Origin of the sequence: Pseudomonas sp. (assembly GCF_030698175.1) — a bacterium.
GTDB lineage: Bacteria > Pseudomonadota > Gammaproteobacteria > Pseudomonadales > Pseudomonadaceae > Aquipseudomonas.
This window is the reverse complement of the sequence record NZ_JAUYNT010000015.1, coordinates 1-115,343: the sequence shown is the minus strand read 5'-3', so window position 1 is coordinate 115,343 and position 115,343 is coordinate 1. Positions and strand designations below refer to the sequence as shown.

At 57.9% G+C, this 115,343-nt stretch carries 107 protein-coding genes and 1 pseudogene (1 of these 108 running past the window's edge); 45 read left to right on the top strand and 63 right to left on the bottom strand.

The window, feature by feature from the left end; translation table 11 throughout:
* Positions 1-50, bottom strand: partial view of a molybdenum cofactor biosynthesis protein B gene (moaB, locus tag Q8R10_RS07145; protein ID WP_305652352.1) — the 5' portion only. 505 nt of this gene lie to the left of the window's left edge; the window shows 50 of its 555 coding nt (coding positions 1-50); its start codon is at positions 48-50; the stop codon falls past the left edge of the window.
* Between the two features lie 204 nt (positions 51-254).
* Complete coding sequence (locus tag Q8R10_RS07140) at positions 255-659, bottom strand: ribonucleotide reductase subunit alpha (RefSeq protein WP_305652350.1); 405 nt, start codon at positions 657-659, stop codon at positions 255-257.
* Positions 660-832: 173 nt separating this feature from the next.
* Between Q8R10_RS07140 and Q8R10_RS07135 the strand changes: the two genes are divergently transcribed.
* Entirely contained in the window at positions 833-1,747 is a 915-nt protein-coding gene (locus tag Q8R10_RS07135) for a cation diffusion facilitator family transporter (protein ID WP_305652348.1), read from the top strand.
* A gap of 59 nt (positions 1,748-1,806) precedes the next feature.
* On the opposite strand, the gene Q8R10_RS07130 is transcribed toward Q8R10_RS07135, so the two are convergent.
* The 26 genes from Q8R10_RS07130 to mtnA form a co-directional block, all read right to left on the bottom strand.
* On the bottom strand, positions 1,807-3,780 hold the full coding sequence (locus Q8R10_RS07130) for a polysaccharide biosynthesis protein (RefSeq protein ID WP_371133298.1): 1,974 nt from the start codon (positions 3,778-3,780) through the stop codon (positions 1,807-1,809).
* Positions 3,781-3,996: 216 nt separating this feature from the next.
* Complete coding sequence (locus Q8R10_RS07125; protein ID WP_305652446.1) at positions 3,997-5,019, bottom strand: glycosyltransferase family 4 protein; 1,023 nt, start codon at positions 5,017-5,019, stop codon at positions 3,997-3,999.
* Positions 5,020-5,244: 225 nt separating this feature from the next.
* Positions 5,245-5,499: a Txe/YoeB family addiction module toxin gene (locus tag Q8R10_RS07120; RefSeq protein WP_305652344.1), complete on the bottom strand. Its 255-nt coding sequence runs from the start codon at positions 5,497-5,499 to the stop codon at positions 5,245-5,247.
* Between the two features lie 5 nt (positions 5,500-5,504).
* Positions 5,505-5,762, bottom strand: coding sequence for a type II toxin-antitoxin system prevent-host-death family antitoxin (locus Q8R10_RS07115; RefSeq protein ID WP_305652342.1), 258 nt, complete (start codon positions 5,760-5,762; stop codon positions 5,505-5,507).
* Between the two features lie 124 nt (positions 5,763-5,886).
* Positions 5,887-6,846, bottom strand: a complete 960-nt coding sequence (locus tag Q8R10_RS07110) for an SDR family oxidoreductase (RefSeq protein ID WP_305652340.1) — start codon at positions 6,844-6,846, stop codon at positions 5,887-5,889.
* 106 nt (positions 6,847-6,952) lie between these two features.
* Positions 6,953-8,155, bottom strand: a complete 1,203-nt coding sequence (locus Q8R10_RS07105; protein WP_305652444.1) for a DegT/DnrJ/EryC1/StrS aminotransferase family protein — start codon at positions 8,153-8,155, stop codon at positions 6,953-6,955.
* An 80-nt stretch (positions 8,156-8,235) separates the two neighbouring features.
* Entirely contained in the window at positions 8,236-8,856 is a 621-nt protein-coding gene (locus tag Q8R10_RS07100; RefSeq protein ID WP_305652338.1) for an acetyltransferase, read from the bottom strand.
* The gene (locus Q8R10_RS07095; protein WP_305652337.1) at positions 8,853-9,449 is read right to left on the bottom strand and encodes a sugar transferase; all 597 of its coding nucleotides are present in this window, start codon (positions 9,447-9,449) and stop codon (positions 8,853-8,855) included. The genes Q8R10_RS07100 and Q8R10_RS07095 overlap by 4 nt, the downstream gene beginning before the upstream one ends.
* Positions 9,446-10,663: a glycosyltransferase family 4 protein gene (locus tag Q8R10_RS07090; RefSeq protein ID WP_305652335.1), complete on the bottom strand. Its 1,218-nt coding sequence runs from the start codon at positions 10,661-10,663 to the stop codon at positions 9,446-9,448. The genes Q8R10_RS07095 and Q8R10_RS07090 overlap by 4 nt, the downstream gene beginning before the upstream one ends.
* Positions 10,660-12,510, bottom strand: a complete 1,851-nt coding sequence (locus tag Q8R10_RS07085; RefSeq protein ID WP_305652333.1) for a heparinase II/III-family protein — start codon at positions 12,508-12,510, stop codon at positions 10,660-10,662. Before Q8R10_RS07085 ends, Q8R10_RS07090 begins: the two co-directional genes overlap by 4 nt.
* A complete protein-coding gene (locus tag Q8R10_RS07080; RefSeq protein WP_305652331.1) occupies positions 12,511-12,966 on the bottom strand; it encodes a serine O-acetyltransferase in 456 nt (151 codons plus the stop codon). It abuts the gene before it with no gap.
* A complete protein-coding gene (locus tag Q8R10_RS07075) occupies positions 12,963-14,087 on the bottom strand; it encodes a hypothetical protein (RefSeq protein ID WP_305652329.1) in 1,125 nt (374 codons plus the stop codon). The genes Q8R10_RS07080 and Q8R10_RS07075 overlap by 4 nt, the downstream gene beginning before the upstream one ends.
* Positions 14,077-15,303, bottom strand: a complete 1,227-nt coding sequence (locus tag Q8R10_RS07070) for an O-antigen ligase family protein (RefSeq protein WP_305652328.1) — start codon at positions 15,301-15,303, stop codon at positions 14,077-14,079. The genes Q8R10_RS07075 and Q8R10_RS07070 overlap by 11 nt, the downstream gene beginning before the upstream one ends.
* Positions 15,304-15,363: 60 nt before the next feature.
* The gene (gene wecC / locus Q8R10_RS07065; RefSeq protein ID WP_305652326.1) at positions 15,364-16,632 is read right to left on the bottom strand and encodes a UDP-N-acetyl-D-mannosamine dehydrogenase; all 1,269 of its coding nucleotides are present in this window, start codon (positions 16,630-16,632) and stop codon (positions 15,364-15,366) included.
* 86 nt (positions 16,633-16,718) lie between these two features.
* Positions 16,719-17,840, bottom strand: coding sequence for a non-hydrolyzing UDP-N-acetylglucosamine 2-epimerase (gene wecB, locus Q8R10_RS07060; protein WP_305652324.1), 1,122 nt, complete (start codon positions 17,838-17,840; stop codon positions 16,719-16,721).
* Positions 17,841-17,869: 29 nt separating this feature from the next.
* Entirely contained in the window at positions 17,870-18,319 is a 450-nt protein-coding gene (locus Q8R10_RS07055) for a hypothetical protein (protein WP_305652322.1), read from the bottom strand.
* A gap of 103 nt (positions 18,320-18,422) precedes the next feature.
* Complete coding sequence (locus Q8R10_RS07050; protein WP_305652320.1) at positions 18,423-19,718, bottom strand: Wzz/FepE/Etk N-terminal domain-containing protein; 1,296 nt, start codon at positions 19,716-19,718, stop codon at positions 18,423-18,425.
* A gap of 266 nt (positions 19,719-19,984) precedes the next feature.
* Complete coding sequence (gene ihfB, locus Q8R10_RS07045; protein WP_305652442.1) at positions 19,985-20,293, bottom strand: integration host factor subunit beta; 309 nt, start codon at positions 20,291-20,293, stop codon at positions 19,985-19,987.
* 120 nt (positions 20,294-20,413) lie between these two features.
* Positions 20,414-22,096 (bottom strand): 30S ribosomal protein S1, encoded by a 1,683-nt coding sequence (gene rpsA / locus Q8R10_RS07040; protein WP_305652318.1) that lies wholly within the window; start codon positions 22,094-22,096, stop codon positions 20,414-20,416.
* Between the two features lie 121 nt (positions 22,097-22,217).
* Positions 22,218-22,907, bottom strand: a complete 690-nt coding sequence (gene cmk, locus Q8R10_RS07035; RefSeq protein ID WP_305652317.1) for a (d)CMP kinase — start codon at positions 22,905-22,907, stop codon at positions 22,218-22,220.
* Entirely contained in the window at positions 22,904-25,123 is a 2,220-nt protein-coding gene (locus Q8R10_RS07030) for a bifunctional prephenate dehydrogenase/3-phosphoshikimate 1-carboxyvinyltransferase (protein ID WP_305652440.1), read from the bottom strand. Before Q8R10_RS07030 ends, cmk begins: the two co-directional genes overlap by 4 nt.
* A 28-nt stretch (positions 25,124-25,151) precedes the next feature.
* Positions 25,152-26,264, bottom strand: coding sequence for a histidinol-phosphate transaminase (hisC, locus tag Q8R10_RS07025; protein WP_305652315.1), 1,113 nt, complete (start codon positions 26,262-26,264; stop codon positions 25,152-25,154).
* Positions 26,265-26,448: 184 nt separating this feature from the next.
* Positions 26,449-27,546: a prephenate dehydratase gene (gene pheA / locus Q8R10_RS07020; protein ID WP_305652313.1), complete on the bottom strand. Its 1,098-nt coding sequence runs from the start codon at positions 27,544-27,546 to the stop codon at positions 26,449-26,451.
* The gene (gene serC / locus Q8R10_RS07015; RefSeq protein WP_305652311.1) at positions 27,546-28,631 is read right to left on the bottom strand and encodes a 3-phosphoserine/phosphohydroxythreonine transaminase; all 1,086 of its coding nucleotides are present in this window, start codon (positions 28,629-28,631) and stop codon (positions 27,546-27,548) included. The genes pheA and serC overlap by 1 nt, the downstream gene beginning before the upstream one ends.
* Positions 28,632-28,740: 109 nt before the next feature.
* Positions 28,741-31,545 (bottom strand): DNA gyrase subunit A, encoded by a 2,805-nt coding sequence (gene gyrA, locus Q8R10_RS07010; RefSeq protein ID WP_305652310.1) that lies wholly within the window; start codon positions 31,543-31,545, stop codon positions 28,741-28,743.
* Between the two features lie 223 nt (positions 31,546-31,768).
* Positions 31,769-32,845 carry an S-methyl-5-thioribose-1-phosphate isomerase gene (gene mtnA / locus Q8R10_RS07005; protein WP_305652309.1) on the bottom strand — a complete coding sequence of 359 codons (1,077 nt, stop codon included), beginning with the start codon at positions 32,843-32,845 and terminating at the stop codon, positions 31,769-31,771.
* Positions 32,846-32,951: 106 nt separating this feature from the next.
* Between mtnA and Q8R10_RS07000 the strand changes: the two genes are divergently transcribed.
* The 5 genes from Q8R10_RS07000 to Q8R10_RS06980 all read left to right on the top strand — a co-directional run bounded on the left by Q8R10_RS07000 (position 32,952) and on the right by Q8R10_RS06980 (position 37,679).
* Positions 32,952-34,277 carry a TRZ/ATZ family hydrolase gene (locus Q8R10_RS07000; RefSeq protein WP_305652307.1) on the top strand — a complete coding sequence of 442 codons (1,326 nt, stop codon included), beginning with the start codon at positions 32,952-32,954 and terminating at the stop codon, positions 34,275-34,277.
* 36 nt (positions 34,278-34,313) lie between these two features.
* Positions 34,314-35,012 (top strand): bifunctional 2-polyprenyl-6-hydroxyphenol methylase/3-demethylubiquinol 3-O-methyltransferase UbiG, encoded by a 699-nt coding sequence (gene ubiG, locus Q8R10_RS06995; RefSeq protein WP_305652305.1) that lies wholly within the window; start codon positions 34,314-34,316, stop codon positions 35,010-35,012.
* Positions 35,012-35,683, top strand: a complete 672-nt coding sequence (gene mupP / locus Q8R10_RS06990; RefSeq protein ID WP_305652303.1) for an N-acetylmuramic acid 6-phosphate phosphatase MupP — start codon at positions 35,012-35,014, stop codon at positions 35,681-35,683. Before ubiG ends, mupP begins: the two co-directional genes overlap by 1 nt.
* 116 nt (positions 35,684-35,799) lie before the next feature.
* Positions 35,800-36,540 (top strand): YciK family oxidoreductase, encoded by a 741-nt coding sequence (locus Q8R10_RS06985; RefSeq protein ID WP_305652301.1) that lies wholly within the window; start codon positions 35,800-35,802, stop codon positions 36,538-36,540.
* Between the two features lie 212 nt (positions 36,541-36,752).
* On the top strand, positions 36,753-37,679 hold the full coding sequence (locus Q8R10_RS06980; protein WP_305652300.1) for a GGDEF domain-containing protein: 927 nt from the start codon (positions 36,753-36,755) through the stop codon (positions 37,677-37,679).
* Between the two features lie 89 nt (positions 37,680-37,768).
* Here Q8R10_RS06980 and rluB read toward each other — a convergent pair whose 3' ends face one another.
* From rluB to Q8R10_RS06955, 5 genes are all read right to left on the bottom strand, one after another.
* Entirely contained in the window at positions 37,769-38,878 is a 1,110-nt protein-coding gene (gene rluB / locus Q8R10_RS06975; RefSeq protein WP_305652298.1) for a 23S rRNA pseudouridine(2605) synthase RluB, read from the bottom strand.
* A 182-nt stretch (positions 38,879-39,060) separates the two neighbouring features.
* A complete protein-coding gene (gene scpB, locus Q8R10_RS06970; RefSeq protein WP_305652297.1) occupies positions 39,061-39,864 on the bottom strand; it encodes an SMC-Scp complex subunit ScpB in 804 nt (267 codons plus the stop codon).
* Positions 39,865-39,925: 61 nt separating this feature from the next.
* A complete protein-coding gene (locus Q8R10_RS06965; RefSeq protein ID WP_305652438.1) occupies positions 39,926-40,624 on the bottom strand; it encodes a ScpA family protein in 699 nt (232 codons plus the stop codon).
* Between the two features lie 179 nt (positions 40,625-40,803).
* A complete protein-coding gene (locus Q8R10_RS06960; protein ID WP_305652295.1) occupies positions 40,804-41,430 on the bottom strand; it encodes an L-threonylcarbamoyladenylate synthase in 627 nt (208 codons plus the stop codon).
* Between the two features lie 13 nt (positions 41,431-41,443).
* Complete coding sequence (locus tag Q8R10_RS06955; RefSeq protein WP_305652294.1) at positions 41,444-42,307, bottom strand: PHP domain-containing protein; 864 nt, start codon at positions 42,305-42,307, stop codon at positions 41,444-41,446.
* Between the two features lie 71 nt (positions 42,308-42,378).
* Between Q8R10_RS06955 and Q8R10_RS06950 the strand changes: the two genes are divergently transcribed.
* From Q8R10_RS06950 to Q8R10_RS06920, 7 genes are all read left to right on the top strand, one after another.
* A complete protein-coding gene (locus Q8R10_RS06950) occupies positions 42,379-42,981 on the top strand; it encodes a septation protein A (protein WP_305652292.1) in 603 nt (200 codons plus the stop codon).
* 2 nt (positions 42,982-42,983) lie between these two features.
* Entirely contained in the window at positions 42,984-43,283 is a 300-nt protein-coding gene (locus Q8R10_RS06945) for a YciI family protein (RefSeq protein WP_305652290.1), read from the top strand.
* Positions 43,284-43,350: 67 nt separating this feature from the next.
* The gene (locus Q8R10_RS06940; protein ID WP_305652288.1) at positions 43,351-43,767 is read left to right on the top strand and encodes a hypothetical protein; all 417 of its coding nucleotides are present in this window, start codon (positions 43,351-43,353) and stop codon (positions 43,765-43,767) included.
* Positions 43,768-44,445 carry a response regulator transcription factor gene (locus Q8R10_RS06935; protein WP_305652286.1) on the top strand — a complete coding sequence of 226 codons (678 nt, stop codon included), beginning with the start codon at positions 43,768-43,770 and terminating at the stop codon, positions 44,443-44,445.
* Between the two features lie 155 nt (positions 44,446-44,600).
* On the top strand, positions 44,601-44,972 hold the full coding sequence (locus Q8R10_RS06930) for an LTXXQ domain protein (RefSeq protein WP_305652284.1): 372 nt from the start codon (positions 44,601-44,603) through the stop codon (positions 44,970-44,972).
* Between the two features lie 153 nt (positions 44,973-45,125).
* Complete coding sequence (locus Q8R10_RS06925) at positions 45,126-45,449, top strand: LTXXQ domain protein (RefSeq protein WP_305652282.1); 324 nt, start codon at positions 45,126-45,128, stop codon at positions 45,447-45,449.
* Positions 45,450-45,519: 70 nt separating this feature from the next.
* Positions 45,520-46,851, top strand: a complete 1,332-nt coding sequence (locus tag Q8R10_RS06920) for a HAMP domain-containing sensor histidine kinase (RefSeq protein ID WP_305652281.1) — start codon at positions 45,520-45,522, stop codon at positions 46,849-46,851.
* 9 nt (positions 46,852-46,860) lie between these two features.
* On the opposite strand, the gene Q8R10_RS06915 is transcribed toward Q8R10_RS06920, so the two are convergent.
* On the bottom strand, positions 46,861-47,421 hold the full coding sequence (locus Q8R10_RS06915) for a nitroreductase (protein WP_305652280.1): 561 nt from the start codon (positions 47,419-47,421) through the stop codon (positions 46,861-46,863).
* A 151-nt stretch (positions 47,422-47,572) separates the two neighbouring features.
* Between Q8R10_RS06915 and Q8R10_RS06910 the strand changes: the two genes are divergently transcribed.
* Positions 47,573-49,027 (top strand): TrkH family potassium uptake protein, encoded by a 1,455-nt coding sequence (locus Q8R10_RS06910; RefSeq protein ID WP_305652278.1) that lies wholly within the window; start codon positions 47,573-47,575, stop codon positions 49,025-49,027.
* A 45-nt stretch (positions 49,028-49,072) separates the two neighbouring features.
* On the opposite strand, the gene Q8R10_RS06905 is transcribed toward Q8R10_RS06910, so the two are convergent.
* Complete coding sequence (locus Q8R10_RS06905; protein ID WP_305652276.1) at positions 49,073-50,074, bottom strand: AraC family transcriptional regulator; 1,002 nt, start codon at positions 50,072-50,074, stop codon at positions 49,073-49,075.
* A 140-nt stretch (positions 50,075-50,214) separates the two neighbouring features.
* On the opposite strand from Q8R10_RS06905, the gene Q8R10_RS06900 reads away from it, so the two are divergent.
* Together Q8R10_RS06900 and Q8R10_RS06895 are read left to right on the top strand one after the other, a co-directional pair.
* Positions 50,215-50,532 (top strand): Mpo1-like protein, encoded by a 318-nt coding sequence (locus tag Q8R10_RS06900; protein WP_305652275.1) that lies wholly within the window; start codon positions 50,215-50,217, stop codon positions 50,530-50,532.
* 180 nt (positions 50,533-50,712) lie between these two features.
* Complete coding sequence (locus Q8R10_RS06895) at positions 50,713-52,101, top strand: adenylate/guanylate cyclase domain-containing protein (RefSeq protein WP_305652274.1); 1,389 nt, start codon at positions 50,713-50,715, stop codon at positions 52,099-52,101.
* A 27-nt stretch (positions 52,102-52,128) separates the two neighbouring features.
* Here Q8R10_RS06895 and Q8R10_RS06890 read toward each other — a convergent pair whose 3' ends face one another.
* Positions 52,129-53,175, bottom strand: a complete 1,047-nt coding sequence (locus Q8R10_RS06890; protein ID WP_305652273.1) for a glycosyltransferase family 1 protein — start codon at positions 53,173-53,175, stop codon at positions 52,129-52,131.
* Positions 53,172-54,017, bottom strand: a complete 846-nt coding sequence (locus tag Q8R10_RS06885; protein ID WP_305652272.1) for a UDP-2,3-diacylglucosamine diphosphatase — start codon at positions 54,015-54,017, stop codon at positions 53,172-53,174. Before Q8R10_RS06885 ends, Q8R10_RS06890 begins: the two co-directional genes overlap by 4 nt.
* A 135-nt stretch (positions 54,018-54,152) precedes the next feature.
* Here Q8R10_RS06885 and Q8R10_RS06880 point away from each other — a divergent pair, with 135 nt between their 5' ends.
* From Q8R10_RS06880 to Q8R10_RS06870, 3 genes are all read left to right on the top strand, one after another.
* Complete coding sequence (locus Q8R10_RS06880) at positions 54,153-54,917, top strand: AraC family transcriptional regulator (protein WP_305652271.1); 765 nt, start codon at positions 54,153-54,155, stop codon at positions 54,915-54,917.
* A 72-nt stretch (positions 54,918-54,989) separates the two neighbouring features.
* Positions 54,990-55,325, top strand: coding sequence for a tRNA-binding protein (locus tag Q8R10_RS06875; RefSeq protein ID WP_305652269.1), 336 nt, complete (start codon positions 54,990-54,992; stop codon positions 55,323-55,325).
* Positions 55,326-55,339: 14 nt separating this feature from the next.
* A complete protein-coding gene (locus tag Q8R10_RS06870; protein ID WP_305652267.1) occupies positions 55,340-56,224 on the top strand; it encodes a DMT family transporter in 885 nt (294 codons plus the stop codon).
* Positions 56,225-56,232: 8 nt separating this feature from the next.
* On the opposite strand, the gene Q8R10_RS06865 is transcribed toward Q8R10_RS06870, so the two are convergent.
* The 5 genes from Q8R10_RS06865 to recQ all read right to left on the bottom strand — a co-directional run bounded on the left by Q8R10_RS06865 (position 56,233) and on the right by recQ (position 63,975).
* Positions 56,233-56,532: a SelT/SelW/SelH family protein gene (locus tag Q8R10_RS06865; RefSeq protein ID WP_305652265.1), complete on the bottom strand. Its 300-nt coding sequence runs from the start codon at positions 56,530-56,532 to the stop codon at positions 56,233-56,235.
* 126 nt (positions 56,533-56,658) lie between these two features.
* A complete protein-coding gene (locus Q8R10_RS06860; protein ID WP_305652263.1) occupies positions 56,659-58,839 on the bottom strand; it encodes a FimV/HubP family polar landmark protein in 2,181 nt (726 codons plus the stop codon).
* Between the two features lie 282 nt (positions 58,840-59,121).
* The gene (locus Q8R10_RS06855) at positions 59,122-60,138 is read right to left on the bottom strand and encodes a DUF2804 domain-containing protein (protein ID WP_305652261.1); all 1,017 of its coding nucleotides are present in this window, start codon (positions 60,136-60,138) and stop codon (positions 59,122-59,124) included.
* A 428-nt stretch (positions 60,139-60,566) separates the two neighbouring features.
* On the bottom strand, positions 60,567-61,727 hold the full coding sequence (locus tag Q8R10_RS06850; RefSeq protein WP_305652259.1) for a diguanylate cyclase: 1,161 nt from the start codon (positions 61,725-61,727) through the stop codon (positions 60,567-60,569).
* Between the two features lie 118 nt (positions 61,728-61,845).
* Positions 61,846-63,975: a DNA helicase RecQ gene (gene recQ / locus Q8R10_RS06845; RefSeq protein ID WP_305652257.1), complete on the bottom strand. Its 2,130-nt coding sequence runs from the start codon at positions 63,973-63,975 to the stop codon at positions 61,846-61,848.
* A gap of 206 nt (positions 63,976-64,181) precedes the next feature.
* Between recQ and Q8R10_RS06840 the strand changes: the two genes are divergently transcribed.
* From Q8R10_RS06840 to lapD, 4 genes are read left to right on the top strand one after another with little or no spacing between them, the layout of a single operon-like run.
* The gene (locus tag Q8R10_RS06840) at positions 64,182-64,769 is read left to right on the top strand and encodes a YecA family protein (RefSeq protein WP_305652256.1); all 588 of its coding nucleotides are present in this window, start codon (positions 64,182-64,184) and stop codon (positions 64,767-64,769) included.
* A 13-nt stretch (positions 64,770-64,782) separates the two neighbouring features.
* Positions 64,783-65,190 (top strand): YbaN family protein, encoded by a 408-nt coding sequence (locus tag Q8R10_RS06835; protein ID WP_305652255.1) that lies wholly within the window; start codon positions 64,783-64,785, stop codon positions 65,188-65,190.
* Positions 65,191-65,220: 30 nt separating this feature from the next.
* A complete protein-coding gene (gene lapG / locus Q8R10_RS06830; protein WP_305652253.1) occupies positions 65,221-65,925 on the top strand; it encodes a cysteine protease LapG in 705 nt (234 codons plus the stop codon).
* A gap of 9 nt (positions 65,926-65,934) precedes the next feature.
* Positions 65,935-67,884, top strand: coding sequence for a cyclic di-GMP receptor LapD (gene lapD, locus Q8R10_RS06825; RefSeq protein WP_305652251.1), 1,950 nt, complete (start codon positions 65,935-65,937; stop codon positions 67,882-67,884).
* Between the two features lie 23 nt (positions 67,885-67,907).
* On the opposite strand, the gene Q8R10_RS06820 is transcribed toward lapD, so the two are convergent.
* From Q8R10_RS06820 to Q8R10_RS06790, 7 genes are all read right to left on the bottom strand, one after another.
* Positions 67,908-69,068 (bottom strand): MalM family protein, encoded by a 1,161-nt coding sequence (locus Q8R10_RS06820; RefSeq protein ID WP_305652249.1) that lies wholly within the window; start codon positions 69,066-69,068, stop codon positions 67,908-67,910.
* Positions 69,069-69,073: 5 nt separating this feature from the next.
* Positions 69,074-70,663, bottom strand: a complete 1,590-nt coding sequence (locus Q8R10_RS06815; RefSeq protein WP_305652248.1) for an outer membrane protein transport protein — start codon at positions 70,661-70,663, stop codon at positions 69,074-69,076.
* An 18-nt stretch (positions 70,664-70,681) separates the two neighbouring features.
* On the bottom strand, positions 70,682-71,686 hold the full coding sequence (locus Q8R10_RS06810) for a transporter (RefSeq protein ID WP_305652246.1): 1,005 nt from the start codon (positions 71,684-71,686) through the stop codon (positions 70,682-70,684).
* Between the two features lie 45 nt (positions 71,687-71,731).
* Complete coding sequence (locus Q8R10_RS06805; RefSeq protein WP_305652244.1) at positions 71,732-72,493, bottom strand: C39 family peptidase; 762 nt, start codon at positions 72,491-72,493, stop codon at positions 71,732-71,734.
* Positions 72,494-72,581: 88 nt separating this feature from the next.
* The gene (locus Q8R10_RS06800; protein ID WP_305652242.1) at positions 72,582-73,091 is read right to left on the bottom strand and encodes a DUF6160 family protein; all 510 of its coding nucleotides are present in this window, start codon (positions 73,089-73,091) and stop codon (positions 72,582-72,584) included.
* A 254-nt stretch (positions 73,092-73,345) separates the two neighbouring features.
* Positions 73,346-76,057 (bottom strand): LuxR C-terminal-related transcriptional regulator, encoded by a 2,712-nt coding sequence (locus Q8R10_RS06795; protein WP_305652240.1) that lies wholly within the window; start codon positions 76,055-76,057, stop codon positions 73,346-73,348.
* The gene (locus Q8R10_RS06790; protein WP_305652238.1) at positions 76,054-78,768 is read right to left on the bottom strand and encodes a LuxR C-terminal-related transcriptional regulator; all 2,715 of its coding nucleotides are present in this window, start codon (positions 78,766-78,768) and stop codon (positions 76,054-76,056) included. The genes Q8R10_RS06795 and Q8R10_RS06790 overlap by 4 nt, the downstream gene beginning before the upstream one ends.
* 161 nt (positions 78,769-78,929) lie before the next feature.
* On the opposite strand from Q8R10_RS06790, the gene pabB reads away from it, so the two are divergent.
* A complete protein-coding gene (gene pabB / locus Q8R10_RS06785) occupies positions 78,930-80,273 on the top strand; it encodes an aminodeoxychorismate synthase component I (RefSeq protein WP_305652236.1) in 1,344 nt (447 codons plus the stop codon).
* Positions 80,274-80,333: 60 nt separating this feature from the next.
* On the opposite strand, the gene thrH is transcribed toward pabB, so the two are convergent.
* Positions 80,334-80,951 carry a bifunctional phosphoserine phosphatase/homoserine phosphotransferase ThrH gene (thrH, locus tag Q8R10_RS06780; RefSeq protein ID WP_305652234.1) on the bottom strand — a complete coding sequence of 206 codons (618 nt, stop codon included), beginning with the start codon at positions 80,949-80,951 and terminating at the stop codon, positions 80,334-80,336.
* A gap of 185 nt (positions 80,952-81,136) precedes the next feature.
* Between thrH and Q8R10_RS06775 the strand changes: the two genes are divergently transcribed.
* Positions 81,137-81,871, top strand: a complete 735-nt coding sequence (locus Q8R10_RS06775; protein WP_305652232.1) for a phosphoadenylyl-sulfate reductase — start codon at positions 81,137-81,139, stop codon at positions 81,869-81,871.
* 71 nt (positions 81,872-81,942) lie between these two features.
* On the opposite strand, the gene cysB is transcribed toward Q8R10_RS06775, so the two are convergent.
* The 5 genes from cysB to Q8R10_RS06750 form a co-directional block, all read right to left on the bottom strand.
* A complete protein-coding gene (gene cysB, locus Q8R10_RS06770) occupies positions 81,943-82,917 on the bottom strand; it encodes an HTH-type transcriptional regulator CysB (protein ID WP_305652230.1) in 975 nt (324 codons plus the stop codon).
* 111 nt (positions 82,918-83,028) lie between these two features.
* A complete protein-coding gene (locus Q8R10_RS06765) occupies positions 83,029-83,529 on the bottom strand; it encodes a universal stress protein (protein ID WP_305652228.1) in 501 nt (166 codons plus the stop codon).
* Positions 83,530-83,599: 70 nt separating this feature from the next.
* Positions 83,600-84,508 carry a 5'-nucleotidase gene (locus tag Q8R10_RS06760; protein WP_305652226.1) on the bottom strand — a complete coding sequence of 303 codons (909 nt, stop codon included), beginning with the start codon at positions 84,506-84,508 and terminating at the stop codon, positions 83,600-83,602.
* Entirely contained in the window at positions 84,505-85,473 is a 969-nt protein-coding gene (locus Q8R10_RS06755; protein ID WP_305652224.1) for a putative 2-dehydropantoate 2-reductase, read from the bottom strand. Before Q8R10_RS06755 ends, Q8R10_RS06760 begins: the two co-directional genes overlap by 4 nt.
* A complete protein-coding gene (locus Q8R10_RS06750) occupies positions 85,474-85,860 on the bottom strand; it encodes a thioredoxin family protein (protein ID WP_305652222.1) in 387 nt (128 codons plus the stop codon).
* Between Q8R10_RS06750 and Q8R10_RS06745 the strand changes: the two genes are divergently transcribed.
* Together Q8R10_RS06745 and Q8R10_RS06740 are read left to right on the top strand one after the other, a co-directional pair.
* On the top strand, positions 85,859-86,278 hold the full coding sequence (locus Q8R10_RS06745; RefSeq protein WP_305652220.1) for a PilZ domain-containing protein: 420 nt from the start codon (positions 85,859-85,861) through the stop codon (positions 86,276-86,278). The two genes, Q8R10_RS06750 and Q8R10_RS06745, sit on opposite strands and share 2 nt — an antisense overlap.
* Positions 86,279-86,505: 227 nt before the next feature.
* Entirely contained in the window at positions 86,506-87,582 is a 1,077-nt protein-coding gene (locus Q8R10_RS06740; RefSeq protein ID WP_305652219.1) for a 3-deoxy-7-phosphoheptulonate synthase, read from the top strand.
* A gap of 57 nt (positions 87,583-87,639) precedes the next feature.
* Here the strand turns inward: Q8R10_RS06740 and Q8R10_RS06735 are convergent, their stop codons facing one another.
* Positions 87,640-87,921 (bottom strand): GNAT family N-acetyltransferase, encoded by a 282-nt coding sequence (locus tag Q8R10_RS06735; protein WP_305652217.1) that lies wholly within the window; start codon positions 87,919-87,921, stop codon positions 87,640-87,642.
* 37 nt (positions 87,922-87,958) lie between these two features.
* Positions 87,959-89,221, bottom strand: coding sequence for a hypothetical protein (locus tag Q8R10_RS06730; RefSeq protein WP_305652215.1), 1,263 nt, complete (start codon positions 89,219-89,221; stop codon positions 87,959-87,961).
* Positions 89,222-89,574: 353 nt separating this feature from the next.
* On the opposite strand from Q8R10_RS06730, the gene Q8R10_RS06725 reads away from it, so the two are divergent.
* Positions 89,575-89,823 carry an Lpp/OprI family alanine-zipper lipoprotein gene (locus Q8R10_RS06725; RefSeq protein ID WP_305652213.1) on the top strand — a complete coding sequence of 83 codons (249 nt, stop codon included), beginning with the start codon at positions 89,575-89,577 and terminating at the stop codon, positions 89,821-89,823.
* Positions 89,824-89,967: 144 nt separating this feature from the next.
* On the opposite strand, the gene Q8R10_RS06720 is transcribed toward Q8R10_RS06725, so the two are convergent.
* The 3 genes and pseudogenes from Q8R10_RS06720 to Q8R10_RS06710 form a co-directional block, all read right to left on the bottom strand.
* Complete coding sequence (locus tag Q8R10_RS06720; RefSeq protein ID WP_305652211.1) at positions 89,968-90,927, bottom strand: L,D-transpeptidase family protein; 960 nt, start codon at positions 90,925-90,927, stop codon at positions 89,968-89,970.
* A gap of 81 nt (positions 90,928-91,008) precedes the next feature.
* Positions 91,009-91,290 (bottom strand): hypothetical protein, encoded by a 282-nt coding sequence (locus tag Q8R10_RS06715; protein WP_305652209.1) that lies wholly within the window; start codon positions 91,288-91,290, stop codon positions 91,009-91,011.
* Between the two features lie 55 nt (positions 91,291-91,345).
* Positions 91,346-91,465, bottom strand: a pseudogene (locus Q8R10_RS06710) (arylesterase); the annotation flags it as partial.
* A 124-nt stretch (positions 91,466-91,589) separates the two neighbouring features.
* On the opposite strand from Q8R10_RS06710, the gene Q8R10_RS06705 reads away from it, so the two are divergent.
* Genes Q8R10_RS06705 through Q8R10_RS06690 form a run of 4 tightly spaced genes read left to right on the top strand, consistent with a single transcriptional unit; the run spans position 91,590 to position 95,260 of the window.
* Complete coding sequence (locus Q8R10_RS06705) at positions 91,590-92,198, top strand: TetR/AcrR family transcriptional regulator (protein ID WP_305652207.1); 609 nt, start codon at positions 91,590-91,592, stop codon at positions 92,196-92,198.
* Complete coding sequence (locus Q8R10_RS06700) at positions 92,195-93,346, top strand: efflux RND transporter periplasmic adaptor subunit (RefSeq protein WP_305652205.1); 1,152 nt, start codon at positions 92,195-92,197, stop codon at positions 93,344-93,346. Before Q8R10_RS06705 ends, Q8R10_RS06700 begins: the two co-directional genes overlap by 4 nt.
* Positions 93,343-94,548: an ABC transporter permease gene (locus tag Q8R10_RS06695; RefSeq protein ID WP_305652204.1), complete on the top strand. Its 1,206-nt coding sequence runs from the start codon at positions 93,343-93,345 to the stop codon at positions 94,546-94,548. The genes Q8R10_RS06700 and Q8R10_RS06695 overlap by 4 nt, the downstream gene beginning before the upstream one ends.
* Position 94,549: 1 nt before the next feature.
* Entirely contained in the window at positions 94,550-95,260 is a 711-nt protein-coding gene (locus Q8R10_RS06690; RefSeq protein ID WP_305652202.1) for an ABC transporter ATP-binding protein, read from the top strand.
* 121 nt (positions 95,261-95,381) lie between these two features.
* On the opposite strand, the gene Q8R10_RS06685 is transcribed toward Q8R10_RS06690, so the two are convergent.
* Positions 95,382-95,987: an arylesterase gene (locus Q8R10_RS06685; protein WP_305652436.1), complete on the bottom strand. Its 606-nt coding sequence runs from the start codon at positions 95,985-95,987 to the stop codon at positions 95,382-95,384.
* Positions 95,988-96,116: 129 nt separating this feature from the next.
* Between Q8R10_RS06685 and Q8R10_RS06680 the strand changes: the two genes are divergently transcribed.
* From Q8R10_RS06680 to Q8R10_RS06635, 10 genes are all read left to right on the top strand, one after another.
* A complete protein-coding gene (locus Q8R10_RS06680) occupies positions 96,117-96,800 on the top strand; it encodes an ABC transporter ATP-binding protein (RefSeq protein ID WP_305652200.1) in 684 nt (227 codons plus the stop codon).
* Entirely contained in the window at positions 96,800-99,316 is a 2,517-nt protein-coding gene (locus Q8R10_RS06675; protein WP_305652198.1) for an ABC transporter permease, read from the top strand. Before Q8R10_RS06680 ends, Q8R10_RS06675 begins: the two co-directional genes overlap by 1 nt.
* A 70-nt stretch (positions 99,317-99,386) precedes the next feature.
* Positions 99,387-99,881, top strand: coding sequence for a transcription elongation factor GreB (greB, locus tag Q8R10_RS06670; protein WP_305652197.1), 495 nt, complete (start codon positions 99,387-99,389; stop codon positions 99,879-99,881).
* Positions 99,882-99,995: 114 nt separating this feature from the next.
* Entirely contained in the window at positions 99,996-100,535 is a 540-nt protein-coding gene (locus Q8R10_RS06665) for a sterol desaturase family protein (RefSeq protein ID WP_305652195.1), read from the top strand.
* Between the two features lie 67 nt (positions 100,536-100,602).
* Entirely contained in the window at positions 100,603-101,172 is a 570-nt protein-coding gene (gene pnuC / locus Q8R10_RS06660) for a nicotinamide riboside transporter PnuC (protein ID WP_305652194.1), read from the top strand.
* A complete protein-coding gene (locus Q8R10_RS06655; protein WP_305652193.1) occupies positions 101,169-101,699 on the top strand; it encodes an AAA family ATPase in 531 nt (176 codons plus the stop codon). The genes pnuC and Q8R10_RS06655 overlap by 4 nt, the downstream gene beginning before the upstream one ends.
* Before the next feature lie 117 nt (positions 101,700-101,816).
* Positions 101,817-103,691, top strand: coding sequence for a di-heme-cytochrome C peroxidase (locus Q8R10_RS06650; protein WP_305652191.1), 1,875 nt, complete (start codon positions 101,817-101,819; stop codon positions 103,689-103,691).
* Positions 103,692-103,743: 52 nt separating this feature from the next.
* Positions 103,744-104,883 carry a catalase family protein gene (locus tag Q8R10_RS06645; RefSeq protein WP_305652189.1) on the top strand — a complete coding sequence of 380 codons (1,140 nt, stop codon included), beginning with the start codon at positions 103,744-103,746 and terminating at the stop codon, positions 104,881-104,883.
* A 147-nt stretch (positions 104,884-105,030) separates the two neighbouring features.
* On the top strand, positions 105,031-106,092 hold the full coding sequence (locus tag Q8R10_RS06640) for a cyclic nucleotide-binding domain-containing protein (RefSeq protein WP_305652187.1): 1,062 nt from the start codon (positions 105,031-105,033) through the stop codon (positions 106,090-106,092).
* Positions 106,093-106,266: 174 nt separating this feature from the next.
* Positions 106,267-106,536: a hypothetical protein gene (locus Q8R10_RS06635; RefSeq protein ID WP_305652185.1), complete on the top strand. Its 270-nt coding sequence runs from the start codon at positions 106,267-106,269 to the stop codon at positions 106,534-106,536.
* A 71-nt stretch (positions 106,537-106,607) separates the two neighbouring features.
* On the opposite strand, the gene nfuA is transcribed toward Q8R10_RS06635, so the two are convergent.
* Together nfuA and Q8R10_RS06625 are read right to left on the bottom strand one after the other, a co-directional pair.
* Positions 106,608-107,192: a Fe-S biogenesis protein NfuA gene (gene nfuA / locus Q8R10_RS06630; RefSeq protein WP_305652183.1), complete on the bottom strand. Its 585-nt coding sequence runs from the start codon at positions 107,190-107,192 to the stop codon at positions 106,608-106,610.
* A 116-nt stretch (positions 107,193-107,308) separates the two neighbouring features.
* On the bottom strand, positions 107,309-109,588 hold the full coding sequence (locus Q8R10_RS06625; RefSeq protein WP_305652181.1) for a fatty acid cis/trans isomerase: 2,280 nt from the start codon (positions 109,586-109,588) through the stop codon (positions 107,309-107,311).
* Between the two features lie 167 nt (positions 109,589-109,755).
* Here Q8R10_RS06625 and metH point away from each other — a divergent pair, with 167 nt between their 5' ends.
* The 3 genes from metH (at position 109,756) to Q8R10_RS06610 (ending at position 115,151) form a co-directional block, all read left to right on the top strand.
* Entirely contained in the window at positions 109,756-113,487 is a 3,732-nt protein-coding gene (gene metH / locus Q8R10_RS06620) for a methionine synthase (protein WP_371133297.1), read from the top strand.
* A 75-nt stretch (positions 113,488-113,562) separates the two neighbouring features.
* Positions 113,563-114,888, top strand: a complete 1,326-nt coding sequence (locus tag Q8R10_RS06615; RefSeq protein ID WP_305652179.1) for a leucine-rich repeat-containing protein kinase family protein — start codon at positions 113,563-113,565, stop codon at positions 114,886-114,888.
* Between the two features lie 47 nt (positions 114,889-114,935).
* Positions 114,936-115,151, top strand: a complete 216-nt coding sequence (locus tag Q8R10_RS06610) for a DUF2970 domain-containing protein (RefSeq protein WP_305652177.1) — start codon at positions 114,936-114,938, stop codon at positions 115,149-115,151.
* Positions 115,152-115,343 lie beyond the last annotated feature (192 nt).

The following is a 115,343-nucleotide window of genomic DNA, read 5'->3' as shown; positions in this document are numbered from 1 at the left end:
AGCACGGCGATGCGTAACGCCTGAAAGCTCGTCTGGGCAAGGTGAGACATGGGCGAATCCTCTGCTTGAAAATTCTCCACAGCCTGCATGCAAGCCCCTGCCCGCACCTATTCCCCGATGGAGGTAGCCGGCGAACTACTAAGGTTTAATGACTATTTCAGGCCGCCCACAAATAACCAGCACTGGCGAGCCGCAAGTAGGGAGTAGGTCGGACTCAGGAGCGCAGCGAACAGTCCGACAATGCGCAGCTAGCCTCAGTAAAACGACACCGAATGACCGGCGCGATCGAAGGCCAGGAAGTTGCTGACACTGCCGCTTTCGATGGCACCCACCATCATCTTCAACGGCTGCTCGGCCTCATCGCCGCTCGGGGCAATGCCGCCGCGCCCAGACAAACCGGCGGCAAACACCAGGTCCCAGGCAATGCCGGTGCGCTGCGACTCGGCCAGCAAGGCATCAAAGTCCGCCAGTTCGCTCGGCAGTTTGTCCACGCACAGCACCGGGCGCAGCGAACCGCCCTGCTGCTCGGCATGCCGCTGCACTTCGGCCTCGGTGGCGTCGGCGGGCAATTCGGCGGCCACAAACACCATCAACAAACGTTGCGGCTCGGCTTGGCCGGCGGCAGCCGTCAGCAGGTCGGCAAACTCGGTAATATTCATCGCGGCGCCTCATAAAATTGAGCAAAGTCATTGCATGCACTCTAACGCCGACAGCGAACTTGACCATATCTCTTAAGGCATAGGCTGACGCGCACTCGCCTGCAGGCTAGCCTCACCTTAGCGGCGTAGACTCGGCACCTCTGCAATTTCAGTAGCTAGCATTGAGGCAATCCATGGCCCACAGCCACGACCCGCATCAGCACGCGCCCCAGCGTTTCGATCGCGCCTTTGCGCTGGGTATCGGGCTCAATCTGACCTATGTGCTGATCGAGGCGTTTTACGGCTGGCAGGTCAACTCCCTGGCGCTGCTGGCCGATGCCGGCCACAACCTCGGCGACGTCGGCGGCCTGGTGCTGGCCTGGGTCGCCATCGCCGCCGCACGGCTGCGCAGCAATGATCGCCACACCTACGGCTGGCGCCGCGCCTCAATACTGGCCAGTTTCGCCAATGCGCTGTTGTTATTGGTGGCCATGGGCTCGCTGGGTTGGGAGTCGCTGCAACGGCTGCAACAACCCGAGCCCATCGCCGGCGTTACGGTGATGGTGGTGGCCTCCATTGGCGTGCTGATCAATGCGTTTACCGCCTGGCTGTTTATCAGCGGCAGCAAGGACGACCTCAACCTGCGCGGCGCCTTTATGCACATGGCCGCCGATGCCTTGGTGTCGATTGGCGTGGTGCTGGCCGGCGCACTCTATCTGTGGCAAGGCTGGCTGTGGCTTGACCCGGTGGTGAGCCTGATCATTGCCGCGGTGATAGTGATTGGCACCTGGTCACTGTTTCGCCAATCGCTGCATTTGCTGTTTGACGGGGTGCCCGAACAAGTTGATCTAGCGGCAGTGCGCCAGTATTTGCAGGGCTTGCCGGGGGTTAAGGATGTGCATGACCTGCACGTCTGGGCCATGAGTACCAATGAGGTGGCGCTCACCGCGCATATGCTGATCGAACCCTTGCCCGCCGATGATCGCTTGCTGCATGAGGTGACGCTGGAGTTGCACGAGCACTTCGCCATCGCCCACAGCACCCTGCAACTGGAAGCTGAGCACGGCTGCCAACTCAGTTGCGCGCGCCCACCGGCGTCGCCGAAGTAACAATCCGCCATTTTTAGCTCGACACAAGAGTCGATAACAGATACCGAGAGGGGAAATTACTACGATTTGAACTTGGCTTGCCGCGAATGAATCCAGTCGACAATTTCCCCCTCAGGGGCATAGCCACTGACGGTTTCACGCAGCAGTTGGCGCACCCGAACATAATCATCTTGCTCAACTGCCGCCATTAACTGCTCCAGCGCCAACTTGAACGCCTCCCATGGCAGATGGTCTTCATTGGCCCGCATGATCATTGGATGGTCGGTCGGGGTAACGTCATCGCCAATCAACAGCTCTTCATAAAGCTTTTCACCGGGACGCAAACCGGTGAACTCGACGGCAATATCGCCATGGGGGTTGCGCTCGGAGCGCAGGGTTAGCCCAGAGAGCAAAATCATCTTCTCGGCCAGTTCGGCAATTTTTACCGGTTGGCCCATATCCAACACAAAGACATCGCCGCCCTGCCCCATGGCGCCGGCCTGAATCACCAACTGCGCCGCCTCAGGGATGGTCATGAAATAACGGGTGATATTGGGGTGGGTCACAGTCACTGGGCCGCCATGACTGATTTGCTCACGAAACAGCGGAATCACCGAGCCAGACGAACCCAGCACATTGCCAAAACGCACCATGGTGAAACGGGTTTTATTCAGATGGGCAACCGCCGATTTATCCCCCAGAAACACCGGCGCCGCCTCGGCACTCAAGGCCTGCAAGGTCATCTCAGCCAAGCGTTTGGTACTGCCCATCACATTGGTCGGCCTTACCGCCTTGTCGGTCGAAATCAGCACAAAGTGCTCAACCCCAGCGCGAATCGCCGCTTGGGCGGTGTGCAAGGACCCCAGCACATTATTCAACACGCCTTCGGCAATATTGTGCTCGACCATCGGCACATGCTTGTAGGCAGCAGCGTGGTAAACCGTATTCACCCCCCAGGTTTGCATCACATCAAACAAGCGCTCGCTGTTGCGAATCGAGCCCAAAATTGGCACCAGGCGCAGCGGTAACGACTCACGCTGCACCCGCCGCTCAAGCTCGGCATGGATGCTGTAGAGATTGAACTCACTGTGCTCGAACAACAGCAAAGTGGTCGGCCCCGTGGCCACAATCTGCCGACATAACTCTGAACCAATCGATCCGCCCGCGCCGGTAACCATCACCACCTGGCCGCGGATGCAGCGCTCAAATAACACTTTCTGCGGGGGAACCGCATCACGGCCCAGGAGGTCGGCAATGTCGACCTCTTGCACATCTTCAACCTTGACCCGGCCACTGGCCAGATCCATAAAACCCGGAACACTGCGCACATGCAGGGGGAACTGCTCAAGCAAGCCCAGTATCTCGCGGCGACGTCCACGGGTGGCCGAGGGGATCGCCATCAAAATTTCGCTAGGGTGGGTTTCATCAATCAGTTGCTGAATGTGCTTAGAGGTGTAAACACGGATGCCCGCAATAACTCGATTGGAGATACTCGGATCATCATCAATAAAGGCAACGGGTGTCATCAGACGCCCCAAGCGCAGTGCAGCGACCAACTGATTACCCGCAGCTCCAGCCCCATAAATTGCGACACGCACACAACCATTGGACTGATTAGTGAAATATGGTTGCTGTGGACCGAACCAATTGCCCATAAAGAACTGACGCATCACCAGACGCAAGCCACCAATCAGCAGCAGACTCAACCACCAGTAGTTAAACACCATCGAACGCGGTATCACTGGCATGTCGTTGCGATACCAATACACCGCTAACGCCAACAATAACGTCGACAGACTAACGGCCTTAACTATCGCCATCAGCGCATCGTTGCCCAAATAACGCATCACCGCCCGGTACATGCCAAAACGAATGAACAAAGGCAAAGCGATCATAGGTGCAGCAATAAATACCCACGCATGCCCAGTAAGGGGATGGACATCTTTGTAGCCCCCCAAACGCACCACAAACGCCAACCACAGTGCGAGCCAAACTAATACGACATCAACTACCACCTGCAAGAGACGCTTTTGCCGACGCGACAAAGTAAGCATCTGTTGGCGAATCCAATCTATCCGGCCTAACATTTTCAAGCCTCCTTTTATATACTCGCAGACAACGATTAACCCGTAACACGCACAACCGCATCCGCCACAATAACCGCATAGCCCGCCAACAAGCGGCCTGCAGCCAAGCTTGAGCGCCAAATTGCACACCACCTGCAAGACTCACACCAATCATAAGACTCCAAACAGGCATCATGCACAGGTTCACTCTGGTTGCTTCAATTCACCGGCTCGAAATTTGACGGCCAGTAACAACAGCGGCGCATAGGCCAGCAGCACCCCACTAACGCCATCCAAACGGCTGAGCCCAACCCACAGCGCAATAGGCAACAGCCACATAAGGTTGATAGCAGCCACAATAAGAGTCACAGGCAAGTGTTTACCAAATTGCCGCGAGGCAAACTGATAGGCATGACTACGATGCGCTTCATAGACCTTATCGCCACGCAACAGGCGGCGCAGCAAGGTAAAAGTGGCATCGACAATAAACACCCCGAGCAAAATCAACCAACTCCACAACAACTGCGGTGCTACCCAGGCGGCTTGCAGCGATAACACGCCCAAAGTAATGCCCAAAAAGCCACTGCCGGCATCGCCCATAAAGATCCGCGCTGGCGGGAAGTTCCAGAATAAAAAACCTGCCACAGCGGCAGCTAGAACTAAAGGCACAACATAGTCCGAGACTGCCGTACCCAACAAAACATACAACAAGGCCCCACCCACACAGACACAAATAGCCTCGACGCTGGCAATGCCGTCAATGCCATCCATAAAGTTATAGAGATTCAACAACCAAACCAGATAGACCGTGGCTAACGCATGTCCAACCCACCCCAGATCAAGCGTAAATCCAAATAGCGTCAGAGGTGGCAAACCACCTAACCAGAACAACGCCCAAATAGCAGCGCTAAAGTGCCCAAGCAAACGCCAACGTACCGATATATGACCGTGATCATTCAAGAAACCGATCAACGCCACCCCTGCACTCCCCCCCAACAGGCCCCAGATAACAACCCAGGGCAGTACATTGGCGAAGGCCAACACCGGCAAAGCGGCCAGAAACGCCACTACTATGGCGACCCCACCGCCAAGTGCTGTCGGTACGGAGTGCGAACTGCGCGCATTGGGAATGGCCATCAGGCTACGAGCCAGAGCGTAACGGCGCAGCGCGCCCGTCAGCAAAAATGCAACGCCCACTACCGCCAGCAAAAACCACCAAATCATCATCAAAAATCAATTTCCTGAAACAGCCAAAATAAAAAATTATGTAGCCGTTAAGTGTTGAGGAGCGCTTATGCAGGGGCAGCGCAGCGTAACCCGACATCTATTAGCACCAGCGTATTCATAACCTGTCGGCGCCCTGCGGACTAACCCGGCCTACGCTTGCAACACTCAACCAATGCCTGCACATAGCGCTGCAGCGCTTTACAGCAGAACTGGCGATATCCAGAGTCAGTAGCAGTATCGGCACTGCACGATTTGCACTGCGTCAGCATCGACCGCATAGACCAAGCGATGCTCCTCGCTGATTCGGCGCGACCAGAAACCGCTCAGGTTATGCTTGAGCGGCTCAGGTTTGCCAATCCCTTCGAACGGGCTGCGCTGAGCCGTTTTGATCAGTAGATTGATGCGTTTGAGCCCGGCCTTATCGTTCTGTTGGAACCAGATATAATCGTCCCACGCCTCCGGCGTGAAGGTGATGTTCACGACTGTTACGCTTCGTCGATAAGTTGACGTGCTTGTGCTTTACCTGCACGCAAGCTATTGACCGACTTGAGCAAACGCTGCGCATTAGCCGGCGAGCGAAGCAGGTAGGCGGTCTCCTCAAGCGCGTTGTAGTCCGCCAGGGACATCATGACCACAGGCTCGCCTTTCTGCCGCGTGACCAACAAGGGCGTTCTATCGTTGCTCACCCTGTCCATGGTTTCGGCCAGGTGCTGCCGTGCGGTGGTGTAGTTAATGGTTTGCATGTTAGAACCCTCATAAATCTTCGCCAAACGTACACAAATAAGTACATGTACGCAATGACATACAATTCACCGTCAGCAATCCGCGGGCAGGTTCATAAGCTTGCATGATAGATAAATCGCCACCTCATGACCTGCGCTGCTGTAAAAAATACTCCGCCGTTTTGCGCAGCGCTTGATCGACGCTAACCGGCGGAGACCAATTCAGTAATTCACGGGTTTTACTGATATCAACCTGTAGCGAGCCGCACACGCGCTGGGCCAGCGCCTGCTTGCCTAACAGCCTCGCCCCCCCCTCCAGCATCCAGCTGGGTACTGGTAGCAATCGGGATGTTTTACCCAAGGCCATGGCCATTTTCTCTAACAACTCAGAAGTCGAAAGGTCCTCACCATCGCTAACCAAAAAAGTCTGATTAGCCGCTGCGGGGTGATCAATACAGGTAACGATCAGATCAACCAAATTGTCCAAAGCCACAAGGCTACGTTTATTACCAATGGCTCCCAACGGCAAAGGCACACCCTTGCTCAGCCAACTCATCATGCTGCGAAAGTTAGCCTTTACGCCGGGGCCATACACAAGAACAGGGCGGATAATCACTATTTCCATGCTCGTCTCAGCGACCAAAGCGCGCAAGCCCTGCTCCGCACGCCATTTTGAGCAAGCATATGCATCGATAGGTACGGGCTTGCTGTCTGCGGTAAAAGCTGAATTACTGGTGTTCTCACCCAACACTTTGACCGTACTTAAAAAAATAAAGCGTTTAACACCAGCAGCAGCAGACTGACGAGCAAGGGCTAAAGTTGCCTGAGTATTGACCGCATCGAAATCAGACTGCAGCTGTTTAGTAACCGCTCCTTGAATATGGGCAATAGCGGCGGTATGTAGCACCACCTCAACATCAGCCAATAAAGCACTCCAGTCCGTAAACTCATCGATATCGCCAACTGCCACACCATGTAAAGGAAAAACATCATTCCCTGACCTAAACCGATAAGCACAACGAAGGTTGTAATTTACATTCACGCCTAACGACTGTCGCAAGGCCTGCCCGATAAAGCCGCTAGAGCCTGTCAGTAGTAGTCGCACATTATTATTCTCTTAACTGACAACAACAGAATGTACTGCTCACCACCCCAAAAGCAGCACAAAAATAAACGTCTCAAGGTGATAAAGCTCACCGACAGAGCCGCTCCTAATCTACACGCTTCGTATTCGGCGGGAAGTACGTCGCGCGAAGCATAACACTCGTTAAAACACTACAAGTCTTGTTAATTTCATCACTGGTCAGCGTTGGATGCACCATAAACATTAAGCTTGTATCACCCAGTTCTTTAGCAACCGCTAGCCGCTCTCGAGGGCGCCAGCCCGTATTGTCAAAAGCTTTTTCCAGGTAGACCTCCGAGCAGGAACCCGAGTAACAGGGCACTCCAGCAGCATTAAGCTCCGCGATGATCCGGTCGCGGCTCCAGCCGCTGGCCAAGCGCTGCGGCTCGACAAACACGTAACACTTGTAAGCTGCATGCTCGATATCTACAGGCACTTCAGGCACCCGTAAACCGGGCATTCCCTGTGCGCAAGACCAAATCTGCCGGGCATTAGCCAAGCGCTGTATATGCCAGTCCGCCATCCGCTGCAACTGGATACGCCCAAGTACGGCCTGCATTTCGATCATTCGCCAATTTGTGCCGAAACTCTCATGCAGCCAACGGAAACCAGGCGGGTGCTCGCGCTCGTACACGGTGTTCCAACTCTTACCGTGGTCCTTGAGTGACCACATCTTCGACCACAACTCCCGGTCGTTGGTGGTGACCATCCCACCTTCGCCGCCCGTGGTCATGATCTTATCCTGGCAAAACGACCAGGCACCGACATGACCAATAGAGCCGACCGCACGATCCTTGTAACGGGCGCCATGTGCCTGGGCGCAATCTTCGATGACAAAAAGGTCTTGCTCGGCGGCTAGCGCCATGATTGGGTCCATGTCGCACGGCCAACCAGCCAGATGCACACAAATTATCGCTCGAGTGCGCGGTGTCAGCACCTCTCGAATGGCTTGTGCAGTGATATTCTGCGAATCCCGATCTACCTCGGCAAACACCGGTATCGCACCGGCATTGACTATGCTCGAGACCGAAGCGAGGAAAGTGCGGGGGGTCACCACTACCTCATCCCCAGCACCCACACCTAATGCTTTCAATGCTGCATCTAAAGCCACAGTGCCATTTGCTAGCGCAACGGCGTACTCACTACCGGCCCAGACAGCGAACTCTTTTTCAAACTCGCGACATTCCTGCCCAGTCCAGTAATTAATCTTGTTAGAAAGAATCACATCGCGAACGGCATTAGCTTCCTCCTCCGTGAAGGAGGGCCAAGGAGAGAAAGGAATATTCACTATGGTTACACCTAAAGGCTTGAGCTAGAAAACGACAATAAAAAAGCTCGCAGTGACAAAGTGGGGGCGAGCCAATTATAAAATCAGCGCGCAACTCGTGCAGGAACGCCCGCCACAGTTGCATTATCAGCAATATTACAGACTACTGCGGCGCCGGCGCCGACTACCACTCGAGAGCCGATCTGCAGCAATTGGCGCACGCTCGCACCGATACCAATCCAGCTCAGGTCACCAACACGTACTCCGCCAGCAAGTCGCGCGCCAGGGCTTACATGCACTGCATCACCCAACACACAATCGTGATCAATGCTGCAGCCGGTATTGAGAATGGCGCCTAAGCCAACACTTGCATCCGCATTCACGACTACACCGGCAAACACTACTGAGCCAACACCAATACACGCATAACGACTGACCGTCGCAGCCGGATGCAACAGCGTTATTAACTCTGCATCTTCTGCCTGCAGCTCGGCCAGCTTTGATTGGCGGATGCGGTTATCGCCGATGGCCACGATCACCCCTGCATATTCAGGCAGGCATGCGAGCAAGGCGGTGGTATCACCCACTATTGACCAAACTCCATTGTCTTGGCGCACAGGCCAGGCATCATCGAAGAATTCAATAGAGTGCCAACCACAACACTCGGCAGTATCAGCCACCACCTTGCCGTGCCCGCTAGCACCGAGAATGGCCAGTTTTTTCACGACCCGCTCCCGGTAAACTTCGTCATGGTCGCCTCACCCTCGGCACTGATGTCATCACGCATTACCACCTTCTTGATGGTCAGCAAGATGATTTTAAAATCCAGCCACAGCGAACGGTTTTCCACGTACCAAACATCCAGCTTGAATTTTTCATCCCACCCCAGCGCATTGCGACCATTAATTTGAGCCCAACCGGTAACACCAGGTCGAACCTCATGGCGGCGATATTGTTCAGCGCTGTAAAGCGGCAAATACTCAATCAGTAGCGGGCGTGGACCAACCAGACTCATATCGCCCTTGAGCACGTTCCACAGCTCTGGCAGCTCATCAAGGCTGCTTGAACGCAAAAAACTACCGAATGGCGTCATACGCTCAGAATCAGGCAGCAGATTGCCCTTAGCGTCCAGCGCATCACGCATGGTGCGGAACTTGATCATCTCGAACGGTTTACCATTTAGGCCAGGACGCACCTGGCGGAACAGCACTGGCGAGCCTAGTTTGCAGCGAATCTGCCAAGCAACTATCGCAATAACCGGGGATAGCAGTAGCAGGCCACAGGCAGAGGCAAAGATATCGAAAAGGCGCTTGATCACGACCTTGTCCCCTCAAGCCAGTCAACAAAGCGATTGGCCAGCAACTCGCGACTGAACTCGCGCTTAGCAAGCTCAGTGGCTCGCCAGCCCATCTGCTTTAGTGCAGTTCTATCGCTAGCAGCCAGCTCCAAAGCATCAGCAAAAGCTGATGCGCTCTCAGGCTCAACGGAAAACCCGCATTGATTGTCACGAATTATCCCAGCCAACCAGCCGGGATAATTGTTCAGTACCGGCACGCCGGCGGCTATGTAATCGAAAAATTTGTTCGGTGAGGTGCCAAAATAAAAAGCAGGGATATTGGCAAGCAACTGCAGCCCAACATCAGTGCTAGCCATCAGACCAGCGAGGCGAGCCTTATTTACAGGCTCATGAAAGATCACATTATCCAGCCCTTCGCGTAGCGCACGCGCCTGTAAAGCCGGTTTGAGTTTCCCGTCACCGATCAGCAGCAGTTTGATGTCACTACGATTGCGGCGCTTCAGTTCCGCTGCTGCATCAAGCAGGGAGTCCAAACCATTGGCCACTCCATGAGTACCGGCAAACACCGCAAGAAGATCATCGGACTTGATCTGTTCGGGTCGCCAAGGCTCAACTTCAGCGGCAAAAATACTCAGGTCGCAGCCATTAGGCACTAACGCAATTCGCTCGAGGGCAACACCACGATGAGCTATGCCGTCGACAATACCCGGCGATAGACCAATCAGCCGGTGTGCAGACCTGTAACTAGCCCACTCCAGCACCGACATCGCCCCCAGTACCAGCGGATTGCGAATTACGCCCATGGCTTTAGGCAACTCAGGCCACAAATCACGCACCTCAAAAACAAAAGGCTTACCGCGTAGCCACCGCGAAAAAATGCCAGGAATACCAGCCGTCAGCGGCGTAGTGGTAGCGAAGAGCAGATCATAACGCTCAGTCATTGCCAGCCCGATACTGCGCAAGGCAAATTTTGCGAAGGTCAACGCCCGCTTCACGAAACCGTCGGTATTGGAGTAAGCAAGATCGAACTCGATGACATTAATACCATCGACCCTACCGCGTCGACGACCGTTGACAAAAGGCAAGGCCAGCCCCGTCTCCCCGCCCCCATAACTCCCACAGACCATGGTGACCTGATGCCCGCGAGCCACTAGACGACAAGCCATTTCGTAGGAGCGGATGCCGACAGCGCCTTGAGGGGTCGAGAAGTGTTGATGAAAATAAAGAATGTTCATGAGACCCAGCAATACTCCGTTGTTAGCGTCCCTGATTGATGGACTTCAACCTCCAGAACAGGTACTGGTTTTTTCTCTAGATAATAACGCGACTCCCAACCCTCAATAAGCTCGAAGCGCATAATTGGCATATTTGCCTGAACTTGCAGCACATGAACCCCATTGCTCAGGCTATTGCCTTTGATTCGCCACTGACCAGGCTCAAGCCGCCAGCGCAGAACCGCCTTGTACTTAAAGCCCTCGACCTGATCCACCACCTGCAGAGCACTAGCACCCAAACGAACATGACGCTGATGACGAGCTTTACGCCCATCTCGATAACCAGCTGCAAACGTTGTCGTATCGGCGTGCTCACATAAAGGTTCGATGTACGAAGTTTTCAGCCAGTCACCAAATAGGAAGCGACTTAGACGAGGCATCTGGTCACGCTCATCGAACTGCACGGTGTTATGACTGACCGTCCCCGGGAAGTAGTCCAGCCACTGAGCATCGGTGTTGTAACTGTAAGTACCGGCATCACGCAGCAAATTGCGACCATCACGCCACAGGTCGATATGCAGAGCATCGGCCTGACTGGGGCGAAAACGAAAGCGCGGATAACGCAACATGGCCATGGCTGATCCGCTACGCAGCACAGCGAAGCCACCGTCGTCGAACACCTGACTAGCCGCCTGCTCGACAACCGTTTTCGGTAGCTCCAAACCTAGCCACTTCAAAGGCAGATTCCACGAACCCTCTTCGGCATAAGCGCGTGCATCGGCAAACACCGCCATGGCCAACTGCACGGAAGGCCGAAAATCACGATAGTCAGTATCGGTCAGTTGCAGCAGCCGCGCCCCATCATTGGCACCAAGATTGGGAGCATCACCAGTTTCCCAACTGACCATGCTGTGCAGCCAATGGGTGGCCGCAAGGGAACGCTCATACCAGCGCGCAGAAAAACGCGGCAATACCAGATTGCGCCGCCACACCTCAACCATGCAGAAGGTGTCCAGCATGACCCGGTGATAGCTCAATGAATACTGACTGAAACTACCGTCTTTCTCGATCAAGCGGGCTGCGCGGTTTTCCAGCCATTTGCGGCCAAGCCGCTGCCACCGCCTACCATCAACCATGCCCTGGGACAACAACCAACTGCCACCGATAAACAAGGCAGCCGCTTCCGAAGTGCCATGGTTATTGTCCTGCGCCATGGCATAGCTGAGCGTCGGAGCAATACGCTGCAGATGCAGTCGCACCAGCTCCAACAAGCCCGTTGCTGGCGCTTTGATCTGCCCCAAAAGCAGTGCAGCCATGGACAAATGCATCACCCGAATGGAGGCTTCCTGGCCACACTTCCAGTTCGGCCCTTTATAGGGTGAATTATGTGAGCACCAGTCAATCAGCCAATTATTCAAACGCACCAACGACTCGCCGTCACCCTCGCGAGCCCGCTGAGCAAAGGCCAAAACCCAGTCGAAGCGCGAGGCTTCCCAGATCGGTTTGATATCACCAACGTTAGGATCGAAGTCTGGGATTAGCCACCAGTCACGCTCCGGCGCGGCGACACGGGTTCCTGTGAGTGGATTGCTGTGCCAATCAGGCGCAGCAGCCACCACGGCACATTTCCAGCGACTGAAAAAAAGCCCAGTGTGCTGCCAGTTCTGCACCGGCGGCAAGTCGGTAGCACCCAGCTCAATGCGAACAAAGAATGGCCCCGACGGAGTGCTGGCCCGCAAACGACGAACCGAATTCAAGCCCGTTTTGACGCCTAATCGATAAGACGCAACTCGAGCTAGATTTTGGAACCCCAATGCTAGAGCTGTACTTATATTTAACAAAACAAAACCAACCTTAAGAATGACCAATCAATATATATTTTTTAAAAGTTCATAAATTGACACGTCGACCATTCTTACAATCTTTGCTGGCGCACCAGCAACTATACAATTGGGCGGAACATCCGAGATAACAACAGAGTTAGCACCTATAATTACATTACTTCCGACAGTCACCCCACCTAAAACTCTAGAACCAGCAGAAATATAAACATCATCACCAATTAATGGCACACCTTCAGGATCAAGCTTCCGCCCTACTGTCACGCCCTGACCAATAACAACCCGATTACCAATAACACATTTACCATGTAAAACAACTCCAATTCCACCGTACGCAAACTTAGTGTCACGACCAATTATCGACGTGTAAGGAACAACAGAATTATACAAAACAAAAATAACCCCTTTAATTATCTTCGGAACTAAAGGGATTTTTTTCTCATGAAAAAACCTAGCAATGCGATATAATTTAATTGCATTCACCTAAAAACCCTCCAATAAAAACCGAGCAAAAGCAGAAGCAGACAGTAAGAGACGCAAGCAAAAACAAACATACCCCCCTCCCCCACGCCAAGAAAAAAACCTATCAAAAATGCAGCAAATGATATTAAAAATATCAATTTAAAACCAAGCCCCCTAGAAAAAACAATTGTCAAGTACGGTGCCCACAAATAGAAAGGAACTCCCCACGCCATGGAGGCAAACGAATTTTTTATTTGAAAGTAGTCACCTGAAAAATAAGAAGCACCAACACCATCAACCAACCAACTTAAAGATACAGCAATAAAAACTGAAACAGCAAAGCACAACAAAGGCACCAAGGAAATTCTCAAAGTACCGAACAACCCTCTACCAAAAGCCAACGAGTAAAAATATCCAATTGTATAAGGACTTGAAAATCTAAACGCCGAACAAACAGAAATAACTATTTTAATAATCGCCGCCTTTGAGGCCCCATAAAAAACCCCAACGAATAGCACATAAAAATTATTGATCACCAAGTAAAATAATCGCGTAGAAAGAGCATCGAGTGCACCATTTAAAAAAGCACCGAAAACAACACCATTAGCAAAACTAAACAAATCGCCTCTAAAAGCTATCATCCCAAATACAAATACCGGGAAAAAATACAGAAAGAAAAAAACAATCACTGTAAAGCCAGAAACAGGAAGCAAAAAAACAAAACAAGAAACAAGCAATCCAATCAGCGCAACGGAAGCCAAAAAAACAACCTGCCCAGCTTTTTGCATTTTTGTTATAGTAAAAATAGAAATCATGTATTCAACGGCAAAAATCACACCAACCCAAAATACTATCCATGCGTCGTGTAAATCACTGAAAAAAACATAACCGCCATATAAGATAAAAAAAACAGCAAAAAAACCAAACCATATATTACGCCCCAGCCCCTCACCTTCAATATAGAAGCGATGAACTATCGGCTCCCAGACCCCACCAAAAAGCATAATTGGCAATGAAACTAGAAGTCCTTCACCATACAGATCAAGCCCTAAAAAACCTGGAAGTACTAAACCTTGAACAACGAGTAAAATTAAATTAATCGCCTGATATCCACCACCCCATAGAATAGCCTTACTGCTCACACTCAGATCCTTTGTTTAACAATAGTGCGGACACAGAAAAAAGGACGCACAAAATAATAACCGTCTGCATCTGCTTAAACGAGGCCGAAGTAAGCCAAAACACTATTAGCCCCGCACTAGTCCACGCAGCAAGCCGTACATATACATTTTCTGAAAAGTAACTTCTTATACGAAAAACCCCACCCCACAATGAGAAAATAGAAAAAAACAACAAGAAAGCGCCCCCTCCCGTCATTAATAAGTAAAAGAAAAAATTATGGATATAAGAAACAGAATCAGACACCCACAAATGTTGAAGCTTATAATAATCCGGGCGAGTTTCAATCAAAGGAATTGAAGTACCTAATCCCGCACCCAATACTGGAGACTCTAAAAATAAAGACCACGCATATTTAATCTCCAACAGCCGAACCTGATCACCGCCTCCACCGATGCTAGCTAGACGTTCAACCAAGTAGTCCTGCATGCCAAGACAAATGAAAAGTACAGCCGCAGCACCTAGAAAAACAATAGCTAGCCGTTTAAGCCCATAAAAAAACGTCAAACAATGCATGACAAGAAAAAACACCAGAAACACAACTTGCGACTTATAACCGACAATAAAAACGAAAAACAAAAAAAACAAAAACAAAAATATCCGCAAACACAATAAAATACCAGGTAATAAAATAGCAATCATCACACCCAAATAAGGAAAAGGGACAACCACATCTAGCGAATAATAACTAAGACGACCGCCAATAGAAAAAACGCTAACTATCGAATCAAAATCAAGCACAAGTAATTTCATACAATAAACAAAACATGCGATTAGCAAAAATAAAAAAATCGCATGAGCGCCGAGCATCCTTACATAGAAATACAAGAACAAGGATGACAAGAAAAAGGCCATTGGAACAAAAGACCTTAGCCAACCCTCAACTCCGACTCCTTCAGAAATAGCTTTCCAACAATTCAGCGACATAACAACACAAAAAAAAGCGAAGAAAACACAACCTTTCAAAGTTATAATCTTATATCGAGAGGCCGCATACAGCCAAAATAACCCCCCCCCCATATATGCAAGCACAAAAAATATAATACTGAATCCAAGTTCTTGAGGGACAAAAGGCAGGCAGGCCATAGAGAAGAAAAGTAAAAAAATCAACACCTCACCTATATACCTTTCGCGCAAAGAAAACTCGCCACCCGCCTGCATCGACTCAGCCCTATTCAAACCAATAAAACCTTATCAAAATCTAAAGAGCTCACGACATGTACTTTTGACACGAGCAAGTCAAAAACCCCAAATTCCACGAGTATCAATAAATATACGACTAGACAATCTATCACTCGGAATAGCTCTAAACTCTTCATGATCAACAAGCAGCAACAACAAGTCCGCCTCAAATAAAGCCTGCTCAACAGTCTTAAGAGCAAAACACGCCTCCAAACCAACTGGAAGCTCTTTAATATTTGGCTCAACAGCTAAAACAGAACATGGATAAAGCAGAGCAATTTTCTTAGCTATTGCTACTGCTGGACTCTCACGTAAATCGTCAATATCTGGTTTAAAAGCCAATCCAAAACAAGCGATGGTTACATCTTTTGCTGTCTTATCAGGATTGGCCAAGAGAAAATCTGCAACAGCCAACTTAACCTTCTCGATTACCCATTCAGGCTTACTGTCGTTCACCTCACGGGCCGTGCGAATCAGTCGTGCCTGCTCCGGTGTCTGACTGACGATAAACCAAGGGTCTACGGCGATGCAGTGCCCCCCCACACCTGGGCCAGGTTGTAGGATGTTCACCCGGGGATGACGGTTGGCCAACCGAATCAATTCCCAGACATTGATATCGAGCTTGTCGCAGATAATCGACAACTCATTGGCAAAGGCAATATTAACGTCACGAAAGCTGTTTTCGGTCAGTTTGCACATTTCTGCGGTACGGGCATTGGTAATGACGCACTCGCCTTCAACGAAGGTTTTATAGAGTTTCACCGCCAGCTCAGAGCACTTGGATGTCATGCCACCAATCACGCGGTCATTCTGCACCAACTCCCGCAGTACATGACCTGGCAAAACTCGCTCGGGGCAGTGGGCCACGCGGATGTCGGACTCTTCGCCATGGGACTGCGGAAAGGTCAGGTCTGGGCGGGCCTCCGCCAACCAGGCGGCCATCTGCTCGGTTGCACCGACTGGTGAAGTAGATTCAAGGATGACCAGATCCCCCCTCTTCAAGACAGGCGCAATAGACTTACTCGCAGATTCGATATACGAGAGGTCGGGCTCATGATCCCCTTTGAACGGTGTAGGCACGGCAATCAGAAATGCATCCGCAGGCTCAGGGTTTAATGTGGCGCGCAAGTAGCCTTCGGTTACTACTGCATGTACAACCATATCCAGATCGGGTTCGACGATATGAACTTCTCCGCGATTGATGGTATCTACGGTTTTTTGGCTGACATCGATACCAATCACCTTCTTCTTGCGCGAAGCAAATACTGCTGCGGTTGGCAGTCCGATATAGCCAAGGCCAACAACTGAGATGGTTTCGAATGGCATGCTTCTTCCTCTGATCTATTATCAGGTAGGAAAATTTATCTCTTACCCGCCCCTCCGTTGACAGAAAGGGAATATTTAATTTGATTCTAGCGAATATTAATCAACGCTTGGATAATACGTCCACAGGCTTGGCCATCCCCATAAGGGTTATGGGCAAAGCTCATTTGTTCATAGGCATCTTTATCTGTGAGCAACCTATGTAGATTACTGGTGATGGCCGTGACTTCGGTTCCTACTAACTTCACGGTACCTGCCTTAACGGCCTCCGGGCGCTCAGTCGTGTCACGCATCACCAACACCGGCTTGCCGAGGGATGGGGCTTCCTCCTGAACGCCACCAGAATCGGTAAGAATCAGGTAGGAACGGTTCATCAGGTACACAAACGGCAAGTAGTCCAACGGTTCGATTAAATGAATATTGTCGATCCCTGCCAACAAGCGGTTGACTGGCTCACATACATTGGGATTGAGATGGACGGGATAAACGATTTCAACGTCTGGAAAGGTTTTGGCCGTTTCAGCCAGCGCTTGACAAATCCGCTCAAAGCCACCACCGAAACTCTCGCGGCGATGGCCCGTCACCAGGATTACTCGCTTACCCTCTGGCAGAAAGGCGAACTGTTCACAAAACTGTTGTCGCAAAGTTTCAGTAGTGTCTAATTTGGCCACCACTTCCAGTAAGGCGTCGATCACAGTGTTGCCGGTAACGTGAATGGCAGATGACACTACGCCTTCATTCAGCAGATTGCTCCGCGAGGTCTCCGTCGGCGCGAAATGGACAGCCGCTAACGCACCAGTAAGTTTGCGGTTGGCCTCCTCCGGCCAAGGAGAATAGAGATTACCCGTGCGCAGGCCAGCCTCCACGTGAGCAACAGGGATCTGATGATAATAAGCAGCTAAAGTCGTAGCGAAGGTGGTCGCCGTATCACCGTGGACCAATATGATATCGGGTCTGAACTCGCTAAATATTGCTTTCATCCCCTGAAGGATGGCAGTGGTGACGTCGGTGAGATCTTGGCCAGGCCTCATAATGTTCAGATCATAGTCCGGCTGCAACTCGAAAAGTTCGAGCACCTGGTCAAGCATTTGCCGATGCTGGCCAGTAACGCACACCTTGGCGTCAAAGCGCTTATCGGCAGCTAGTGCCAGAGCGAGCGGCGCCATCTTAATTGCTTCGGGGCGAGTACCGAAAACGCAAAGAGCTTTCATAGTTAATCGACAACCAATTTAATAACGAATCAAATGCGCCAAGAAACCGTAACAAATGTTTTAGACTCAACATCCGAACGAACAACAGTGGCATACCGAAAAAGAACACCGTATTTGCCACTTTTAAGATACGTCACACTAAGCTTATTATTTCCAGGGGCATTGAATTTCCGAGCATATCCATCAGCAGTCAAAACAGTAGAAACTGACGCATCTACAACATCAAACGACTCTTTGAATTTGTACACAGCGACTCTATATTTACCATTCTTATCCTCCAAAACCTTGTCACTTACCGGCACCATTCCAAAGTCAATCCCCGAGCCGCCCGGAAAATAAATTGCAGTTTTATTTGCCTTTTTTTCTGCTTCGGCTTGGTGCTCACTCACTACCGATTGCCCCCCATCAACCTTCTTCGAATCGTCACAACCCACCAACAGCATCAAGCAAAAGGCACTTACAGCAACTTTATTAACCATTGTATTTCTCTTTCAATTCAAAAATCAGCCAAGTGAAGTCCAGAAAATTAAAGCCCTATCTAAACCTCAATTAAACGTGAACAGCATTTATGAAAAACCGTAATCAAACCACTTCAACCCGAGTCTTACGATTTATTAGCATGCTGCGAATTAGCGCAACGAATACTCCAAGCAACCCACCGAGAATAATACCCAACCCGATGATCAAAGTTTTTTTCGGCGCTATCGGCTTAGTCGGCGGCTCTGCCTTTTGATCTATTCGGACCAATTGAAGTGTAGATAGATCCAGATTAATACTCTTTAAGCGAGCCCCCTCTCGATGCAGCTTTGCCAGATCAGAGAGAAAGAGATCTTGGTTTTCGCGCTTTTTAAGCACTTCAATTTGTCGATTATTTTCTAGCAGTTGCAACTGCTTCTGAATCTCGGCGACGCGAGGTTGGGTGAAATCATCTGAGCGGCGCTGCAATAGAGCGCTGCGCTCAGCCTCTAGCGCTTCGGTACCCATAAAATAGAGGGGGAGCTGTTGATTTGAGACTTCCGTGCGAATAATATTGCCATTAACTGTGCTGACACGCTCTTCCTCGCCCAGCGAGCTTCGGGTGGAAGGCTTAATAATACTTAAAGCCTTGGCAATCTGAGCGGCCTCCTCAAGCTGCGTGACACGCTGCCCCCGGAGAGTCTTCAGTTCCTGACGCAATGCTTTAAGTTCATCTTGAAGCTGCGCGCGTTTTAGGGTATCCGCCTCGCTCAGCTGGGCAATCTTGGATAATTTTTCCGTTTCATAGCCGGCACGCGCAGTCTTGATCTTCCGCTCAAGCTCACGCACGCGACTGCTCACCACCCCGCGAAGATCAGCAGCAATGCGCACTCGCTCCTGCTCGATGGCGCTTTCGACCAGTCCGTTGACAATTTTAACGCCATCCACACTGGACGAATACCTTAACTGAATACCTACAAAAGCAGCCAGGTTGTCAGACTTTTTCGGATCAGGCTGAAGCACTTTGAAACCACCGCCATCATTAAGCACATCAACATCTTGCTGAAGGCTGCGATTAGGCTTATGTAGCGGCTCAATAAGCTGAGTGTTTTCGGTAAAGAAAGCTATGCGGGTGGCATAAGAATCCAACGATGCTCCGACTTGCTTGAGCGCCTCGCTAGGCTCCAACTTATACACACCAGTGCTATTTAGCTCGTCCAGATCGTTGATGGATGTTAGACGAAGCAGACTCTGCACTTCATATTGCGGAGTGGCTAGAAAGGCATAGATCGCTGCACCTGCCGCTACCACGCAAGTAAACAGGGTAATTAGCAGTTTTTGCTTCCAGAGCCCTTGAAGCAACTCGACTAAATCAATCTCGTCCGAGGGCTTGTAGTTATTTGCAGGGATGAACTGACTCACTGAAACTCCGAATTAACAAACAGATTAAAATCGGCAGCCAGAAGTGGGAGTGGGAGTGGGATGGGCGGCTAAAAATCCACTCACAACCCCTTGATCCTTTGGCCTAGATAACAGGCCTTCCTTGAGATTCTCCAAATAAGAGAAATCCACACTGCTGAACAAGCCATAAAACTCAGCACGTCATTCTCTCAGATATGCGAACCATTACAAGACTTGACAGTCATCACGAAGACAGAAACTGACCTTTTCGGCAGAATCTACGCTCTCTATTCATCCTCATTCACCCGATCCCGCAACTCCTTACCCGGCTTGAAATGCGGCACGAACTTGCCATCTAAGCTCACGGAGTCACCGGTCTTCGGGTTGCGTCCAACTCGCGGGGCACGGAAATGCAGGGAGAAGCTGCCAAAGCCACGGATCTCGATACGATCACCGGTCGACAAGGCCTGGGACATTTGTTCGAGCATGGTTTTGATTGCCAGCTCGACATCCTTCGGCGACAGCAGCCCCTGGTGCGTAACGATCCGCTCGATCAACTCCGACTTGGTCATGCTTTTCCCTTCTATTTCAAGCAGGTAGAACAACTCTGTAGAGTTTTAGCATGCTCGTAAAGCTTTGAACAGCCTAAGATTTAAGCTTTGTAACGGGCATAAAAAAGGGCGACCGAAGTCGCCCTTTTTTTGAATCGCCGAAACTTAGTTCTGGCTTTCCATTTTCGCGCGGATCAGATCACCAATGGTGGTCGGAGCTGCGGTGTCAACGTCTTGCTTGGTGCGCAATTCTTTCATTGCGTCCTTTTCATCTTCAACGTCTTTCGACTTGATCGACAAGCTGATTACGCGGCTCTTACGATCAACGCTGATGATCTTGGCTTCTACTTCTTCGCCTTCCTTCAGCAGGTTACGCGCATCTTCAACGCGGTCACGGCTGATTTCGGAGGCCTTCAGTACAGCTTCGATGCCTTCAGCCAGGGTGATTACAGCGCCCTTGGCGTCAACTTCTTTAACGATGCCGCGCACGATGGTGCCTTTATCGTTAACAGCAACGTAGTCGGAGAACGGGTCTTCTTCCAGCTGCTTGATACCTAGAGAGATGCGCTCGCGCTCTGGGTCAACCGAGAGGATAACGGTGTCCAGCTCGTCGCCCTTCTTGAAGCGACGCACGGCTTCTTCGCCGGCTTCGTGCCAAGAAATGTCGGACAGGTGAACCAGGCCGTCGATGCCGCCGTCCAAACCAATGAAGATACCGAAATCGGTGATCGACTTGATGGTGCCGGAGATCTTGTCGCCCTTGTTGAACTGACCCGAGAAGTCTTCCCACGGGTTAACTTTGCACTGCTTGATGCCGAGGGAGATACGACGACGTTCTTCGTCGATATCGAGAACCATAACTTCCACTTCGTCGCCAACTTGTACGACTTTCGACGGGTGGATGTTTTTGTTGGTCCAATCCATTTCGGATACGTGCACAAGACCTTCCACGCCTTCTTCCAGCTCAGCAAAGCAGCCGTAGTCGGTCAGGTTGGTTACACGCGCGGTAACGCGAGTGTCTTGTGGGTAACGGGCTTTGATAGCAACCCATGGATCTTCGCCCAACTGCTTGAGGCCCAAGGACACACGATTGCGCTCGCGGTCGTACTTGAGGATCTTCACATCGATCTCGTCGCCAACGTTGACGATTTCCGATGGATGCTTGATGCGCTTCCAAGCCATGTCGGTGATGTGCAGCAGGCCATCGACGCCACCCAGATCGACGAATGCGCCGTAATCCGTGAGGTTCTTAACGATACCCTTAACTTGCTGACCTTCTTGCAAGGATTCCAGCAGAGCTTCGCGCTCAGCACTGTTTTCAGCTTCCAGGACGCTACGACGCGATACAACCACGTTGTTGCGCTTCTGATCGAGCTTGATAACTTTGAATTCGAGCTCTTTGCCTTCCAGGTGAGCGGTATCGCGCACTGGACGGACGTCAACCAGAGAACCTGGCAGGAACGCACGGATGCCGTTAACGTCGACAGTGAAGCCGCCCTTAACCTTACCGTTGATAACGCCCTTAACCACTTCTTCAGCTGCGAATGCCGCTTCCAGAACAATCCAGCACTCAGCACGTTTGGCTTTTTCGCGGGACAGCTTGGTTTCACCAAAGCCATCTTCAACCGCGTCCAGCGCAACGTGAACTTCGTCACCGACCTTGATGGTCAGCTCGCCAGCATCGTTGTAGAACTGCTCGAGCGGAATGACACCCTCGGACTTCAGGCCTGCGTGAACAGTTACCCAGTCACCATCGATATCAACAACGATACCGGTGATGATCGAGCCAGCCTGAAGGTTGAGAGTTTTTAGGCTTTCTTCAAAGAGTTCTGCAAAGCTTTCGCTCATTTTAATTCCTGTTGATCTAGGGCGAAGTAACCGCCCAACTGCCACATTCCAGACAACGTGGGTTCATTCAAGTTAAAGAGCAAGCACGGGACTAGGACTGGTCCCCCGTAGTTGCTCTTGGTCATCCGGCGATGTCGCGGACTGCGACTTCACTCAGAATGCGTTCCAGCACCTGCTCGATTGAGAGCTCCGTGGAATCCAACTGTAGCGCATCAGCCGCCGGCTTAAGCGGGGCTACTGCGCGCTGGGTGTCGCGCTCATCACGCGTACGGATCTCTTCTAGCAGACTGCTAAGGCTAACATCATCGCCTTTGGCCTTCAACTGCAAGTAACGGCGGCGGGCGCGCTCGTCGGCACTGGCGGTCAGAAAGATTTTTAACGGCGCATCAGGAAACACCACCGTCCCCATATCGCGACCATCGGCCACCAGGCCCGGCATTTCACGAAAGGCTTGTTGACGCTGCAACAAGGCTTCGCGCACCGCCGGCAAGGCTGCAACCTGAGATGCGCCAGCGCCAACCTGTTCATTGCGGATGGCATCGGTGACGTCTTCGCCTTCCAGAATGATCTGCTGGCCATGACTTTCGCCTGCAGCAATAAACTGCACATCCAGGTGCGCCGCCAGCAGCTTCAAGGCTTCTTCATTGGTCAGATCGACGCCATGATTGCGCGCGGCAAAGGCTAGCAAGCGATAGAGCGCGCCCGAATCCAGCAGGCACCAACCGAGCTTGCGCGCCACCAAGCCGGCGATGGTGCCCTTACCTGAACCACTTGGACCATCGATGCAGATGACCGGCGCCAAGCCACTCATGCCTGCACCTCTTCACTGACGCGAATGCCAACCTGCGCAGCCAAACCAAGGAAATTCGGGAAAGAAGTGGCGACATTGGCGCAATCATGAATGCGTATAGGCGCACTGGCGCGCAGCGAGGCGACGCTAAAGGCCATGGCAATGCGGTGATCACCATGGCTGTGGACTTCACCGCCACCGATAGCGCCGCTGACGGCATTGCCATCGATAATGATGCCGTCCGGCGTCGGCTCACACTTGACACCCAGCGCCAGCAAGCCATCGGCCATCACCTGAATACGATCAGACTCTTTGACCCGCAGCTCTTCGGCGCCGCGCAGCACAGTGCGCCCTTCGGCGCAGGCGGCGGCAATGAACAGCACTGGAAACTCGTCGATGGCCAACGGCACCAGCTCTTCTGGAATATCTATACCTTTGAGTTTGGCCGCACGCACGCGCAGATCCGCCACCGGCTCGCCGCCGACTTCACGCTGGTTTTCCAGACTGATATCGGCGCCCATCAGCTTAAGAATATCAATCACCCCGGTGCGGGTCGGATTGATGCCGACATGTTCCAGCAACAACTCCGAGCCTTCGGCAATGCTCGCCGCCACCAGAAAGAACGCCGCAGAGGAAATATCCGCCGGCACCTCGATCTGGGTGGCTGTCAACTTGTGCCCCGATTCAACCGCTGCGGTGCTACCCTCGACGCTGACCGGATAGCCAAAACCGCGCAGCATGCGCTCGGTATGATCGCGGGTCGGAGCCGGTTCGGTGACTGCAGTTTCGCCCGCCGCATATAAACCAGCCAGCAACAGACTGGATTTAACCTGGGCGCTGGCCATCGGCATTTGGTAGTTCATACCACTCAGGCGCTGACCACCACGAATCACCAATGGCGGCCGACCTTCGGCGGCGGTCTCGATCACGGCGCCCATTTCACGCAAGGGTTTAGCCACCCGATTCATTGGCCGCTTCGTCAGCGAGGCATCGCCGGTCAAGGTTGAATCAAAGGACTGCGCCGCCAGCAAGCCCGACAGCAAGCGCATCGAGGTGCCCGAGTTACCCAGGTAAATCGGCCCAGGCGGCGCCTGCAAACCATGCAAGCCAACCCCATGAATGGTCACCCGACCGTGATGCGGGCCTTCAATGACCACGCCCATGTCGCGAAACGCCTGCAAAGTTGCCAGGGCGTCCTCACCTTCCAGAAAGCCTTCCACTTCAGTGGTGCCTTCAGCCAGCGAGCCGAGCATGATCGAGCGATGGGAAATGGATTTATCGCCGGGCACGCGAATACGACCAGACAAGCTGCCGCCGGGCTGCGCAAGGTAAATCAAATCATTGTTGTCCATAGCGTCCACATAAGCCCTGCGGGCCAAAATTTTACTGAAATGTTCACGCGCCACCCGTGCACGGGTAAACACGCCAAGTAGCTGATGTCCGTCGCCGGCATCGATCGCCCCACGCAACGCATCGAGATCGTCACGAAAGGCATCGAGGGTGCGCAACACCGCCTCGCGATTGGCAAGGAAGATGTCATGCCACATCAGCGGATCGCTGCCGGCAATCCGGGTAAAGTCGCGAAAGCCACCGGCAGCGTAGCGAAAAATCTCTAAGTTCTCACTGCGCTTGGCCAGCGAGTCGACCAAACCAAAGGCCAACAAATGTGGCAAATGGCTGGTGGCTGCCAGCACCTGATCATGGTGTTCGACCTGCATATGTTCAACGTCGGCGCCGAGCTCACGCCAGAGCCGGTCAACCAAGGTCAGCGCAGCAGCATCGACCTGCGGCAGTGGCGTGAGAATTACTTTATGCCGGCGAAACAACTGGCCATTCGCCGCTTCCACGCCGCTCTGCTCGGAGCCGGCAATTGGATGCCCAGGCACGAAACGCAGCGACAAGCCGGCAAACGCCAGTTCGGCGGCGCGCACCACGCTGCCCTTGGCGCTGCCGACATCGGTCAACACAGCGCCAGCCAAATCCAACTTGGCCAAGGCCATCAGCAGTTTTCCCATGGCCAGGATGGGCACGGCCAACTGAATGACATCGGCGCCCACACAGGCGGCAGACAGGTCTTCTTCGCAGCGATCGACCACCCCCAATTCAACCGCCACACGGCGCGACTCGAGGTCCAGATCGACGCCAACCACTTCACGGAATAGACCTTTCTCGCGCAAGCCTTTGGCGAACGAGCCGCCGATCAGGCCCAGGCCCACCACCACCAGGCGGCCGAACATAGGCTGGCTTGGTTGCGCGGGTATGACATCAGCCACGATCAAGCACCTTGGCCAGCGCCGTTAAGAAACGGGCATTTTCCGCGGGCAAACCAATCGACACACGCAAGTAAGTCGGCATGCCGTAGTTGGCCACTGGCCGCACTATCACGCCCTCACGCAGCAGCGCCTGAAAGACCGGCATCGCCTCGCACCCCAGATCGAAGGCAATAAAATTGCCCTTGGAGGCAATCCAGCGCAAACCCAGCTCGGTAAAGCCGGCCTCCAACTGCGCCATGCCGGCGTCATTCATACGGCGGCTGGCGGCCAGATAGTCGCTGTCAGCCAAGGCCGCACAGGCTGCCGCCAAGGCCAGGCTATTCACATTAAAAGGCTGGCGGACGCGATTGAGCACATCGGCAATCACCGCCGAACACACCCCGTAACCGACCCGCAGCGCCGCCAGGCCGTAGGCCTTGGAGAAAGTCCGCGACACCAGCAAGTTCGGGGTACTGGCCAGATAGCTCAAGCCATCGGGCAAGTCATCGCCTTCGGCGTATTCGATATAGGCCTCATCCAGCACCACCAAGACGCTTTCCGGCACCTGGGCGAGAAACTCGCGCAGGGCTTGCGGGCCAAACCAGGTGCCGGTCGGATTGTTCGGGTTGGCGATAAACACCACCCGCGTCTGCGCATCGATAGCCGCCAGCATGGCCGGCAGATCATGACCAAAATCCTTGGCCGGCACTACGTGGGCGTCGGCACCCACCGCCTGAGTGACTATGGGATAGACCGCGAAGGCATGCTCACTGAATACCGCATTCAGCCCCGGCGCGAGATAGGCGCGGGCGACTAATTCGAGGATGTCATTGGAGCCATTGCCCAGCGTCACCTGATTGGTCTGTACGCCGCAGCGTTCGGCCAGCGCCACTTTCAGCGCGAAACCATTGCCATCGGGGTAACGGGTCAACTCCGGCAACGCCGCCGTAATAGCCGCCAGCACTTTCGGGCTGGGCCCGAGCGGATTCTCATTGCTGGCCAGCTTGACGATGCTCAGCGGATCGAGATTCAGTTCGCGGGCCAATTCGTCGACCGGTTTGCCGGGGACGTAGGGGGAAAGCTTTTGCACGCTCGGCAATGCTTGAGCGAGGAAGTCGCAGCTCATGGAAATTCCTTAATCGCGAGAGGCATTTAACAATGCGGTGTACCCGTTGAACCTTGAGACTATCCAGACTCGCAGGGTGCAGTTGAACCTGGAGATACCCATCGAACCCTCAATACCGCTGGCGGGTTACGCCGCCGCGCGTCTAACCCCCCCTACGAATTGAATCTCGACAAAGGCCGAAAACTCAAAGCACCGCTTTTGGATAAGAGCCGAGCACTTTAAGCGCCACCGCTTCTTGATTGATTTTCTCCAGCACGTCGCTGATCAGCGGATCACGGTGATGGCCGACGAAATCGATAAAGAACGCATAGGTCCACTTGCCGCTGCGCGAGGGGCGCGTCTCGATCCGGGTCAGGTCAATGCCGGCAATATGGAACGGCACCAGCAACTCGTGCAGCGCGCCGGGCTTATTGCGCATCGAGACAATCACCGAAGTCTTGTCGTCGCCGGTCGGCGGCACTTCCTGATTACCGATAATCAAGAAGCGCGTGGAGTTGTCCGGGCGGTCTTCAATTTTCTCGGCCAGCTTGCTTAAACCATAAAGGCTCGCGGCCATGTCACCGGCAATCGCCGCCGAATTCCACTCACTCTTCACCCGCTTGGCCGCATCGGCATTGCTCGACACCGCCACCCGCTCGACATTCGGGTAATGGGCATCCAACCACTTGCGACACTGCGCCAGCGACTGGGCGTGGGAGTAGATGCGGGTAATGCGGTCGGTCTTGGTGGTTTCGCCGACCAGCAAGTGGTGGTGAATGCGCAGCTCAACTTCGCCGCAGATGACCAGGTCGTGCTCGAGAAAGCTGTCCAGGGTGTGATTGACCGCGCCCTCGGTGGAGTTTTCCACCGGCACCACGCCAAAATTCACCGCCCCGGCAGCCACTTCGCGGAAGACTTCGTCGATGGCAGTCATCGGCACGCTGATCACCGCATGACCGAAGTGTTTGAGCGCAGCGGCCTGGGTGAAGGTGCCCTCAGGCCCCAAGTAAGCCACTTTCAGCGGTTGCTCAAGGGCCAGACAGGACGACATGATCTCGCGGAATAAGCGCGCCACTTCCTCGTTGTCCAGCGGACCCTGATTGAGCTCCATGATGTGCTTGAGCACCCAGGCCTCGCGCTCGGGACGATAGAACACCGCTTTCTCGCCGGCCGGCAACGACAGCAACTTGGCCCGCGCGACTTGCTGAGCACAGCTGGCGCGCTCGCTGATCAGCTCGAGGATTTTCTCATCGAGGCTGTCAATTCGCACTCGTAGCGCCTTGAGCTGATCCTGATCGGACATCACGCGTGCTCCTTCTCGAACTCCGCCATGTAATGAACCAGCGCTTCAACCGCATCCATACCCACCGCGTTATAGATAGAGGCACGCATGCCGCCGACCGAGCGATGGCCTTGCAGATTGAGCAAGCCACGGGCATCGGCGCCAAGCAGAAACGGCTTATCCAAGCGATCATCGGCCAAGCGAAACGGCACGTTCATCCACGAGCGAGCATTGTGGGCAATCGGGTTGCTGTACAACTCGCTGCTGTCGATGGTCTTGTAGAGCAGTTCTTTTTTGGCGCGATTGACTCGCTCCATCGCCTCGACGCCGCCCTGCTCCTTGAGCCACTCAAACACCAGGCCCGAGAGGTACCAGGAGAAGGTCGCCGGGGTGTTGTACATCGAGCCGTTGTCGGCCGCGACCTTGTAGTTGAGCATGGTCGGGCAGTGTGAGCGCGCCTTACCGAGCAAGTCTTCACGTACTATCACCACCACCAAGCCGCTGGGGCCGATGTTTTTCTGCGCGCCGGCGTAGATCAGGCCGAACTGCGAGACATCGATGGGGCGCGACAGAATGTCGGAAGACATATCCACCACCAGCGGCACGTCGCCCACTTCCGGCACCCAGTCAAACTGCAGACCACCAATGGTTTCGTTGCTGGCGTAGTGCAGGTAGGCGGCGTCCTTGCTCAGCTTCCACTCATTTTGCCCTGGGATGGCAAAGTAGTCGTAAGGCTTGGCGCTGGCGGCGACATTAATGTTGCCGAAACGACTGGCTTCCTCAATGGCTTTTTTCGACCAGATACCGGTATCGATATAGTCAGCCACACCACCTTCAGGCAGCAGATTCAGCGGGATTTCGGCAAACTGCTGGCTGGCGCCGCCTTGCAAAAACAGCACTTTGTAATTGGACGGAATGGCCAGCAGATCGCGTAGATCCTGCTCGGCTTTTTCGGCAATCGCCACATAGTCGGCGCTGCGATGGCTCATTTCCATCACGGACAGGCCTTTGCCGTGCCAATCGAGAAGCTCGGCCTGAGCACGCAACAATACGGCTTCAGGAAGCGCGGCGGGGCCGGCGCAGAAGTTATGGGCTCGCTTGCTCACATCGACTCTCACTTGCTTGTAGTGTGGGGCGGGCGAGCAACGCGCAGCGCTACTCGCCGATCTAGCCTGGAGCGGATAGGCGCCTAGCACACCATCCGCCCTGCAGTTATTACTCTTCGCTTGGCGCTTCGGTACTAGAGTCGTCCGCAGCAGCTTCAAGTGACTCGCCATCTGGCTCGCCGGCATCAACAGCATCCAGCTCAGCCGCATCAGCGAACTCGTCGTCTAGCTCTTCGCCTTCGACTTCGGATAGCTCTTGCACACGCTCAAGACCGACCAGGGTTTCATCGCTGGCCAACTTGATCAGGGTCACGCCCTGAGTATTGCGGCCCAGCGACGACACCTCGGCAACCCGGGTACGCACCAGCGTGCCCTGGTCGGAGATCAGCATGATTTCCTCGCCATCCAGCACTTGCACGGCGCCGACCAGCTTGCCGTTACGATCATTGCTGACCATGGCAATTACGCCCTGGCCGCCGCGACCGCGACGAGGGAAGTCGGCCATCGCAGTGCGCTTGCCGTAACCACGGGCAGAGGCGGTGAGGATTTGCGCGTCAGCTTCCGGGATCAGCATGGAGATAATGTGCTGGCCTTCCGGCAGGCGCATGCCGCGCACGCCACGGGCGGTACGGCCCATGGTGCGCACCTTGCTTTCCTGGAAGCGAATCACCTTGCCGCCGTCGGAGAACATCATCACTTCACGGGCGCCGTCAGTTACGGCGGCGGCGATCAGGGTGTCACCTTCGTCCAGCTTCAGGGCAATCAGACCGACGCTACGCGGACGACTGAATTGCACCAGCGGAGTCTTCTTCACCGTGCCGTTGGCCGTAGCCATGAAAATATAGGCACCCGTAGGCACATCTTTACTTTCCGAGACATCGGCGCCATCAGCGTCTTCGTCGTCGGCCAGCTCTTCAACCTCGTCCTGCTCGACCAGCACGCCTTCGATATCATCCAACTCTTCGCCTTCCGGCGCTTGCAGACGCAAGGCCTCGAGATCGACCTGCAGCATCGCGGTGATACATTCGCCTTCGCTCAGCGGCAGCAGGTTGACCAGCGGCCGACCACGGGCAGCCCGTGAAGCCTCAGGAATCTCGTAGGTCTTCAGCCAGTACACCTTGCCTTTGCTGGAGAACAACAAGAGCGTGGCGTGGCTGTTGGCGACCAGCAGATGCTCGATGTAGTCCTCATCTTTAACGCCGGTGGCCGACTTGCCTTTACCGCCGCGACGCTGGGCCTGATAGGCCATCAGCGGTTGCGACTTGGCATAACCACCGTGGGAGATGGTGACTACCCGCTCCTCTTCGGTAATCAAATCGGCCAGGGTCAGGTCCAGACGGGTATCGAGAATCTCGGTACGACGCTTGTCGCCAAACTCGGCCTTAACGCCTTCCAGCTCTTCGCGGATCACTTCCATCAAGCGCGTGGCGCTGGTCAGGATGCGGATCAGCTCGCCGATTTGCAGCAGAATCTCTTGGTACTCGGCCAACAGCTTCTCGTGCTCAAGACCGGTCAGACGGTGCAAGCGCAATTCAAGAATCGCCTGCGCCTGTTCTGGCGACAGGTAGTACTTACCGTCACGCAAGCCGTACTGCGCATCTAGGGTATCCGGGCGGCACGAGTCAGCGCCTGCGCGCTCAACCATGGCTTGCACAGCCGAGGATTCCCAGCCCATGGCGACCAAGCCTTCTTTGGCTTCGGCCGGGCTTGGCGAGGCTTTGATCAGCGCGATTACCGGATCGATGTTGGACAGCGCAACGGCTTGTCCTTCGAGGATATGCCCACGCTCGCGGGCTTTACGCAGCAGGTACACGGTACGCCGCGTCACCACTTCACGGCGGTGCAGCACGAAGGCTTCGAGCAGATCCTTGAGGTTCAGAATCTTCGGCTGGCCGTCGATCAGCGCCACCACGTTGATACCGAACACGCTCTGCAACTGGGTCTGGGCGTAGAGGTTATTCAGCACCACTTCTGCCACTTCGCCACGACGCAGTTCAATCACCACGCGCATGCCGTCTTTGTCGGACTCGTCGCGCAGCTCGCTGATGCCTTCGAGCTTCTTCTCTTTAACCAGCTCGGCAATCTTCTCGATCAGTCGGGCCTTGTTCAGCTGGTACGGCAGCTCGGTGATGATGATCTGCTGGCGACCGCCGACCTTATCGATGTCTTCGATGGTGGCGCGGGCGCGGATCTGAATCCGTCCACGACCGGTGCGATAGGCTTCGATGATGCCGGCGCGACCGTTGATGATCGCCGCTGTTGGGAAGTCCGGGCCCGGAATGTACTGCATCAATTCATCGATGGTCAGTTCCGGGTTTTCGATCAGCGCCAGGCAGCCGTCGATGACTTCGCCCAGGTTGTGCGGCGGAATATTGGTCGCCATGCCCACGGCAATACCGCTGGAACCATTGACCAGCAGGTTGGGAATCTTGGTCGGCATGACCGCCGGAATCTGCTCGGTGCCGTCGTAGTTGGGCACCCAATCGACCGTCTCTTTATCCAGATCGGCCAGCAGCTCATGGGCCAGCTTGGTCATCCGCACTTCGGTGTAACGCATGGCGGCCGCGTTATCGCCGTCGACCGAACCGAAGTTACCCTGACCGTCTACCAGCAGGTAGCGCAGCGAGAACGGCTGCGCCATCCGAACGATGGTGTCGTACACCGCAGTATCACCGTGCGGGTGATACTTACCGATCACGTCGCCGACCACACGGGCGGATTTTTTATACGCCTTGTTCCAGTCGTTACCCAGCTCACTCATCGCGAACAGCACGCGCCGGTGCACGGGCTTTAAGCCATCACGGGCATCGGGTAATGCACGACCGACGATCACGCTCATCGCGTAGTCGAGATACGACTGTTTCAGCTCGTCTTCGATATTGACCGGTACAATTTCTTTGGCCAGTTCGCCCATGAGAAGCCTGGTTCCTTATTCTGGTGAAACTCCGCGCAATCCGCGTGGAATATGGCGAAGTTCGCCGTTGCGGCTAAATTAGCTGCAACGACTCACGAAAAATCAACGGGTTAAGCTAAAAATCTGTGCCCTTCAGTGGCCCGTTAAGGCCGGCCTGAAAACCGCCGGAGCATACCACAATCACCCCACAGCACCCAACCCAGCAGTCCGGGCCGCGCAACACTCAGTGCAGGCGCTTGCGACACATCAGCTGGGCCATTTTTGCCGCATTCGGCCGCTCGATCACACCCTTCTCGGTGATCAGGTAATCGATCAGATCGGCTGGCGTCACATCAAATACCGGATTGATTGCATCCACTTCGGCCGCCACCCGCCGCCCGGCGATCTCCAGCAACTCACTGCCGTCACGCTCCTCGATGGGGATTTCATCGCCGGTAGCCAGTGCCATATCAATGGTCGAACTGGGCGCCACCACCATAAAGCGCACGCCGTGGTGCATGGCATTCACCGCCAGCTGATAGGTGCCAATCTTGTTGGCCACGTCGCCATTGGCGGTGATGCGGTCGGCACCGACTATCACCCAGGTGATGCCCTTGGTTTTCATCAGATGCGCGGCCGCAGAGTCGGCATTCAAGGTGACCGGCACGCCATCGCTGGCCAGCTCCCAGGCGGTCAGGCGCGAACCCTGCAGCCAGGGCCGGGTCTCATCGGCATACACCCGCTCGACCAAGCCCTCCAGATAGGCCGCGCGAATCACCCCCAGCGCCGTGCCAAAGCCGCCAGTCGCCAGTGCACCGGTGTTGCAGTGGGTCAAAATTGGCTGGGCACTGCCCTGATGCTGACGAATCACCTCGACGCCGAATTGCGCCATGGTCAGATTGGCCTCGCGATCACTGGCATGGATGCCAAGCGCCTCCAACTCCAGGGCGCGCAACGGCTCATCGGCAGCTTTAAGCCGCTGTAAACGCTCACGCATGCAGTTCAGCGCCCAAAACAAATTAACCGCAGTCGGCCGCGACTCAGCCAGCACCTGGAAATCCGCCTCCAGCGCCGCCTGCCAATCGCCACCGGCGGCCAGGCGCGCCTTGACGCCCAGCACCAACCCATAGGCCGCCGCAATGCCGATGGCCGGCGCGCCGCGCACCACCATCTGCCGAATGGCCTCAGCCACACCTGCCGCCGACTCATAGGCCAGCCAGGTTTCCTCGAACGGCAGCAGCCGTTGATCGAGCAAATACAGCGTGCCATCGCGCCATTCAATCGCCTTAACTTTCTCTGCCGCTAGCAATCGATCACGCATGACTCACCTCGTACCCACAACCAAAAGCCGCCGATTATAGCGAGCCGACCCGCTGGGCGCTCGGGTATACTGGCCAGCCTCGTACAAACGCTCAAGACTGCCGATCATGCCCGACCACAGCGCCCCGCTCGACCTCCTCCTCTTGCCGACCTGGCTGGTGCCGGTTGAGCCCGCCGGCGTGGTGTTAAAACAGCATGGCCTGGGCATTCGCGATGGCCGCATCGTGCTGATCGCGCCGCGCGCCAGCGCCCTATTGCACCCGGCCAAAGAAGTCCGCGAGCTGCCGGACATGCTGCTCTGCCCCGGCCTGATCAATGCCCACGGCCATGCGGCGATGACGCTGTTTCGCGGCCTGGCCGACGACGTACCGCTGATGCATTGGCTCGAGCAGCACATCTGGCCGGCGGAAGCGCGCTGGGTGGATGAGGCCTTTGTGCGCGACGGCACCGAGCTGGCGATTGCCGAGCAACTCAAGGGCGGCATCACTTGCTTCTCCGACATGTATTTTTTCCCAGAAGTGGCCAGCGAGGTGATTCACACCAGCGGCATGCGCGCCCAGATCACTATCCCGATCCTGGACTTCCCAATTCCCGGCGCCCGCGACAGCGCAGAATCCTTGCACAAAGGCCTGCTCCTGCTCGACGACCTCAAGCAGCACCCACGCATTAAAGTCGCCTTCGGCCCCCACGCGCCCTACAGCGTCAGCGATGACAAACTGGAAAACATCCGCATGCTGGCCGAAGAACTGGATGCCGGCATTCATATGCACGTGCAGGAAACCGCCTTCGAGGTACAACAAAGCCTCGAGCAGCGCGGCGAACGCCCACTGGCCCGCCTGGCTCGCCTCGGGCTGCTGGGGCCACGCTTTCAGGCGGTGCATATGACCCAGATCAGTGACGACGACCTCGCACTACTGGTAGAAAGTAACAGCCATGTCATCCATTGCCCGCACTCCAACCTCAAGCTCGCCAGCGGCCTGTGCCCGGTAGAAAAACTCTGGCAAGCAGGCGTCAATGTGGCGATTGGTACCGACGGCGCGGCCAGCAATAACAGCCTGGACTTGCTCGGTGAAACCCGCACCGCCGCCTTGCTGGCCAAAGCCGTGGCCAATTCGGCAACGGCGCTGGACGCCCACCAGGCATTGCGCATGGCCACCCTTAACGGCGCCCGCGCCTTGGGGATTGAGGAGCACACCGGCTCACTGGAAATCGGCAAAGCCGCCGACCTGTTAGCCTTTGACCTCAGCGGCCTGGCGCAACAACCGGTCTATGATCCGGTCTCACAACTGATTTATGCCGGCAATCGCAGCGGTGTTAAACACGTCTGGGTTGGCGGCAAGCAATTACTCGACAACCAGCAGCTAACCCGTCTCGACGAAGACCGCTTGATTGCCAGCGCCCGCAGCTGGGGCGCCCGCATCGCGGCTCGCTGAGTTAACTCACCAGATTCTTTACCCACAGGTTCTTCTATGAGCAACGTCGACCACGCCGAAATCGCTAAATTCGAAGCTCTGGCACACCGCTGGTGGGACCGCGAAAGCGAGTTCAAGCCACTGCACGACATCAACCCGCTGCGGGTTAACTGGATCGACGAGCGGGTCAATCTCGCCGGCAAAACCGTGCTCGACATCGGCTGCGGCGGCGGCATCTTAAGCGAAGCCATGGCCCTGCGCGGCGCCACAGTCACTGCCATCGACATGGGCGAAGCGCCGCTGGCCGTGGCCCGCCTGCATCAGTTGGAGTCCGGCGTGTCGGTCGACTATCGGCAAAGCACCGCCGAAGACCTGGCCCTGGAAATGCCCGAGCAGTTTGATGTGGTTACTTGCCTGGAGATGCTCGAACACGTGCCCGACCCGGCGTCGGTGATCCGCGCCTGCCACGCACTGGTCAAACCCGGCGGCCAGGTATTTTTCTCCACCATCAACCGCAATCCCAAGGCCTATTTGTTCGCCATTATTGGCGCCGAATACCTGATGCGCATGCTGCCGCGCGGCACCCACGACTTTAAAAAGTTTATCCGCCCCTCAGAACTGGGTGCCTGGAGCCGTGCCACCGGCCTGCAAGTCAAAGACATCATCGGCCTGACCTACAACCCGCTGCTCAAGCACTACAAGCTGGCCAGCGACGTCGACGTTAACTACATGCTGCAAACCTTAAAGGAAGCCTGATGCGCCTGCGTGCTGTGCTTTTTGACATGGACGGCACCCTGCTCGACAGTGCCCCCGACTTTATCGCCGTGGCCCAGGCCATGCGCGCCGCCCGCGACTTGCCGCCGATTGCCGAACAGCTGATTCGCGAGCAGATCTCTGGCGGCGCCCGCGCCATGGTCGCCAGCGCCTTTGCGCTGAGCCCGCAAGACGCAGGATTCGAGGCGTTACGCCAAGAGTTTCTTGATCGCTATCAAGAGCACTGCGCGGTGTTCACCCGCCCGTTTGACGGCATCGAAGAGCTGCTGGCCGACATCGAGCAGGCCAAGCTGATCTGGGGCGTGGTCACCAACAAACCGCTGCGTTACGCCGAACCGATCATGCAGCAACTGGGCCTGGCCCAACGCTCGGCGATTCTGATTTGCCCCGAGCACGTAAAAAACACCAAGCCCGACCCCGAGCCGATGATCTTGGCTTGCACCCGCCTGGGCCTTACACCTGCCAGCGTGCTGTTTGTTGGCGACGACCTGCGCGATATCGAGTCTGGCCGCGCGGCTGGCACCCGCACCGCGGCGGTTCGCTACGGCTATATCCACCGCGACGACAACCCTGACCACTGGGGCGCCGATGCCGTGGTTAATCACCCGGCGGAGCTGCGCGCGCTGCTTGATCGGGCGCTGTGCTCCTGCTGAGGCCGTGACAGATGTAGGACGAACGCAGCGTAACCCGCCGCTGCCGTTACCAATGGTGGGTTACGCCGCTTCGCGGCTAACCCACCCTACACCCAAGACACGAGAGAGATTCCTCCATGTTCGAATACACAGCCCGCCCAGACCTATTGAAAGGCCGCGTCATATTGGTGACCGGCGCCGGTCGCGGCATCGGTGCGGTTGCCGCCAAGAACTTTGCCGCCCTGGGTGCCACCGTATTGTTGCTGGGCAAGACCGAAGCCAATCTGAATCAGGTCTATGACGCCATCGCCGAAGCCGGTCACCCGCAGGCGGCGGTCATTCCATTCAACCTGGAAACCGCCCTGGCCCATCAATATGACGAGCTGGCGGCCATGGTTGAGCGCGAATTCGGTCGCCTCGATGGCCTGCTGCACAACGCCGCCATCCTCGGGCCGCGCACACCGATTGAGCAGTTGTCAGGCGACAACTTCATGCGCGTCATGCAGGTCAACGTCAACGCCACCTTTATGCTGACCAGCACCATGCTGCCATTGCTGAAGCTGTCGGCGGATGCCTCGGTGATCTTTACCTCCAGCAGTGTCGGCCGCAAAGGCCGCGCTTACTGGGGCGCTTACGCGGTGTCAAAGTTCGCCAACGAAGGCCTGATGCAAGTGCTGGCCGACGAGATGGACGGTATCTGCCCGGGCCGCGCCAACAGCGTAAACCCCGGCGCCACCCGCACCGACATGCGCGCCCAGGCCTACCCTGGAGAGAACCCGGCCGGCAACCCAACACCAGAGGAAATCATGCCGGTCTACCTGTACCTGATGGGCCCGGACAGTGTCGGCGTCAACGGCCAGGCTTTCGACGCCCAATAAGCAAACCGAACCGCCGGTTTCCCGGCGGCCAGCTTTTGTGAACGGCAGCACATTGCCAGCATCAACGCCAAAACACCGGCAAACAGCTGCCACCAGACACCAATAAAAACAACTAACTAACTGAAACATAAAGAGTTTTTTAACAATACCAGCAAATGGCACGGAAATCGCTTTAAGCCTAGTGTCGACGCACTTAGCGCCTGGGGTTCACCATGATTTCTCACAGCCAAACCAACACCATCGACTTCGACGCAGCCAAACTGCAACGCTTGGGCTTCACGGGCAACCGTACCCAATCACTGCGGCCGGTCAGCCTGGCGCAACTGCGCCAGCAGCTAACCCTGCAGTTGCAGACCAGCCTCGAAGCCGAGCGCATCCTTAGCCTGTTCTTCCGTGAAGTACAGCGCCTGGTACCACTGGGGGCTTTGAGCTATCAATTGGCCGCCAGCGATTTGCGCCTGGAGATGGGCGTGCGCGCCAGTCACTCGGCCTGCTATCGCCTCAGCCACGAAGGTGAATACCTCGGTGAGCTGACCTTTCGCCGCAGCGTGCGCTTCTCGGAAGAGGAACTCGCACAACTCGAATCGCTGCTGGCCAGCTTGCTGTTTCCGCTGCGCAACGCCCTGCTCTATCGCAACGCCATGCGCAGCGCCTTGCGCGACCCACTGACCGAGACCGGCAATCGCCTGGCGATGGATCAGGTGCTGCAGCGTGAAGTTGATCTGGCCGAACGCAACCAGCAACCCCTATCGCTGCTGATGCTCGACCTTGATCACTTCAAACGGATCAACGACAGCTTCGGCCACAGCACCGGTGACGAAGTGCTTAAAGCCCTTGCCGCCACCCTTAAAGCCCAATTGCGCAATATCGACATGGTGTTTCGCTTTGGCGGCGAAGAGTTTTTGGTGGTGATGTCCAATACCAGCAGCGAAGCCGCCGCGATGATTGGCGAACGCCTGCGCCGTGCGGTGATGGAGCTGCAATGCCTGGCCCAGGGCCGCGCGATTGAACTGTCGGTCAGCCTCGGTTGCGCCACCCTGCACGCTGGCGAGTCGATCCGCAGCATCATGCACCGCGCCGACTGCGCCATGTACGCGGCCAAAGGCGATGGTCGCAATCGCCTGGTCGTGGCCAGTTAAAACAGTCCAGAGCGAATCAGCAGACAAAAAGAAGGGCTCCTATTGGAGCCCTTCTTTTTGTCTGCTGATTTTACTGAGGCATTAATGCCTTACTGCGATTTACGCGGACCACGACCAAAGCCAGGACGCTGACCGTCAGTTGCCGGCGGACCGCGACGTTTATCTGGCGCCGAACCCGGTTGACGCGAACCGCGCTCGCCGGACTCTTGCTGACGGCCGGCCGGCTTGGCGGGACGCTTATTGACATCGCTTGGGCGCTCGGCCACTTGCGAGCCACGGCTCGAGTCACCACTTGCGGCGCGCTCACCACGGCCACCGCTGGCCGGGCGCAGAGTGCGCTCCTGACGGCCAGCGCGACCCACCGGCTTGGCCGATTTACGCTGCTGACGCACCAGCTTGTCACGGGCCTTATCGGTCATGGCCGGCAGCGCCACTGGGGTCAAACCGACTTCCTCACTGAGGATGTCGATTTCACGCTGGCCCATTTCGCGCCAGCGGCCCATGGTCAACTCGGAGGTCATAAATACCGGACCAAAGCGCACGCGCTTCAGGCGGCTGACCACCACGCCCTGGGATTCCCACAGACGACGCACTTCGCGGTTACGACCTTCCATCACCACGCAGTGATACCAGTGGTTGAAACCGGTGCCGCCGGGGGCTTCTTTGATGTCGGTGAAGCGCGCCGGGCCGTCTTCCAGCACCACGCCGGCTTTCAAACGCTCAAGCATCTCCTCATCGACTTCGCCACGTACGCGCACGGCGTATTCGCGATCCATCTGAAAGGAAGGGTGCATCAAACGATTGGCCAATTCACCGTCGGTGGTGAACATCAGCAGCCCGGTAGTGTTGATGTCGAGGCGACCGATATTGATCCAGCGACCTTCTTTGGGCTTGGGCAAACGATCGAATACGGTTGGCCGACCTTCTGGGTCGTCACGGGTGCAGATTTCGCCGTCGGGCTTGTTGTAGATCAGCACGCGACGGACCGATTCGGCACCCTCTTCGCGCTTGAGCAAACGGCCATCGAGGCTGATGGCATCCAGCGAATCAACCCGGTGACCGAGCTTGGCAACGACGCCATTGACCTTGACGCGGCCGAGGCTGATCCAGGTTTCGAGATCACGACGCGAGCCGAGGCCCATGCGCGCCAAAACCTTCTGTAATTTTTCGCCAGCTGGACCTAAATCGGTATCACTCATCTTGGCACCTCCCGGTGTAGCAGTAGATGAAACGCATTATTTGCCGAACGGCTATTGCGTAAATATGGCGAGCAATCGCCAAAAGGGCGCGAAGCATACGCTGATTAGCCATCAGGCGCACGGTTAGGGCTTAAATCAGCCCGCCCGACTGTCTGTTTTTTGTACAGCGCAAAGCTGACCCGTCAGTGCAGACTCGCCTCGGCGACGTCCCGCGACGCCAGCTCGACGGCCGCCTCGCCCTCTGCATCCGGCTCCAGAGTTGCATCAAGCAAATCATCAAAATCGCTTTTCAAGCCCTGCTCCATATCGTCCAGTTCAACCAGCAGGCTGCGGAAACTGGTTTCATCGCGCAACCCACCGTCCACCTCCTGGCCATCCTCGGCATCGACGCGGGCCTGCAAGCCTGCTGGCGCAGGCAGATCATCGTCCGGAGCAAACAAGGGTTCAGGCTCAAGCTCGCGCAAGGCGGCCATGGTCGGCAACTCATCCAGGCCCTTGAGGTTGAAGTGATCGAGAAACAGCTTGGTGGTGGCCAACATCGCAGGCTTGCCCGGTACATCGCGATAGCCGACGACGCGAATCCACTCACGCTCCAGCAGGGTTTTGACGATATGGCTGTTGACCGCCACGCCGCGAATATCTTCGATCTCGCCACGGGTGATCGGCTGGCGATAGGCAATTAGCGCCAAGGTTTCCAGCATGGCCCGCGAATAACGCTGCGGACGCTCCTCCCACAGCCGGCCGACCCAAGGCGCAAAACGCTCACGCACCTGCAGGCGGTAACCGGTCGCCACCTCCTTTAGCTCAAAGGAGCGGCCCTCGCAGGACTTAGCCAGCAGCGTCAGGGCTTTTTTGAACACCGCCGGTTCCGGCCGTTCAGCCTCCTCAAACAACTCATAAAAGCGCTCCAACGACTGCGGCTTGCCGCTGGCCAATAAAAACGCCTCGAGTAGCGAGGCCAGCTCGCGGGGTTCAGTCAGGTTCATCGCTTCAACTTCCTACTTCCCATTTCCCATTTCCCACTTCCCACTTCCCATTTCCCATTTCCTATTCAGCCCGCGCCCGCACATGGATAGGTCCAAAAGCTTCGTTCTGCACCAGCTCCACCAGCGACTCTTTGATCAGCTCGAGTATCGCCATAAAGGTTACCACCACTCCAAGGCGGCCTTCTTCGGCCAGAAACAGCGCGACAAAGGGCACGAAGGCACCACCTTTCAAGGCCTCCAGCACGGCGCTCATGCGCTCGCGGGTGGACAGGGTTTCGCGGCTGATCTGGTGGCTTTCAAACATATCGGCGCGGCGCAGCACTTCGGCCATCGACAGCAATAATTCTTCCAGGCTGACGTCCGGCAATAGCTTGCGCGCCCGCGCCTGTGGTGCTTCGAGAGCCGGCACGGTGATATCGCGACCGACCCGTGGCAACTGATCCAGCCCTTCGGCGGCAGCCTTGTAGCGTTCGTACTCTTGCAGGCGGCGGATCAGCTCGGCGCGCGGATCGTCTTCCTCTTCTTCGAATGCCGCCGAGCGCGGCAGCAGCATGCGCGACTTGATCTCGGCGAGCATCGCCGCCATCACCAGGTATTCGGCCGCCAGCTCCAGCCGCACCGACTGCATCAGCTCGACGTAGCCCATGTATTGGCGGGTGATTTCCGCAACGGGAATGTCCAGCACATCAATATTCTGTTTGCGGATCAGGTACAGCAGCAGATCGAGTGGGCCCTCGAAGGCCTCGAGAAAGACTTCCAGCGCATCCGGCGGAATGTACAGATCCACCGGCAACTCGGTCAGCGCCTGGCCATAGACCATGGCGAACTGCAGTTCTTGCTGCACGGGCGCCGAATTCTCTGCCGGCGCGAGCGATGATTCAGTGTGCATGGCTAATCTCGGGGGCGGGCATGGACTGGGCTTGGTCGCGGCAAGCGCAGTTACTGCGCGGTAAAGGCCGAAGGATCGCCACAACCGACCCGTACCACCTGCGGCTCGGAGTCGACCAAATTAATCACCGTGGAGGCCTCCAAGCCGCCCAAGCCGCCATCGATAATCAGGTCGACATGATGCTCAAGCAACTGGCGCATCTCGTAGGGGTCGCTCAGTGGCTCAGTGGCGCCGGGCATGATCAGGCTGACGCTCATCAGCGGCTCGCCCAGCTCGGCCAGTAAAGCCATGGCAATTGGATGCCCCGGCACCCGCAGGCCTATGGTGCGACGTTTGGGGTGCAGCACCATACGCGGCACTTCCCGGGTGGCATCCAGGATAAAGGTGTAAGGCCCCGGCGTATGGGCCTTGAGCAGGCGAAAGGCGCCGGTATCGACCTTGGCAAACAGGCCCAGTTGCGAGAGGTCGCTGCAGACCAGGGTGAAGTTGTGCTTGTCGTCCAGCTGGCGCAGCCGGCGAATCCGCTCGACCGCCGCCTTGTCACCGATACGGCAACCAATGGCGTAGGACGAATCGGTCGGATAGACGATCACCCCACCCGCCTTGATGATCTCCACCGCCTGTTTAATCAGGCGCGCCTGCGGGCTTTGCGGGTGAATCTGGAAGAACTGACTCACGTGAGGTCCCTCTTCAGCAATTAGCAGCTGGCCGATAGTCATTGAAATGAACCCAAAGTGGCGACAAATCATCCGGGAGCGGGCGATACATGCCCAGTTCAGACCAGTCGCCAGGCGCGTGAAAATCACTGCCAACGCTGGCCATCAAGCCAAATTCACGGGCCAAAATAGCCAGACCGCCGACCTGTTCGGCCGGCTGCATGCCATTAACCACTTCCAAGGCCTGACCACCCGCCGCCTGATACTCAATAATCAGCTTGCGGCGCTTGCTGCGGGTGAAATCGTATTGCCAAGGATGGGCCAAGCTGACCCACGCGCCGGCACCACGCAGGGTGGCCACCGCTTGCGGCAAACTTGGCCAATGCTGCTTAACGTCGCCCAGCTTGCCGGAACCCAGCCATTTGCGAAACGCCTCGGCGCGATCCCGAACAAAACCGGCGCGCACCATAAACTCGGCAAAGTGCGGCCGCGCCGGGGCATTACCACTGTCGCCCAGTTCCTGCTGCACGGCGCGGGCGCCTTCCAAAGCGCCGGGCATGCCTTTCGCAGCCAGACGTTGGCTGATTTCTTCGGCGCGCAGCCAGCGGCCATCACGTAACTCGCTGATTGCTTGCAGCAAATCTGGCGCATCGAGGGCGAAGCCATAGCCGAGCACATGAATAGTCGCCCCGCCCCACAGACAAGACAGTTCCACGCCATTAATCAGCTGCATGCCCAGCGCGTCGGCCGCGTTGCGCGCCTCCGCCAAGCCTTCGAGGGTGTCGTGATCGGTCAACGCGAGCATTTGCACCCCGTGTTCGTGGGCGCGGGCAACCACCACGGCGGGCGCGAGGGCACCGTCGGAGGCGCTACTGTGACAATGCAGGTCGACGTTCATAAGGCTCTGAATGCTTTCGATTAGTTTGATGTTTGTTATTATGCCGCCTCATCCTCGTTCTGGCTGCCGTTGTGAAACAATTCATCGATTTCATCCCGCTATTGCTGTTTTTTATCGTCTTCAAGCTGGACCCACGCACCGTCGAGTTCGCCGGCCAAAGCCTGCAAATAGGCGGCATTTTTAGTGCCACGGCGGTACTGATCGCCGCGTCGGTGCTGGTCTACGGCAGTTTGTTCGCCATCCAGCGCCGGCTGGAAAAAGGCCAATGGCTGACCCTGGCCGCCTGTTTAGTGTTCGGCGGCATTACCTTGCTGCTGCACGACGAAACCTTTCTCAAACTAAAGGCCCCGGTACTTAACGGCCTGTTTGCCCTGGGCTTTGCTGGCAGCCACTGGTTTGGCGACAAACTGCTGATCGAGCGCATGATGGGCCACGCCATTAGCCTGCCGCAGGAGATCTGGCGACGGCTTAACCTGGCCTGGATCGGGTTTTTCCTGTTTGCCGGTAGCGCCAACCTGTTCGTGGCCTTTACCTTCCAGAGCATCTGGGTCGACTTTAAAGTGTTTGGCAGCCTGGCCATGACCTTAGTATTCCTGGTCGGCCAAGGCTTCTACCTGGCGCGCCATCTGCACGACGCAGACCCGGCCAACCCCACGCCCCACTCCAAGGACTGAACATGCTCTACGCCATTATCGCCACCGACGTGGCCAACTCGCTGACACAGCGCCTCGAGGCCCGACCGGCGCATTTATTTCGCCTGCAGCAACTGCAAAATGAAGGCCGCCTGGTGCTGGCCGGGCCACACCCGGCAATCGACAGCATCGATCCAGGCGCTGCGGGTTTTTCTGGCAGCCTGATAGTCGCCGAGTTCGACTCCCTCACTGCGGCGCAAACCTGGGCCGATGCCGACCCTTATCGCGCCGCCGGGGTTTACGCCTCGGTAGTGGTGAAACCCTTTAAACAGGTTTTCCCCTAAGCACTGAAAACCCCGCAATAGCTGAGCTTGAGCGATAAAAATAACAATAAATTTAAAAGGACTTCCCATGCGTACAGCCTCGCGAGCATTCCTCTCAGCCCTTGCCCTCACGGCGTTGTCGGTGCAAGCCGAAGTCACCACGGTGCCGGTCACCCGCGTGGTTAACGCCGAAGTCGCCAGCCTCAACGGGCAACTCGACCGACTGGAGCAACGCCTGGCCGAGAGTGAGCGCTTGCGCAGCGAGCTGGCCAGCCAATTAGAAAGCGGCCTCGCCGATCAAGGCAACGCCCAGCTGAGCCGTTTGAACCAAGACAATCAGCGCCTGAAACTGCAGCTCAAAGCCGCCCACGCCCAGCAACCGACCAAGCTGCTCAGCGAGCAGCAACTGTGGTTTGCCATTGGCGGCGGGGTTGCCCTGCTGGCGTTTATTCTCGGCGCCTTGGCGCGCGGCGTGCGTAAGTCGCGCCGCGACTGGATGAGTTAAATGACCGAGCTGTTGCTGATCGATGATGACTGCGAACTCTGCGAGTTATTAACCCGCTGGCTAAGCCAGGAAGGCTTTCAGGTTCGCGCCTGCCACGACGGCAATAGCGCCCATTCGGCCTTGCTGGCGGCAACCCCGGCGGCGGTCATTCTGGATGTGATGCTGCCCGACGGCAGCGGCCTGAATTTACTCAAGCAATTGCGCCGGGATTACCCACAGCTGCCGGTACTGATGCTGTCGGCCCGCGGTGAACCGCTGGACCGCATTCTGGGCCTGGAACTCGGTGCCGACGATTACCTGGCCAAACCCTGCGACCCCCGCGAGCTGACCGCCCGCCTGCGCGCCGTGCTGCGCCGCAGCGTACCAGTGGCCAGCACCGCCCTGCTGGAACTGGGTGACCTGAGTTTCAGCCAGAGCCGTGGAGTGGCCAGTATCGGCGAGCACGAGGTGGTGCTGACGCTGTCCGAAAGCCGGATTCTCGAAGCGCTGCTGCAGCATCCCGGCGAACCCGTCGACAAGCCGGCGCTGACGCAACTGGCGCTGGGCCGCAAACTCAGCCTGTACGACCGCAGCCTCGATATGCACGTCAGCAACTTACGCAAAAAACTGGGCGCCCATGCCGATGGCCGGCCACGGATTCTCGCCCTGCGCGGACGCGGCTACTACTACTGCGTCTGAGGCTTAGTCGCTGCTGCTGTTGCTGCGCAAGCCAGCAAGCGCTGACGCCGGCGTTCTTTACCGAGCCTTTACCTTAGCCTGACCGCACCTGACCTTGAGCGACCTAAACTGGGTTCATCCGGTAAATCGCCGGCAATCAATTAAGGACACCCAAAATGCGCAAGTCCCTAATCGCCCTGTTGTTCGCCGCCAGCCTACCGGCGCTTGCCCATGCCATGCCCGAAGATGGCCAGCGCCAGCATGCTGAGCGCGGCCAGCATCTATTTAAACAGTTGAACCTCGACCAGCAACAACGCATGGCAGTCGGCAAGCTGATGCGCGAACAGATGCAAGCGCGCCACAGCATCACCCAGAGTTTTCTCGATAAGCTGCCGGCCGCCGAACAAAAAGCCATGCAGGAGCAACTGGCGGCAGCCAAGGCCAAAAACGACCAAGCCATACGGGCGTTGCTCAACCCTGAGCAACAGAAGGCCTATGACGATGCGCTAAAGCAGCTGGAACAACGCCGCGCCGTCAAGGCCGAATGAGTCAGGCTAGAACAGTCGCAACTGCGCCCAGCCATCCATGCCTGAGCCTTGGACGCAGTCGTGGTTACCACTCCAACCTGTTCGCCGCTGCTTGAATTTTACCCCGGCTGCTCTGGCGCCCCTACCCTCTAAATCAAGACGAGAATCCCCTGCATGCGCAAGACCCTGATCGCCCTACTGTTCGCCGCCAGCCTGCCGGCCGTGGCCCTGGCCGCTGCTGATGAGTCGTTACCCAAACAGCTGAATCTGAGCAGCGAGCAGCGCCAAGACGTCAACAAACTGCTGCGCGAGCGGCAAGCAGGCCGCAAAGAGATCACCCAACGTTATCTGGCAAAACGGCCGGTTGATAGAAAAGCCATGAGCGACGAGCTGACGGCGGCCAAAACCAAGAACGACCAAGCCATCCGTGCCCTGCTCACACCCGAGCAACAGAAGATCTATGACGATGCGCTAAAGACGCGCCAGCAAACCGAGTAATAACACCCACCGTAAACCCCGCCCTGCGGCAGTCACCAGCGCAGGGCGCTTTGTCGATTGAGGAGTCCGTGTGCGTTCATTGTTCTGGCGCATCTTTGCCAGTTTCTGGCTGGCCTTCGCCCTGGTTGCCGGCCTGTCCCTGCTACTCGGGCGCGCGCTGAATCAGGACGCCTGGATTCTCAACCAGCATCCGGCACTCGATGGCCTGGCCGAGCACTGGGCACAACTCTATGAGCAGCGTGGCAAAGGTGCCGCACAGGCCTATCTAGAGCAGCGCAAGCAACAGTTCCAGATTGACGTGCAAGTACTCGACGACGACGGTCAGGCCTTGGTCAACGGCACCTTCTCGCGCCGCGCCGCCGCCTTCGAGGCGCGCCAGGGCGATCAGCGGCACCTGCCCTGGCGGCGCCTGACCGAGGAGTACCACAGCCCGGCCACGGGCACCAATTACCTGCTGATTTATCGCATTGCGCACCGCCAGCTGGGCACTTGGCACCGTGACAGCCTGTTCTGGCCACTCAGCGCCCTAGGCATCGCCCTGATAGTGCTGAGCCTGTTCAGCCTGCTATTGACCCAGTCCTTCACCCGCCCGTTGCAACGCCTGCGTAGCGCCGTGCATGACCTGGGGCAAACCAGCTATCAGCAAACCAGCCTGATGCAGCTGGCCAATCGCCGGGATGAGTTCGGCGTACTGGCGCAAGATTTCAATCGCATGGGCGCGCGCCTGCAGAGCCTGATCAGCAGCCAGCGCCAGCTACTGCGTGATGTCTCCCACGAACTGCGCTCACCGCTGGCCCGCCTGCGCATTGCCCTGGCTCTGGCTGAGCGCGCAGGACCCGAAGAGCGCGAGCAACTCTGGCCGCGCCTGAACCTTGAATGCGACCGTCTGGAGGCGCTCATCAGCGAAATCCTGGCCCTGGCGCGCCTGGATGCCGATCCCGGCCCCGCCGAGCCAATCGACTTGGCCGGATTACTGAGCAAGCTGCAGGACGATGCCCAGCTCAGCGCCCCCCAGCAACAGGTGCGGATACATCTGCAGAGCGGCATCAAACTGTACGGCTGGGCAGAAATACTCGAACGAGCGCTGGATAATTTACTGCGTAATGCCCTGCGTTTTAACCCAAGCGGGCAAGCTATTGAGCTGAGCGCCAGCCTGCATGGCGCACGCCTGCAACTGTGTGTGCGTGACCATGGCCCCGGCGTCAGCGCCGAGTTGCTGCCCAAGCTTGGCCAAGCGTTTTTTCGCGCGCCAGGACAAAGCAGCAGCGGTCACGGACTGGGCCTGGCCATTGCCCGGCGCGCAGCCGAACGCCACGGCGGCGCACTGAGCTTCAGTAATGCGCCCGACGGCGGCTTTATTGCCTGCCTGGAGTTGCCGCTACAACCCACGCAGGCCAACTAACACTGAAGCTCACCCCTGCCAAGCGCTAACAAAGTCTTGCGGGTCGAGCCGCGCCGGCGTGCGTAACTCTGCCTGGGGCGTGCCCAAATAGAGCATGGCAATCAGTTGTTCATCCGCCTGCAAACCCAGCCCGGCAGCGACCTGCGGGCTATAGGCCAACTCACCGGTACGCCACACCGCACCGACCCCAATGGCATGGGCGGCCAGAAGTATGCCGTGGGCGGCGCAACCGGCGGCGAGCAATTGCTCCTGCGCCGGGACCTTGAAGTGGGTGTGCAGGCGGGCGATCACCAACACCAACAGCGGCGCACGCAAGGGCATGGCGCGTGCCTTGGCCAGCGCTTCGGCACCGGCCTGCGGTTGGCTGGCCAGCAACGCGGCCACCAGCAATTCACCCAACTGCTCGCGAGCGGCGCCCTCCACGGTAATAAAGCGCCAAGGCCGTAACTGGCCATGATCGGGGGCGCGCAAGGCCGCGCGAAACAGTAATTCACGTTGCGCAGCATCCGGTGCCGGCTCGGTCAAGCGCGGCACAGAAACCCGGTTAAGCAGAGCGTCGAGCGCCTCCATCGGGCACCTCCAAAATAAAGAAACAGATTCTAGCCGATCAGGCTTGGCCATTCGCAGTAATCCACTGCCCATTCCCCATTCCGCACTCCCCACTCCCTATCTATGAACAGTAGAATGGCCGCCCGTCCTTACCCGAGCTCGAGCCGACGTCATGGCCTTGTCGACCCTGCGCATCATTGGTTTCATCCTCGGCATCTTTCTGATCACGCTGGCGATCAGCATGCTGATCCCGATGCTGACCCTGGTGATTTTTGAACGCCGCGACGACCTCAGCGCCTTTGGCTGGTCGAGCCTGATCACCGTGGTAACCGGCCTGGCCTTGGTCATTCCCGGGCGGCCCGCACATGTACATCTGCGCCCGCGCGATATGTATTTTCTGACCACCGCCAGTTGGGTGGTGGTGTGCTGTTTCGCCGCGCTGCCGATGGTGATCATTCAGCACATCAGCTACACGGATTCCTTCTTCGAGACCATGTCCGGAATTACCACCACCGGCTCCACCGTACTGACCGGGCTCGATCAGGCCTCGCCGGGCTTGCTGATTTGGCGGTCGATGCTGCACTGGCTGGGCGGCATTGGCTTTATCGGCATGGCCGTGGCGATCCTGCCGCTGCTGCGCGTCGGGGGCATGCGCCTGTTCCAGAGCGAATCCTCCGATTGGGGCGAGAAAGTCATGCCGCGCTCACACATGGCCGCCAAGTACATCCTCGGCATTTACAGCCTGCTGACCCTGCTCGGCTTTCTGGCTTTTTGGGCCGCGGGTATGACGCGCTTCGAGGCGATCAATCATTCCATGTCGATGATTTCCACCGGCGGTTTCTCCACCTCCGACAACTCCATGGCCAACTGGCAACAACCCGCGGTGCATTGGGTGGCCGTGCTGTTTATGATCCTCGGCAGCCTGCCCTTCACACTGTATGTCGCCTCGATTCGCGGCAACCGCAAGGCACTGCTGCGTGATCATCAGGTGCGCGGCTTTGTCGGTTTTTTGCTGCTGACCTGGCTGGTGTTCGGCACCTGGCTGTGGGCCAACTCGGACAACAGTTGGCTGGATGCATTTCGCATAGTCGCGGTCAACGTCACCTCGGTGGTCACCACCACCGGCGTCGCCTTGGGCGACTACACCCTGTGGGGCAGCTTTGCGGTCTTGCTGTTCTTCTACCTGACCTTCGTCGGCGGCTGCTCCGGCTCCACCGCCGGTGGCTTGAAGATCTTCCGCTTTCAGGTCGCCTATGTGCTGCTCAAGGCCAACCTGCAGCAACTGGTGCACCCGCGCGCGGTGATCAAGCAGCAATACAACAAGCACAATCTGGACGAGGACATCGTCCGTTCGCTGATTACCTTCTCGTTCTTCTTCACCGTCACCATCGGCGTGATCGCCCTGGGGCTGACGTTGATTGGTCTGGACTGGGTCACCGCGCTGACCGGCGCCGCCACCGCGGTGTGTAACGTCGGCCCCGGCCTGGGTCCGATCATCGGCCCGGCGGGCAATTTCTCGACCCTGCCGGATGCGGCCAAATGGTTACTGACCATCGGCATGCTGCTCGGCCGGCTGGAAATCCTGACGGTGCTGGTGCTCTTTACCAAAGCCTTCTGGAAGCACTGAGAACCTGTTCAATATCTGCTGCTCTTGGCCATGCGGCACAAGCGTTTAGAGCTGCGCGCGGTATTCGCCGGGCGTGCAGCCAAACCAGCGGCGGAACGCCCGAAAGAAATTGCTCGGGTCGGCAAAGCCGAGCAAGTACGCGGTTTCCAGCAGGGTCAGATTCGGCTGCGCCAGGTATTGCTCCACCAGCTCGCGGCGCGTGTCGTCAAGCAACTGCTGAAAGCTGCTGCCCTCCTCCTGCAAACGCCGTTGCAAGGTGCGCTGCGACAGGCACAAGGCCTGCGCCACGCTCTCGCGTTTAGGCTCGCCCTGAGGCAGCAAACGACACAGCACCTGACGCGCCTGATGGGTCACACGACTATCGGAAAAGCGCGCCAGATACTCGCCGGCAAAGCGATCATGCAACTGCGCCAAGGCCGCGTTGGCGGTCTGCAAGGGAATGTCCAGATCGGCCTGAGCAAACAGCAGCGCGTAATGCTCAGCGTTGAACTGCAACGGCGCCTGAAACACCTGCCGATAGGGCTCCAGGTCGGTCGGCGGATCACCCTGAAAACAAATTTGCAGCGGACTGATTGGCTTGCCCGTAATCCACCGACAAAAGGCCAGGCCATAGGCCAACGAGGCCTCGGCACTCTGCCGCGCCGGTGGCAAGCGGTCACCATGAATGCTCAGAATCAGGCCGTAGCCTTGCCCCAGCGGGCGAAAACTCAAATCCGCGCCTTCAGCAATAATCCGCTGATAACGCACCAGGCGGGTAAAGCCCTCTTTCAGCGTGCGACTGGACATCAAGGCGTAGCCGACCACATGAAAAGACGCCGGCCGCACCACCTTGGCCATGTTCAAACCAATCGCCGGATTGCCGCTCAACTCGACCGCCCGCCGCCACAAGCGGGTCATGTTGTCCTGGCTAAAGCGCGCGTCGGCATCGTCCAAGGCGGCGTAATCCAGACCCAGCGCAGCAAACACACTGCGGCAATCGACACCGCCCATTTCCAATGCCTGGACTATCCCCAAAGCCCAGCTCGAGGAGGTGGTACGTTCGCTCATGCAGCCTCTTCTCTCGGAGTAAATGATGATCAACGCGCGTTAAATTGGCGATGCAAGGATACTAAACTGGCACTCAATGTCACTGACCGAACAGGCCAGCCAACCTACACTGCAAGGACAATAATTACCGGAGTTTTACCATGGCCCACGATAGCAGCGAACGCTTTAGCAGCTTTGCCGAGTTCTATCCCTACTACCTGCAAGAGCACAGCAATGACATTTGCCGACGCCTGCATTACGTCGGCAGTCTGTTGGTATTGGGCATTCTCGGCTATGCCATCAGCCAGCAGCAATGGAGCCTGCTGTGGTTAGTGCCCGTCGCCGGTTATGGTTTTGCCTGGGTGGGTCATTTTGTTTTTGAAAAAAACAAACCCGCCACTTTTAAGTACCCGTTATATAGCCTGCTGGGCGATTGGGTCATGCTTAAAGATGCCTTCACCGGGCGAATTCGCTTTTAAATCAACGCACCAAGGCCGCGCAGCGGTTGCCGCCCGCCATTTAGCGGCCCGGCTTGGCTGGCAGGCCTTTAGATGCGTATTATCTGCCCCCAGAAAGCCTAGGGGGCTGGTCAGACTCCTAGCAGATCACCCCGTCGCCCAGAAGAGGTGACATCTAACTGCAGGTAGCGCTGATCCATCATGAAAGTTGCCCAGCCCGAACGCCGCAATAACCTGCCGACGCCACCGGTGCGCGAATACTACTCACGCGCGCTGGCTTATATTGCCGCCGCTGCAAGCATCGCGGCGGGTTATTACGGCCAGTATTTTGCCAATGACACCCTCTGGATCATCCCTTACGCGCTGCTCTACCCGCACCTGGCGCACCAGATCAGCACCCGCTTCAAACACAGCCACACCCAGCAAACCTTTCTAGCGCTGCTGTTTATCGATGCCTTGCATACCGGTGCCTTCACCGCTCTGATGGGCTTTGCGGTAGTGCCGAGCCTGATGATCCTGCTGATTCTAAGCTTCAGTGCGCTTATCAATGGCGGGCTTAGGCCGCTGGCCCTGGGCTTGCTGGTGGCGGTCAGCGGCGCGGTGCTGACCAGTGCGCTGATCGACTTTCACTTCAAAGGCAACAGCCCAGTAGCCTTGTCGGTGGTCAGCGTGCTGTTTTGCGCCCTGTACATCTGCATCACCGCCTACTTCGTGCATGAGCAGGGCATCAATTTGGCGGTGGCGCGCCGTGAGATCAAACTCGAGCAGGAGAAAGCTGCACGACTGGCGCGCAACCTGGCCAAATACCTGTCGCCACAGGTCTGGGAGTTAATTTTCAGCGGCAAAAAAAGTGTGCGCCTGGAGACCCAGCGCAAGAAACTCACGGTATTTTTCTCCGACATCAAAGGCTTCACCGAGCTGGCCGAAGAGCTGGAAGCCGAGGCACTCACCGACCTGCTCAACACCTACCTCAATGAGATGTCCAAGCTGGTGCTCAAGTACGGCGGCACCATCGACAAGTTCGTCGGCGATTGCGTGATGGTGTTCTTCGGTGATCCGACCTCCCAAGGGGCGAAAAAAGATGCGGTGGCCGCGGTGTCGATGGCCATTACCATGCGCAAACACATGAAGGTACTGCGTCAACAGTGGCGCGCCCAGGGCATCACCAAACCGCTGGAAATCCGCATGGGCTTGAATACCGGCTACTGCACTGTGGGCAACTTCGGCGCCGACACGCGCATGGACTACACCATCATCGGTCGCGAAGTGAACCTGGCCAGCCGCCTGGAAAGCTCAGCAGAGTCTGGTGAGATTTTAATTTCCCACGAGACCTACTCGCTGGTTAAAGACGTGATCATGTGCCGCGACAAAGGGCAGATCACCGTCAAAGGCTTCACCCGCCCGGTACAGATTTATCAAGTGGTGGATTTTCGCCGAGACCTCGGCGCCACCTCCAGTTATCTGGAGCATGAGCTACCGGGTTTTTCCATGTACCTAGACACCAACGGCATCCAGAACTACGACAAGGAGCGGGTGATTCTGGCGCTGAACCTGGCCGCCGAAAAACTGCGCGACAAAGTCATAGTCTAAGCCGCACCCCTCAGCGGTTAGCAGCCTTTAGCGCTCAGCCAGCAGCGCGCCCTCAGTACACGCCTGCGCGTAAGACTCACCATCAAGCAAACACTGCTGGGCCAAAAACTCCTGCGCCGAGGCGCTCCAAGAGTGTTGCCGGGCGTGCTCGGCGCAGCCCTCGCGGCTCAACTGCAGCGCCTCTAAACAGGCCGCTTGCAGATCGCCCGCCAACACGCCGGTGACGCCTGGCACTAACACATCCAAGGGTCCGGCCACCGGAAACGCCGCCACCGGGGTGCCGCAGGCCAGCGCTTCGAGCATGACCAGCCCATAGGTGTCGGTCAGCGAGGGGAAGACCAAGACACTGGCCGCACCGTAGGCCTGCGCCAACGCCTGGCCATGCAAGTAGCCGAGAAACTGCGCCTGCGGATACGCCGCCGCCAACGCCTGCCGCTGCGGGCCGTCGCCAACCAGGCGCTTTACGCCGGGCAGTTGCAGGGCAAGAAAAGCCTCGATATTTTTCTCCGCAGCCAGGCGCCCGACATAGAGAAAAACCGGCTGCGGTGGCGCTTCGCGCAGCGGCTGCGGATAAAACAGTCGGTTATCGACGCCCTTGCGCCACAGCTGCAAGTGGCTAAAACCCCAGCTGGCAAACTCGGCACGCATCCGTTCGGTGCTGACCAACACCGCCTGACTCGGCCGATGGAACGCCCGCAGCCAGGCATAGCCCCACGACAACGGCAACCACGGCCAGCGACTGGTGAGATATTCGGGGAAACGGGTATGAATCGCCGTAGTAAACGCCAGTTGACGCTTGCGCAACCACCACCGGGCCGTCCAGCCTAGCGGCCCTTCGGTGGCCAGGTGCACCATATCCGGGGCGAAGTCGCGAATCGCCGGGCCCACCCGCCAGAGATTCCACACCAAAGAAATCTCCGGGTACGTCGGGCAAGGCAGCGCGCGGAAATCCGCTGGCGACAGTACCTTCACCTGATGCCCAAGGCCGCGCAGCTCGGCGAGCAACGCCTGCAGGCTGGTGACCACACCGTTTACTTGTGGAGTCCAGGCATCGGTGACGATCAGTACCCTCATAGCACCGGCTCAGCGTTAGCCGGCTGTACGGCAGCTTCAGCGACCTTAGTGGCGGCCAGCGTGGCCAGGCGGGCCTGATCGTCGGCCAGTCGATAGAGTTCGATGGAGCCGTCCAAGTGCTCGATCAAGGCCGTGCAGGACTCGACCCAGTCGCCGCAGTTGAGGTATTCGACCTCTCCCATCTGGCGGATCTCGGCATGGTGAATATGCCCGCAAACCACCCCGTTAAAACCACGTTTCTGGCACTCGTGGGCGATGGCTTGTTCAAAGTCGCTGATGAAGTTCACCGCCGACTTGACCTTGTGTTTCAAATACGCCGACAGCGACCAATAGCCGTAGCCATAGCGCTGGCGCCAATGGTTAAGCCAGCGATTGAGGGTCAGGCTGAGCTCGTAGGCCGAGTCGCCAAGAAACGCCAGCCAACGGTGATAACGGGTGATCACATCAAACTGATCGCCATGAATCACCAGCAAGCGTCGGCCATCGGCGGTGACATGTTCAGCCTCATCGACCAGTTGGATATTGCCGAGGATTAACTTGGAGTAACGGCGCAGGAACTCATCATGGTTGCCGGTGACATAAATCACCTCAGTGCCGCGCTTGCTCATGGTCAACAAACGCCGCAGCACGTTGGTGTGCGCCTGGGGCCAGTAGATACCGCTGCGCAGCCGCCAGCCATCGATGATGTCGCCGACTAAATAGACCTTGTCGGTGTGGTAACGCTTGAGAAAGGCGGCCAAGTGCTCGGCCTGGCAATCGCGGGTACCGAGATGGACATCCGACACCCACAGAGTGCGAACACGTTGCTTACGGGTTGGTCGGGCAAGCTGGGCATTGCTCATTGGCGGCCTCCGGCGGGGTTTCCCCGAGCTTGCGCAGGCCTGATGAAATAACGATGACGGTTACACGACCAAACAATGACAGCACCGCCGGCCACCACCGCAGGTAAACTGGGCGCTTCAGCCAAGGACACTGCCATGCGCTCGATACTTTCCCTGCGCCACTACCGTGATGACCTGATCGCCCACAGTCACGAGCACGCGCAACTGGTCTTTGGCCTCAGCGGCCAATTGCAGATCGAGGTCAACGGCCATGCCAGCCAGGTCGTGCGCCACTCATTGGTGGTGGTTCCCGGCGCGACGGCGCACGCCTCCGACAGCCCGAGCGGCAGCCACTGCCTGGTTCTCGATGTGCCCTGCAGCGCCTGGCTCGAGCAACACCTCGGCGCCCACGCGGACAACAGTCGCCGCCTGCTGGAACAGTGCGCCACCCTGGCCCTCAGCCCACGCCAGCATCAGTTAGTCGACTGGCTGGCGAGTAGCCCGATCAATGACCCGGTGATCGCCCAGCAAGGCGCCGCCCTGCTATTGGCCAGCCTGGCCAGCGAAGCACCGGCGCCTGGCGAGCCCCGGGGTCTACCACTGGCGGCACTGACGGCCTACATCGACCAGCACCTCGCCCACCCGCTGCAGGTTGCCGACTTGGCGCGCCTCAGCGGTTTGTCCTGCGCGCGCCTGCACATACGGTTTCTTGCGCAAACCGCACAAACGCCGATGGAGTTCGTGCGCAACCGCCGTCTGCAACAAGCTCTGCAATTACTGCGCAGCACCAGCCTGGCCGTCGGCGAGATTGCCACCCGGGTCGGCTACAACTCGCAGAGCGCCTTTACTGCGGCCCTGGCCAGGCACAGCGGCCACACTCCACGCAAACTGCGCCGCGAGTTGCACGACAAAAAACGCTAGTTGCGCGACAGACGCCCCAGCAGCACAGCTCTAGACTGCCCCCCGTATAGTGCATAACAGGGGGAGAGCTTGATGCAGACCATCGAGTGGCAGGATTTCGAACGGGTCGAGCTGCGCGTAGGGACCATCCTCAGCGCCAGCAACAACCAAAAGGCACGCAAGCCGGCTTATGTCCTGGAGATCGACCTGGGGCCACTGGGCATCAAGACCTCCAGCGCGCAAATCACCGCCCTGTACCGCAACGCACAGCTGATTGGCAGACAGGTACTGTGCGTGTGCAACTTCGCGCCCAAGTCGATTGCCGGGGTGCTTTCGCAGGTGCTGGTAACCGGGGTGTATGACGCCGAAAACCGCGTGGTCCTGGCCAGCTTCGAGCATCCGCTGGCCAATGGTAGTCGCCTCGCATGAAGCAAGGATCGCCCATGACGCAGCGCTCAGCCATCGGCGCTCTGCACTGCGCCGTACTGCTCTTCGGCCTGACCGGCGTGCTGGGTAAACTGGCCGACAGCAGCCCGGCGATTATCGTCTTCGGCCGCGCAGCCTTTGCCGTACTGGCCCTGAGCCTGTGCGCCGGGCTGCTTGGCCGAGTGAGCTGGCAACCACTGAACCACGCCAACTGCTACCGCCTGACACTCGGTGGCCTGCTGCTGGCAGGCCACTGGATGAGTTTCTTTATCGCCGTAAATGGCGCTGGGGTGGCGATTGCCACCTTGGGCTTTGCCAGCTTCCCGGCGTTCACCGTGCTCCTCGAAGGGCTGATCTTCCGTGAGCGGATTCGCCACAGCGAGATTGGCCTGATCGCCCTGGTCAGCCTCGGCCTGTTGCTGGTGACGCCCGACTTCGACCTGGCCAGCACCGCTACCAGTGGACTGCTCTGGGCGGTACTCTCGGGCTTGCTGTTTGCCCTGCTGTCGCTGGTCAACCGCAGCGGCGTCGGCAAGCTCACGCCGGCACAGGCAGCGCTGGGACAAAACCTACTGGTGACGTGCTGTTTGCTGCCTTTCGCCGCGCCCGGCTTACCCGATTTGCCGGCACTCAGTTGGCTATGGCTGGCCCTGCTCGGGGTGTTCTGTACGGCCGTGGGCCACTGGCTGTTCGTCGCCAGCCTGAGCGCACTCAAAGCGCGCACCGCGGCAGTCGCTTTTGCCCTGGAGCCGGTATATGGCATCAGCTTCGCCTGGCTGATCTTCGCCCAGGCGCCCAGTCTGCGTATGCTCGTCGGCGCGGCGCTGATCATGCTGGCCATTCTGCTGTCCGTGCTGCGCCCGGCCCATTCGGCCCGGCCTAGCGCCGCCGTGCAGGAATAAACCTGGGCTCAACTGGCCGGCGGTGTAACCCGATCGTTGTGGCCCAGGTCGCGCAGTGGGTCGATTAGGTCGCGCAGCCGCTGCTTGAGCTCCTTGGCTTCCGGGAAGCCGCCATCGGCCTTGCGCTCCCAGAGCTGCACACCATTGCAGGTGATGCGAAAGGTGCCGCCGGTGGCAGGCTCCAGGCTGACGCGGGCCAAATCATCGCTGAAGCTGCTGAGCAACTCCTGCGCCAGCCAGGCCGCGCGCAATAGCCACTGACATTGGGTGCAGTAGGTAATCACCACTTCGGCTTTTTCTTGTTTCATTGTTCAGGCTCCGACTTTGGGGCTGGCGATATTAGCGGGCTTAGACCAGCAGCGGCAGCTTTGGCCAAGGCAAAAACAACAACGCCGCAGTGTTTAGACTGCGGCGTTGGGTATTAGCGGGGCAAATTAAGCGATTTTTGCCAGCAACTCACGGGCCTCTTGCTGCTGCTGCGCATCACCATCGCAGATAACCTCGTTGAGAATGCTGCACGCGCTGCCCAAGTTGCCCTGGGCGATATAGGCCAGCGCCTTGTTCAACTTAACCAGGTTCTCCCGGTTGGTGGCCAAGTGTTCGAGGCTGGCCAGAACCGGTTTATTCATACGTTTAAGTGACTCGCCGGCAAAGGCATCGACAAATTCCTCTTCGAGGATCTCGTCATGTGCATCGCTGTCCGACGGCCAGTTAGCAAAGGGACTCAAAGCGTCTTGCTCCAGCTGCACTTCGCTCACCTCAGGTAGATGCTGCAGGTCCGAGCGAAACGCCGGATCATTGGCCACCGGCGCCAGCGCCGCCGCTTTGCTGCGCGCAGTGGCGGCAGGTTTGAAGGGGCTAAGCAAATCCCAGTCGGCGTCCAGGGACAAATCCTCCAGGTTCAACTGAAAATCATCCAAGACTTCAGACCTTGGCACTGCGCCTTCTAACGCTGGCTCGTCGAGTATTAACACAACGTCATCCAAGACAATTTCTGGCTCAGACACCAGCACATGGGCATAGCGTACCCAGAGTTGATCCAACTGTACGGGGTCAGCCCCCTGTTGCCGCAACACCGCCTCCTCCTGGGTAAAGCCTGCGCTATCACCCAACTCGCCAAGCACCTCAAGCATGCGCAGGCGCAACTCGGTGCGCTGTGGCTGGGCCTCGACGCCCTTACGCAAAATGCCTAATGCCTCACTAAAACGCCCATAGGCAATGTAAATATTGGCGCCTTCCAGCGGATCTGCCGTAGCGGTTACCGGCCGAGTTACCCTAGCGGCGACAGGCTTGCTTGGCGGCAGCGGTTCAGACTCAAGCTCAGGTTCAAGCTCTGCGGCAAAGACTGGCTCCAGCGCAACCGTCGGCAACTCAACCGCAGGCTCAGGCACAACAACCGGCGCCGGCTCGATTACGGTGGCGTCAGGCAACGGGCGGCCACGACCGCGCCAGATGATTGCGCCAAGCAAAGCCAACAACAGACTTGAGCCACCCAGCAACCACGCCAAGAGCGTCGTATTAGAGCCATCTCCAGCTACCGGAGCGGAAGTCAGCACCGCGGTGTTGGCGGCCGCCGTCGTCAATGGCTGCGCCGGGATTGCGGGCAATGCTTGTTCACGATTAGTCGCAAGGTCGGCGCGGAGCAATTCAAGCTGCTGATCTTTACCCTGCATTTGCTCTTGCAGCGCGCTCAGCTGCGCCTGCAACGCGAGCATCGAGGCCTGCATCTGACGGTTTTCCTTAGCGCGGGCAGCCAGCTCCAGCGCTAGCCGTTTTTCTACCTGGGCCAGTGCAGCATCGGCATTGCTAGTCTGTTGGACGGGGTTAAGGGGCAAGCTGCTGGCCGTTGCTGTGCTGTTGGCATTTGCCACATTGGGCTCGACGCTCGGCGCCACTGACGGTTTAGTCGCCACAGTCGCAGCGGCAATGCTGTCCGGCAGTAGCAAGTCGGCATCCAACTTCAACCGGTTGCGGTCACCGCCAATAAAGGCCTGGGGATTTAAGCCCTGAATATCCGCCATCAACGTCGGTACTGATGGCTGGCCGGCCTCGCTATGCAGGCGCTGGGCGATCAGCCATAAGCTATCCCCCGCCACCACCCGATAGCGATTGCCCTGAGTCGCAACCGGCGCAGGTTTGGCGCGCTGCGGTGGGCGCTGCGGGGCCTCCCGTGGTGCCGCGTATGCCGGCAGTTGCGCCACGGCGCGGTAGGCAGAAGAACCCGGCGGGTCGATCAAGACGGTGTATTCACGCAACAGCTGGCCATTGGGCCGGGCCACCTCAACTACAAAATTCAGATAAGGCTCGCGGATCGGCTTGTTCGAAGTCACCCGGATAATGCTTTGGGCGCCTTTAAACAGCGGGGTAAAGCGCAAATCGTTAAGGAAAAAGATCCGCTCGACACCGGAGCGCTGAAAATCCGCTTCTGAGGCCAGCCGCACCCGCACGTCATCGGCACTTAAGTCGCCGACCTCCAGCAGTTGAATATCGGCCTCCAGCGGTTCATTGAGCGCTGAATGCAAGCTAATAGCGCCGAGCCCCAAGGCCGGCACCAACCCGGAATACAACGCTGAACTCGAAGCCAGGGTTAACAGCAGCTTGTGCACACGAGCCATATGACCTCCGAGGTTTTCTCCAGCTCGAACACCGCGCTCAACTAGCGCCCCAGAGAGCTAACTGGTGGCGATGGCAGCGGTGCCAGTGGCTTGCCTTACGGACAATAACCCGCAGTAAAACAAAGTGACCGGCAAGTCATCCTGCCTACAGATTAGTCATAGTTTTGCTTGCATGCACAATGGCGCTCCTCACGCGCCACGGACCATCCTCGAGTACCTAACTGACGGCTGAATGCCCGGAGCCTTTCAGCGCCGAGCCCCGCACAGGGTGCTCAGCGGCGCCTACCACTTCACATACTGGTCTTCGACAAAACCCCAGAGATTGTCGATCTGCACTGCTGGGCGCCCAAGCGGGCGCAGCACGCCAGTAAAACGGCCGAATATTTGTTTGAAGTTACTCGCCATGATGCCCAGGTTCATCCGTTCCTCATGCAAACCATGGGCGACAAAGTGCAGCTCGACCTGGCCGTCAGCCGAGTTAATCGTCCAGGGTTTAAGTGGCTGATCTTGATCAAACTCAAAGCGCGCGGTGTCGACCTTAATCAGCTCGCCATCGAGCCAATAGCAGTTTTCGGTAAAGCTGGTTTCATTCACCCCGCAGGACAGGTTCAACCCCACCCGTTGCGCCCCCGCCTGCCCCGACAGACAAGCCCAGTTCCAATGGGTTTCCGGGCGCATATAACCGGCCGACCAGTCGTGGTGGGCAAAGGCCTCGATCGCCTGCAGGTCAAAATCGCCCAAGGCGCTCTGCACCGAACCACTGCAACGCACACCGGCGACTTTTTGCGCGTAGACCCAGCCATTAACCGCCGTCGGCGTACACAGGTGCATGGGCTGAAAGGCCGGCTCGGCCTCGGAGAAGCTGGCCTCGATGCGCGTGCCGTCATCCAGTTCAACCAGCAGGTGCTTTTGCTTGGACACGGCGCAGTTCTCCAGCCGCAGCAGGTTACGTCCTTGGCGTAGCTCGCAGATGCCGTCATCGGGGTTTTGCGAAAACTGACTGCCAAAGCCCAGTGGCAACTTGAATTGGCGCTCGATCATCCTCCCGGAAGCTGGGTGAAACAGATAGACAAAGCCAATCCCGGCCAAGCTTAAATTGGCCAGCGCACAGCCACCGATCAACTGATCACTGATCAGGCCAAAATACTGAAACTGGTGAAAACGCCGCCATTTGGCTAACGCCCCCAACGGATTGCCCATGGGTGAACGAAAGTCAAAGTCGCGGTAGTTAATCTGCTTGGGCGCGGCCTTGAAGATGCCGTAATGCGGTTGGCCATTGGCCTGAATCAGCTGATCCATCTGCGTGTGCTCCGGGCGAAGATAGCCGCGATGCTAGCACCGCCGGCCCGCCACGCCAGTCACCCATGACGCCAAAGCCTGGGGCAAAATCAGCCAGAAAACCTGTCGAGCGACTACTTAGCAGGTCGTTGAAAAACGTAGCGAGCGACGGCCAGGGCCGCACCCGTTCCCTACGGGCAGCGGCATTCCCCACATCCATGTGGGTCACAAGGCGAAACAGCCGCAACGAAGCGAAGCGCAGTAACAGCCAAAGGCTGGCCCGCAGGGCGAGCGAAGTGAGTCAAAAGCGCAGTGTACGAGCTGTACATGAGCATTTGATTCGCTTCGCTCACCCCTTCGGGGCCGCGCTAAAGCGCGTTCAACGCTGCGCTTTTGTGAGGCTGATTTCAACGCCGCATGGCCTAGCGCAGTAGTTTTTCAACGGCCTGCTAGCTAACGACTCTATTACGTCCCTGGCTCTTGGCTTGATACAGCGCCTTGTCGGCCTGCTCATAGAGCTGGCCCAAGGCCCCGCCTTGCGCGGGCTGCAGGCAGGCGACGCCAATCGACAGGGTGACCACCCCTGCGGTCTCGGAGCCGGCATGGGCAATGCGTAAATGCTCAAGGGCTGCGCGCAACTGCTCGGCGCGCTGGTGCGCCTCGCCTGGGCTGATGTCGTAGAGCAGCACCGCAAATTCTTCACCGCCCAGCCGCACCGACATGTCCAGTGGCCGGCGACCGGCACCCGCCAAGAGTTGCCCGACCTGTTGCAATACCGCATCGCCACCTTGGTGGCCGTACCTGTCGTTGTAGAGTTTGAAGTGGTCGATGTCGCAGATCAGCATGGCCAGGCTGACGTCTTCGCGCTGGGCCAAACGCCACAGACGCTCCAGCTGACGGTTAAAACTACGCCGGTTGTGCAAGCCGGTCAGGCTGTCATGGTCGGCCAGCACCCGCATTAAGCGACTGATCAGAAAATGCTCGCGCGATTTGTACTCCAGCAAGTAACAACCGACGATGCCAATCAGGTTACCGAACAGCAAAAACAGCAAGTTATTCAGCAACAACGGCGTCGAGATGCCAACCATCAACTCAAACAACAGATAACCGCTGAGCATCAGCAGCGGGCTAATGATCGCCTCACTCAAACGCAAGCCGACCAAAAAATAGCCGGCCATGCACACCAGCAGCAGTCCCTCATAGGGGTAATGGGGATCAACCCGATGGGCAATGGCAATCACCGCCGAGGCGCCCAAGCCCAGGGCAGAAATACAGGCAATAGACAGCGGATTTAACAGCTGAGTGTATTTACGCTGCACCAGCAAAAAAGCACAGACCAACAAAAACACCAGCACCAAGGCGCGCACCGCCAACATCCACCAGCGCTCTTGGCTGTGGATCAGCAGTTGGTCAACGGCCGCAAAGGCACACCACAGCACGATCGCGCCAATCAGTGCGGTGCGCTGTAATTCAAAGCGGTCGTCACGGACGAAATCCAGATACTCCGACTCCAACGGCGCGCTGAAGCGTAAACGCCGAAAGCCTACCGCCAGTTGATCGGCGTAAGTGTTGGAGCCAACATCATCGAGCCACTCGTGTTGTTGCGCCATCCTCAACCCTCCGCAAGCAAAACCGTGCGAACTATAGCTTTAGGTTAAGAGTGCCACATTTACGCCATAGCAAAGTGCCAGTTTTCTGACTAAAACCAGCAGCCGTTGCGCCTCAAGCTTAAGCCTCGAACTCCGCCTGCAACGCTGCGCGCACGCAATAGAGCACACCATCGCTGGCCCGCCCGTGAAACTGCTCAGCCAAGGCCGATACCGCCGGCAACTCGCCTTCGCCATCGAGGAAAGCCTCCTGGATTTCACCGAGCAAGGCCTCGGGAACATCCAGCGCTTGCTCCAGACTCAGCTGCTGACGACCAATGGCCTCGGCCAGCAGGCTGTAGACGTTTTTTTCCGAGCAGTTGAGCTGGCGGGCGATCTGCGTCGGCGTCATCCCGGCACAGGCGAGGCTGACCAACTCATGGCGCAAATCCGCCACCACCCGTGGCGCCTCGGCGGTGCCCTGCAGCACCTCGAGAAAGGCCTGACCATAGCGCTCCAGCTTGCGCGCCCCGACGCCGCCGACCTGCGCCATCTCACTGAGGGAGCCGGGTTTGCTACGGAGCATTTCCAGCAGGGTGGAGTCGGGGAAAATCACATAGGGCGGCACCCCATGCTCTTGCGCCAGGTTACGCCGCAAGGTGCGCAGCGCCTCCCATTGCTCACGCTCCTCAGTGCGCACCAGCTGGCTGGCATTGCTGGCGCCGCCGCTTTTGCTGCTTTGTGCAGGTTTCAGGTCGCGGCGCAGTTGCAGTTGCTGCTCACCGCGCAACAGCGGCCGGCAACTGTCGCTCAGGCGCAGGCCGCCGTAACCCTCCAGGTCGACATCGGCCAAGCCACGGGCCACCAACTGGCGAAACAGTGAGCGCCACTCGCCCTCACTCAGCGCCTTGCCCAGGCCAAACACCGACAGATGCTGGTGACCGTGACTGCGCACCTTGTCGTTGTCGCGGCCCAGCAGCAAGTCAATCAGATGACCGACGCCGTAACGCTGGCCACTGCGAAAAATCGCCGACAAGGCCTGGCGGGCCGGCTCGGTGGCATCCCAGGTCTGCACGCCATCGACACAGTTGTCGCAGTGGCCGCAGGGCTTGGGCATGTCCTCATCAAAATAGGCCAGCAAGGCTTGCCGGCGGCAGTGAATCTGCTCGCACAGCGCCAGCATGGCGTCGAGTTTGTGCTGCTCCAGGCGCTTGTGGCGCTCGTCGCCATCGGAGTTATTCAGCATCTGCTTGAGCATCAGCACATCTTGCAGGCCGTAGGCCATCCAGGCATCGGCCGGCAAGCCATCACGCCCGGCCCGGCCAGTCTCCTGGTAATAGGCTTCCAGGGATTTGGGCAAATCCAGGTGCGCGACAAAGCGCACGTTGGGCTTGTCGATGCCCATGCCGAAGGCGATGGTGGCGACCATGATCAGCCCTTCCTCATTGAGGAAGCGCTTCTGATGATAGGCGCGTAAATCGCTCGGCAAGCCTGCGTGATAAGGCAAGGCCGGGAAGCCTTGGGCCGAGAGAAACGCCGCCACTTCGTCAACTTTCTTGCGCGACAGGCAATAGACGATGCCGGCATCGCCGCGCCGCTCAGCCAAAAAGCCGAGCAGCTGCTTGCGCGGCTGTTCTTTGGGCACGATGCGGTAAAAAATATTCGGCCGGTCGAAGCTGGCCAAAAATCGCTCGGCGTTTTCCAGATGCAGGCGCTGGACGATTTCTTCGCGGGTGCGCATGTCCGCCGTGGCGGTCAGGGCGATGCGCGGCACATTCGGGAACAGCTCGGCCAGTTGCCCCAATTGCAGGTATTCAGGGCGGAAATCATGCCCCCATTGCGACACACAGTGCGCCTCGTCGATGGCAAACAGGGCGATCTCCAGGCTCTGCAAAAACGCCAACATGCGCGGCTGCACCAGGCGCTCGGGGGCCAGATAGAGCATCTTGATCTCGCCGCGGCGAATCTTGTCGGCGATCTCGCGCTGCTCGGCCGCGTTTAGCGTCGAATTTAGCGCCGCCGCCGCCACACCCAACTCATCGAGGGTCGAGACCTGATCGTCCATCAGCGCGATCAAGGGCGAAACCACCACCGCCAGACCTTCGCGCAGCAGCGCCGGCACCTGAAAACACAACGACTTGCCACCGCCAGTGGGCATCAGCACCAGGGCATCGCCACCCGCTGCCACGCGCTCAATAATCGCCTGCTGGCGACCACGGAATTGGTCGTAACCAAAGACGTCTTTGAGAATGCGTTTAGCCTGCACCAGCATAGAAACTCCAAGTCTTAACGCAGCGCCCCATTGCTGAGCCCCACGCAGAGCAGGCAATGCCAAGCAAAAGCGCTTAGCATTGCCATAAATCGGCCATTATACGCAAGCTAAGGAGCTAAACGCCCGCCCCTATCAGCGTCTGTTTTGCCGCCAGCACCGCACTAGACTAGACTTGTCCTTCGCTTATTCTTTCAAGGTAGCCCCAGATGTCATTCGCTGAGCAATTGAACCGCCTGCAAGCCTTTCTCGACGCTGACGAATTGCACGATGAGGCGCTCGACTATGTGGCTGCCCACGGTTTCCTGACCGCGCTGTCGATCTGCACCGAACAACCGGATGAGCGTGAATGGATTGACGCTTTGTTCTCCGAGCCACCGCACTATCGCAGCGAAGAAGAGCGCGTCGACATCGAGGCCACCTTAATCCAGCTCAAATCCCATATCGCCCGCCAACTGGCCAGCGATGACGAGCCGGAAATCCCTTGCGAGCTGGACCTTGGCGATGAGCCAGACGATTCGGATCTGCGCGGCTGGTGCATCGGCTTTATGGAAGGGGTGTTTCTGCGCGAAGCCGCCTGGTTTGAAGACGCCGAAGACGAAGTGAGCGAGTTGCTGCTGCCGATCATGGCGGTCTCCGGCCTGTTCGACGACCAGCCCGAGTTCAGCGACATCGCCCGCGATCGCAACATGATTGATGACATGGTCGAGCAGATCCCGGAGTTGCTCACCGCGTTGTTTTTGCTCTGCAACGCCCCCGATGAAAAGCCGGCACTGCTAAAGCCGCGTCACCACTAAACGCGATACAGCCATGCCCAGTTTGCGCATCCATCCCCACGCGGGCGTTCGCTACGCGTTGTTGCTGCTGGGCTGGTTGAGCGTAGTACTGGGCGTAATCGGCATATTTCTGCCGATGCTCCCGACCACGCCCTTCCTGCTACTGGCCGCCGCGTGCTTTATGCGCAGTTCGGCGCGCTTTTATAACTGGCTGGTGCAGCATTCCCGGCTTGGCCCGTGGATTCACGACTATTTGGATGGCCGCGGTATACCGCGGCGCGCCAAGGTCTACGCTATCAGCTTGATGTGGGCCAGTATCGCCCTCTCCTGCTATCTGGTACCACTTATCTGGGCCAGAGCATTTATGCTGATGAGTGCAATACTGGTAACGCTGTACATCCTGCGGCAAAAAAACCTGCCGCAGCGCACCTCTCCTCAATAATCTGCTGACATATGAGCGATGAATGCAGACATGCACACGCGAGTAAGCAGCCCCACGCTATATCGCCGCGCACGCGCCTGGCTCAGGCCCGCGCTACTGGCATGCCTGCTTGCTTGCGTCGCCATCAGTTATGCCGACTGGAACTTTGATCTAATCATCCGCAACGCCGAAAAGCGCTATGGCAACATCGGCAATGCCAAAGTTCGCATCGAAGGTTGGGACGCGCTAATCAACAGCAGTCTCAATGATGAGGAAAGCGCGCAACTGCAGGCCGTTAACCGCTTCTTTAATCGGCAGTTGCGCTTTGTTGATGACAACCAAAACTGGCGGCAAAACGATTACTGGGCCACCCCCATCGAAGCCCTGGTTAAGGGCGCCGGCGATTGTGAAGACTACGCCATCGGCAAATATTTCACCCTGCGCCGCCTGGGCGTACCCAGTGAAAAACTGCGCATCACCTATGTTAAAGCCCTCAACTACAACCAGGCACATATGGTGCTGACCTACTACAGCAGCCCCAGCGCCATACCTTTGGTGCTCGACAACCTGATTGGCGAGATCCGTCCGGCCTCACAACGCAAAGACCTACTACCGGTTTACGCCTTCAACGCCGAGGGCTTGTACCTGCCCGGCGCAGCAAGCGGCAAGCGCGCCAGCGACAGTAAGAAACTCTCACGCTGGCAAGATCTACTGAAAAAAATGCGCGAAGAAGGTTTCGCCATTGGCGAGGGTTAGGAGAGCTCAATGTCATTACTCAAACAGTTGTTCTTAGCGATCTGCCTGTTTTTGCTGGTAGCCTTCACCGGCAGTTTTATTGCCGGGGTCGAAAGCTCACGCGAGCAGCTGATCAGCCAGTTGCGCTCCCATGCCCAAGACGCCGCTACCGCGCTGGGGTTGTCGATGACCCCTCACGTTGACGATCCGGCGATGCTCGAACTAATGGTCAGTTCGGTGTTTGATAGCGGCTACTTTGCCAGTATCCGGGTGGTGCGCATTCCCAATGACGAGGTAATAGTCGAGCGCAGCAACAGCGACTCCAGCGAGCAGCAAGTACCCGACTGGTTCGTCAACCTGGTCGATCTACGCGCCCAAGGTGGCGATGCCCTGATCATGCGCGGCTGGGAGCAAGCCGCCCGCGTCGAAGTACAAAGCCACCCGCAATTTGCCCTGGCCAAGCTGTGGGACAGCGCGATTGGCAGCCTGGTCTGGCTGCTGATTTGCGGAGTGGTTAGCGCCCTGCTCGGCGGCTGGCTGCTACGCACACAGCTGCGGCCGCTGGATAACATGGTCGATCAGGCCGAAGCCATTAGTCGCCGCGAATTCCTCTCGGTACAGCAGATTCCGCGCACGCCAGAACTCAAACGGGTAGTGCTGGCGATGAACCAGATGGTGCAAAAGCTCAAAACACTGTTCAGCGAAGAGGCCGCCCGCAGTGAAAAACTGCGCATTGAAGCTTACCAGGACAACCTGACCGGCCTGGCTAATCGCCGCTTGCTGGATATTCGTTTGGCCGAGCAATTAATGGTCTGCGAACATAATGCCGCCGGCTATTTGCTGTTTATCCGCCTGGCGGATTTAGCCGGGCTCAACCAAAAGCTTGGTGGGCAGAAAACCGACGCCCTGATCAAAGCCATGGGCGAGGTCTGCAAGCAACAACTGGAGAGTCCCAACCGCAGCGAATGGCTGGGTTCACGCAGCCGTGCCGGTGAATTCACCTTGGTCGCACCGGGTCTGACTGGCGAGGCGGCCGACCAATTGGCCCGTGAGTTGGCCACTGCAGTAGATAACCTCGCAGAAGCCCGCGCGAGTGGCATGTCGCCGCTGGCCTTCATTGGCATCGGCGCTTTTAGCCCAGGCGATCAGGCCGGTGCAGTCTTCGCTCGCACCGACCTGGCGCTGACCCAAGCCCAAGGCACGCCCGGCAAAATCTGGGCGCGACTCGATGATGGTGCCAGCCAGAATGGCAACAGCCTGCTGGACTGGCGCGGCTGGATCGACGCGGCGCTTGCACAAAGCAAGCTCAAATTATTCTTCCAGCCGGTTGCCAGCTGTGCCGACACCGGCAAAATCCTGCACCAGAAAGTGCTCGCCCGCCTGATTGACCCACAGGGCGAGGCGATTGCTGCCGGTCAATTCTTGCCCTGGATCGAGCGCCTCGGCTGGTCGGCGCGACTGGATATCGCCATGTTGGAAAGCAGCCTCAAGCACCTGAGCCAGCACCCACAACCGCTGGCCCTGAGCCTCTCCGGGCAAACCCTGCGCGATGCTGACAGCCAGGCCCGAGTGCTGCAGATTTTGCGCAACAACCCAAGGCAAGATGGCCTGCTGACCCTGGAGTTGGATGAGCGCTATCTGCCCGCGGCCGCGCAACTGGAGCAGCTCAGTCAAGCCGTGCGGGCGGCGGGTTACAAGCTTGGCGTGCAACACTTCGGCGGTAACTTCAGCTTGATCGGCAACCTCACCAATCTTGGCCTGGCGTACCTGAAAATCGACGGCAGCTACATCCGCGCGATCGATCAGGAAGCCGACAAACACAGCTTTATTGAAGCCATCTACCGCGCAACCAACAGCATCGACATGCCGCTGATTGCCGAAATGGTCGAAACCGAGGCTGAGCTGACTGCCCTCAAAGAGATCGGCATACAAGGCGCCATGGGCCGCTTGATTGGCGCACCAGCGCCGTGGCGTGAGTAATTAGCGGCTCATTTGCACCGCTGTTAACGCACCACTGCCAACTCAAAGCCGCCGACTTCGGCATGCTGGTGCACCTGCATGCCGGCCTCATCCAAGGCCAAATCCTGCAAGGGGCGCTTGAACGGCTTGTTATCCAGGGTTTGTAGTTGGCGGTCTTCAGCGGTGGTCAACAGCAACACGTAGCGCTCCCCTTGCATGGCATTGACGGGGATCGTGCCCTCGATAAAGGCATAGCGATACCAGGTCTCGGCGTGCAGTTGATAGACCGCATCGCTGACCAAGCGGGTTGGGTGCTTGCGTTCATCCAGAAACAACAGCGAGGGATACACCACCTGCTTGTTGGCAAAACTGCGTACCCGTAAACCATAGGTGCGCTGCGAGCTGGGCAACTTCAGCGCGGCGTAATAACTACGGCCCATGGGGAAATCAAAGCTCGGCGACAGGCCGTTGAGCTCCTGGTAACGCGGCTCATCCGCCGACAACTCGGTGAAAGCGCCATCCGCCAGCTGCACGCAGCAGTTGTCTTGCAAACTCTGGTACAGCCCGGCGCTCTTCTCTTTACTGCCTTCAAGCAAGGCCAGCAGCGCCGGCGTCATCTGGCCATCGAGCCCCGGCAACTCTGCCGCCGGCTGATTAAACTCAACCTGACGACCTTCGGTGTACTTGATGCTGCTGGCCTGCGCGCCGCGGCGCAGACCATCGGCGCGCTGCTCGGCGGAAATTGGCGAGTTGTGCATGCGCCCCTGCTCATCGGCCCAGGTGTAATAGGGGTTGCCGTTTTCACTGCGCACGAAGCCCTTCTCTTCAAAGGCTTCGGCATCGATGTAATCACTGGAATGCTGGCCATTGGGCAGGGTCAGATTCTTTTGCCCATCCAACTGCTGGGCGCCAGCGTAAAAGCTGCTCTGCATAGTGCCGCCAGCGTCGACCCAGGTGAAATAACGTCGCTTGTTTTCGCCGCCGCCAGCACTGCCTGGCCAGTTGCTCTGGGCCTGGTCGGCAAGCCGGGCTTGATCGCTCTGCGTGATCCGCCGCTCGGCCGAGCGCTGTTGCGAGCCGTAACCACTGTCAACAAAGGTGTTGTGCACACGGCCCTGATCATCGACCCAGGTCAAATACCGACCATTACTGGCGTGTGCATCGAGGGCGGCAAGCAAGCTGAGACTGATGATTAACCGCTGCATAAGCACTAAAAACTCGTGGTGTAGGTGAGCGCCAAGATATAGGCCTTCACCGTGGTTTCAATATCCAAGTCGGCATAGGGGTTGTAGACGATGCTATCGATACCCGAACAGTTAGCGTTACAGCTGCTACCCGCTGGAATGCTCTGCTTGCTGACCAGATAGTTGAAGCCCAGATCGATCACCGTCTCTTGGTCCCAGCGATAACCCAAGCCAAGACCATAAAGCTGGGCATCACCCAGTGGCACTAAGGCGTCGGCTTTATTGTCGGGGACTGCCGAAGGTCGTGGCTCGTAGCCCGCCCGCAGACTCAGGCGATCATTAACGTCATATTGCACGCCAAGCGCCCAACTCCAAACCGACTCATAGCCCCGGTCCAGGGTGATGGTCGTGGCCGTGGCATTTTCCGGCGAGAAGATGCTGGCAATTTTCAACATATCCAACTGCCGATCAAAATTCAGCTCGAACTTTTCCCAGGCGGCATAATCGGTCCATTTAACGTCAACATTGAACTGCCACTTACTGGCCGGTTTTAGTTTTATTCCGGTTGAAAAATGCTGCGGATAGGTAAGGTCCATCGACACATTGCCGGTTTCCTTACCTACCCCATCCGGGGTGATGCTATTAAGAAACACCCCAAAAACTGCCTTATCAAAGTCTTGCCAAAAGCCCTGCCAGTTCTGCGAGTAGTCCACGGTGTACTTGCCCTGCAAATGCATCTTGGCCTCACTCTGGTACACCGCGCCCCAGGCGAACCAGTCGGTCGGCTCCCACAGCACGCCCAGGTTCCAGGTCGGCGATAGGCTTTGCTGCATATCGATATCGAGATTGGCCAAATCGGTAAAGGGCCCGAACTCGCCACCACAAATATTCACTAAAATATTTAAGGGATTGCCCTTGATACCACAGAGTGCTTCCTGGGTTTGGCCAATGGCCCCGGTCAACAAATTGGGCGCCCGAAAATCCTGATTAAGTGCCAGCGCCTGGTGCGAAAAGTTGATCGACAGCCCGAGTGAAAGCTCATCATTCAACTGATAACCCACCGCCGGCGAGAAGTAAGTCAGCCGCTGCATGGCCACTTCTTTACCTTGGTAGCGCCCGGGGTCATCGTCATCACGAATAAAGCCCAAGGCTTGCGGGGTATAGACGTCGGTGGCAAAGGTCAGCTTTGAGCCCGGCGGATTGATCGACAGCCCCGCCAGCGGCGCAAACAGCACCGGCAGTTCAGTGGTACCGCCCACCCCCGGAAAATACAACGCCGAGGTGGTGGTACGACTGGACGAGTTGGCCACTGGGTCGTTGTCCGAGCCCAGAAACTTGCTGCCGTAGTTGGCCGGAGCATCAAAATCTGCCCGAATATCCATCACCCCAGTAATGAACTTGAGTGTGGTCTGCCGGCCTTTGAGTTTGCTCAGCGCCGCCGGGTTGTAATGCACGGCATCGATACCGCTGTAATCGGCGGTAATGGCGTTGCCCATCGCCATGGCTTTGGGGTTACCAATGGTCAGGTTTTGCGCCAACTGGGCCTGCGCAGTGGCGCTCGCAAGCAAAGCGGCCCCCGCTATCGCGCGCTTGAGCGGCGAAATTCGTATCTTCATGAGGTACTCGCTCGCAGGTTATTGGGCCTTGAGGCCCTTGATATCCAAGGGCATCGAGACCCCGAGAAGCACATCCGGCGAGTCTTCGGTCATGCCAAAACCGGCGTTGACGTTGACGATGTAATCCGGCGAGGTTCGCAAACCCAGCGAGAAGTTCATGATGGCGCTGGTCTGCTCGGTGCCATCAACCTCCTCACCGGCAAAGGTGTAGGTGGGTTTGAGCGTGTAGGCCATTTGATAGGAGGTCGACAACGACACGTCATACGACAGTGCATAGGCAAACCCCATGCTGTAGGAGAGCGTCGAACCGGGCTCGACTTTCTCCAGCAAGCGTCCACCGCGGACCTGATTTACATCGTCCACCGGCAGGTTGTAGGTGTAACCGAGCGAGCCAAACAACACCACTGGGTCGATCACATAGGAGAGGTTCGCGCCGCCACCCAGACTGTAATAGCCGCTCCCCGTAGACAACGCCGTATCGGGATTGATGTCGTACGGACTCTGCCCGGTCGGCAAGCCCAAGGTGGCATACAGGGTGGTGGCCGGGCGGCCACGCACCGACGGCCATGGCTGCCAGCGCAGGCTGGTGGACACATCGCCAAGGCTGTAGGTATCGAGGCTGCGTTCGGTGTCATAGGCGGCCACAAAGGGCAGACGAATGCTGAAGGTCAGGTTGTCCCAAACGCCGTAGTCAAAGGTAAAAGAGTTGGTAAAGCTATGCTGCGCCTGGCTTTGCGCCGCCACACTGACCACATTGTTATTGGCGCGAAAGGTCTGAATTTGCGTGTCGCGCGTTAACGAATAATCAAAGCCATAGGTCAAAGTGCGCTCACCTTTTTTCAGTAAGGTGTAGCTCTGTTCGGAGGCAGAAAAAACCTGCTCAAGCGCTTTGGCACTGTCGGCGTCGCCTTCTTTTTTGCTCAGTGCATCGCGAGCCTGCTCAACCGATGGCTCATCTGCCAATACCAGCCCAGCAGATAACAACGCCAGCAGGCCAAGCCATGCTCCTCCCCAAACTCTCATGCCACATCCCCACTTATTTGTTTTTATAGTTTTTTATGCCGCACGTTACTTGCGTCGCAGGTAGCGAATATCGCCTTTGGAACCGAGTTCATCGACTTGATTGGAGGTGAGTTTGCCGATCTGCGGAAACTCGCGAAACGCCAGCAGGCTGATGGTTTGATCATCGATGATGCGCAGATCATGGTCGCTCAAGGCCAAGGCATTCTTGGGTTCTTGGCCATTGGGAAAGATCACAAAAACCACACTACCGTCCCAGATCGCCTCGAATCTTGTGCGGGTAAAACTGATATTGCCCAGCGCCGGGTCGGCCACAAAAACGTGATCGTTATAGACATCGCGCACCACCACGAAGTGCTTAAAACCCGCATACACAATCGGCACTAACGCGGGGTGTTCAAGTTCATCCAGGTCGGCCATGCTGGCTTTGAAACCACCACTTTTGTAGCCTAATTGCCCGACGTAGCGCTTCATGTCGAGCAGTGAAAAACCGCGGCGGGCGGCAATCTTGTCGGCCTCGCCAAACTGCAACATGCCCTCCATCACCTGGCGCTCTTGCAAGTTGCGGCCAAGGTAATAGTCGAGCAAGGTGGTCAAGGCGCCCGAGCCACAGCTGTAGTCGTACGCTTGGTGAATAACGTTGCGAAACTGCGAAACACTCTTCGGCTCCAACACCACCGATTCGCGTAATGGGCCATTGGGCACCAATGATTGGGTGAGATTGACCGTCCCGGCGGCGGGGGTTTTGGTATCCACTGCTTCGGTAAAACCGAACAGCGCAATCAGGCTACCCAAAAGAATCTCGATCATTGACTCAACAGACTCCACTCATGCTCAAAAAAAAGCCTTACCGACCTAGGCCGATAAGGCTTTTGCAGACTCAACTAACCGCGTTGAATCAATGACCCCAAACTTTGATGACTGTGCCGGCCATGTTCAGATCAGTAATAGCCAGGGAACCGATGCTGGCTGCGCCAGTGTTATGGGCGGCAACAGGAGTAGCACCACCAGTGGCAGCTACATAAGTACCACCCATATAGATACCGCCAACCTCAACAGTACCGGTCATTTTCGGCATGGTAATAGCCAGTTGCTGAGTGGCTACTGCAGCACCACCACCAGTAGGCGTGATGCTGACGGTGACCACGTCAATTTTCAACGGTTCCGCGTCCGAGATAGTGAAGTTGGTGAAGCCGATATTGGTCAGGCTCAGGCTGCCACCGTTAGCATCGTTGTCGGTGTATTTAACCGCACCAACCGAACCACCGAAGTTACCGGAAATGCTGATACCGTCTTGGCCAGTCACCGAAGAAAGAGCCGAGTCATCCATCGAAGTCATGCTGGCTTGCGCCATGAACGGAGCGGCGAGTACGGCAGCAGCGAAAGCGATTTGCTTGAGTGTTTTCATTATTTTTCTCTCCAATGGTCACAGGTAGGTTGCCCCCAGGGGCACTGTCAGCAACTCCTTGCTGCAAACAGCTGGACCGCTTGCGCCAATCTCCAAATGAATCGTTACTTCCCTGGTCACGACCCGCTTGGATTTATACAGCGCAAAGCTTGCTGTCCTGGCCCTCAAGTTACTGGCAGTGCCCCCGACTGCCAGCCCATCCAAGGGATGGAGCACATCTACCGAGCAAAAACAGCGCGCACTCAATCCACGCCTCAGGCCTCATTGAGTAGACCCATGCTTTTGCCTTTGAGTACCGCCTGGGTGCGGCTGCGCACCCCCAGCTTGGCGAACAGGTTATGCAGGTGCCACTTGATAGTGGCCTCCGACAGATGCACGGCCTGGGCAATATCGCGGTTCGACAAACCGGCCGCCACGAAGCGTAAAATTTCTTGCTCACGATGGCTAACATCATGATTTTCATCGAAATTATCTGGATTTACCGCCAATCTGCGACACTGTTCACGCAAGGTTTCCGCCACCCCCAGCCAAGCGCCAGCCCGCTTGCTATCGTTTGCCGACCAGGCGTCCCAGAGCGGTAACAGCCACAAGGCATCATCCTGAAACAGCCGCCGGTAACCGCACGCCCAAGCCTCTTCCAGGGTGGCTTGGAATAAAGCAAAGGCCTTTTCGCCGTTACCTTTGCGCCAATACGCTACCGAGAGTAACAACGACACACGCAGCCGCCGGTCACGTTGATGCTCATCAAGCGGCTTGGCCAAGCAGCCTTCAAGAACCGCCTGGGCTTTGTCGGCGCGCCGCTCGCTCAAGGCCAGGCGCGCTTGTGTCAAAGCCAAGGCGATCTGCGCATCCGGGTGGCGTCCGACGGGCAAAACCTCCAGATGACGCTGCAACTGCAAGCAAATTCGCTCCGCCTCATTGGGCCGGCGTAACCAGAGTAAAAACTGCACTTTGCAACTCATCGCAAAGGCAAACACCCGCTCATAGCCCGGACGCTGCAAACCGGCCAGCCATTCGTCGAGCTGGACCAAGGCCTGCTGCGCTTCACCGGCATAAAACTGCGCCTTGACCATCACCAACTGGCCCCGACTGATTAACTCAATCGGAGTGGCAACATCGCGCCAGGTGGTAGCCAGGGGCAACTCGGCCAGAATGGCGGCGTGGCGATCTTGCTCGTAAAGAATATCGGCATAGGCCAACACCAAGGGCCCGCCGACCCGACTACGCCGGCCGAATACCCGTTCAACCCGGCCGCGTGCGGCCTCCGCCTGAGCACGACCCCGTTCGAGATCGCCACGCTCCTTGCAGATCAACACTTCCAACAAGCTGATCATGACCTGCAGGTATTCGCTGTCCGACTGCAGCAAGTTTTCCCGCGCCGTGCTGATCGACTTTTGCGCCTCGGCAAAGTTGTTCAGCAAGGCATACGCCGCCGCCTGAATGCAGTTCATGCTGGCCCGAAAGATCGGCTGATCGGCCGGCACCATGCTCAGCCATTGGCGACAGACTTTTAAGCAATTATCCAGTTTGTCTTGGTACAGCAGCACCAACGCTTTAAGCAGTTGCGCGGCCACCAACAATTCTGCCAAACCAAAGTGCATGGCCTTGCCACGCCCTTGCATCAAGCGCGTACTGACCTCTTCAATCAGCGCTTCGGCCTCGGCAAACTTTTGCTCAAAGGCCAACTGCCAGGCATAGAAAATCTGGAACACCGGATGCTCGCGGACCACCTCGGCGGGAACCTGATTAATCATGCTCAACACATCGTAGACGCGGTTGCCGGCGATCAAGCGTGAGCCCTGGCGCTCCAATAACTCGGCGGCAAAACTGTAGTCGCGGGCCCGCAGGGCGTACTTGATCGCCCGATCCGGCAGGTCACGCGCCTCACACCAACGCGCAGCGGCATGCCGCAACGCCGATGAATCACCGCGCTTGGCCAGACGCCCCTGCAGGTACTCGGCAAACAGATGGTGATAGCGAAACCACTCCCCCTGCTCATCCAAACTGATGATGAATAACTGCTCACTCTGCAAACGCATCAGCATGCTTAACGCATCGCGCCGCCCCGTCAGGGCATTGCATAACTCGGCGCAAAACTCATCCAGCACCGAGGTCTGATCAAGAAACAGTTGCAGATCATCTGGCAAACTATTGAGCACATCTTCGGCCAAGTAATCGGCAATATTGCGCTCAGTGCCACACAGCCCGGCGATAAACACCTGGCGATCCGGATGCCGACTCAAGGCCAGCGCCGTCAGGTGCAAGGCGGTAATCCAGCCTTCGGTGCGCTGCTGAATCAGTTTCAACTCGGCCGGGCTTAACTCGATTTTTTTAATCTCGCGAAAGTAAAGCTCGGTCTCCTCCGCGCTCAACCGCAGGTCTTCTGCCTGTATGCACAGCACCGCATGCTCGGCACTGAAAAACTGCGGCTTGTAGCGACTACTGATGATCAGATGAATGTTCGCCGGCAACTGCTCAAGCAGGTAACGGGCGGCCTGACCCGCAGCGGGATGACGGATCAAGTGATAGTCATCAATGATCAAATACAACTCGCCCGCCAAGCGTTTTAGATCGACCACAAAAGCATCAATCAGCGCCTCAACCGGCCAACTGACATCGCCGGGCACCATGCCATTAAGGCTGCAGGCAAAACCTGGCGCCACCTCGGCAATAGCCGCCCCGAGGTACTGCAGAAAGCGCTGCGGCTCACTGTCGGACTCATCGCACGACAACCACGCGACCCGCGCGCCCTCTTGCTGCAAGCGCTGCCGATAAAGGCTCAATACGGTACTTTTGCCGAACCCGGCCGGCGCACTCAACAGCAGTAGCCGCTGTTGGCGGGCTGCCAGCAGGCGTTCGATCAACAGCCTCCGTTCCAGCAAGGCAGGGTCGTCGGCATCGGCCGGAAACAACTTGGTGCGCAACAGCGGCGGTGTAGGCTGGGCAGGCGACAATGGCAGATTCATGATTCAAGCAAACTCAATTCGCGGACACGGCGAATAGCCTGGGTGCGATTTCGCACCTTGAGCTTTTCGTAGATGTTATGCAGGTGCCACTTCACGGTGCCCAAGGCCAGCGACAGTTGCTGGCCAATTTCATCGTTGGACAGCCCTTTGGCGGCCAGGCACACCACTTCACGCTCACGCTCGGTGAGCGCCTCTTCCAGCACCTCAGCGGATTTACGCAAGCTCTGCCCCGGCCACAGCGTCAGCACGCTGCGGATAAAGCCCTGCAAGGCCGGCTGACGTTCGGCCGACTCCAACTGCACCAACAATTGCCGAATCGCCTCGCCTTCCTCGATAAACAAGCTGCGCAGCCCTTCACGCTCGGCGCTCAGCAAACACTCCTGCAACAAACTTTGGCCGCGCTCCTGATAGCCCAGACGCTGATAACTCAGCGCCGCCAACAGATCCAGCCGCAGGCGTTGCAAACCGTGCCAGTTCGGCTGCAACAGGGCACGGGCCTGGGTTATTTCGTGCAGTGCCTCGCTGTAATTCCCACGGGCCTGCTGCAAGCGAATCCGGGTAAGAGCCAGCACCCAAAGCACCGGATTAAACCCGGCCGGTTGATACTGCTCGGCGCGCTTGGCCCATTCAAAACTCTGCAAGCGTTGCTCGGCTCGCTTGATTCTATCGGTCGCCGGCTCTTGCAAAATCAAGGCAATCTCATCGCCCACCGCTTGCGCGTAAAAGCGCCAGGACTGGTTACGGGCGGCCAGATTCTGCATCAGCGCCAGGCTGGCCATGGCCTCCTTGGGCTTGTCTTGCATGCGCTGGGTACGGGCCAAACAGAGCATGGCCTGGGCATACAGATCGATCGGGTTGATCACATCGACGGTGGCCAAGGCCCACTTGAGTTTGTCTTCCAGACCTTCCAGCTGACCTTGCTGATAGGCGATCAATGCCTCGCAGATGGCCGGCAGCGCCAGCGCCCGTGACTTCTCGCCAAACCAGGGCAGAACCCGCGTGCGCAACTGGGCGAACAACAGTTGCGCCTGTTTGACCTGGCCCTGCTCCAAGGCCATAAAAATCTCGACGTTGACCAGCTGCATATCGAGGTAGCGACCCTCGAGAAAATGATTGCGCTGCTGCGCCAAGGCCAGCAACCGCCGCGCATGCTCGGGCTGGATCAGCACCACATGAGCCAACGCGCCGATGATCAAGATCGCCACTTCCAAGAAGGCACTGTGCTGGCCTAATTGCGGCTCGATCTTGCGTGCCAAGTTGACACAGGCCTGCAGGTCATCTTTTTGCAGCGCCAGCACCGCCTTGACCGCCAATACCGCCAGGTAGTTGTCGGTCACCTGGGTATCGGTTTTGCCACTCTCAAAACGCGCCAATAACGCGTCCAGCATGCCGTTGGCTTGCGGCAATGCCAGCTCTGCGGCTTTGTCCCAGACCTCGGCCAAGACCAAAATCGGAAAACGCTCGGCAATCGCATCCGGCACCTGTTTACGCCAACGGTAAATCTGGTTGAGCTGACCGCGATTGATCATCTCCAGGCCACAGGCATCCACCAGGGCGGCGAGCATTTCCGGGTCTTCGGCTAGGCCCGCGTGCTCGATGGCCAAGTCCTGCATATGGTGATTGGTGAACCACAGGCTGGCATTGAAATGCAGTTGTTTGAAGCGCTCTGGATCGCGGCCCTTTAGCCGCGCCTGAAGAAACTCGGCAAACACATTGTGAAAGCGATACCACTGCCGCTCACGGTCCAGGGGCAGCAAAAACAACTGCATAACTTCCAAGCGTTCCAGCAATTGCTGACCGTCTTGGCGACCGGTCAGGGCGCTGGCCAAATCACCACTGAGTTGACGGGCCACGCTCAGAGCCAACAAGGCCTCCTGCAAGTCCAGCGGCAACTGCTCAAACACCGAGCAGAGCAGATACTCGCCTACCGCCACTTGGTCCGCGCCGATGTCTGGCATCTGCGCACCGGCCGGAGGCCGGTTACGCAGCCATAGGCTGGCCAGATGCACACCGACCATCCAGCCTTCGGTATGCCGATGCAATTCGGCTAACGCCTGCGCGTTGATCCGCAGGCCTAAGCGGCCCAGGTAGTCACCGGTTTGATTCAGGCTTAAGCGCAACTCATTCGGGCCGATCTCCAGCAACAGGCCTTTAGCGCGCCAGGTGGCCAGGCTCAACGGCGGCTGCGAGCGACTGCCAAGCGCCAAGGTGAAACCGCTTGGGGCCAGGCGCACCAAACGATTCAAGGCGCTGTATAGCTCTGGATCGCGCAGCAGATGCAAATCATCCAGCACCAGCAGCAACGGCTGAGTGGCTTGCGCAAGGTCCACCAAGAGACTTTCCATGACGGCGGCAACCGGCACGCGCATGGTGTTTTGCAGATAACCCAGGGCATCCTGACCGACGCCAGGCAGGGCGCTGCTTATTGCCTCGATTAATTGCCGATAAAAACGCGACGGATCATCGTCTTCACTGGCCAAGGAAAACCAGGCGACCAGGCTGCCCTGGCTCTGACGCTGCCGGGCCAAGAGTGCTAAGGCGGTGGTTTTACCAAAGCCGGCAGGCGCACAAAACAGCAGCACCCGCGCATTGGGCTGGCCGCTAAACACGTCCAAGACCTGCGGCTGAGTCAGTGCATCGGCAGGAATTTGCGGCGGTGTAAGCTTCGAGCGCAATAAGCTATCGGCAGCGGGTTGTTCAACAGCACCCATGGCCAGAATCCCTTGTTAATTATGATTGTTGTATGAGGCGTTAGCCTCTGGGGATGAATGCATACTAATCAGAGCCGGCCCTCCAAGTAAACACGCGCGACAGCTCTAGGATGAAGCGTTGCGGCGCACTACAATCAGCGCTCCTCACCTGATCAACCTGTATGCCTACTTGCTCTGTACACCCACTGCCCTACTGCCCAGACCCCGCCGAATACTTTGCGCGTATCCAGCATGCGCCGGGGGCGGTGCTGCTCGATGCTGGCAGACCAGTGGCCACTCGAGCACGCTACGACATTTTTAGCGCCTGGCCATTGGCAGAGTTGGCAGCGACCCATGACGAATCAGCCAACGATTTTTTGCAGCGGCTGCGGCAAAGCCTGACGAGCCTCGGGCTCGCCCAAGCGCCCAGCGAGTGCCCGCTGCCTTTTGTCGGCGGTTTGCTGGGTTACCTGGGTTATGACTTCGGGCGACGGATCGAGCAGCTGCCCAGCCACTCGGTGGATGATCTGGCCCTCGCCGATGCGCAGTTTGGCCTGTACGCCTGGGCGCTGATCAGCGATCACCAACTGCAAACCAGCCAGCTGGTATTTCACCCCACGCTGGCCGCCGCTGAACGACTGCGCCTGCAGCAACTGTTCAACCAGCCGGCGCCCAGCTCCAATGCAGCCTTTGTGCTGCACGGCAGATTCAGCGCCGACATCGATGTTCAGCAGTACCAGCACGCCATCGAGCGCATTCAGGCCTATATTCTCGCCGGCGACTGTTATCAGGTGAACTTTGCCCAGCGCTTTCGCGCCACCTGCCAAGGTGATCCCTGGGTGGCCTATTGCGCCTTGCGGGCGGCCTGCCCGACGCCCTTTGCCGGTTACCTGCGGCTGGGCCATGAAGCGGCCATCCTCAGCCTGTCGCCGGAGCGGTTTTTGCGCCTGAGCCAGGGCCAGGTCGAGACCCGCCCAATCAAGGGCACGCGGCCGCGCAAGAGTGATCCGCTGGAGGATGCGGCCATGGCCAGTGAGCTATTGAGCAGCGCCAAAGATCGCGCCGAAAACCTGATGATCGTCGACCTGTTGCGCAATGACTTGAGCCGCAACTGCAGCATCGGCAGCGTGCGCGTACCGGAGCTCTTTGCCCTGGAAAGCTACCCCAACGTGCATCACCTGGTCAGCAGCGTCACCGGCCAACTGGACGCCGGCCGCGACGCGTTCGATCTGATCAATGGCAGCTTCCCCGGCGGTTCGATCACCGGCGCCCCGAAAATTCGCGCCATGCAAATCATCGACGAACTGGAACCGACCCGCCGCGCGCTCTATTGCGGCTCGTTGCTGTACCTGGACGTACGCGGCGAGATGGACAGCTCCATCGCCATTCGCAGTTTGCTGGTCAAGGACGGGCAAATCAGTTGCTGGGGCGGCGGCGGCATAGTCGCCGACTCCAACTGGCAGGCCGAATATGCCGAGTCGATCACCAAGGTCGCGATCCTGCTGGAAACCCTGGAGAAGCTTTAGTTTCGCGCCGCCAAAACAACAAAACCCGCAAAAGCGGGCCTTGTTTGCAGCAGATTGAGCTTAAAGGCTCAGATCACGCACAGAGGCTTTGAGAAACTCAAGTTTCAGGTCGGCGAAGCTGTGCACCGCGGGGAACTGCGGAAACTCGCGAATCACGTTTTCCGGGGCGTGAAACAAGATCCCGGCATGCGCCTCGGACAGCATGGTGGTGTCGTTATACGAGTCGCCGGCAGCAATCACCCGGTAGTAGAGACTCTTGAAGGCCAGCACCGACTGACGCTTAGGGTCCTTCTGGCGCAACTGATAGCCGATCACTCGATCGGTCTCATCGGTGATCAGCTTGTGGCACAGCAAGGCCGGGAAACCCAACTGGCGCATCAACGGCTGGGAGAATTCGTAGAAGGTGTCGGACAGAATCACCACCTGAAAGCGCTCACGCAACCAGTCGACAAACTCCACCGCGCCGTCCAGCGGCTTCAGGGTGGCGATCACCTCTTGAATGTCCGCCAACTTCAAGCCGTGCTCATCGAGAATGCGCAAACGCTGCTGCATCAGCACGTCGTAATCGGGAATATCCCGAGTGGTCGCTTTCAGCGACTCTATGCCGGTTTTTTCCGCGAAGGCAATCCAGATTTCTGGAACCAACACGCCTTCTAGGTCGAGACAGGCAATTTCCACGGGCTATTTCCTCGTTGGCGATAAAATTAGGCGGCACTTTAGCCGCTCGCCAGCCGGGGTGCAACGCAGGCCTTATACCCAAAACAAAGCTTTGCGTAGGCCTTTGTTATTTAGACGCATATTCAGTTTTTGCTACCATCGCCCTACAGAGCGCTCAGCGCCAATTAGAACGAGGAAACCGCCTGATGAACCCGCCTTTTGACGTTGCCGAACAGGCCGCGACTTACGCCAGCAAATCCCCACAAGACATCCTCAAGCTGGCCTTCGAGCATTTTGGCGATGAGCTGTGGATCTCCTTCAGCGGCGCCGAAGACGTGGTACTGGTCGACATGGCCTGGAAGCTGAACAAGAACGTTAAAGTCTTCAGCCTCGACACCGGCCGCCTGCACCCGGAAACCTACCGCTTTATCGAGCAGGTGCGCGAACACTACGGCATCAGCATCGAACTGCTCAGCCCGGACGCAGCCGCAGTCGAGGCGCTGGTCAAGGAAAAGGGCCTGTTCAGTTTCTACAAAGACGGCCACGGCGAGTGCTGTGGTGTGCGCAAAATCGCCCCGTTGCGGCGCAAACTCAGCACAGCACGGGCCTGGGCCAGCGGCCAGCGCCGCGACCAGAGCCCCGGTACCCGCAGCCAAGTGGCGGTATTGGAAATTGACGCAGCCTTCTCAACCGCCGATAAGCCGCTGTACAAATTCAACCCCCTGGCGAATATGACCAGCGAGGAAGTCTGGGGCTATATCCGCATGTTGGAACTGCCTTACAACAGCCTGCATGAGCGCGGTTTTATCAGCATCGGCTGCGAGCCTTGCACTCGCCCGGTACTGCCCAATCAGCACGAGCGCGAAGGCCGCTGGTGGTGGGAAGAAGCCACGCAAAAAGAGTGCGGCTTGCATGCCGGCAATTTGATTGCAAAAAGCTAAAGCTAACCGCTGAAATAAAAAAGCCCGGCTGCAGATTGTCTCTGCAGTCGGGCTTTTTAGTGCGCTAAGACTTAGAAAGTCGGCAGCTGCACATTGGCAAACAGCTCATCCATTTCCGCCTTGTTATGGCATTGCATGGCTTTGGTCTGCACTTCACGGGTCAGGTGCGGGGCGAACTTCTCGATAAAGTCGCACATAAAACCACGCAGGAAGGTGCCACGCCGAAAGCCAATCTTGGTCACGCTTGACTCAAACAAGTCACTGGCATCTAGCACTACCAGGTCCGGGTCGAGCGTTGCGTCGACCGCCATCTTGGCCAAAATACCAACGCCCAAGCCCAGGCGCACATAGGTTTTGATCACGTCGGCATCGGCGGCGGTAAACACCACCTTGGGCGACAAGCCGCGATGACTAAAGGCCTCGTCCAGCTTTGAGCGGCCAGTAAAGCCAAACACGTAGGTGACGATTGGAAATTCTGCCAACGCTTCCAGAGTCAGCTTGGGCAACTTACTCAATGGATGCCCAACCGGCACCACCACGCAGCGATTCCAGCGGTAGCAGGGCATCATCACCAGATCAGCGAACAGCTCCAGCGCTTCGGTGGCAATGGCAAAATCCACGGTGCCGTCGGCAGCCATTTCGGCAATTTGCAGCGGCGTACCCTGATGCATATGCAGCGCAACATCGGGGTATTGCTTGATAAAGCTGCTGATCACCGGCGGCAAGGCGTAGCGGGCCTGGGTGTGGGTGGTGGCAATCGACAGGGTGCCTTTTTTCTCGTTGGAGAACTCCTGCGCTATCTGCTTGATGCTCTCGACTTTGCGCAGGATTTCGCCGGCGGTGGCGATGATCCGCTCGCCGGCCGGGGTAACCCGGGTCAAATGCTTGCCGCTACGGGCAAACACCTCAACGCCGAGCTCATCTTCGAGCAGACGAATCTGTTTGCTGATGCCCGGCTGCGAGGTGTACAGGCTCTGCGCCGTGGCGGAGACGTTGAGGTCGTGATGGGCTACTTCCCAGATGTAACGTAATTGTTGAAGTTTCATGGGTGCCCCTCAATACAGATATATGCCGCAAGCCCGGCCACCGTATATAACCATATGTACGGTCTGAAGATTAAAAATAGACGATTTATCTTAAGGGCGCCTACCGCTGGTCTAAAGCTCCCCGCGACCGCGATGCTGCAGCATCGGCACCAGATACACCGGGGCTTCGGACAACTGCACCAAGCGCTGTGCGGTGCGCCCCAGCGGGGTATCCCAGGTGGTGCCATGGCTGTGACTGCCAATTACCAACAAGTCGGCCGAGACCCTCTGCGCCTCAGTCAGAATCACCTGCGGCGGATCGCCCTGCAGCACGCGCACCTCCTTAATCAGCTGCATGTCATGCGGCGCCTCGCCCATTTCATCGTTAAAGCCTTCAAGTACGCGCTGCTCGATGCTACCCATAACTGCATTGAGGCCTTTAGTACGCATTTCTTTCAGCGTGCTCTCATCTAAATAGGTTTGCAGCACCGAGTCGGCAAACAGCCCCATGGGTTCAACCGCATGCACCACATGCAGCTCGGCGTTAAAGGAACGGGTCAGGGCCAAGGCGTGCTGCAGCACATAGGGTGCATACAGCCCTAGATCGGTTGCGTAAAGAATTGTGCGAATCATCGGTAACCTCATCTACTACTGGCCAAAGGTTCTAGCTAGAGCGTAGCAGCGCGGCAGCGAAAGCGATTTTCTAGGATTTTTGCGGCTCGTTACTGACGCCATGCAGCACGTGACCGATGGCCACCACCCCACTGGCTTTTTCGCAGTGACTGGCTTGGTCGTCGAAAAACATATCGGCGCCAAAGGTTTCCAAAATGGCTGACTTCTCCAGCCCGCCGAGAAAGAACGACTCATCCAGACGGATATCCCACTCGCGCAATGTGCGGATCACCCGCTCATGGGCCGGCGCCGAACGCGCGGTCACCAACGCCGTGCGAATGGGGCAGGCGTCTTCGGGAAACTCTTTTTGCAAACGGTTTAGCGCGGCCAAAAAAGGCTTAAACGGTCCACCGCCCAGCGGGTCGCGCGCCGCTTGCTGCTCATGGGCTTGAAACGCGGCCAGACCGCCTTGTTGATAGACCCGCTCGGAGTCGTCAGAAAACAGCACCGCATCGCCGTCAAAAGCGATGCGCAGCTCGTTGCTATCCGCCCGTTGCGCGCCACCGGACAAAATACTGGCCGCACCAAAGCCGGCGCGCAGTGCACTGCGCACGTCGTCGGCATGGGTTGAGAGAAACAGATGACAACCAAAAGCGGCCAGATAGGGATCGGGACTGCGGCCACCAACAAAAGCGGCGCGCGAGATGCCCAGGTTGTAATGCTGGATCGAGTTAAACGCCCGCAAACCGGTGTCGGCACTGTTACGCGAGATCAAAATAACCTCGACCCGCGGCGAACCCAGCGCGTTGTTGAGGTTGAGCAGCTTCTCCACTAATGGGAAGGCATCGCCGGGCTGCAGAATCTCTTCTTCATGCTCGATCTGATACTGGCGATAAGCCTCGACCCCTTCGCGCTCATAAATCTGGTGGCTTTCCGTCAGGTCAAACAGCGCCCGCGATGAAATCGCCAAGACCAACTTGTCACCCAAGCCGTTACTCATAAAGTGCCCAATTGCTGGTTGCGGCTATCGATAAAAGCCAAGGCCTGATGCAAGGCTTCGATACGCGGCAGCGCGCAACCGGCTAACGCCGCAGCCGCTAAGGGCGCGGCATAAATGGCGGCCAGTTCCAGCGGACGGCGAAACTGGGCGTCGTGATACATGCTGGGCCAGTAGTCAGGCATGCGTTCGGTGGTGGCCAACAGCTTATCGGCATATCCAGGCGGCAGCGCATGACCACAGGCCGCCGCCCCTTGCAGCACTTCCTGCATGATGGCCTGGATCAGTGCGCGACTGTCGGCGTTGGCCATTAACGCGCTGGTGCTGGCATTGAGCAATACCGACAAACCGTTATAAGGCACATTCCACACCAGCTTCTGCCAACGTGCCAACTCAAGATTGGGCATGGCCGTGGAGTCCAGTCCGGCGGCGCGGAACAACGCCACGCCCTCCTCGACTATCGCCAGGCGCGCCGCTTGATCAGCTGCGGGCCCGGAGTGATAACCCAGATTTACAGCACCCAGCGACTGGTGCTCGACCACCCCTGGCGCGCTGCGATGGGCGCAGATAAAACACAGGCCGCCGAGCAAATGCAGCGCCTGCGGCAGTAGCGGACGTAACCCATCCTCAACTGCCAAGCCATTTTGCAGCAGCAGCACCTTGGCTCCCGGCGCGGCCACCTGACTAATCAGCGGCGCCAGCTCGGCATTGCTGGTGGTTTTGGCGCCGACCAACAACCAATCGCACGGCGGCATGTCCGCCACATCGCGATAAATCTGCGCCGGCTGCACGCGCAACTCACCGTGTACCGCACTATTGACCTGTAAGCCCTGGGCACTCACAGCAGCAAACTCACTGCGCAGCAAAAAATGCACGTCAAAGCCTGCGCGCGCCAACATTACGCCATAAAAACCGCCAATTGCGCCGGTACCGATGATCCCGATCCGCGGCCGCTGTAAATTTGACATCTAAGGAAGCTCCTCTGGGATGCGTGTTAAGGCCTGCTGCAGTGCATTGAACAGTTCTGGGCCGCTCAAGATTGGCGCAATGCGGCCGAAATATTGACTATCAGCGACCACAAACAATGCCGGCAACTGCCGCACTTCGTAGCGCTGCACCAAACCACCATTGTCGCCAGCATCAATCCAGCACAGACGCGCGACAGGTAGGGCAAAACTGGGAATTTCACGGCGCGCCCAGCGACAACTGGCACAACCTATGCTGGTAAATATTAGCAACGAGGTCCCGGACAAATCGAGCAATTGACGATCAGCATCAAAGTCGGTCAATTGCAGTTCGGTCGCTATACTCAGCACAATGATGTCAGTCTGATGGCATTTGGAGTCGGTAGTCATGCGTCGTTTCTTGCGTCATCCAAGCGATATGCCAGTTGAACTGGTCGTGCGCAAACAAACCAGCCCGCCCAAGCAGCGCCTGCACGATATCAGCCTCGGCGGGGTTGCGTGCAACTCCTCGCGCAGCTTTCGGCGCGGCACTGCGGTGGAAATGCGGATTCCTTTATTAGGCGATCAAGCGCGCTATCCTGGCGTGATTGCCTGGTGCCATAAACTGCCGGAGGATTATCTGGTCGGTATTTCATTTATTGATGAGGACACCTTGTTTCGCGCCCGCATGGTCGAACAGGTCTGCCAAATCGAGCATTACCGGCACCAGCGCGAACTTGAACTGGGTAAACCCTTAGCCGTTGAAGCGGTGGCGGGCGAGTGGATTGCCCAACATGCCGCAGAGTTCTCCAGCGCCAGCTTGGCCTAACACACCCAGAGCAGGCAGCGATCACCGGCAACCAAGCCGCGCGGCTCTGACTCGCAGCCATTAGCAGCTTCCACTGGCACTTAAGCCTTAGCTACCCATTGTCTAGCCAAGGGGTAACGCGCTAAGGTTGGGCCTCCCCACCGCGCCCATCTTGCCGTGCACCGCCCCCGGGGATTACCGGCGGCCGGCACCCGTGACCTGACGACTCTGAATTGATGAAAAGCACGATGGCTGATTTACCAATCAACGACCTCAACGTTGCCTCCAACGAAACCCTGATTACCCCGGAGCAACTCAAGCGCGAAATCCCGCTCACCGATGCCGCCCTGCACACCGTGGCCCATGGTCGTGAGGTCATCCGCAATATTCTCGACGGCAAAGACCATCGCCTGTTCGTGGTGGTCGGCCCCTGCTCGATCCACGACCTCAAGGCCGCACACGAGTACGCCGAACGCTTGAAAGTGTTGGCTGCCGAAGTTGCCGACAGCCTGTTCTTAGTGATGCGGGTGTATTTTGAGAAACCGCGCACCACGGTTGGCTGGAAAGGCCTGATCAACGATCCGTACCTGGACGACTCCTTCAAGATTCAAGACGGTTTGCACATTGGCCGCACCTTGCTGCGCGACCTGGCCGAAATGGGCCTGCCAACCGCCACCGAAGCGCTTGACCCGATTTCCCCGCAATACCTACAAGACCTGATCAGTTGGTCGGCGATTGGCGCACGCACCACCGAGTCCCAGACTCACCGCGAGATGGCCTCAGGGTTGTCTTCGGCAGTCGGCTTCAAAAATGGCACCGATGGCGGCTTAACCGTGGCCATCAACGCCCTGCAATCGGTTTCCAGCCCGCACCGCTTCCTCGGCATCAATCAGGAAGGTGGCGTCTCCATCGTCACCACCAAAGGCAACGCTTACGGCCACGTAGTGCTGCGCGGTGGCAACGGCAAGCCCAACTATGACTCGGTTAGCGTCGCTATCTGCGAGCAAGAGCTGAATAAAGCCGCCATTCGTCCCAACATCATGGTCGACTGCAGCCACGCCAACTCCAACAAAGACCCGGCCCTACAGCCGCTGGTGATGGACAACGTCGCCAATCAGATTCTGGAAGGCAATCAGTCGATCATCGGCCTAATGGTCGAGAGTCATCTCGGCTGGGGCAGTCAGTCGATCCCTAAAGACCTGGCTGATCTGCAGTATGGCGTGTCCATTACCGACGCCTGCATCGACTGGGCTGCTACCGAAAAAGCCCTGCGCAGCATGCACCACAAGCTCAACGATGTGCTGCCAAAGCGTCAACGTAACTAGTTGGCCTCCACCAATAAAAACGCCGGGCATTTGCCCGGCGTTTTTATTGGTGTCGATTCAACCTTTTGCCAGATGGCGCTGACGCCGCTCCATATAGCGCTCCACGTAGGAGCATGAGGCAATCACCGTATAACCCGAGGCTTGCGCATACTCCAGCGCATGCGCAGTCAAAGCCGCCGCAATACCACGGCCACGCAAAGCATTCGGCACAAAGGTGCGATAGATATCCAGCGTCTGCTTACCCAGATCCATATAGGCCAAGTAAGCACGGTGGTCATCTATCGTGACCTCAAATTGGTGGCCGGCCTGATCGTGCAGAACAGTGACTGCCTCGCTCATCGCAATGCCTCCGTATTTTTCAAAACCTTGGTACCTCTCAAAACAGTATCCTAACTTGATGAACTTTATCCAAGCGCAACGATATATCGGCAGAACCACCCGAACCCAAGAGCGTGAGATAGACCTTGCCATTGTCAACCTTGCGTAACAAGCCTGAATAGCCTTGACCATCAAAAGTAATTAATTGCACGCGCTTCCCAGCGTAGTTGGCCAGCTCGTTTACTGCTACGTACTCGATATCCCCCCCCTGCACCGGCGCCTGGGCCGCCACCGCGCGCGGTTCAACGGCGACATCCTCCTGCGAGGCCTTGCTATCGAGCCAAGTAAAACTTAAAGGCTCAACGTGCTGCTGATTGATCGACAGCACGGGCCGCAGCATGGCCAAGACATCCTTAGCCGCAAAAAACTCCAGACCGTCCCACGCCATGCCCTCAGTTGGATTGAGTTCAAGGCGCAGCGACTGCGGATCCTTCAAGTAACCCGCATAGGCGGCAAGCACCAGCGGATCAAGCGCAATCCGCTGACTGCGTAACACTTGGTCGACTTTCTCAACCGCCGTTTGCAAATAACGCTCACGATTCTGGCCAAGCTTGCCGGCGCAATAATCCTGTACCTTGCGCTGATATTGGTTGTCGTCAACCTCAAGGGTCACCATTGCCAGGCGCGGCGGATTGACGATCAAATCACCGGGCTTTTCCGACATATTGGCCAGCGTCATGCCCACGCGCATTTCGGCCATGTCGCGGGTGGCGGAAACCAGTTTAAAACTTAAGCGCTGCGCACCCGGCTGGAACTGGTAGGAAAACTCGGCGTCGGTTTCAAAGGTTCGATAGCCCATATCCAGCAGCTCGCGGGTGCCAATACTGCCGACCTTGCCACATGCCACCTCACTCATCGCCGTCAGCACACTGCGCTCGGCCGGTTGATCGTAAAGCTGCACCATCAAGGGGCCGTGCACATCCAGCGCTAGCCCTTTTAGGCTGATTGCCAACTGCTCGGGAAATTTACCTTCGGCCAAACGTTCTTTAAAACTCAACAACTCGCCCAAACCGTGAAATTTCAACTCAGCGCTGGCGACTCGCACGCTGTCGTGCAGAGCCGGAATGCGAACTTCAATCCGGTTAAGGCCCACACGCCCGTCAAATGAGGAGGTGATGCTGCCATAACTGATGTCCATCATTGGCGCCATCTGGGCGATGGCATCGTTCATCACCGCGCGCACTGACAACCACAGCGACACCTTAATCAACAGGCCTAGCACCAATAGTGCGAGCAGGCCCCACTTGAGAATTTTCGACATAGCAACTTCCATACATGCTGAGCAAAGGCATCCGCCACGGATGCAAGCCGCAGCTTATCAGGCCGACTAAGCCTGAGCATCCTTTGTGCCAAGCGCAGCCACCGCGCGCTAAAAGAGCGCTTATGCCCTGCGTCTGCAGGCTGCCAGCCGGGTCGCTAGCAACTGAGCGTTTTTTATACAAAAGCCGTAAAAAACCTGACAAATGTGCTTAGGCATTGAATTTAGACAGAAAAAATCACAGCTAACAGGATCGATTGGTTTACTTATTAACAGTTCTGGGTAACATGTAGACCGGCAAATTCTTCGAGCTCGAAGAATTGCTTTTATGGAAAGTCCACCTTAAGGGGAAACACATGAACAACGTATTCAAGCTGTCCGCTATCGCTTTGGCTGCCGTTCTGGCCGCTGGTTGCAGCAACACCAAAGAAATCGAAGCTAAAATCACTGCAGTAGAAGATTCTTCTGCTCGTGCTCAAGCACGCGCTGACGAAGCCTACAGCAAAGCTGACGAAGCAATGGCTGCTGCTCAAAAAGCTCAGCAAACTGCTGACGAAGCCAACGAGCGCGCTCTGCGTATGCTGGAAAAAGCTTCCAAGAAGTAAGAGTCTTTCAAGACTTATAAGCCGATCCGCTTGCGGGTCGGCTTTTTTATTGGAAAAAATTCAATCCAGGCTTTATCCAGGCATAAAAAAACCCGCAACGGCAAATAGCGCATTACGGGTTCGTTTATCAGCTTGTTCAGCCGATTAGTTCAATACAGGCGCCACGCTGGCAACCGAGGTATCGGGTACAGCGATTTCAACTGGCAGACCATCTTCCGCGGCAACCACTTCGCGCACTACATCCCAATCCAGGCGCAAGCGATTAACCAAGTCATCACGCTTCAGCAGGGCGTTAATCACTGCAGTGTGCTTATCAACCAAAGATGGCGTGCCATGATCGTCCAGCGGAGTATGGGCTTCGAGGTAAACCTTGCCGCCACTGATGCCGAACTTGTAGGGCTCGTTAATGATGCGAATCTTGGTACCGATTGGCGCCAAGCTCGCCAGCTCAAGCACATTGTTGTTGAGCATACGAAAGCAGCCATGGCTGACACGCATGCCGATACCGAACTTCTTGTTCGAACCATGAATCAAGTAACCCGGAGTGCCCAGAGTAAACTTGAACGGCCCCAAGGGATTGTTCGGCCCCGGCGCCACTACGGTTGGCAACGGATCACCTTCCGCTGCGTGCTCTTCGCGAATGGACTTGGGTGGATACCAGGCAGGATTATTGATTTTGCCAGTAATCACGGTATTGGTAACTGGTGAACCCCAGCCCTCACGGCCAATACCCAGTGGGTAGGTGTAAACCACGTTACGGCCTTTCGGGAAGTAGTACATCCGGTACTCGGCGAGGTTGATCACGATACCTTCGCGCGGCCCCGCTGGCAGGATGAAACGGGTCGGTAGAACGATGTCTGACCCCTCGCCCGGCAACCAAGCATCGACACTGGGATTGGCTGCCAGCATTTCGGCATAGCCAAGGTCGTAGACTTTGCCCAGATCAGCAAAGGTGTCTTCGTACTTGGCTTTGATTACCTGTACTTGGCCGACAATGTCTTCACCAACAGGTGGCAACGGCAGCTCAAGGGCGGCAACAGAACCTGCCGAAAACAACAGGGCAAGCGACAGGGAACAGGCAACTAGCGGAGCGCGGGACAACATCCGGAAATCCTTGGCATGACTGACGGGAAAATGACCGACAATTGTACACCGATAACCCCCCGCCAGGCCAACCGAGCCGCCTTAGACGCTAGGCCAGAGCGGTCGGTCGCCACGTCGCTGCGCCTGCAGTACCGATTGGCAAGCACGGCACAAACGCTGGTCACGCAACTTGGTTTTATCCACATCAAGCAAGCGCGGATGCGCCGGTAGCAAGCTGGCGCAAAGCGTACGGTCGGCAAAACCACCCAGTTCAAGCTGGCGCGCCAGCAAATGCACACGAACTTCGCGGCAGGCGAACAGGTCGAGCTGCTCGTCGGGCTCGATCAACTGATAGGCATGCAGGGACCAGGCAACGCGCGGCATTGTCGACTCCAAAAAGGGCCGCCACCTTAGCCCAAAGCGCTCAGGCAGAAAAGCCTCAGAGCAAGGGTTGCAGCTGCGGCCAGAGATTTTCCAGTAAGCGCGGCTGAGCCGCGGCCGCCGGGTGAATGCCATCGCCCTGCATCAACATCGGCACCCCGAGAAAAAACGGTATTACCAGCGGCGTTGATAGCAACGCTGCTCCTGAGCACTCGGGGGGTCAAGCATAACCATCAAGGCTTGCAGTTTTTTGTTCACTCGATAAGATAGTAATCAATTACTATCTTATCGAGTGAACGTTTATGGATAACCGACCCAAATATCTCCCGGCCGATGAACGACGGGCCGTGACTGTAGAGTCAGTGATTGCGCTTGCCGGTTCAAAAAACCCCAGCGAGATCACCACAGCGGCTATCGCCAAGCACATGCGGGTAACCCAAGGCGCACTGTTTCGGCATTTCACGAACAAGGAAGCCATCTGGCAGGCGGTCATGGAGTGGATAGCCGAGCGTCTTCTGACTCGAATTGATCGCTCCGTACAGGGGGTCGAATCGCCCTTGGCCGCGCTGGAAGCGATGTTCATGAGCCATATCGAATTCGTGGCCGAGCACCCTGGTGTTCCCCGGATGATGTTTGGCGAACTTCAGCGCGCCGAATCGACGGCGGCTAAGCGCATGGTACAGACGTTGATTCAGCGGTACGGGGAACGCTTGCATCGACTTATCGAGAAGGGCAAATCGAGCGGCGAATTGTCCCTCGCCCTGGATAACGAGGCGGCGGCCACGCTCTTTATTGGCACGATTCAGGGCCTGATCATGCAGTCGCTGCTGGATGGAGACCTGGAACGCATACGTCGCGACGCGCCACGAGTATTTGCGATCTATCGGCGCGGCATCGAGAGCAGGCCATGAGTCGTCTGCCTTTACAAGGCCGCACACTGGCGTTGCTCGCCGTCATCGCTCCATTACTCGCACTCTTTATCTACGTTGGCCTGCGATCGGGTCCTCTCGCACCGATCGCTGTGACGGTCGTGGCCGTGGAATCGCGGGCAGTCGCACCGGAACTGTTCGGTATCGGCACGGTGGAGGCGCGCTACACATACAAGATCGGGCCCACATCTGCCGGGCGCCTCAAGCGCCTGGATGTGCATGTGGGTAATCAGGTCAAGGGCGGACAAGTGCTCGGAGAAATGGACCCGGTGGATCTAGATGATCGGATTCGCTCACAAGAGTCGACAGTCAAACGGACGGACGCAGCGTTGCGTGAGGCCCAAGCGAGGCAATCCTATGCAAGAACCCAAGCCCATCGCTATGAGCAATTGTTCGTCGCGCGCTTGGTTAGCGAGGAAATCGTTGGCACTAAGCGGCAGGAGCTGCAGATTGCCGATGCAGTTCTGTCCTCTGCTCGAGAGGAGCTTGCTCGTGCTCAATTCGACCGTGAAGGACTGGTAGCGCAGCGCCTCAATTTGCGCCTAATCGCCCCCGTCGATGGCGTGGTTAGCGTGCGTGATGCCGAGCCCGGCACGACTATTGTCGCCGGCCAGGTTGTGGTGGAGATCATTGACCCCAAGAGTTTCTGGGTCAACGTGCGCTTCGACCTGATAAGCGCATCGGGACTTGCCGGGGGACTGCCTGCACGTATCGTCCTGCGCTCGCGTGGCGGCCAGCCGTTGCAAGGTCGCGTGTTGCGTGTGGAGCCCAAGGCCGATGCGGTGACCGAAGAGCTGCTCGCCAAAGTGCTCTTCGATGCTATCCCCCAGCCTTTTCCGCCGGTGGGTGAACTGGCCGAAGTCACTGTCGGTTTGCCCGCACTCCCAGCCGTGGCGACCATTCCTAACGCTGCAGTCCGGCGTGAAGGCGACACCGTGGGGGTCTGGCAAATCGTCGGGGGTGATCTGCATTTCTCTCCGGTCAAGCTCGGTGCTGCCGACCTGAATGGTTACGTGCAAGTGCGCGAAGGGCTCAAGAATGGGGACCAGGTGGTGGTCTATAGCGAGAAGGCGCTGACGGCGAGTAACCGCATCCATGTGGTCGATGACATCCCAGGAGTATCAAGATGATCAACCTGGCCAGCCGTGACATTCTTCATGCCTGGGGAAAGTTCGTCTTCACAGGCATCGGTCTGGGTTTGCTGATTGGCGTCACCCTGGTCATGGCTGGGGTTTATCGGGGCATGGTGGACGACGGCAAGGCGCTGCTCGACAACAGTGGCGCCGACCTTTGGGTGGTGCAAAAGGACACTCTGGGCCCTTATGCGGAGTCGTCCAGCCTCAACGATGACCTGTATCGCACCATCCTCGCCATGCCGGGAGTTGCCCAGGCCGCTAACGTGACCTACCTGACCATGCAAGTGCGCAAGGGGGAGAGCGATGTCCGCAGCATGGTGGTCGGCATCGCGCCCGGCGAGTTAGGAACGACACCAGGCTGGCCCCCTTATCTGGTCACAGGGCGCCAGATCACGCGAGGCCACTATGAGGCGGTGGCCGACATCGCAGTCGGCTTCAAACTGGGAGATCGGCTGGCTATTCGCCGCAATCATTACACCGTCGTCGGACTGACCCAGCGCATGGTGTCGTCTAGTGGCGACCCGATGGTATTTATTCCGCTCAAGGATGCCCAAGAAGCTCAGTTCCTCAAGGACAACGACGCCATTTGGCAAAGCCGGCGGCGCACTGCGGCCAACCCGGACTTCAATCGACCCGGCGTTCCAGGCTTGCTGGATGCGGTGATTGCATCACAGAGCAGCAACGCGTTCGTCAATGCAGTGTTGGTCACACTAAAGCCTGGCCATACGCCGGATGAGGTGGCCGAATCCATCCGGCGCTGGAAGCGTTTGACGGTCTACACCCGAGCCCAGATGGAAGACATTCTAGTCAGCAAGCTGATCGCCACCTCGGCCAAGCAGATCGGCATGTTCCTGGTTATTTTGGCCATCGTTAGCGCGGCCATCGTTGCCTTCATCATCTATTCGCTGACGATGGACAAAATCCGCGAGATCGCGGTATTGAAGCTCATCGGCACACGCAACCGAACCATTGCTGCAATGATCATGCAGCAGGCGCTCGCCCTGGGCGTGATCGGCTTCGTGGTCGGCAAGATCACCGCCACGTTCTCAGCGCCCCTGTTTCCCAAGTACGTACTGCTGATGCCGTTCGACTCCATCGCCGGTTTTTTCGCCGTGCTCATGATCTGCATCCTAGCCAGCATCGTCGCCATTCGCATGGCGCTCAAGGTCGATCCGGCCGAAGCCATTGGAGGCTGACATGAGTGGCAAAGGCATCCACATCGAACGTTTAAGCAAACGCTATGGCGAGGGTGACACCGCTGTCTTTGCCTTGCGGGACGTGAATATCCATGTTGCGCCAGGTGAAGTGGTCGGGTTGATCGGCCCTTCCGGCTCGGGCAAGAGCACGCTGCTTAAATGTCTGGGTGCGGTAATCGAACCGACTGCCGGCCGCATGACGTTGGGCGCCGAAGTGATCTACGACGATGGCTGGAAAGTCCGTGATCTGCGCGCCTTGCGCCGGGATAAGATTGGTTTCGTATTTCAGGCGCCGTACCTGATTCCATTTCTCGATGTCACCGACAACGTGGCGCTGCTACCCATGCTGGCCGGCGTGCCCAATGCGGATGCGCGCAACAGCGCACTCGATTTGCTCACCGCACTGGACGTGCAACACCGGGCCAAAGCGATGCCTTCCCAGTTGTCGGGCGGCGAGCAACAGCGCGTTGCCATTGCCCGTGGCCTGGTCAACCGCCCGCCAGTCATTCTGGCCGACGAGCCTACTGCGCCACTCGACAGCGAGCGGGCCATGGCCGTCATCCGTATCCTCAACGACATGGCACGCAAGTTCGAGACCGCGATCATCGTCGTCACCCATGACGAGAAGATCATCCCCACCTTCAAGCGTATTTACCACATCCGCGAGGGGGTAACTTATGAAGAAGCGGGTGAAGGCCGGGCGTTCGAGTGAACACAGCCTGTCAGCATCGCCGCGCGCAATTTGCTTTCAGCAGTCACAAAAGCGTTCGAAAACCGTTGGGCAATCCGCTCCCCCGCTAAGATGGCGCCTCCTGACCTCCTCAGGGACTTCTTCAGAGCAGCGGCTTCAGTACCGGCCAGACGTTGTCGAGCAAACGAGGCTGAGCCGCGGCCGCCGGGTGAATGCCATCGCCCTGCATCAACATCGGCACCCCGCCAACGCCCTCAAGAAAAAACGGCACCAGCGCAACGCTCTCACTACTGGCCAGCTGCACATACACCTGGCTAAACATCTCGCTGTAACGCACGCCATAGTTAGGCGGCAAACGCATGCCCAAAAGCAGCACCTTGGCACCACTGGCTTGCGACTGCTGAATGATCGCCGCAAGGTTTTGTTGCAATTGCGCCGGCGACTGCCCGCGCAGGCCGTCATTACCGCCCAGCTCGACCACCACCAGTGCCGGCTGATGCGCTGCCAGCAGCGGCGCCAGGCGCGCCAAGCCGCCGGCACTGGTGTCGCCACTGATCGAAGCATTGACTACTTGATAGTCCAAACCCTGCTGATTTAACCGCTGCTGCAACAAATTGACCCAACCTAGGCGTGTATCTAAACCAAAACCTGCGCTGATACTATCGCCGAGCACCAGCAAAGCCGCGCCTGACGCGCTTTGCGCCGTCAACCACAACGCTACGACCAACCCCATCCACCACACCCGCATCGGACTCTCCATGAGCGCAACCATTCTTCACGCGCAGCACCTTAGCAACAGGTCGCTCCCGACGCGCCTGGCGCCGCCAACCACAGCGCCACGAGCAACCCCATCCAGCAGACCCGAACCGGACTCGCCATGAGCGCAACCATTCTTCACGCGCAGCACCTTAGCAAAGTGGTTCCCAGCGCGGAAGGCGAGCTGTGCATCCTTGATGACCTGAGCCTGGAACTGGCCCGTGGCGACAGCCTGGCCATAGTTGGCAGCTCCGGCTCGGGCAAGTCGACCTTACTGGGCTTGCTGGCGGGCCTGGACTTACCCACCCACGGCGAAGTCAGCCTGGCCGGGGTTGGCCTTAATAGCCTGAGTGAAGACCAGCGCGCCCGCTTGCGCGCCGAGCATGTCGGTTTTGTCTTCCAGTCTTTTCAGCTTCTCGACAGCCTCAATGCGCTGGAAAACGTTATGTTGCCGCTCGAGCTGGAAGGCCGGCCCGACGCCCGCACCACCGCCCGCTTGCTACTTGAGCGCGTCGGCCTGGGCCAGCGGCTAAGCCATTACCCACGGCAACTGTCCGGCGGTGAGCAGCAGCGGGTGGCGATTGCCCGCGCCTTTGCCGGTGAGCCGACGGTGTTGTTTGCCGACGAGCCGACCGGCAATCTCGACCGCCACACCGGCCAACATATCAGCGATCTGTTATTTGCGCTCAACCAGGAACACGGCACCACGCTGGTACTGGTGACCCACGATGAGCGCCTGGCGCAGCGCTGCCGGCGGGTGATTCACCTTGAAGCCGGTCAGCAGATCGACCCCGAGCACGCCTGATGGTACGCCTGAGTTTTTACCGACTACTGCGCCTGGCGTGCCAGCAATTGCTGCGCGATGCCCGGGCGGGCGAGTTGCGCGTGCTGTTTATCGCACTGCTGATTGCCGTGACGGCCAGCACCTCGATTGGTTATTTCAGCGCACGCCTGAGCGGCGCCATGCAGATGCGCGCCAGCGAGTTTCTCGGCGCCGACCTGCTACTCAATGGCAGCTCAGCAGCCACCGCTGGGCAAATCACACCCGGCTTAGCTCTGGGCCTTAAACACGCGCAACTGGTTGAATTTGCCAGCGTAATTGCCACCGACAACGGCATTCAACTGGCCAGCGTCAAAGCCGCCGACAGCGCCTACCCGCTGCGTGGCCAGTTAAAAAGCGCGGCAGCCCTAGAGGGCCGTGACAGCGCAGGTGGCGGACCACAACCTGGCGAGGCCTGGGTCGAGGCGCGCCTGCTGCTGGCCTTGAATCTGAACATTGGCGACCACGTCGAAGTGGGCAACAAGCCCCTGCGACTCACCCGCGTCCTGACCTACGAGCCGGATCGGGCGGGGGATTTTTACAGCCTCAGCCCGCGGCTGTTGATGCACCTGGATGACCTGGCCGCCACCGGCGTGATCCAGCCCGGCAGCCGAGTCAGCTACCGCGAACTGTGGCGCGGCACGCCTGAACAACTCGCCAGCTATCGACACAGCATAGAGCCGAGCCTAACAGCCCAGCAAAAACTGGAAGATCCGCGCAGCGGCAACCAGCAGATTGGCAGCGCCCTGGGCCGCGCCGAACGCTATCTCAACTTGGCCAGCCTGGCCGCGGTATTGCTCGCCGGCGTCGCCGTGGCGCTGAGCGCCGCCCGTTTTGCCAGCCGGCGCCTGGACGCCAGCGCCCTGCTGCGCTGCCTAGGGCTGTCACGCCACGAAACTCTGGCCCTGTTCAGCCTGCAACTGGCGCTGCTCGGTTTGCTCGCCTGCGGCCTGGGCGCCGTACTCGGTTGGCTGGCGCAGCACGGTCTGTTTTATCTGCTGCGCGGCTTGCTGCCGGCCAACGTGCCGCCCGGCGATCTGCTGCCAGCATTGGCGGGCATGGCCTGCGGCCTCACCGCCCTGGCCGGCTTTGCCCTGCCACCGTTGGCCGCACTGGGCCGGGTGCCGCCACTGCGGGTATTACGCCGCGACTTGCTGCCGGTGCCGCCCAGCTCCTGGCTGGTGTATGGCGCTGCCCTGCTCGCCCTCGGCCTGATCATGTGGCGCTTGAGTCTGGATTTACCCCTGACCCTGGCGTTGCTGGGCGGCGGGCTGATCACCGCAGTGCTGCTCGGTGGCTTGCTGCTGCTGAGTTTGCAGGCGTTACGTCGACTGCTGAGCAATGCCAGCCTGCAATGGCGACTGGGCTTGGGCCAACTGCTGCGCCATCCGCTGGCCGCCGCCGGGCAGAGTCTGGCCTTCGGCCTGATCCTGCTCAGCATGGCCTTGATCGCCCTGCTGCGCGGCGAGTTGCTCAGCACCTGGCAGGCGCAACTGCCGGCGCAAACCCCCAACCTGTTCGCCTTAAATGTACTGCCGGCGGAGAAAGACGCCTTTATCGCCCGCCTGCAACAACTGTCGCCAACGCCGCCTCTGCTCTACCCGGCACTGCCCGGTCGCCTGACGGCAATCAACGGCCAGCCAGTAAACGGTTCTGTCAGTAAGGATGAGGGCGCCCTGAATCGCGACCTAAGCCTGTCGTGGAGCGCCGAACTACCACCGGGCAATCGCCTGCTGGCCGGCGACTGGTGGCCGAACGCGGCCAGCGGCCCTAGCAACGCCAACAACCCGAATTTACCAGGGGTCTCGGTCGAGGCGCAGCTGGCGAAGAAGCTGAAGATAAAGCTCGGCGACCGCTTGAGCTTTAGCATCGGCGCCGCTCAGCGTGATGCCCAGGTGCGCAGCTTGCGCGAGCTGCACTGGGACAGTTTGCAGCCCAACTTTTACATGGTCTTCGAGCCCGGCGCCCTGCAGGATTTACCCCTCACCTACCTGACCAGCTTTTACTTACCGCCCGAGCATGAGCGACAACTGATTGAGCTGGCCCGCGCCTTTCCGGCCGTGACCCTGCTGCAGGTGGATGTGCTGCTGGCGCAACTGCGCAGCATCCTCGCGCAAGTAACCTTGGCGGTGGAATGGGTGCTGCTGTTTGTGTTGGCCGCCGGTTTGAGCGTGCTGTTTGCCGGTTTGCAATCGACCCTCGATGAACGCACCCGACAAAGCGCCCTGCTGCGTGCCCTCGGGGCCGAGCGGCGGCTACTCAACCAGGCCCGCTTGCGCGAATTTGCCTTGCTCGGCGCCGCCAGCGGGCTGATCGCCGCCCTTGGCTGCGAACTGGTCAGCGCGCTGCTGTACAACCTGGTATTCGATATCAGCTGGCATCCGCATCCTTGGCTGCTGGTGTTGCCGCTACTTGGCGCCGTCTTGGTGGCCAGCGCCGGACTCTTGGGCACCCGCCGGGCGCTGAACGCCAGCCCGCTCACTGTGTTGCGGGAGGGTTAACGTTGGGTCGGTTATTTTTACCTGACTCATCCTTGTTAGAATCGGCCTTCACTTTCTATATGCACTTTTTATGAGCCGTTATCGCCCACCCCGCTCCGCCGGCACCGCGTTAATCACCCCCGAGGGTGAGGCGCGGATGCGCGCCGAATTCCATGAACTCTGGCATGTGCGCCGCCCGCAGGTAACCCAGGCGGTCAGCGAAGCGGCGGCCCAGGGTGATCGCTCGGAGAACGCCGAGTACACCTATGGCAAAAAGATGCTGCGTGAGATCGACAGCCGGGTGCGCTTTTTAACCAAGCGCCTAGAAAGCCTGAAAGTCGTCAGCGCCCCGCCCAGCGATCCCAGCAAAGTGTATTTTGGCGCCTGGGTCAGTCTCGAAGACGAAGACGGCAACGAGTCGCGCTATCGCATCGTCGGCCCGGATGAGCTGGACCTAAAAACCCAGCTGATCAGCATCGACTCGCCGCTGGCCCGGGCGCTGCTGGGCAAGGCACTGGATGCCGAGGTGCGGGTGCAAACTCCCACCGGTGAGAAAACCTGGTACATCACGGCCATCGACTACTGAAATATCGCTCTGACTTGTCCCAACTGCCTTCTCCCTGCTGTCAGTGCGGACAATGCCCGGCGTGCGCCTCCCTGGCTAAAGTGCTGACACCACTCACCTTGGAGAACAATAACAATGCCTTGGTATCTCGAAGCGCTCGTTAGCATCCCACTCGGCCTATTGCTGGGCAATTTCACCGAATGGTGGTTTCACCGTTTTGTCTTGCATGGCTGGGGCAAAAAACCCGGCAAGCTGTGGAGCTTTCACTTCCACGAACACCACCGCAACGCCCGTAAACATAACTTCTACGACCCCTGCTATCGGCGCTTCCCGCTGGGCTGGCACGCTCAAGGCAAAGAGGCTTGGGCGCTGTTAATCGCCAGTGTGCTGGTCAGCCCGCTGGTGTTCTTCGCCCCCTGGCTGACCCTGACCCTCTGGTATTGCGCGCTGAACTATTACCTGAGCCACAAGAAGGCCCACGACCACCCCGACTGGGCTCGCCAGCACCTGCCCTGGCATTACGATCACCACATGGGCCCCAACCCGCACGCCAACTGGTGCGTTACCAAGCCGTGGTTCGACTGGGTGTTTGGCACCCGCGAGTACTACGTTGGCAGTGAACGTGAGCAACAGGATCAGACCAAGCGCCAGCGCAGCACTGCGGCAACCGCCTGAAATCGCTACAATCGGCCCTCGAATATGACTGCTGCGGCGCCCTCGGCTGCCGTCCTGAGGACTGTAGATGTCTGCGATTGAACTGCTCGCCGCCGCACTGGGGGTACTGGCCGTCTGGCTTACCGTGCGGCAAAACCCCTGGTGCTGGCCGATTGGCCTGGCGATGGTGGTGATTTATTGCTGGATTTTTTACGAGGTCAAACTCTACTCCGACATGCTGCTGCAAGGCGTTTTCGCCTTCTTGCAGCTCTATGGCTGGTGGCAATGGACCCGCGGTGGACAGCAACAGCACGGGCGCCAGGTCAGTAACCTAAGCCTGCCGGGGCTGCTGCTCAGCCTCGGCATCGGCGCCATGGGCAGTCTGACGCTTGGCTATCTGATGGCCAGCTACACTGATGCCGCGCAGCCTTGGCTGGATGCCGGCCTGACCGCGTTTAGCCTGGTGGCGCAGGTGTGGATGGCGCAAAAGCGCATCGAGAACTGGCCGCTGTGGCTGGTCTTGGATGTGCTCTACGTCGGTCTGTTTATCTACAAAGAGCTGTACCTCACCGCCGGCCTGTATGGGCTGTTCTGCCTGTTGGCGCTGCACGGCTGGCAGCAATGGCGACGGGCGCAAACCCAGGTCGCCACAGCATGAAAGTGCTGGTGCTGACCGGCCCCGAGTCCAGCGGTAAAAGCTGGCTGGCGGCCGAGATCCAGGCCGAGTTTGGCGGCCTGATCGTCGGCGAGTACGTGCGGCATTTTATCCAGCAAGAACAGCGCGACACCTGTTACGCCGACATCCCAGCGATCGCCCGCGGCCAGCTCGACTGGGAAGATGCCGCGCGGACCAGCCGTCCGTCCCTGCTGATTCTCGACACTCACCTATTGAGTAACATGCTCTGGAGCCAGGCGCTGTTTGCCGACTGCCCGCCGTGGCTTGAGGAGCAATTGCTCGCCCGTCCCTACCACCTGCACCTGCTCCTGAGCCCCGCAGACGTGCCCTGGGTCGACGATGGCCAGCGCTGCCAGCCACAGCTGGCCGAGCGCCAGCAGTTTTATCGCAACTGCCACGACTGGCTTGAGCTACACCAGCAAAACTACCTTGAGCTGCACGGTGACTGGCCACAACGCCGCCAGCAGGCGCTCGAGGCCATTGCCCACTGGCTCACCGGCCAAGGCTGAGGCTGAGGCCCACGGCGATAGTGGCCAGATGCCCAAATACCTCACGCAGCAGCTTGCAAAACCCCTCCCGGCTTGGCATAAGTTCTGCCCAACCAAACCCCTACAAGGAAGTTGTTCATGCGCATCCTGCGTCGCGTACTCGCCCTCTTGCTGCTGCTCATTTTGGCTGGCGTGGCGCTGCTGCTGTACTTTATTGCTAACCCCAACCTGCCCACGTTCGAGCAGCCAACACAGCTGCATTACCTTGAGCAATGGAGCCCAGAGGCGCGGCAAAGCTATTACTACACCCCGCAAGGCACCCAAGTAAAAGGCCTGCAGTACGACTGGTTCACCGCGCTGGAGTTGCCGTTCTCCACCGATAAATTCGCCCGCCCCGAGTACCTGGCACGTTTTGGCTTTTTGACCGATCCGCAGCAACAGGCCAGCGCCAGCAATCCCGGCAACCTGCCGGTGGGTTTTGCCCGCCATGGCGACCCCGAAACCGCCGTGCAGTACCTCGACATCAGCTGCGCCGCCTGCCATACCGGCGAGCTGCGCTATCAGGGCCAGGCGGTGCGCATCGACGGCGGCGCGGCGCTGCATTCGCTAGCCTCCACAGTGCCCACCCTGCGCGGCGGCAGCTTTGGCCAGGCGCTCGGCATGAGCATGGCATTCACCTATTACAACCCGCTGAAATTCAAGCGTTTCGCCAAAACCGTGCTCGGCGCGCAGTACCCCAAGGGCCGCGGCGAATTGCGTGACCAGTTCAAAACAGTCCTCGAGCGTATGCTCGGTCAGGCCTGGAATGACACCCATCGCGGCCTCTATCCCACCGAAGAGGGCTTTGGCCGCACCGATGCGTTTGGGCGGATTGCCAACAGCGTGTTTGGCGATGTGCTGGACGCCAGCAACTACCACGTCGCCAATGCACCCGTGAGTTACCCGCACCTGTGGGACATCTGGAAATTTGACTGGGTGCAATGGAATGCCTCGGCTATGCAACCGATGGCGCGCAATATCGGCGAAGCCTTAGGCGTTGGCGCGCCGCTGCAACTGCTGCAAGACAATGGCGAGCCGGTCAGTGAGAGCGAGCGCTACGCCGCCGGCGTCCGCCTGCGCGACCTCGACAGCCTGGAAAGCACCCTGCGCCAGTTGCAACCGCCGCGCTGGCCACAAGCCGTGCTGGGCAAGATTGACCTGCAACGCGCCAGCCAGGGCCGCGCGCTGTTCAGCGAGAACTGCGCCTACTGCCACGCACCCAGCGTTACTCCAAAAGCTGAGCGCCTAGCCGCCGGCCGCGATCCGGAGTGGCATCTGCGCCTGGTACCGACGCGAATTATCGGCACCGACCCGACCGCCGCCGACAATATCGCCGACCACCGCTTCGATCTGCGCAAACTCAACTGGAGCAAAACCGAGCTGGGCAAGCTCAACGTCAAGCTAATCGGCAGCTCCCTCGACGAGGTGGATTTTGCCAGCATCTCCAGCGCCAAAGGCCTGGCCTATATCACCGCCTACGTTGAGCAACGCGCCTATAAAGACGCCGGCATCGGCGCCGCCGAGCAGGCGCGGATGAACGGCTACGGCTTGTCGATTGGCGTGCAGGAAAAACGCGGCTACAAGGCCCGTCCACTGCAAGGCATCTGGGCCACCCCGCCGTTTTTGCACAACGGCTCGGTGCCCAATTTGTTCCAGCTGTTGTCACCGGTGGCCGAGCGCTCGAGTAAATTCTGGGTCGGCAACTTTGAGTACGACCCGCAACAGGCCGGCTTTGTCAGCAGTCAATTTGACGGCGGCTTCCTACTCGACACCCAACTCACCGGTAACAGCAATCGCGGCCATGAGTTTCGCGAAGGCTGCCGCCAGAACGGCGTGATCGGCCGCGCCTTGGCGCCCGATGAGCGTTTGGCGCTGATCGAATACCTCAAGGTCATGGGCGATAGCGCCCTGGAGCGGCAACTGAGCAGCGTTGAGGCACGGGTCTGGAATGCCGGCCCTAACTGTCCGCAATAACCACTAACACGCGTGCCGCACTCGGCGCGCCAGCATGACAAGGACGAGATTGATGCTTAGCACTTGCTGGTTATGGCTTGGCCGCCTATTGGGCCGCTTATTGCTGTTGTTGCTCGCCGCCGGACTACTCGGCGGCGCCATTGGTTACGCCTACTACAGTGTCAAATTTAGCGGCCCGGTGAGCAGCGAGGAACAGATCCCGAGCGACGAGGCCGCCCTGACCCAGATCATCATCGAAGACGCCATCCGCGTGGTTGAGCAACACCGCACCGATACCCGCGTGCTGCGCGACGCCCACGCCAAGGCCCACGGCTGCGTCAAGGCGCAGGTCACAGTCGCCAGCGAGCTCCCCAGCAACCTGCGCCACGGGGTATTTAGTCAGCCGGGCCAAACCTGGCAAGCCTGGATGCGCCTGTCCAATGGTAATGCTTATCCGCAATTTGATCGGGTCCGCGATGCCCGTGGCATGGCACTGAAATTACTCCAAGTGCCGGGCGACAAATTGCTCGCGGGCGCGGCGGCCGAGCAAGACTTGGTGATGTTCAATCACCCCAGCTTTTTCGTCCGGGACGTGGCCGAGTACCGGCAGAACTTCGCAGCGCAAGCCGACGGCAAAAAGGTGCTGGCCTTCTTTCCAAGCTGGGACCCGCGCAGCTGGGAAATCCGCCATTTACTGATTGCCCTGCAAACCTTAAGCCCGGCGCCCGAAACGCCCCTGGCCACGACGTATAACTCGATTGCACCGTTCAAGCTTGGGCCCAACGCGAGTAAATATCGGGTAATTCCCAGCCCGCAAAACTGCCCAAACTATGCGCTGCCTGCGCAAAACCAAGACCTGCCAAATTTCCTGCGCAATGCCCTCTACCAACAGCTGTCGGTAGACCGGGTAGACGCCTGCTTCGCCCTGCAAGTGCAGCTACAGGACCCTGCCCAGTACATGCCGATAGAGGACACTAGCGTCGAATGGGACGAAGCGCTTTCGCCCTTTATCACCGTCGCCAACATCCGCGTACCCGCGCAAGACTTCGATAGCCGCGAGCAAAACCTGTTTTGCGACAACCTCTCCTTCAACCCCTGGCAGGCGCTGCCCGAACATCGCCCGTTAGGCGGCATCAATCGGTTGCGCAAAAGCGTGTATGAAGCCGTCAGCGTTTACCGACATGCGCGCAACCAGCAAAATCCAACACCTTAGTGTTATTTGGCCACCATCAAGCAGGTCAGATAACTAAAGAGTCTTATCCGACCTGCGGTATCGGGTGCAGGATAAACGGAGCCGCCTGACCAGTAGGGGGTGGGGGCTGTTGTGTCTGCAGGGATGCCATTTACTGAGGGCATTAACATGACTAACTCAACGCCTCGCTTGAGCCTTGAAGGCTTGCGTCAGTTCAGCCCAATCGATTTTTTGACCCCGCACTACCTGCAACAACTACTCGACAGCCTGCAGTACGTTGAACACCAGGCCGGCAGCGTCCTGCTACGCCGAGGAGAGAACTCCTTGGCGCTGTATTTTTTACTTGAGGGTGAAGTCTGGCTTGGCAACAAAAAGCTCGGCCGCAGCATTCAGGCCGGCAGCCCCGAGGCTTCCCGCGCGCTCAATGAGAACCAACCACAAGCCATAGACGTTGCTGCCAGCAGCGACGTGCGGCTGATGGCCGTCGAGCGCGGCTTGCTCGAGCGCCTGCTCAGCTGGAGCCAGTCTGCCTCCTATGAGGTCGCCAGCCTGCAGGAAGAACAACCGCATGCCGAGAGCGATGACTGGCTGAGCAAGCTACTGCGCTCGCCATTGTTTGGCCGCTTGCCACCGGCACACCTGCATTTATTGCTGGCGCGGTTCGAGTTCGTCGAGGTGCAAGCCGGCGACTGCGTGGTGCATTACGGCGAGCCTGGCGAGCACTTTTATGTAATCAAACAGGGGCGAGCACTCATCAGCTTGCCGGCCAGTTATCAACAACCACTGCAACCGGAGCTGCACCGCGGCGATTTTTTTGGTGAGGAGGCCTTAGTCAGCGGCTCGGTTCGCGCCGCCAGCATCACCATGCTCGAAGACGGTGTACTGGCCAGGCTGCAGCGCAACCTGTTTATTGAGTTGGTGCGACCCACCTTGATCCCGCAAATCAACGCCACTCAACTGCAACAACTCACCGCCCACGGCAATAAAAACAGCCTGCTGCTGGATATTCGCCTGCCGATGGAATATCGCATGGCCCATGTACCGGCCAGTATGAACCTGCCCTTGGCACAGCTGCGCCAACAGGCCGCCAACTTGGACAACACCACCCTCTATGCGGTGCTGCCCGAAGGCGGCGTGCGCAGTGAACTGGCGGTGCACTTGCTTAACCAGCTGGGATTCGAGGCGTATCTGTTGACCGAACAACCCGGGCAAGCACCGGTTGCGGCCTGAGTCATGGTGCCAAAATAACGGCAGGCTTATATTTTTGCGACGCAGTCGGTCAAATTGTCGGCACTATGTGACTTATCGGTCTAGTTCAATCATCCATACTTATGAACGGGCCAGACTGCGCCACTAACGCTGTCAGCCCACATTTTTTTGGGCGACAACACGGAGTGACACCCCATGCAAAATACCCTGCGTTTTAACGATGCACTGCTAATAGTCGGACGCGCTTTTCAGCCCTTTCAGTGCGTGGCCTGGGCTCCGCAAGCAGGCAGTGGCGAGCTAAGCCTGAGCGTAATTGATCGCGCCAGTACTCGCCTGCTCGGACGCACTCAGCTGGCCGCCAACACCTACAGCGATCCGGTATTGCTGGCCAGCGTGTTGCAGCAATCGCGCGACCAGTTAAGCCAACAAGGCTACCAGCTGGAACCTTGGTGCATGCCTGCGTAGACCTTAGCCACCAGTAACTAACGTCCAACAAAAAGGCGACCCGCGGGTCGCCTTTTTAATTTGCTCAACGCTTAGTAGTAAGCGTTTTCCTTGATGCTGTGGTCGGTCACGTCGCGCACCCCTTTCAGCTCTGGAATACGCTCCAGCAGGGTTTTCTCGATGCCTTCGCGCAGGGTTACATCGGCCTGACCACAACCCTGGCAACCACCACCAAACTTCAACACTGCAATGCCATCTTCAACCACATCGATCAGGCTGACTTCACCGCCGTGACCGGCCAAACCTGGGTTGATCTCGGTTTGCAGGTAGTAATTGATCCGCTCATTGACCGGGCTGTCGGCATTCACCATCGGCACTTTGGCGTTCGGTGCCTTGATCGTCAGTTGGCCGCCCATACGGTCGGTGGCGTAATCCACCACTGCATCATCGAGGAAAGCTTCGCTAAAGGAGTCGATATAGGCGGTGAAGCTTTTCAGCGCCAGTACTGTATCTTCAGGTTTTTCTTCACCCGGCTTGCAATAAGCAATGCAGGTCTCGGCGTACTGGGTACCCGGTTGGGTAATAAAGATCCGAATGCTGATGCCGGTGGTGTTCTGCTTGCTCAGCAGATCCGCCAGATAGTCTTGGGCAGCGTCGGTAATGGTGATAGCGCTCATGGCAACTCCTCGCAAACATTGGTTAATTGTACGCCCATCTGCCTCCCACGAGAAAGCCCGAGCATTTCTGTCGGATAAGTTTTCAGCACCACTCACAGACGCCATGAGTTCGGACGCTAAAGATTCTGGTAGCGATTCATGTCCAGCACGCCCGTCTCGACCGGTTCGGTTTCGCGGATATAACTCGGCAGGTCATGGAAATAGCGCCAAAACTGCGGGTGACTGCGGCGAATGCCCCAGCGCTGGACAATCAGCTCGAATGCCTTGGCGTCTGCGGCTTGCTGCATGGCGCTGACAAACTCCGGCACCTGCGCAGCCGGCAGATTGAAGATGAAATTAGGGTAGCTGGTCAGCACCCCCGGATAAATCGTCAGGCTGTCCAGACCCGGCTGATAACGCAGCGACTCACCCATGATAAAGGCCACGCTGCTATGGGCGCGATTACGCAGCAGGCTATAGATCTCACGCCGGCCATCCGCCAGCTCAACACGCAGTAAAGTCGCCTCGGGCAGCTGTTCGATCACTTTCAGGCTCGCCGCCGGCCGCGCGGTTAAGCGACTCAGACGCTGCTCAACCGCCTGCAGCTGCGCACTGATGCCGCTGCGATAACAATTGCCGTTACCGCAGCGATTGATTGGATCGGGTCGTGCATTCAAGCTGCCATAGCGCGCCAATAACGCCTCGATAAAACTCTGTTTGGGCCGCTGTACATCAAGCGGCAAGGCCGTTGCGCTATCGCTGTCGAGCGGCGGGTAACTGAGCCACAGCTTCAACTGAGCACCATCCTGATACCAGTCATCCAACAAGGCCCGACGATTGCCCGCCGGCATGAGGCGCAGAAAATTCTGTTCGGCGCCGTTACGAATCAAATCGAAATACAGCCGTGTCTGCGCCTGATGGGAGACATTGCCAAATACATCGTAATTAACCACCAGTTGGTAATAGGTGCGCTCCAGCAGCGGGTAGTCCATCAGCCACAGGGTTTGCGGCACCGCGCCGATCAAGCCTTTACTGACGCTGGCGCTGTCGTGGTGACGAAAAATCGACAACAGCGCGTTGTCATTACCACTCCAAATACTCGCCCAACTCGGGGCCGGCGCAGCGGCATAGGCGGCGCTACGCAGTTGGTCATATTGATTACGTAAGTCTTGGGAGTCGGCCCACATCTGCGCCAAGTTACGCAGCTGCGCCACCTGCCCCGGCACCGCCAAGAACGGCGTGACCTGCGCGCGATAATTGGCATCGGTGATATAGAGGTCATGCTCGGGGGCCTGAAACAGGGTCCAGAACTGATCGCGGATCACATCGGTGGCTATCTGCCCACGGCACACCGGGCCGCGAATAAAGGTGCGCACGAAGTACTCGGCGTCATCCAGCATAAACTCATAGCGGGCCTTGGCCGGAATCGCCGCAAAGGTGGCAAAAGGGTTGGCGCGATGGGCCGGGCCATAACCCGGCACCGCATCGACCTGCCAATCACCGCTGTAGAACAGCGCTTTAACCCGCGCCAGCCGTTGGGCACTGAGCGCATAGGTGATATGGGTTTTATGCACTATCACGCCCTGGACGGGCCACAGGCGGTAGTAAAAATCATTACCCGGATCTTCGTTCGGCCGCCGTGTACTGATGAGATCAATCGGCTGACCACTGGGCGTGCGCGAGCGCACCAGCTGGAAAAAATGCCCCGGCTCGCCACCTTCAAAATACAGATGAGCAATAAACCAATGCTCAAACAACCAGCGACCGACCAGGTCTTGGCGGGCACCGTTGGCATTTAACAAAGTTTCCCAGTCGGCAATTTGCGCCGCCTCAACGGCGCTCGGCTGCAGCGTTTGCTGGTCAACCGGTGCACCGGCCGCTAGCCAGTTCTGCAGGGTTTTATACTGCTGTGGTTCAAGACCGGTCACCGCAAAGGGCATGCCCTCACCCGGACGCGTGCTCGCATAGCCGGCAAATTCAGCGGGCAATGGGCACTGATTCTTGCGGGTGATACCCAGTTCTAAATCTTCAGGCAGCTTGGCATTGGCGACCAAAGGCGTGCGATGGCCCAACTCCAGCATCCGCGCCATCAACGCCGCTTGACTGCCCTGGGTGTTCAGGACCGAGTAAAACTCCTTACGCCGCCACGCCGCCTCACCCTGAGCATCAACATACAAGCGCGTGGTGGCCTGCTCTTGAGTGCGCCTGCCATCGTAGACCCGCAGCTTGCTGGCACCACGCACGGCCCCTTCGGCGCTGCCCAAGTTGAGCTGACAAGGCGCGTCGTAACAGGCATGACAGGCCACGCATTGCTCGGTGAAGATCGGCTGTACATCGCGGCTGTAGGAAATCGGTTCGGCGTGAACACAGGTCGCCCAAAGCATGGGGAGAATGTTGGCAAATGTCCGATATGACATGACTCCAATCCCCAATGCCGTGAACTTTGATTCTAGTCGTGCGGCCCGGCATAAAGCGAACCCACAGCAACATGAGGAATATTCATGTAAATACCACCCATGCTCGTAAACCATGCAACTTTGCTATCATTGCCGCCTTAGTGTTCCGCCCTCTTCAGGTAGCTGTTATGTCCGCCATCTCCGATCCTTCTTCCCATCAACAAGCCCGCCAGCAAGCCCTGCAGCAAGCCTTGCAACAGCGCATCCTGATTCTCGACGGCGGCATGGGCACCATGATCCAGAGCTACAAGCTGGAGGAAGAAGACTACCGCGGCACGCGCTTCGCCGACTGGCCGAGCGATGTGAAGGGCAACAACGACCTGCTGCTACTGAGCCGCCCGGACATCATCGCGGCGATCGAAAAGGCCTACCTGGACGCCGGCGCCGACATCCTAGAAACCAACACCTTCAACGCCACCCAGGTGTCGCAAGCCGACTACGGCATGGAGGCACTGGTCTACGAGCTGAACGTCGAAGGTGCCCGCGTGGCCCGCCGGGTCGCCGATGCCAAGACCCTGGAAACCCCGGACCAGCCGCGCTTCGTCGCCGGCGTTTTAGGCCCCACCAGCCGCACCTGCTCGCTGTCGCCGGATGTGAACAATCCCGGTTATCGCAACGTCACCTTCGACGAGCTGGTGACCAACTACATCGAAGCCACCCGCGGCCTGATCGAGGGCGGCGCGGATATGATTCTGATCGAAACCATCTTCGACACCCTGAATGCCAAGGCGGCGATCTTCGCCGTGCAGGAAGTCTTCGAGCAGCAGGGTTTCGAGTTGCCGATCATGATCTCCGGCACCATCACCGACGCCTCCGGCCGCACCCTGTCCGGGCAGACCACCGAAGCCTTCTGGAACTCCATCAGCCACGCCAAGCCGATTTCTGTCGGCCTGAACTGCGCCTTGGGCGCCAAGGAGCTGCGCCCCTATCTGGAAGAGCTGGCGAGCAAGGCCGACACCCGTGTGTCCGCCCACCCCAACGCCGGGTTACCGAACGCCTTCGGTGAGTACGACGAAAGCCCAGAAGAAATGGCCGTGGTGGTCGAAGAGTTCGCGGCATCCGGCTTCTTGAACATAGTCGGCGGCTGCTGTGGCACCACGCCTGCGCATATCAAGGCGATTGCGCAAGCGGTGGCCAAGTATCCGCCACGGGCGATTCCGGACATTCCCAAGGCCTGCCGCCTGTCGGGCCTGGAACCCTTCACCATCGACCGCAGCTCGCTGTTTGTGAACGTTGGCGAGCGCACCAACATCACCGGCTCGGCCAAGTTCGCCCGGCTGATTCGTGAAGACAATTACACCGAAGCCCTGGAAGTCGCCCTGCAGCAGGTACAAGCCGGCGCGCAGATCATCGACATCAACATGGACGAGGGCATGCTCGACTCCAAGGCGGCGATGGTCACCTTCTTGAACCTGATCGCCGGCGAGCCGGACATCTCCCGCGTGCCGATAATGATCGACTCCTCCAAGTGGGAAGTGATCGAGGCCGGCCTAAAGTGCATTCAGGGCAAGGGCATCGTCAACTCGATCTCCATGAAGGAAGGCGTCCAGCAGTTCAAGCACCACGCCAAGCTGTGCAAGCGCTACGGAGCCGCCGTGGTGGTGATGGCTTTCGACGAAGCCGGGCAAGCCGACACCGCCGCACGCAAGCGCGAAATTTGTCAGCGCAGCTATGACATTCTGGTCAACGAAGTCGGCTTCCCGCCGCAGGACATCATTTTTGACCCGAACATCTTCGCCATCGCCACCGGCATCGAGGAGCACAACAACTACGCGGTCGACTTTATCGAAGCCTGCGCTTATATCCGCGATCATCTCCCGTTCGCCCTAACGAGCGGCGGCGTGTCCAACGTGTCGTTCTCGTTTCGCGGCAACAACCCGGTGCGCGAATCCATCCACTCGGTGTTCTTGTACTACGCGATCAAAAACGGCCTGACCATGGGCATCGTCAACGCCGGCCAGCTGGAAATCTACGACGAGATCCCCAAGCAGTTGCGCGACTGCGTCGAAGACGTGGTGCTCAACCGCAATGCCAATGGCACCGACGCCCTGCTGGCGATTGCCGACAACTACAAGGGCGACGGCAGCGTCAAAGAGGCCGAGACCGAAGAGTGGCGCAGCTGGAGCGTGGTCGAGCGCCTCAAGCACTCGCTGGTTAAAGGCATCACCGCGTTTATCGTCGAAGACACCGAGGAATGCCGCCAGCAGTGCGCACGCCCGATCGAAGTGATCGAAGGCCCGCTGATGGCCGGCATGAACGTGGTCGGCGACCTGTTCGGCGAAGGCAAGATGTTCCTGCCCCAGGTGGTTAAATCCGCCCGGGTAATGAAGCAGGCCGTGGCCCACCTGATCCCCTTTATCGAGCTGGAAAAAGGCGACAAGCCCGAGGCCAAGGGCAAGATCCTGATGGCCACGGTTAAGGGCGACGTGCACGACATCGGCAAGAACATCGTCGGCGTGGTACTCGGCTGCAACGGCTACGACATCGTCGATATGGGCGTGATGGTGCCGGCGGAGAAGATCCTGCAAACCGCCATCGCCGAAAAGTGCGACATCATCGGCCTGTCTGGCCTGATCACCCCGTCGCTGGACGAGATGGTGCATGTCGCCCGCGAGATGCAGCGTCAGGGCTTTTACCTGCCGCTGATGATCGGCGGCGCCACCACCTCCAAAGCCCACACGGCGGTGAAGATCGAGCCCAAGTATCAAAATGACGCGGTGATCTACGTCACCGATGCTTCGCGCGCCGTCGGCGTGGCCACGCAGCTATTGTCCAAAGAATTGAAGCCAGCCTTCGTCGAACGTACGCGGCTGGAATATATCGAAACGCGCGAACGCACCGCCGCCCGCAGCTCGCGCACCGAGCGCCTGCCCTATGCCGCCGCCGTGGCGAAAAAACCCAAGTTCGACTGGACCAGCTATCAGCCGCCTGTGCCGAGCTTTACCGGCACTAAAGTACTGGAGAACATCGACCTCAAAGTGCTGGCCGAGTACATCGACTGGACGCCGTTCTTTATCTCCTGGGACCTGGCCGGCAAATTCCCGCGCATCCTTACCGACGAAGTGGTCGGTGAAGCCGCCACCGCGCTGTTCAAAGATGCGCAGGAAATGCTCACCAAATTGATCGACGAAAAACTCATCAGCGCCCGCGCGGTGTTCGGTTTCTGGCCGGCTAATCAGGTGCAAGATGACGACCTGGAAGTCTATGGCGATGACGGCCAACCCTTGGCCAAGTTGCACCACCTGCGCCAGCAAACCATCAAGCCAGACGGCAAGCCGAACTTCTCGCTGGCCGACTTTGTCGCACCGAAAGACAGCGGCTTGTCCGACTATGTGGGTGGTTTTATCACCACCGCCGGCATCGGTGCCGAGGAAGTCGCCAAGGCTTACCAAAACGCCGGCGACGACTACAACTCGATCATGGTCAAAGCCCTGGCCGACCGCCTGGCCGAAGCCTGCGCCGAGTGGCTGCATCAACAAGTGCGCAAAACCTACTGGGGTTACGAGCCGGACGAGCAGCTGCAAAACGACCAGCTGATCAAGGAACAGTACAAAGGCATCCGCCCGGCCCCCGGCTACCCAGCCTGTCCGGACCACACGGAAAAAGGCACATTGTTTAGCCTGCTCGACCCGGTGGCCACAGAAGGCCAGGCCGGCCGCAGCGGCGTGTTTCTTACCGAGCACTACGCCATGTTCCCGGCCGCCTCGGTCAGCGGCTGGTACTTCGCCCATCCACAGGCCCAGTACTTTGCCGTCGGCAAGATCGACAAGGATCAAATCGACAGTTACACCGTGCGTAAAAACCAGGACCTAAGCGTCAGCGAGCGCTGGCTGTCACCCAATCTTGGCTACGACAACTGAGTGCTCCGAGGCCCGCCATTGCGGGCCTCGTCATTTACAGTGACAGCTACTAGCACAGCACGGATATAAGCCCCAATGCACACCCTCGAACAACTGCGCAGCGGCCAATTGGCCGGCTGCCGACGACTGAACTTAGCCTGTGATCTGCGCGAGTTTCCGGCTGAGATTTTCAGCTTGGCCGACTCACTGGAGGTGCTTAATCTCTCGGGTAATTGTTTAGCGTCGCTGCCCGATGATTTACCGCGACTGCACAAACTGCGGATTATCTTTTGTTCAAACAATCAGTTTACTGAATTACCGACAGTGCTCGGCCGCTGTGCGCGACTGCAGATGATCGGCTTTAAATCCAACCAGATTCGCCAGCTTCCAGCCACAGCATTACCGGTCAACTTGCGCTGGTTGATTCTGACCGACAATCAACTCGACGCCCTGCCTGTCGAACTCGGCCAGTGCCGCCGGCTGCAAAAACTGATGCTCGCTGGCAACCAGCTGCGTCAACTGCCAAGCAGTCTGGCCGACTGCCAGAACCTAGAATTGCTGCGCATCGCCGCCAACCAACTAACCGAGCTACCGCACTGGCTATTGAGCATGCCCCGCCTGGCATGGCTGGGATTCGCCGGCAACCCATTCTGTGCGCAAGCTGAAGCCGCAGCGCTGGCCACACACCCGATTGCCAGCATCGATTGGCAGCAACTGTCGCTTGCACAGGTATTGGGCGAAGGCGCCTCAGGGGTAATTCAGCAAGCCTGCTGGAGCGCACCCAATAGCGAGCCGCGTGAAGTGGCGGTAAAGCTATTCAAGGGCGCAGTGACCAGCGACGGCCTGCCCCAGAGTGAAATGACCGCCTGCATTGCCGCCGGCCGACACCCTAATTTGATTGGCCTGCACGGCAAACTGAACCAACACCCAAGCCAAACACCCGGCCTGGTACTAGAACTAATCGACCCCAGCTTTAGCAACCTGGCCAATCCTCCTAGTCTTGAATCCTGCACGCGCGACATCTACAACGCAGACAGAGCATTCAGCCTAGAGAGCCTCTTGGCTATCGCCCAAGGAATTGCCAGCGCCAGTGCTCACCTGCACGCCCAAGGCATCAACCACGGCGATCTGTACGGCCACAACATCCTCAATAACGCCCAGGGCAATTGCCTGCTGGGCGATTTCGGCGCGGCCTCCTTTTACAACCGAGGTCATCAAAGCCAGGCGAGCGCACTGCAGCGCCTTGAGGTGCGCGCCTTCGCCTGTGTGCTTGAAGAACTGCTTGAGCGCTGCCCTCCCACGGATAACACTCAAGCAATAATCGACACGTTGTGGGCACTGCAAAAAGCCTGCGATAGCGCAGATATCGCCACACGCCCTCTATTCGAGGCAATTGGACTGCAGTTGCAAAGATTGCAGTGAGCCGCTGACGTTATAGCGACTAAGCTCTAAACAAACAGGAGCCGCACATGAACGATCAAACCCCACATCCACCGACCTTCTGGCAGATGCTGCACAGCGTGCTGGCGGCGGCCTTTGGTGTGCAGAGCGGGAAGAACCGAGCACGTGACTTTGGTCATGGCAAACCCAGTCAGTTTATTGCGCTGGGCTTGTTATTCACACTGTGCTTCGTGCTGGTGGTATTTGGTCTGGTGAAGTTGGTGCTGTATTTCGCCGGTATCTAATTCCGTCGTTAATTAATTGCAGCTAATTAACAACGACATACCCGCTGTAACTTTTCTGCGCGCAAAGACAAACCCCCGACCATCTTACGATGATCAGGGGTTTGGTGTTTAAGCTTGACGATGACCTACTCTCACATGGGGAAACCCCACACTACCATCGGCGATGAATCGTTTCACTACTGAGTTCGGGAT

What these genes read in the sequence shown, in the direction of transcription:
- Q8R10_RS07140 (WP_305652350.1), bottom strand. Translation starts at nt 659, where the DNA reads ATGAATATTACCGAGTTTGCCGACCTGCTGACGGCTGCCGCCGGCCAA.
- Q8R10_RS07135 (WP_305652348.1), top strand. Translation starts at nt 833, where the DNA reads ATGGCCCACAGCCACGACCCGCATCAGCACGCGCCCCAGCGTTTCGAT.
- Q8R10_RS07130 (WP_371133298.1), bottom strand. Translation starts at nt 3,780, where the DNA reads ATGCTTACTTTGTCGCGTCGGCAAAAGCGTCTCTTGCAGGTGGTAGTT.
- Q8R10_RS07125 (WP_305652446.1), bottom strand. Translation starts at nt 5,019, where the DNA reads ATGATGATTTGGTGGTTTTTGCTGGCGGTAGTGGGCGTTGCATTTTTG.
- Q8R10_RS07115 (WP_305652342.1), bottom strand. Translation starts at nt 5,762, where the DNA reads ATGCAAACCATTAACTACACCACCGCACGGCAGCACCTGGCCGAAACC.
- Q8R10_RS07090 (WP_305652335.1), bottom strand. Translation starts at nt 10,663, where the DNA reads ATGAACATTCTTTATTTTCATCAACACTTCTCGACCCCTCAAGGCGCT.
- wecC (WP_305652326.1), bottom strand. Translation starts at nt 16,632, where the DNA reads ATGCCATTCGAAACCATCTCAGTTGTTGGCCTTGGCTATATCGGACTG.
- wecB (WP_305652324.1), bottom strand. Translation starts at nt 17,840, where the DNA reads ATGAAAGCTCTTTGCGTTTTCGGTACTCGCCCCGAAGCAATTAAGATG.
- Q8R10_RS07055 (WP_305652322.1), bottom strand. Translation starts at nt 18,319, where the DNA reads ATGGTTAATAAAGTTGCTGTAAGTGCCTTTTGCTTGATGCTGTTGGTG.
- rpsA (WP_305652318.1), bottom strand. Translation starts at nt 22,096, where the DNA reads ATGAGCGAAAGCTTTGCAGAACTCTTTGAAGAAAGCCTAAAAACTCTC.
- cmk (WP_305652317.1), bottom strand. Translation starts at nt 22,907, where the DNA reads ATGAGTGGCTTGGCGCCGGTCATCTGCATCGATGGTCCAAGTGGTTCA.
- Q8R10_RS07030 (WP_305652440.1), bottom strand. Translation starts at nt 25,123, where the DNA reads ATGTTCGGCCGCCTGGTGGTGGTGGGCCTGGGCCTGATCGGCGGCTCG.
- hisC (WP_305652315.1), bottom strand. Translation starts at nt 26,264, where the DNA reads ATGAGCTGCGACTTCCTCGCTCAAGCATTGCCGAGCGTGCAAAAGCTT.
- pheA (WP_305652313.1), bottom strand. Translation starts at nt 27,546, where the DNA reads ATGTCCGATCAGGATCAGCTCAAGGCGCTACGAGTGCGAATTGACAGC.
- gyrA (WP_305652310.1), bottom strand. Translation starts at nt 31,545, where the DNA reads ATGGGCGAACTGGCCAAAGAAATTGTACCGGTCAATATCGAAGACGAG.
- mtnA (WP_305652309.1), bottom strand. Translation starts at nt 32,845, where the DNA reads ATGCGTGATCGATTGCTAGCGGCAGAGAAAGTTAAGGCGATTGAATGG.
- Q8R10_RS07000 (WP_305652307.1), top strand. Translation starts at nt 32,952, where the DNA reads ATGCCCGACCACAGCGCCCCGCTCGACCTCCTCCTCTTGCCGACCTGG.
- ubiG (WP_305652305.1), top strand. Translation starts at nt 34,314, where the DNA reads ATGAGCAACGTCGACCACGCCGAAATCGCTAAATTCGAAGCTCTGGCA.
- mupP (WP_305652303.1), top strand. Translation starts at nt 35,012, where the DNA reads ATGCGCCTGCGTGCTGTGCTTTTTGACATGGACGGCACCCTGCTCGAC.
- Q8R10_RS06985 (WP_305652301.1), top strand. Translation starts at nt 35,800, where the DNA reads ATGTTCGAATACACAGCCCGCCCAGACCTATTGAAAGGCCGCGTCATA.
- Q8R10_RS06980 (WP_305652300.1), top strand. Translation starts at nt 36,753, where the DNA reads ATGATTTCTCACAGCCAAACCAACACCATCGACTTCGACGCAGCCAAA.
- rluB (WP_305652298.1), bottom strand. Translation starts at nt 38,878, where the DNA reads ATGAGTGATACCGATTTAGGTCCAGCTGGCGAAAAATTACAGAAGGTT.
- scpB (WP_305652297.1), bottom strand. Translation starts at nt 39,864, where the DNA reads ATGAACCTGACTGAACCCCGCGAGCTGGCCTCGCTACTCGAGGCGTTT.
- Q8R10_RS06955 (WP_305652294.1), bottom strand. Translation starts at nt 42,307, where the DNA reads ATGAACGTCGACCTGCATTGTCACAGTAGCGCCTCCGACGGTGCCCTC.
- Q8R10_RS06945 (WP_305652290.1), top strand. Translation starts at nt 42,984, where the DNA reads ATGCTCTACGCCATTATCGCCACCGACGTGGCCAACTCGCTGACACAG.
- Q8R10_RS06940 (WP_305652288.1), top strand. Translation starts at nt 43,351, where the DNA reads ATGCGTACAGCCTCGCGAGCATTCCTCTCAGCCCTTGCCCTCACGGCG.
- Q8R10_RS06935 (WP_305652286.1), top strand. Translation starts at nt 43,768, where the DNA reads ATGACCGAGCTGTTGCTGATCGATGATGACTGCGAACTCTGCGAGTTA.
- Q8R10_RS06930 (WP_305652284.1), top strand. Translation starts at nt 44,601, where the DNA reads ATGCGCAAGTCCCTAATCGCCCTGTTGTTCGCCGCCAGCCTACCGGCG.
- Q8R10_RS06925 (WP_305652282.1), top strand. Translation starts at nt 45,126, where the DNA reads ATGCGCAAGACCCTGATCGCCCTACTGTTCGCCGCCAGCCTGCCGGCC.
- Q8R10_RS06915 (WP_305652280.1), bottom strand. Translation starts at nt 47,421, where the DNA reads ATGGAGGCGCTCGACGCTCTGCTTAACCGGGTTTCTGTGCCGCGCTTG.
- Q8R10_RS06910 (WP_305652278.1), top strand. Translation starts at nt 47,573, where the DNA reads ATGGCCTTGTCGACCCTGCGCATCATTGGTTTCATCCTCGGCATCTTT.
- Q8R10_RS06905 (WP_305652276.1), bottom strand. Translation starts at nt 50,074, where the DNA reads ATGAGCGAACGTACCACCTCCTCGAGCTGGGCTTTGGGGATAGTCCAG.
- Q8R10_RS06900 (WP_305652275.1), top strand. Translation starts at nt 50,215, where the DNA reads ATGGCCCACGATAGCAGCGAACGCTTTAGCAGCTTTGCCGAGTTCTAT.
- Q8R10_RS06895 (WP_305652274.1), top strand. Translation starts at nt 50,713, where the DNA reads ATGAAAGTTGCCCAGCCCGAACGCCGCAATAACCTGCCGACGCCACCG.
- Q8R10_RS06890 (WP_305652273.1), bottom strand. Translation starts at nt 53,175, where the DNA reads ATGAGGGTACTGATCGTCACCGATGCCTGGACTCCACAAGTAAACGGT.
- Q8R10_RS06885 (WP_305652272.1), bottom strand. Translation starts at nt 54,017, where the DNA reads ATGAGCAATGCCCAGCTTGCCCGACCAACCCGTAAGCAACGTGTTCGC.
- Q8R10_RS06880 (WP_305652271.1), top strand. Translation starts at nt 54,153, where the DNA reads ATGCGCTCGATACTTTCCCTGCGCCACTACCGTGATGACCTGATCGCC.
- Q8R10_RS06875 (WP_305652269.1), top strand. Translation starts at nt 54,990, where the DNA reads ATGCAGACCATCGAGTGGCAGGATTTCGAACGGGTCGAGCTGCGCGTA.
- Q8R10_RS06870 (WP_305652267.1), top strand. Translation starts at nt 55,340, where the DNA reads ATGACGCAGCGCTCAGCCATCGGCGCTCTGCACTGCGCCGTACTGCTC.
- Q8R10_RS06865 (WP_305652265.1), bottom strand. Translation starts at nt 56,532, where the DNA reads ATGAAACAAGAAAAAGCCGAAGTGGTGATTACCTACTGCACCCAATGT.
- Q8R10_RS06860 (WP_305652263.1), bottom strand. Translation starts at nt 58,839, where the DNA reads ATGGCTCGTGTGCACAAGCTGCTGTTAACCCTGGCTTCGAGTTCAGCG.
- Q8R10_RS06855 (WP_305652261.1), bottom strand. Translation starts at nt 60,138, where the DNA reads ATGGATCAGCTGATTCAGGCCAATGGCCAACCGCATTACGGCATCTTC.
- Q8R10_RS06850 (WP_305652259.1), bottom strand. Translation starts at nt 61,727, where the DNA reads ATGGCGCAACAACACGAGTGGCTCGATGATGTTGGCTCCAACACTTAC.
- recQ (WP_305652257.1), bottom strand. Translation starts at nt 63,975, where the DNA reads ATGCTGGTGCAGGCTAAACGCATTCTCAAAGACGTCTTTGGTTACGAC.
- Q8R10_RS06840 (WP_305652256.1), top strand. Translation starts at nt 64,182, where the DNA reads ATGTCATTCGCTGAGCAATTGAACCGCCTGCAAGCCTTTCTCGACGCT.
- Q8R10_RS06835 (WP_305652255.1), top strand. Translation starts at nt 64,783, where the DNA reads ATGCCCAGTTTGCGCATCCATCCCCACGCGGGCGTTCGCTACGCGTTG.
- lapG (WP_305652253.1), top strand. Translation starts at nt 65,221, where the DNA reads ATGCACACGCGAGTAAGCAGCCCCACGCTATATCGCCGCGCACGCGCC.
- lapD (WP_305652251.1), top strand. Translation starts at nt 65,935, where the DNA reads ATGTCATTACTCAAACAGTTGTTCTTAGCGATCTGCCTGTTTTTGCTG.
- Q8R10_RS06820 (WP_305652249.1), bottom strand. Translation starts at nt 69,068, where the DNA reads ATGCAGCGGTTAATCATCAGTCTCAGCTTGCTTGCCGCCCTCGATGCA.
- Q8R10_RS06815 (WP_305652248.1), bottom strand. Translation starts at nt 70,663, where the DNA reads ATGAAGATACGAATTTCGCCGCTCAAGCGCGCGATAGCGGGGGCCGCT.
- Q8R10_RS06810 (WP_305652246.1), bottom strand. Translation starts at nt 71,686, where the DNA reads ATGAGAGTTTGGGGAGGAGCATGGCTTGGCCTGCTGGCGTTGTTATCT.
- Q8R10_RS06805 (WP_305652244.1), bottom strand. Translation starts at nt 72,493, where the DNA reads ATGATCGAGATTCTTTTGGGTAGCCTGATTGCGCTGTTCGGTTTTACC.
- Q8R10_RS06800 (WP_305652242.1), bottom strand. Translation starts at nt 73,091, where the DNA reads ATGAAAACACTCAAGCAAATCGCTTTCGCTGCTGCCGTACTCGCCGCT.
- Q8R10_RS06795 (WP_305652240.1), bottom strand. Translation starts at nt 76,057, where the DNA reads ATGAATCTGCCATTGTCGCCTGCCCAGCCTACACCGCCGCTGTTGCGC.
- Q8R10_RS06790 (WP_305652238.1), bottom strand. Translation starts at nt 78,768, where the DNA reads ATGGGTGCTGTTGAACAACCCGCTGCCGATAGCTTATTGCGCTCGAAG.
- pabB (WP_305652236.1), top strand. Translation starts at nt 78,930, where the DNA reads ATGCCTACTTGCTCTGTACACCCACTGCCCTACTGCCCAGACCCCGCC.
- Q8R10_RS06775 (WP_305652232.1), top strand. Translation starts at nt 81,137, where the DNA reads ATGAACCCGCCTTTTGACGTTGCCGAACAGGCCGCGACTTACGCCAGC.
- cysB (WP_305652230.1), bottom strand. Translation starts at nt 82,917, where the DNA reads ATGAAACTTCAACAATTACGTTACATCTGGGAAGTAGCCCATCACGAC.
- Q8R10_RS06765 (WP_305652228.1), bottom strand. Translation starts at nt 83,529, where the DNA reads ATGATTCGCACAATTCTTTACGCAACCGATCTAGGGCTGTATGCACCC.
- Q8R10_RS06760 (WP_305652226.1), bottom strand. Translation starts at nt 84,508, where the DNA reads ATGAGTAACGGCTTGGGTGACAAGTTGGTCTTGGCGATTTCATCGCGG.
- Q8R10_RS06755 (WP_305652224.1), bottom strand. Translation starts at nt 85,473, where the DNA reads ATGTCAAATTTACAGCGGCCGCGGATCGGGATCATCGGTACCGGCGCA.
- Q8R10_RS06745 (WP_305652220.1), top strand. Translation starts at nt 85,859, where the DNA reads ATGCGTCGTTTCTTGCGTCATCCAAGCGATATGCCAGTTGAACTGGTC.
- Q8R10_RS06750 (WP_305652222.1), bottom strand. Translation starts at nt 85,860, where the DNA reads ATGACTACCGACTCCAAATGCCATCAGACTGACATCATTGTGCTGAGT.
- Q8R10_RS06740 (WP_305652219.1), top strand. Translation starts at nt 86,506, where the DNA reads ATGGCTGATTTACCAATCAACGACCTCAACGTTGCCTCCAACGAAACC.
- Q8R10_RS06735 (WP_305652217.1), bottom strand. Translation starts at nt 87,921, where the DNA reads ATGAGCGAGGCAGTCACTGTTCTGCACGATCAGGCCGGCCACCAATTT.
- Q8R10_RS06730 (WP_305652215.1), bottom strand. Translation starts at nt 89,221, where the DNA reads ATGTCGAAAATTCTCAAGTGGGGCCTGCTCGCACTATTGGTGCTAGGC.
- Q8R10_RS06725 (WP_305652213.1), top strand. Translation starts at nt 89,575, where the DNA reads ATGAACAACGTATTCAAGCTGTCCGCTATCGCTTTGGCTGCCGTTCTG.
- Q8R10_RS06720 (WP_305652211.1), bottom strand. Translation starts at nt 90,927, where the DNA reads ATGTTGTCCCGCGCTCCGCTAGTTGCCTGTTCCCTGTCGCTTGCCCTG.
- Q8R10_RS06715 (WP_305652209.1), bottom strand. Translation starts at nt 91,290, where the DNA reads ATGCCGCGCGTTGCCTGGTCCCTGCATGCCTATCAGTTGATCGAGCCC.
- Q8R10_RS06705 (WP_305652207.1), top strand. Translation starts at nt 91,590, where the DNA reads ATGGATAACCGACCCAAATATCTCCCGGCCGATGAACGACGGGCCGTG.
- Q8R10_RS06700 (WP_305652205.1), top strand. Translation starts at nt 92,195, where the DNA reads ATGAGTCGTCTGCCTTTACAAGGCCGCACACTGGCGTTGCTCGCCGTC.
- Q8R10_RS06695 (WP_305652204.1), top strand. Translation starts at nt 93,343, where the DNA reads ATGATCAACCTGGCCAGCCGTGACATTCTTCATGCCTGGGGAAAGTTC.
- Q8R10_RS06690 (WP_305652202.1), top strand. Translation starts at nt 94,550, where the DNA reads ATGAGTGGCAAAGGCATCCACATCGAACGTTTAAGCAAACGCTATGGC.
- Q8R10_RS06685 (WP_305652436.1), bottom strand. Translation starts at nt 95,987, where the DNA reads ATGCGGGTGTGGTGGATGGGGTTGGTCGTAGCGTTGTGGTTGACGGCG.
- Q8R10_RS06680 (WP_305652200.1), top strand. Translation starts at nt 96,117, where the DNA reads ATGAGCGCAACCATTCTTCACGCGCAGCACCTTAGCAAAGTGGTTCCC.
- Q8R10_RS06675 (WP_305652198.1), top strand. Translation starts at nt 96,800, where the DNA reads ATGGTACGCCTGAGTTTTTACCGACTACTGCGCCTGGCGTGCCAGCAA.
- greB (WP_305652197.1), top strand. Translation starts at nt 99,387, where the DNA reads ATGAGCCGTTATCGCCCACCCCGCTCCGCCGGCACCGCGTTAATCACC.
- Q8R10_RS06665 (WP_305652195.1), top strand. Translation starts at nt 99,996, where the DNA reads ATGCCTTGGTATCTCGAAGCGCTCGTTAGCATCCCACTCGGCCTATTG.
- pnuC (WP_305652194.1), top strand. Translation starts at nt 100,603, where the DNA reads ATGTCTGCGATTGAACTGCTCGCCGCCGCACTGGGGGTACTGGCCGTC.
- Q8R10_RS06655 (WP_305652193.1), top strand. Translation starts at nt 101,169, where the DNA reads ATGAAAGTGCTGGTGCTGACCGGCCCCGAGTCCAGCGGTAAAAGCTGG.
- Q8R10_RS06650 (WP_305652191.1), top strand. Translation starts at nt 101,817, where the DNA reads ATGCGCATCCTGCGTCGCGTACTCGCCCTCTTGCTGCTGCTCATTTTG.
- Q8R10_RS06645 (WP_305652189.1), top strand. Translation starts at nt 103,744, where the DNA reads ATGCTTAGCACTTGCTGGTTATGGCTTGGCCGCCTATTGGGCCGCTTA.
- Q8R10_RS06640 (WP_305652187.1), top strand. Translation starts at nt 105,031, where the DNA reads ATGACTAACTCAACGCCTCGCTTGAGCCTTGAAGGCTTGCGTCAGTTC.
- Q8R10_RS06635 (WP_305652185.1), top strand. Translation starts at nt 106,267, where the DNA reads ATGCAAAATACCCTGCGTTTTAACGATGCACTGCTAATAGTCGGACGC.
- nfuA (WP_305652183.1), bottom strand. Translation starts at nt 107,192, where the DNA reads ATGAGCGCTATCACCATTACCGACGCTGCCCAAGACTATCTGGCGGAT.
- Q8R10_RS06625 (WP_305652181.1), bottom strand. Translation starts at nt 109,588, where the DNA reads ATGTCATATCGGACATTTGCCAACATTCTCCCCATGCTTTGGGCGACC.
- metH (WP_371133297.1), top strand. Translation starts at nt 109,756, where the DNA reads ATGTCCGCCATCTCCGATCCTTCTTCCCATCAACAAGCCCGCCAGCAA.
- Q8R10_RS06615 (WP_305652179.1), top strand. Translation starts at nt 113,563, where the DNA reads ATGCACACCCTCGAACAACTGCGCAGCGGCCAATTGGCCGGCTGCCGA.
- Q8R10_RS06610 (WP_305652177.1), top strand. Translation starts at nt 114,936, where the DNA reads ATGAACGATCAAACCCCACATCCACCGACCTTCTGGCAGATGCTGCAC.